The organism is Rhodococcus sp. 05-2256-B1 (assembly GCF_002258465.1).
GTDB lineage: Bacteria > Actinomycetota > Actinomycetes > Mycobacteriales > Mycobacteriaceae > Rhodococcoides > Rhodococcoides fascians.
Map to the genome: position 1 here is coordinate 1 of NZ_NOZA01000031.1, position 115343 is coordinate 115343.

112 protein-coding genes (1 of these 112 running past the window's edge) are annotated in these 115343 nt (G+C 64.7%); 42 read left to right on the forward strand and 70 right to left on the reverse strand.

The features are described from left to right. Window positions 1-879, reverse strand: an 879-nt coding sequence (locus CH285_RS19975; protein ID WP_094643070.1) for an S-(hydroxymethyl)mycothiol dehydrogenase, incomplete at its 3' end; no start/stop codon positions are given. Window positions 880-1043: 164 nt separating this feature from the next. Between CH285_RS19975 and sthA the strand changes: the two genes are divergently transcribed. The 7 genes from sthA (at window position 1044) to CH285_RS20010 (ending at window position 9786) form a co-directional block, all read left to right on the forward strand. Continuing rightward, window positions 1044-2459 (forward strand): Si-specific NAD(P)(+) transhydrogenase, encoded by a 1416-nt coding sequence (gene sthA / locus CH285_RS19980; RefSeq protein WP_032366488.1) that lies wholly within the window; start codon window positions 1044-1046, stop codon window positions 2457-2459. A gap of 181 nt (window positions 2460-2640) precedes the next feature. Continuing rightward, on the forward strand, window positions 2641-3585 hold the full coding sequence (locus CH285_RS19985) for a proteasome assembly chaperone family protein (protein WP_027496868.1): 945 nt from the start codon (window positions 2641-2643) through the stop codon (window positions 3583-3585). A 225-nt stretch (window positions 3586-3810) separates the two neighbouring features. Then, on the forward strand, window positions 3811-4851 hold the full coding sequence (locus tag CH285_RS19990) for an alpha/beta fold hydrolase (protein ID WP_094642978.1): 1041 nt from the start codon (window positions 3811-3813) through the stop codon (window positions 4849-4851). Between the two features lie 64 nt (window positions 4852-4915). Next, complete coding sequence (locus CH285_RS19995; protein ID WP_027496866.1) at window positions 4916-7432, forward strand: DEAD/DEAH box helicase; 2517 nt, start codon at window positions 4916-4918, stop codon at window positions 7430-7432. 454 nt (window positions 7433-7886) lie between these two features. Continuing rightward, window positions 7887-8474 (forward strand): peroxiredoxin, encoded by a 588-nt coding sequence (locus tag CH285_RS20000; RefSeq protein WP_032366622.1) that lies wholly within the window; start codon window positions 7887-7889, stop codon window positions 8472-8474. A 1-nt stretch (window position 8475) separates the two neighbouring features. Beyond that, entirely contained in the window at window positions 8476-9015 is a 540-nt protein-coding gene (locus CH285_RS20005) for a carboxymuconolactone decarboxylase family protein (RefSeq protein WP_032372559.1), read from the forward strand. 96 nt (window positions 9016-9111) lie between these two features. Next, on the forward strand, window positions 9112-9786 hold the full coding sequence (locus tag CH285_RS20010; RefSeq protein ID WP_094642979.1) for a PhzF family phenazine biosynthesis protein: 675 nt from the start codon (window positions 9112-9114) through the stop codon (window positions 9784-9786). Here the strand turns inward: CH285_RS20010 and CH285_RS20015 are convergent. Continuing rightward, on the reverse strand, window positions 9776-10450 hold the full coding sequence (locus tag CH285_RS20015; RefSeq protein ID WP_027496861.1) for a hypothetical protein: 675 nt from the start codon (window positions 10448-10450) through the stop codon (window positions 9776-9778). The two genes, CH285_RS20010 and CH285_RS20015, sit on opposite strands and share 11 nt — an antisense overlap. Before the next feature lie 37 nt (window positions 10451-10487). Here CH285_RS20015 and CH285_RS20020 point away from each other — a divergent pair, with 37 nt between their 5' ends. Then, complete coding sequence (locus CH285_RS20020; RefSeq protein ID WP_027496860.1) at window positions 10488-10718, forward strand: hypothetical protein; 231 nt, start codon at window positions 10488-10490, stop codon at window positions 10716-10718. On the opposite strand, the gene CH285_RS20025 is transcribed toward CH285_RS20020, so the two are convergent. Continuing rightward, window positions 10702-11961 carry an aminotransferase family protein gene (locus tag CH285_RS20025; protein ID WP_032391489.1) on the reverse strand — a complete coding sequence of 420 codons (1260 nt, stop codon included), beginning with the start codon at window positions 11959-11961 and terminating at the stop codon, window positions 10702-10704. The genes CH285_RS20020 and CH285_RS20025 overlap by 17 nt on opposite strands. Window positions 11962-12058: 97 nt before the next feature. Here CH285_RS20025 and hrpA point away from each other — a divergent pair, with 97 nt between their 5' ends. After that, window positions 12059-15955 (forward strand): ATP-dependent RNA helicase HrpA, encoded by a 3897-nt coding sequence (hrpA, locus tag CH285_RS20030; protein WP_094642980.1) that lies wholly within the window; start codon window positions 12059-12061, stop codon window positions 15953-15955. A gap of 12 nt (window positions 15956-15967) precedes the next feature. Here hrpA and nrdR read toward each other — a convergent pair whose 3' ends face one another. Both nrdR and CH285_RS20040 read right to left on the reverse strand, forming a co-directional pair. Next, window positions 15968-16432 (reverse strand): transcriptional regulator NrdR, encoded by a 465-nt coding sequence (gene nrdR / locus CH285_RS20035; RefSeq protein WP_027496857.1) that lies wholly within the window; start codon window positions 16430-16432, stop codon window positions 15968-15970. Between the two features lie 99 nt (window positions 16433-16531). Beyond that, the gene (locus CH285_RS20040; RefSeq protein WP_045841797.1) at window positions 16532-16921 is read right to left on the reverse strand and encodes a hypothetical protein; all 390 of its coding nucleotides are present in this window, start codon (window positions 16919-16921) and stop codon (window positions 16532-16534) included. 399 nt (window positions 16922-17320) lie between these two features. Between CH285_RS20040 and lexA the strand changes: the two genes are divergently transcribed. Further along, window positions 17321-18004 carry a transcriptional repressor LexA gene (gene lexA, locus CH285_RS20045; protein WP_027496855.1) on the forward strand — a complete coding sequence of 228 codons (684 nt, stop codon included), beginning with the start codon at window positions 17321-17323 and terminating at the stop codon, window positions 18002-18004. Window positions 18005-18083: 79 nt separating this feature from the next. Here the strand turns inward: lexA and CH285_RS20050 are convergent, their stop codons facing one another. The 3 genes from CH285_RS20050 to ptsP form a co-directional block, all read right to left on the reverse strand. Next, a complete protein-coding gene (locus tag CH285_RS20050; protein WP_027496854.1) occupies window positions 18084-19226 on the reverse strand; it encodes an acyl-CoA dehydrogenase family protein in 1143 nt (380 codons plus the stop codon). 153 nt (window positions 19227-19379) lie between these two features. After that, on the reverse strand, window positions 19380-20651 hold the full coding sequence (locus CH285_RS20055) for a uracil-xanthine permease family protein (protein ID WP_032400221.1): 1272 nt from the start codon (window positions 20649-20651) through the stop codon (window positions 19380-19382). 20 nt (window positions 20652-20671) lie between these two features. Further along, window positions 20672-22339 (reverse strand): phosphoenolpyruvate--protein phosphotransferase, encoded by a 1668-nt coding sequence (gene ptsP, locus CH285_RS20060; protein WP_094643071.1) that lies wholly within the window; start codon window positions 22337-22339, stop codon window positions 20672-20674. 242 nt (window positions 22340-22581) lie between these two features. Here ptsP and CH285_RS20065 point away from each other — a divergent pair, with 242 nt between their 5' ends. Genes CH285_RS20065 through CH285_RS20080 form a run of 4 tightly spaced genes read left to right on the forward strand, consistent with a single transcriptional unit; the run spans window position 22582 to window position 26720 of the window. Next, a complete protein-coding gene (locus CH285_RS20065) occupies window positions 22582-23349 on the forward strand; it encodes a DeoR/GlpR family DNA-binding transcription regulator (RefSeq protein ID WP_027496851.1) in 768 nt (255 codons plus the stop codon). Beyond that, on the forward strand, window positions 23346-24356 hold the full coding sequence (locus CH285_RS20070; protein ID WP_032391491.1) for a 1-phosphofructokinase family hexose kinase: 1011 nt from the start codon (window positions 23346-23348) through the stop codon (window positions 24354-24356). Before CH285_RS20065 ends, CH285_RS20070 begins: the two co-directional genes overlap by 4 nt. An 8-nt stretch (window positions 24357-24364) precedes the next feature. Then, a complete protein-coding gene (locus CH285_RS20075; protein ID WP_094642981.1) occupies window positions 24365-26419 on the forward strand; it encodes a PTS fructose transporter subunit IIABC in 2055 nt (684 codons plus the stop codon). Between the two features lie 43 nt (window positions 26420-26462). Beyond that, window positions 26463-26720 (forward strand): HPr family phosphocarrier protein, encoded by a 258-nt coding sequence (locus tag CH285_RS20080; protein WP_027496848.1) that lies wholly within the window; start codon window positions 26463-26465, stop codon window positions 26718-26720. On the opposite strand, the gene CH285_RS20085 is transcribed toward CH285_RS20080, so the two are convergent. The 5 genes from CH285_RS20085 to CH285_RS20105 form a co-directional block, all read right to left on the reverse strand. Beyond that, a complete protein-coding gene (locus CH285_RS20085; protein WP_094642982.1) occupies window positions 26717-27811 on the reverse strand; it encodes a hypothetical protein in 1095 nt (364 codons plus the stop codon). The two genes, CH285_RS20080 and CH285_RS20085, sit on opposite strands and share 4 nt — an antisense overlap. Window positions 27812-27816: 5 nt before the next feature. Continuing rightward, window positions 27817-29238: a GTPase HflX gene (gene hflX / locus CH285_RS20090; protein ID WP_255032475.1), complete on the reverse strand. Its 1422-nt coding sequence runs from the start codon at window positions 29236-29238 to the stop codon at window positions 27817-27819. Window positions 29239-29422: 184 nt separating this feature from the next. Further along, window positions 29423-30292 (reverse strand): diaminopimelate epimerase, encoded by an 870-nt coding sequence (gene dapF / locus CH285_RS20095; RefSeq protein ID WP_032372566.1) that lies wholly within the window; start codon window positions 30290-30292, stop codon window positions 29423-29425. A 24-nt stretch (window positions 30293-30316) separates the two neighbouring features. Then, a complete protein-coding gene (gene miaA / locus CH285_RS20100) occupies window positions 30317-31258 on the reverse strand; it encodes a tRNA (adenosine(37)-N6)-dimethylallyltransferase MiaA (protein WP_094622481.1) in 942 nt (313 codons plus the stop codon). After that, window positions 31251-31973, reverse strand: coding sequence for a class III extradiol dioxygenase subunit B-like domain-containing protein (locus CH285_RS20105; protein WP_032372567.1), 723 nt, complete (start codon window positions 31971-31973; stop codon window positions 31251-31253). The genes miaA and CH285_RS20105 overlap by 8 nt, the downstream gene beginning before the upstream one ends. A 152-nt stretch (window positions 31974-32125) precedes the next feature. On the opposite strand from CH285_RS20105, the gene CH285_RS20110 reads away from it, so the two are divergent. Further along, a complete protein-coding gene (locus CH285_RS20110; protein WP_230595122.1) occupies window positions 32126-33601 on the forward strand; it encodes a DUF349 domain-containing protein in 1476 nt (491 codons plus the stop codon). Between the two features lie 26 nt (window positions 33602-33627). Here CH285_RS20110 and CH285_RS20115 read toward each other — a convergent pair whose 3' ends face one another. Together CH285_RS20115 and miaB are read right to left on the reverse strand one after the other, a co-directional pair. Continuing rightward, the gene (locus CH285_RS20115) at window positions 33628-34215 is read right to left on the reverse strand and encodes an Rv2732c family membrane protein (protein ID WP_032366619.1); all 588 of its coding nucleotides are present in this window, start codon (window positions 34213-34215) and stop codon (window positions 33628-33630) included. Next, on the reverse strand, window positions 34212-35762 hold the full coding sequence (gene miaB / locus CH285_RS20120; RefSeq protein WP_094643072.1) for a tRNA (N6-isopentenyl adenosine(37)-C2)-methylthiotransferase MiaB: 1551 nt from the start codon (window positions 35760-35762) through the stop codon (window positions 34212-34214). The genes CH285_RS20115 and miaB overlap by 4 nt, the downstream gene beginning before the upstream one ends. Window positions 35763-36011: 249 nt before the next feature. On the opposite strand from miaB, the gene CH285_RS20125 reads away from it, so the two are divergent. From CH285_RS20125 to CH285_RS20140, 4 genes are all read left to right on the forward strand, one after another. After that, window positions 36012-36740, forward strand: coding sequence for an amino acid ABC transporter ATP-binding protein (locus CH285_RS20125; protein WP_174557262.1), 729 nt, complete (start codon window positions 36012-36014; stop codon window positions 36738-36740). A gap of 52 nt (window positions 36741-36792) precedes the next feature. Further along, window positions 36793-37623 carry a glutamate ABC transporter substrate-binding protein gene (locus tag CH285_RS20130; RefSeq protein WP_027496838.1) on the forward strand — a complete coding sequence of 277 codons (831 nt, stop codon included), beginning with the start codon at window positions 36793-36795 and terminating at the stop codon, window positions 37621-37623. 96 nt (window positions 37624-37719) lie between these two features. Further along, on the forward strand, window positions 37720-38397 hold the full coding sequence (locus CH285_RS20135) for an amino acid ABC transporter permease (protein ID WP_027496837.1): 678 nt from the start codon (window positions 37720-37722) through the stop codon (window positions 38395-38397). After that, window positions 38397-39269 carry an amino acid ABC transporter permease gene (locus CH285_RS20140; protein ID WP_027496836.1) on the forward strand — a complete coding sequence of 291 codons (873 nt, stop codon included), beginning with the start codon at window positions 38397-38399 and terminating at the stop codon, window positions 39267-39269. Before CH285_RS20135 ends, CH285_RS20140 begins: the two co-directional genes overlap by 1 nt. A 96-nt stretch (window positions 39270-39365) precedes the next feature. Here the strand turns inward: CH285_RS20140 and CH285_RS20145 are convergent, their stop codons facing one another. The 5 genes from CH285_RS20145 to CH285_RS20165 form a co-directional block, all read right to left on the reverse strand. Continuing rightward, entirely contained in the window at window positions 39366-39917 is a 552-nt protein-coding gene (locus CH285_RS20145) for a regulatory protein RecX (protein WP_032370124.1), read from the reverse strand. Between the two features lie 12 nt (window positions 39918-39929). After that, window positions 39930-40967 (reverse strand): recombinase RecA, encoded by a 1038-nt coding sequence (gene recA / locus CH285_RS20150; protein WP_027496834.1) that lies wholly within the window; start codon window positions 40965-40967, stop codon window positions 39930-39932. Window positions 40968-41160: 193 nt separating this feature from the next. Beyond that, complete coding sequence (locus CH285_RS20155; protein WP_027496833.1) at window positions 41161-41352, reverse strand: DUF3046 domain-containing protein; 192 nt, start codon at window positions 41350-41352, stop codon at window positions 41161-41163. A gap of 10 nt (window positions 41353-41362) precedes the next feature. Beyond that, entirely contained in the window at window positions 41363-42535 is a 1173-nt protein-coding gene (locus CH285_RS20160; RefSeq protein ID WP_094643073.1) for a glycosyltransferase, read from the reverse strand. A gap of 65 nt (window positions 42536-42600) precedes the next feature. Next, window positions 42601-43212, reverse strand: a complete 612-nt coding sequence (locus tag CH285_RS20165) for a TetR/AcrR family transcriptional regulator (RefSeq protein ID WP_032366616.1) — start codon at window positions 43210-43212, stop codon at window positions 42601-42603. Window positions 43213-43450: 238 nt separating this feature from the next. Here CH285_RS20165 and CH285_RS20170 point away from each other — a divergent pair, with 238 nt between their 5' ends. Continuing rightward, window positions 43451-44347, forward strand: a complete 897-nt coding sequence (locus CH285_RS20170; RefSeq protein WP_027496830.1) for a diacylglycerol kinase — start codon at window positions 43451-43453, stop codon at window positions 44345-44347. Between the two features lie 12 nt (window positions 44348-44359). Here the strand turns inward: CH285_RS20170 and CH285_RS28035 are convergent, their stop codons facing one another. The 5 genes from CH285_RS28035 to pgsA all read right to left on the reverse strand — a co-directional run bounded on the left by CH285_RS28035 (window position 44360) and on the right by pgsA (window position 47748). Continuing rightward, complete coding sequence (locus tag CH285_RS28035) at window positions 44360-44533, reverse strand: hypothetical protein (RefSeq protein WP_027496829.1); 174 nt, start codon at window positions 44531-44533, stop codon at window positions 44360-44362. Between the two features lie 98 nt (window positions 44534-44631). Next, window positions 44632-45501 (reverse strand): phage shock envelope stress response protein PspM, encoded by an 870-nt coding sequence (pspM, locus tag CH285_RS20175; RefSeq protein ID WP_230591973.1) that lies wholly within the window; start codon window positions 45499-45501, stop codon window positions 44632-44634. A 45-nt stretch (window positions 45502-45546) separates the two neighbouring features. After that, window positions 45547-46356, reverse strand: a complete 810-nt coding sequence (locus CH285_RS20180) for a PspA/IM30 family protein (RefSeq protein WP_027496827.1) — start codon at window positions 46354-46356, stop codon at window positions 45547-45549. A gap of 144 nt (window positions 46357-46500) precedes the next feature. Next, the gene (locus tag CH285_RS20185; protein ID WP_027496826.1) at window positions 46501-46842 is read right to left on the reverse strand and encodes a helix-turn-helix domain-containing protein; all 342 of its coding nucleotides are present in this window, start codon (window positions 46840-46842) and stop codon (window positions 46501-46503) included. A 219-nt stretch (window positions 46843-47061) separates the two neighbouring features. Beyond that, a complete protein-coding gene (gene pgsA, locus CH285_RS20190) occupies window positions 47062-47748 on the reverse strand; it encodes a CDP-diacylglycerol--glycerol-3-phosphate 3-phosphatidyltransferase (RefSeq protein WP_371828142.1) in 687 nt (228 codons plus the stop codon). Between the two features lie 110 nt (window positions 47749-47858). Between pgsA and CH285_RS20195 the strand changes: the two genes are divergently transcribed. Next, the gene (locus CH285_RS20195) at window positions 47859-48446 is read left to right on the forward strand and encodes an amino-acid N-acetyltransferase (RefSeq protein WP_228139205.1); all 588 of its coding nucleotides are present in this window, start codon (window positions 47859-47861) and stop codon (window positions 48444-48446) included. 41 nt (window positions 48447-48487) lie between these two features. Further along, window positions 48488-48772, forward strand: coding sequence for a YciI family protein (locus CH285_RS20200; protein ID WP_094642985.1), 285 nt, complete (start codon window positions 48488-48490; stop codon window positions 48770-48772). A gap of 86 nt (window positions 48773-48858) precedes the next feature. Here the strand turns inward: CH285_RS20200 and CH285_RS20205 are convergent, their stop codons facing one another. Both CH285_RS20205 and CH285_RS20215 read right to left on the reverse strand, forming a co-directional pair. Further along, on the reverse strand, window positions 48859-51549 hold the full coding sequence (locus CH285_RS20205) for an FtsK/SpoIIIE family DNA translocase (protein WP_176458528.1): 2691 nt from the start codon (window positions 51547-51549) through the stop codon (window positions 48859-48861). 68 nt (window positions 51550-51617) lie between these two features. After that, window positions 51618-52241: a TIGR03085 family metal-binding protein gene (locus tag CH285_RS20215; RefSeq protein ID WP_094642987.1), complete on the reverse strand. Its 624-nt coding sequence runs from the start codon at window positions 52239-52241 to the stop codon at window positions 51618-51620. Between the two features lie 79 nt (window positions 52242-52320). Between CH285_RS20215 and CH285_RS20220 the strand changes: the two genes are divergently transcribed. Then, window positions 52321-53100: a sulfite exporter TauE/SafE family protein gene (locus CH285_RS20220; protein ID WP_032366467.1), complete on the forward strand. Its 780-nt coding sequence runs from the start codon at window positions 52321-52323 to the stop codon at window positions 53098-53100. A gap of 3 nt (window positions 53101-53103) precedes the next feature. On the opposite strand, the gene CH285_RS20225 is transcribed toward CH285_RS20220, so the two are convergent. The 3 genes from CH285_RS20225 to thyX form a co-directional block, all read right to left on the reverse strand. Then, window positions 53104-54855, reverse strand: a complete 1752-nt coding sequence (locus CH285_RS20225; protein WP_032366466.1) for a ribonuclease J — start codon at window positions 54853-54855, stop codon at window positions 53104-53106. A gap of 107 nt (window positions 54856-54962) precedes the next feature. Then, the gene (gene dapA, locus CH285_RS20230; RefSeq protein WP_027496818.1) at window positions 54963-55871 is read right to left on the reverse strand and encodes a 4-hydroxy-tetrahydrodipicolinate synthase; all 909 of its coding nucleotides are present in this window, start codon (window positions 55869-55871) and stop codon (window positions 54963-54965) included. A 99-nt stretch (window positions 55872-55970) separates the two neighbouring features. Further along, window positions 55971-56750 (reverse strand): FAD-dependent thymidylate synthase, encoded by a 780-nt coding sequence (gene thyX, locus CH285_RS20235; RefSeq protein ID WP_228139203.1) that lies wholly within the window; start codon window positions 56748-56750, stop codon window positions 55971-55973. A 126-nt stretch (window positions 56751-56876) separates the two neighbouring features. On the opposite strand from thyX, the gene CH285_RS20240 reads away from it, so the two are divergent. Then, window positions 56877-57353, forward strand: a complete 477-nt coding sequence (locus CH285_RS20240) for a hypothetical protein (protein ID WP_094622469.1) — start codon at window positions 56877-56879, stop codon at window positions 57351-57353. Window positions 57354-57383: 30 nt separating this feature from the next. Here CH285_RS20240 and zwf read toward each other — a convergent pair whose 3' ends face one another. From zwf to CH285_RS20255, 4 genes are read right to left on the reverse strand one after another with little or no spacing between them, the layout of a single operon-like run. After that, window positions 57384-58838: a glucose-6-phosphate dehydrogenase gene (gene zwf / locus CH285_RS20245; RefSeq protein ID WP_094642988.1), complete on the reverse strand. Its 1455-nt coding sequence runs from the start codon at window positions 58836-58838 to the stop codon at window positions 57384-57386. A gap of 48 nt (window positions 58839-58886) precedes the next feature. Continuing rightward, window positions 58887-60095: a winged helix-turn-helix domain-containing protein gene (locus CH285_RS20250; RefSeq protein WP_094642989.1), complete on the reverse strand. Its 1209-nt coding sequence runs from the start codon at window positions 60093-60095 to the stop codon at window positions 58887-58889. Window positions 60096-60130: 35 nt separating this feature from the next. Next, window positions 60131-60247 (reverse strand): MFS transporter small subunit, encoded by a 117-nt coding sequence (locus CH285_RS28815; protein ID WP_420030340.1) that lies wholly within the window; start codon window positions 60245-60247, stop codon window positions 60131-60133. Beyond that, window positions 60244-61614 carry an OFA family MFS transporter gene (locus tag CH285_RS20255; protein ID WP_027496813.1) on the reverse strand — a complete coding sequence of 457 codons (1371 nt, stop codon included), beginning with the start codon at window positions 61612-61614 and terminating at the stop codon, window positions 60244-60246. The genes CH285_RS28815 and CH285_RS20255 overlap by 4 nt, the downstream gene beginning before the upstream one ends. A gap of 137 nt (window positions 61615-61751) precedes the next feature. Between CH285_RS20255 and CH285_RS20260 the strand changes: the two genes are divergently transcribed. Next, window positions 61752-62204 (forward strand): hypothetical protein, encoded by a 453-nt coding sequence (locus CH285_RS20260; RefSeq protein ID WP_057474063.1) that lies wholly within the window; start codon window positions 61752-61754, stop codon window positions 62202-62204. Between the two features lie 56 nt (window positions 62205-62260). On the opposite strand, the gene CH285_RS20265 is transcribed toward CH285_RS20260, so the two are convergent. The 3 genes from CH285_RS20265 to dapB are packed head-to-tail and all read right to left on the reverse strand — an operon-like array spanning window position 62261 to window position 63947. Beyond that, window positions 62261-62668: a flavodoxin family protein gene (locus CH285_RS20265; RefSeq protein WP_094643074.1), complete on the reverse strand. Its 408-nt coding sequence runs from the start codon at window positions 62666-62668 to the stop codon at window positions 62261-62263. Window positions 62669-62718: 50 nt separating this feature from the next. Further along, complete coding sequence (locus tag CH285_RS20270; protein WP_063216903.1) at window positions 62719-63138, reverse strand: hypothetical protein; 420 nt, start codon at window positions 63136-63138, stop codon at window positions 62719-62721. A gap of 50 nt (window positions 63139-63188) precedes the next feature. After that, window positions 63189-63947: a 4-hydroxy-tetrahydrodipicolinate reductase gene (dapB, locus tag CH285_RS20275; RefSeq protein WP_027496797.1), complete on the reverse strand. Its 759-nt coding sequence runs from the start codon at window positions 63945-63947 to the stop codon at window positions 63189-63191. A 93-nt stretch (window positions 63948-64040) separates the two neighbouring features. Between dapB and CH285_RS20280 the strand changes: the two genes are divergently transcribed. Beyond that, a complete protein-coding gene (locus CH285_RS20280; protein WP_094642990.1) occupies window positions 64041-64829 on the forward strand; it encodes an ABC transporter ATP-binding protein in 789 nt (262 codons plus the stop codon). A gap of 3 nt (window positions 64830-64832) precedes the next feature. Here the strand turns inward: CH285_RS20280 and CH285_RS20285 are convergent, their stop codons facing one another. The 6 genes from CH285_RS20285 to CH285_RS20310 all read right to left on the reverse strand — a co-directional run bounded on the left by CH285_RS20285 (window position 64833) and on the right by CH285_RS20310 (window position 75287). Next, window positions 64833-65939, reverse strand: a complete 1107-nt coding sequence (locus CH285_RS20285; protein ID WP_032391503.1) for an alcohol dehydrogenase catalytic domain-containing protein — start codon at window positions 65937-65939, stop codon at window positions 64833-64835. 83 nt (window positions 65940-66022) lie between these two features. Then, window positions 66023-68701 carry an MGH1-like glycoside hydrolase domain-containing protein gene (locus CH285_RS20290; RefSeq protein ID WP_255032470.1) on the reverse strand — a complete coding sequence of 893 codons (2679 nt, stop codon included), beginning with the start codon at window positions 68699-68701 and terminating at the stop codon, window positions 66023-66025. Window positions 68702-68725: 24 nt separating this feature from the next. Beyond that, a complete protein-coding gene (locus tag CH285_RS20295; RefSeq protein WP_094642991.1) occupies window positions 68726-70675 on the reverse strand; it encodes a putative nucleotidyltransferase substrate binding domain-containing protein in 1950 nt (649 codons plus the stop codon). After that, window positions 70665-72212, reverse strand: a complete 1548-nt coding sequence (locus CH285_RS20300) for a GMC family oxidoreductase (protein WP_094642992.1) — start codon at window positions 72210-72212, stop codon at window positions 70665-70667. Before CH285_RS20300 ends, CH285_RS20295 begins: the two co-directional genes overlap by 11 nt. A 12-nt stretch (window positions 72213-72224) precedes the next feature. Further along, the gene (locus CH285_RS20305; protein ID WP_032366458.1) at window positions 72225-73736 is read right to left on the reverse strand and encodes an APC family permease; all 1512 of its coding nucleotides are present in this window, start codon (window positions 73734-73736) and stop codon (window positions 72225-72227) included. A gap of 24 nt (window positions 73737-73760) precedes the next feature. Next, window positions 73761-75287: an aldehyde dehydrogenase family protein gene (locus tag CH285_RS20310; RefSeq protein ID WP_176458529.1), complete on the reverse strand. Its 1527-nt coding sequence runs from the start codon at window positions 75285-75287 to the stop codon at window positions 73761-73763. A gap of 212 nt (window positions 75288-75499) precedes the next feature. Between CH285_RS20310 and CH285_RS20315 the strand changes: the two genes are divergently transcribed. Both CH285_RS20315 and CH285_RS20320 read left to right on the forward strand, forming a co-directional pair. Further along, window positions 75500-75754 (forward strand): hypothetical protein, encoded by a 255-nt coding sequence (locus CH285_RS20315; protein ID WP_027496789.1) that lies wholly within the window; start codon window positions 75500-75502, stop codon window positions 75752-75754. 127 nt (window positions 75755-75881) lie between these two features. Next, a complete protein-coding gene (locus tag CH285_RS20320; protein WP_052053320.1) occupies window positions 75882-76805 on the forward strand; it encodes a YdcF family protein in 924 nt (307 codons plus the stop codon). On the opposite strand, the gene CH285_RS20325 is transcribed toward CH285_RS20320, so the two are convergent. Beyond that, entirely contained in the window at window positions 76799-77392 is a 594-nt protein-coding gene (locus tag CH285_RS20325) for a TetR/AcrR family transcriptional regulator (protein WP_027496788.1), read from the reverse strand. The genes CH285_RS20320 and CH285_RS20325 overlap by 7 nt on opposite strands. 81 nt (window positions 77393-77473) lie before the next feature. Here CH285_RS20325 and CH285_RS20330 point away from each other — a divergent pair, with 81 nt between their 5' ends. After that, a complete protein-coding gene (locus CH285_RS20330; RefSeq protein ID WP_032370831.1) occupies window positions 77474-77953 on the forward strand; it encodes a DUF4188 domain-containing protein in 480 nt (159 codons plus the stop codon). Window positions 77954-77964: 11 nt separating this feature from the next. Here the strand turns inward: CH285_RS20330 and nuoN are convergent, their stop codons facing one another. The 14 genes from nuoN to CH285_RS20400 all read right to left on the reverse strand — a co-directional run bounded on the left by nuoN (window position 77965) and on the right by CH285_RS20400 (window position 93602). Next, window positions 77965-79527, reverse strand: a complete 1563-nt coding sequence (nuoN, locus tag CH285_RS20335; RefSeq protein WP_094642993.1) for an NADH-quinone oxidoreductase subunit NuoN — start codon at window positions 79525-79527, stop codon at window positions 77965-77967. Then, on the reverse strand, window positions 79524-81062 hold the full coding sequence (locus CH285_RS20340; RefSeq protein WP_094642994.1) for an NADH-quinone oxidoreductase subunit M: 1539 nt from the start codon (window positions 81060-81062) through the stop codon (window positions 79524-79526). The genes nuoN and CH285_RS20340 overlap by 4 nt, the downstream gene beginning before the upstream one ends. After that, window positions 81059-82930, reverse strand: coding sequence for an NADH-quinone oxidoreductase subunit L (nuoL, locus tag CH285_RS20345; protein ID WP_094642995.1), 1872 nt, complete (start codon window positions 82928-82930; stop codon window positions 81059-81061). Before nuoL ends, CH285_RS20340 begins: the two co-directional genes overlap by 4 nt. A 16-nt stretch (window positions 82931-82946) precedes the next feature. After that, window positions 82947-83246 carry an NADH-quinone oxidoreductase subunit NuoK gene (nuoK, locus tag CH285_RS20350; RefSeq protein WP_032383367.1) on the reverse strand — a complete coding sequence of 100 codons (300 nt, stop codon included), beginning with the start codon at window positions 83244-83246 and terminating at the stop codon, window positions 82947-82949. Then, on the reverse strand, window positions 83243-84010 hold the full coding sequence (locus CH285_RS20355) for an NADH-quinone oxidoreductase subunit J (RefSeq protein ID WP_032366452.1): 768 nt from the start codon (window positions 84008-84010) through the stop codon (window positions 83243-83245). Before CH285_RS20355 ends, nuoK begins: the two co-directional genes overlap by 4 nt. Continuing rightward, window positions 84007-84552, reverse strand: coding sequence for an NADH-quinone oxidoreductase subunit NuoI (gene nuoI / locus CH285_RS20360; protein WP_027496782.1), 546 nt, complete (start codon window positions 84550-84552; stop codon window positions 84007-84009). The genes CH285_RS20355 and nuoI overlap by 4 nt, the downstream gene beginning before the upstream one ends. Next, window positions 84545-85825 carry an NADH-quinone oxidoreductase subunit NuoH gene (nuoH, locus tag CH285_RS20365; protein WP_032391636.1) on the reverse strand — a complete coding sequence of 427 codons (1281 nt, stop codon included), beginning with the start codon at window positions 85823-85825 and terminating at the stop codon, window positions 84545-84547. The genes nuoI and nuoH overlap by 8 nt, the downstream gene beginning before the upstream one ends. 26 nt (window positions 85826-85851) lie before the next feature. Then, window positions 85852-88425: an NADH-quinone oxidoreductase subunit G gene (locus CH285_RS20370; RefSeq protein WP_094622454.1), complete on the reverse strand. Its 2574-nt coding sequence runs from the start codon at window positions 88423-88425 to the stop codon at window positions 85852-85854. Next, window positions 88422-89723: an NADH-quinone oxidoreductase subunit NuoF gene (nuoF, locus tag CH285_RS20375; protein WP_094642996.1), complete on the reverse strand. Its 1302-nt coding sequence runs from the start codon at window positions 89721-89723 to the stop codon at window positions 88422-88424. The genes CH285_RS20370 and nuoF overlap by 4 nt, the downstream gene beginning before the upstream one ends. A gap of 1 nt (window position 89724) precedes the next feature. Beyond that, window positions 89725-90621: an NADH-quinone oxidoreductase subunit NuoE gene (gene nuoE, locus CH285_RS20380; RefSeq protein ID WP_094642997.1), complete on the reverse strand. Its 897-nt coding sequence runs from the start codon at window positions 90619-90621 to the stop codon at window positions 89725-89727. Further along, window positions 90618-91916, reverse strand: coding sequence for an NADH dehydrogenase (quinone) subunit D (gene nuoD, locus CH285_RS20385; RefSeq protein ID WP_094642998.1), 1299 nt, complete (start codon window positions 91914-91916; stop codon window positions 90618-90620). The genes nuoE and nuoD overlap by 4 nt, the downstream gene beginning before the upstream one ends. After that, on the reverse strand, window positions 91916-92620 hold the full coding sequence (locus CH285_RS20390) for an NADH-quinone oxidoreductase subunit C (protein WP_174557255.1): 705 nt from the start codon (window positions 92618-92620) through the stop codon (window positions 91916-91918). The genes nuoD and CH285_RS20390 overlap by 1 nt, the downstream gene beginning before the upstream one ends. Then, on the reverse strand, window positions 92617-93171 hold the full coding sequence (locus tag CH285_RS20395) for a NuoB/complex I 20 kDa subunit family protein (protein WP_027496776.1): 555 nt from the start codon (window positions 93169-93171) through the stop codon (window positions 92617-92619). The genes CH285_RS20390 and CH285_RS20395 overlap by 4 nt, the downstream gene beginning before the upstream one ends. A 71-nt stretch (window positions 93172-93242) precedes the next feature. Beyond that, entirely contained in the window at window positions 93243-93602 is a 360-nt protein-coding gene (locus CH285_RS20400; RefSeq protein ID WP_027496775.1) for an NADH-quinone oxidoreductase subunit A, read from the reverse strand. A 290-nt stretch (window positions 93603-93892) separates the two neighbouring features. Between CH285_RS20400 and CH285_RS20405 the strand changes: the two genes are divergently transcribed. Beyond that, the gene (locus CH285_RS20405; protein ID WP_032370827.1) at window positions 93893-94606 is read left to right on the forward strand and encodes an aquaporin; all 714 of its coding nucleotides are present in this window, start codon (window positions 93893-93895) and stop codon (window positions 94604-94606) included. A gap of 1 nt (window position 94607) precedes the next feature. Here the strand turns inward: CH285_RS20405 and CH285_RS20410 are convergent, their stop codons facing one another. Then, window positions 94608-95057: a chemotaxis protein CheY gene (locus tag CH285_RS20410; protein ID WP_051365375.1), complete on the reverse strand. Its 450-nt coding sequence runs from the start codon at window positions 95055-95057 to the stop codon at window positions 94608-94610. 89 nt (window positions 95058-95146) lie between these two features. After that, window positions 95147-95782, reverse strand: coding sequence for an AMIN-like domain-containing (lipo)protein (locus CH285_RS20415; protein WP_141214967.1), 636 nt, complete (start codon window positions 95780-95782; stop codon window positions 95147-95149). 100 nt (window positions 95783-95882) lie between these two features. Between CH285_RS20415 and CH285_RS20420 the strand changes: the two genes are divergently transcribed. Then, complete coding sequence (locus CH285_RS20420) at window positions 95883-96158, forward strand: hypothetical protein (RefSeq protein WP_094642999.1); 276 nt, start codon at window positions 95883-95885, stop codon at window positions 96156-96158. Window positions 96159-96160: 2 nt separating this feature from the next. Here CH285_RS20420 and CH285_RS20425 read toward each other — a convergent pair whose 3' ends face one another. Together CH285_RS20425 and CH285_RS20430 are read right to left on the reverse strand one after the other, a co-directional pair. Further along, window positions 96161-97618 (reverse strand): APC family permease, encoded by a 1458-nt coding sequence (locus CH285_RS20425; RefSeq protein WP_094643000.1) that lies wholly within the window; start codon window positions 97616-97618, stop codon window positions 96161-96163. A gap of 125 nt (window positions 97619-97743) precedes the next feature. After that, window positions 97744-98178, reverse strand: coding sequence for a hypothetical protein (locus tag CH285_RS20430; RefSeq protein WP_032366446.1), 435 nt, complete (start codon window positions 98176-98178; stop codon window positions 97744-97746). A gap of 70 nt (window positions 98179-98248) precedes the next feature. Here CH285_RS20430 and CH285_RS20435 point away from each other — a divergent pair, with 70 nt between their 5' ends. Both CH285_RS20435 and CH285_RS20440 read left to right on the forward strand, forming a co-directional pair. After that, window positions 98249-99016, forward strand: a complete 768-nt coding sequence (locus CH285_RS20435) for a 2-phosphosulfolactate phosphatase (protein ID WP_094643001.1) — start codon at window positions 98249-98251, stop codon at window positions 99014-99016. Between the two features lie 86 nt (window positions 99017-99102). Then, window positions 99103-99846 (forward strand): polyprenol monophosphomannose synthase, encoded by a 744-nt coding sequence (locus CH285_RS20440; RefSeq protein WP_027496769.1) that lies wholly within the window; start codon window positions 99103-99105, stop codon window positions 99844-99846. Window positions 99847-99878: 32 nt separating this feature from the next. On the opposite strand, the gene CH285_RS20445 is transcribed toward CH285_RS20440, so the two are convergent. Further along, entirely contained in the window at window positions 99879-100553 is a 675-nt protein-coding gene (locus CH285_RS20445) for a lysophospholipid acyltransferase family protein (protein WP_094643002.1), read from the reverse strand. A 53-nt stretch (window positions 100554-100606) separates the two neighbouring features. Here CH285_RS20445 and CH285_RS20450 point away from each other — a divergent pair, with 53 nt between their 5' ends. After that, complete coding sequence (locus tag CH285_RS20450) at window positions 100607-101179, forward strand: TetR/AcrR family transcriptional regulator (protein ID WP_255032471.1); 573 nt, start codon at window positions 100607-100609, stop codon at window positions 101177-101179. On the opposite strand, the gene CH285_RS20455 is transcribed toward CH285_RS20450, so the two are convergent. The 4 genes from CH285_RS20455 to CH285_RS20470 form a co-directional block, all read right to left on the reverse strand. Then, complete coding sequence (locus CH285_RS20455) at window positions 101160-102419, reverse strand: M16 family metallopeptidase (protein ID WP_032390124.1); 1260 nt, start codon at window positions 102417-102419, stop codon at window positions 101160-101162. The genes CH285_RS20450 and CH285_RS20455 overlap by 20 nt on opposite strands. Window positions 102420-102513: 94 nt before the next feature. After that, a complete protein-coding gene (locus tag CH285_RS20460) occupies window positions 102514-104775 on the reverse strand; it encodes a polyribonucleotide nucleotidyltransferase (protein ID WP_027496765.1) in 2262 nt (753 codons plus the stop codon). Window positions 104776-105168: 393 nt separating this feature from the next. After that, a complete protein-coding gene (rpsO, locus tag CH285_RS20465) occupies window positions 105169-105438 on the reverse strand; it encodes a 30S ribosomal protein S15 (RefSeq protein ID WP_027496764.1) in 270 nt (89 codons plus the stop codon). Window positions 105439-105574: 136 nt separating this feature from the next. Further along, the gene (locus CH285_RS20470; RefSeq protein WP_027496763.1) at window positions 105575-106543 is read right to left on the reverse strand and encodes a bifunctional riboflavin kinase/FAD synthetase; all 969 of its coding nucleotides are present in this window, start codon (window positions 106541-106543) and stop codon (window positions 105575-105577) included. A gap of 103 nt (window positions 106544-106646) precedes the next feature. On the opposite strand from CH285_RS20470, the gene CH285_RS20475 reads away from it, so the two are divergent. From CH285_RS20475 to CH285_RS20490, 4 genes are read left to right on the forward strand one after another with little or no spacing between them, the layout of a single operon-like run. Further along, on the forward strand, window positions 106647-107609 hold the full coding sequence (locus CH285_RS20475) for a metal ABC transporter substrate-binding protein (RefSeq protein ID WP_032390123.1): 963 nt from the start codon (window positions 106647-106649) through the stop codon (window positions 107607-107609). Next, window positions 107606-108403 carry a metal ABC transporter ATP-binding protein gene (locus tag CH285_RS20480; protein ID WP_045841827.1) on the forward strand — a complete coding sequence of 266 codons (798 nt, stop codon included), beginning with the start codon at window positions 107606-107608 and terminating at the stop codon, window positions 108401-108403. Before CH285_RS20475 ends, CH285_RS20480 begins: the two co-directional genes overlap by 4 nt. Window positions 108404-108451: 48 nt before the next feature. Next, the gene (locus tag CH285_RS20485) at window positions 108452-109279 is read left to right on the forward strand and encodes a metal ABC transporter permease (RefSeq protein ID WP_205912357.1); all 828 of its coding nucleotides are present in this window, start codon (window positions 108452-108454) and stop codon (window positions 109277-109279) included. 1 nt (window position 109280) lies between these two features. Next, the gene (locus CH285_RS20490; protein WP_370878688.1) at window positions 109281-110033 is read left to right on the forward strand and encodes a metal-dependent transcriptional regulator; all 753 of its coding nucleotides are present in this window, start codon (window positions 109281-109283) and stop codon (window positions 110031-110033) included. Window positions 110034-110076: 43 nt separating this feature from the next. Here CH285_RS20490 and truB read toward each other — a convergent pair whose 3' ends face one another. Genes truB through CH285_RS20505 form a run of 3 tightly spaced genes read right to left on the reverse strand, consistent with a single transcriptional unit; the run spans window position 110077 to window position 112630 of the window. Then, window positions 110077-111009, reverse strand: coding sequence for a tRNA pseudouridine(55) synthase TruB (truB, locus tag CH285_RS20495; RefSeq protein WP_027496758.1), 933 nt, complete (start codon window positions 111007-111009; stop codon window positions 110077-110079). A 35-nt stretch (window positions 111010-111044) separates the two neighbouring features. Beyond that, complete coding sequence (npt, locus tag CH285_RS20500) at window positions 111045-111710, reverse strand: 4'-phosphopantetheinyl transferase Npt (protein WP_032366441.1); 666 nt, start codon at window positions 111708-111710, stop codon at window positions 111045-111047. Further along, on the reverse strand, window positions 111707-112630 hold the full coding sequence (locus CH285_RS20505) for a metallophosphoesterase family protein (protein ID WP_032390122.1): 924 nt from the start codon (window positions 112628-112630) through the stop codon (window positions 111707-111709). The genes npt and CH285_RS20505 overlap by 4 nt, the downstream gene beginning before the upstream one ends. Before the next feature lie 233 nt (window positions 112631-112863). Between CH285_RS20505 and CH285_RS20510 the strand changes: the two genes are divergently transcribed. The 4 genes in view from CH285_RS20510 to CH285_RS20525 are tightly spaced (at most 12 nt apart) and all read left to right on the forward strand, a layout consistent with a single transcriptional unit that may run on beyond the window. Further along, window positions 112864-113262, forward strand: a complete 399-nt coding sequence (locus tag CH285_RS20510) for a TOBE domain-containing protein (RefSeq protein ID WP_027496755.1) — start codon at window positions 112864-112866, stop codon at window positions 113260-113262. Window positions 113263-113274: 12 nt separating this feature from the next. Beyond that, complete coding sequence (gene modA, locus CH285_RS20515) at window positions 113275-114060, forward strand: molybdate ABC transporter substrate-binding protein (protein WP_032390121.1); 786 nt, start codon at window positions 113275-113277, stop codon at window positions 114058-114060. Further along, entirely contained in the window at window positions 114057-114866 is an 810-nt protein-coding gene (locus CH285_RS20520) for an ABC transporter permease (RefSeq protein WP_032390120.1), read from the forward strand. Before modA ends, CH285_RS20520 begins: the two co-directional genes overlap by 4 nt. Beyond that, on the forward strand, window positions 114863-115343 hold the start of the coding sequence (locus CH285_RS20525; protein WP_032390119.1) for a sulfate/molybdate ABC transporter ATP-binding protein. 614 nt of this gene lie beyond the right edge of the window; 481 of the gene's 1095 nt are visible here — the first part of the coding sequence; the start codon lies at window positions 114863-114865; its stop codon lies beyond the right edge, outside the window. The genes CH285_RS20520 and CH285_RS20525 overlap by 4 nt, the downstream gene beginning before the upstream one ends.

The window sequence follows — 115343 nt, forward strand, 5'->3', positions numbered from 1 at the left end:
ATCGATGAGTGGCATCTCCAATGTCATCTCCGGGGTCGGCACCCCGACGAGGACGACGGTCCCGGCGAGATCGCGGGCGTAGAACGCCTGCTTCCACGTCTCCGGGCGGCCGACGGCATCGATGACCACATCTGCCCCGCATCCACCGGTGAGCTCTTGGATGGCCTCGACGGCATCGACCTGCGAGGCGTCGACCGTGTGCGTGGCCCCGAGTTCGAGAGCCCAGTCGAGTTTTTTCTTGTCGCGGTCGACGGCGATGATCGTCGACGCCCCCGCCAGGCGGGCCCCGGCGATCGCAGCATCCCCGACACCGCCGCACCCGATCACGGCGACGGAATCACCGCGGGAGACGTTCCCGGTGTTCATCGCCGCACCGAGTCCGGCCATCACCCCGCAGCCGAGCAACCCGACGACCGCCGGATCGGAGTCGGGGTCGACTTTGGTGCACTGGCCTTCGTGGACGAGGGTCTTGTCGGCGAACGCCCCGATCCCCAACGCAGGGGAGAGTTCGGTGCCGTCGGCGAGGGTCATCTTCTGCGATGCATTGTGGGTGTCGAAGCAATACCAGGGGGTGCCTTTCTTGCAGGCTCGGCATTCCCCGCACACCGCACGCCAGTTCAACACCACGAAATCGCCGACCTCGACATGAGTGACAGCATCGCCGATGGTTTCGACGGTGCCTGCGGCTTCGTGGCCGAGCAGGAACGGGAACTCGTCGTTGATACCGCCCTCGCGGTAATGCAGATCGGTATGACACACCCCGCACGCGGCGATGGTGACCACGACATCGTTCGGGCCGGGATCGGGAATGGTGATCGTCTCGATCGAGACGGGCTCGCCTTTGCTCTTGGCGACGACGGCGCGGACCTGCTGCGGCATGTATTCCTCCACTTAAAATCGTGTGTTGCGTGCTCGGTTCAGCCTCGCACAACGCATCGTCACGTGGCGACATCTGCATTCGTTCGGTGGGACGAGCCGCGGAATTCACACGCTCGTGACCGAGCGGGCACACAGTCTTCTCGTGCGAGCGGTACCTATGAACGATGTCTGCACCCATGGAATACGACCTGGTGGTCATCGGCTCGGGCCCCGGCGGCCAGAAGGCCGCGATCGCGGCCGCGAAGCTCGGCAAGCGAGTGGCGATCGTGGAGAAGGGCCACATGCTCGGCGGCGTGTGCGTCAACACCGGAACCATTCCGTCCAAGACACTCCGAGAAGCCGTTCTCTATCTGACGGGGATGAATCAGCGAGAGCTGTACGGCGCGAGCTACCGCGTCAAGGCAGACATCACTCCCGCCGACCTGCTGGCCCGAACCCAGCATGTGATCGGTAAGGAAATCGAGGTGGTGCGCTCGCAACTGCTCCGTAACCGCATCGAGCTGATCACCGGGGTCGGCAAGTTTCTGGATGCACACACCATCGTCGTCGAGGACGAGGCCCGGGGCGAGCGCATCACGGTCTCGGCCGCCAACGTGGTGATCGCCACCGGCACCGCCCCCGCGCGACCCGCCGACGTCGCATTCGACGACTACCGGGTGTTGGACTCCGACGGCATTCTGAACTTGGAGTTCATCCCGGCGTCGATGGTCGTCGTGGGTGCCGGCGTGATCGGGATCGAGTACGCCTCGATGTTCGCCGCCCTGGGCACCAAGGTGACCGTCGTCGAGAAACGCGATTCGATGCTCGACTTCTGCGATCGCGAGATCATCGAATCCCTGCAGTTCCACCTCCGCGATCTCGCGGTGACGTTCCGCTTCGGTGAAGCAGTCACCGCGGTGGACGTCGGGCCGAACGGCACGGTGACGACCCTTGCCAGCGGCAAACGCATCCCGGCGGAGACGGTGATGTACTCGGCGGGTCGCCAGGGGTTGACCACGGCCCTCGAACTCGAGAACGCGGGCCTCGAGGCCGACGCCCGTGGGCGCATCTTCGTCGACGAGCATTTCCAGACCAAGGTGGACCACATCTATGCCGTCGGCGACGTCATCGGGTTTCCGGCGTTGGCGGCGACGTCGATGGATCAGGGCAGGTTGGCGGCGTATCACGCGTTCGGGGAACCGAGCGCGCAGCTCACCGACGTCCAACCGATCGGCATCTACTCCATCCCCGAGGTCTCGTACGTCGGCGCGACAGAGGTCGATCTGACGAAGGGATCCATTCCTTACGAGGTCGGTGTGTCGCGATACCGCGAACTCGCCCGTGGCCAGATCGCCGGGGACTCGTACGGGATGCTCAAGTTGCTCGTCTCCACCGAGGACCGTTCGATTCTCGGCGTGCACATCTTCGGTTCGGGAGCCACGGATCTGGTGCACATCGGTCAGGCCGTCATGGGGTGCGGCGGCACCGTCGACTACCTGGTCGATGCGGTCTTCAACTATCCGACGTTGTCCGAGGCGTACAAGGTCGCCGCACTGGACGTCACCAACAAGATCCGAGCCCTGGCAAATTTCGACCGCTGATGCGTCGACGCGGGGACCGAATCGCCGACCGGGAATGAACGACGGTTCCGCGGTTGTTCTGTCGGGTAGTGATTCACCACGATCGACGTCGGCGTGTATGCGGCTCGAGCAGACGGTCCGCGTATTCTGACCCGATGCTCGCGTCGAGGCATCGACGAGTCGATCCGAAAGGGGCCCGGCCATGACCGAACAGTCGAAGATGTACGAGCTGGAATTTCCGGCACCTCAAATTTTCTCCAACGACGGAGTCGGGCCCGTGCTGGTGCACGGGCTGGAAGGTTTCTCCGACGCCGGCCATGCCGTGAAGCTTGCGACGACCCATCTGCGGGAGAGTCTCGAAACCGAGCTGGTGGCCTCCTTCGATGTCGACGAGTTGATCGATTACCGGTCCCGTCGGCCGACCATGACGTTCAAGTCCGATCACTTCTCGGATTACGACGCTCCCGAGCTCAACTTGTATGCCGTCAAGGACAACGTGGGGACCCCCTTCCTTCTTCTGGCAGGCATGGAGCCCGATCTGCGATGGGAGAAGTTCACGACGGCAGTGCGACTGCTTGCCGAGCAGCTCGGAGTGCGGCGCACGATCGGTCTCGGCTCCATTCCAATGGCCATTCCGCACACCCGCCCGCTGGGCGTCACCGCGCACGCGAGCGACAGGGCGTTGGTCAAGGAAGGCAACAGCTGGGCGGGCGAGCTGCAGGTGCCCGGTAGTGCATCGTCCTTGCTCGAACTACGGATGGCACAGCACGGCCACGAGTCGATGGGCTTCTCGGTACACGTCCCGCATTATCTCGCGCAGACGGACTACCCGGGGGCTGCGGAAACGCTGCTCGAGAACGTCGGTGAAGCTGCCGAGCTCGATCTACCGTTGGCAGCGTTGGGCGAGGCCGCGGCTCGCGTCCGGGAGCAGGTCAACGAGCACATCACCGGAAACGAGGAAGTGCAGTCGGTCGTACAGGCGCTCGAGCGCCAGTACGACACGTATGTCGCCGCGCAGGAACAACAGTCCACGCTGTTGGCCAGTGACGAGCCGCTCCCCAGCGGCGACGAGCTGGGTGCCGAGTTCGAGCGGTTCCTGGCCGAGCAGGCCGGCCTCGACGACGGAGACGGGCAAGCACCCCGGTAGTTGTGGAGCTGGTCACAGCGAAAGCAGTGGGATCCAGTCATATGCGACAGCCCCGGCGGATCGCAACATACCTGTAACCCGCAATACGCCCGATGCTCTGCCCCGAGCGCGATCTCGTGCGAGAGTCGTAGCAACACACAACCGTCGTCTGTGTTGCTGCGCTCTCGTGAGCAGCGACGCCGTACTGCGCCGTACGTCGGCGCACCAGGGAATCAGGAGGCGCGAATGTCCACTACTCCGCGCAGTCGTAAGCTCCGGCCGGTTCCCGACGAGGAACCGCGGCTGATCTTTCGGACCATTCACGGCTATCGGCGGGCCTTTCGCATGGCCGGTGAGGGCCCTGTGCTGCTGCTGATCCACGGGATCGGTGACAATTCCGAGACGTGGAACGAGGTCATCCCGCACCTCGCCAAGAGCTACACGGTGATCGCACCCGATCTCCTCGGCCACGGCCGCTCCGACAAACCTCGGGCCGACTATTCCGTTGCCGCGTACGCCAACGGTATGCGCGATCTGTTGTCCGTCCTGGGCATCGAGCACGTCACCGTGGTGGGCCATTCGCTCGGCGGCGGGGTGGCGATGCAGTTCGCCTATCAGTTCCCGCACATGGTCGATCGCCTCGCGTTGGTGTCCTCGGGCGGAGTGACCAAGGACGTGCACCCCCTTCTGCGACTGGCGACGATGCCGTTCCTGTCCGAGGCGGTGAAGCTGCTGCGCTTGCCGGGCGCGATACCGGCGGTCAAGCTGGCCGGCGGCCTGTTGAGCAAACTGCACAGCTCCCCACTGCGACCGGGGTCGATGCTGCACGACACCCCCGATCTGATCCGAGTGCTGAGCGAACTGCCTGCACCGACGACATACGAGGCCTACCTACGGACGTTGCGTGCCGTGGTGGACTGGCGTGGCCAGGTGGTCACGATGCTGGACCGCTGCTATCTCACCGAGAACCTGCCGGTGCTGCTGGTGTGGGGTGAGCAGGACTCGGTGATCCCGGTGGCGCACGCCCGGCTGGCTCATTCCGCCATGCCCGGTTCGAAGCTGGAAGTGTTCGACAATTCCGGACACTTCCCGTTTCGCGACGATCCGATGCGCTTCCTTCAGGTCCTCGAGGACTTCATCGACTCGACTCCCTCGCTCAGTTTCGACGACGTGCGCTGGCGCAACCTGCTCATCACCGGCGTCGGCGAGGACATGATCAGCGGCAGCTCGAGCACCAGGATGGCCGTGCTCGGGGCCATGGGGTCCGACGAGCGAAGCGCGACCTGACGCTCCGGTCGCAGGCGTTCGGTGTCGATTCGGAACCGCCGTCACCGACACATAGCCTGTAGAGGTGCTCCTCACCGAACTGATACCCGACGTTTCCGCCGCCACCTCCGACGGCGTGGACCCGGACGTCCTGTTCGACACGTTCACCACCTGGGCTTCGGACCGGGGCCTGACGCTGTATCCCGCGCAGGAAGAGGCGCTGATCGAGCTGGTGTCGGGATCCAACGTCATCCTGGCCACGCCGACCGGTTCCGGAAAGTCCATGGTCGCCATCGGTGCCCACTTCGCGGCCATGGCCGCAGGCATTCGCAGTTTCTACACCGCGCCGATCAAGGCGCTCGTCAGCGAGAAGTTCTTCGCCCTGTGCGAGATCTTCGGAGCGCAGAACGTCGGCATGATGACCGGCGACGCGTCGGTCAATTCCGGTGCGCCGATCATCTGCGCCACTGCCGAGATCGTCGCGAACCTGGCACTGCGGCAGGGTGCCGACTCCGACATCGGCCAAGTGATCATGGACGAGTTCCACTACTACTCCGAGCCGGACCGGGGGTGGGCCTGGCAGGTACCTCTGATCGAACTGCCGAACGCCCAGTTCCTGCTCATGTCGGCGACGTTGGGCGACGTCTCGTTCTTCCGCGACGATCTGACCCGACGTACCGGCCGCACGACCACCGTCGTCTCCGGTACCGAGCGGCCTGTCCCGTTGATGTTCTCGTATGTCACCACCCCGATCGGCGAAACGATCGAAGAGCTGGTGCAGACGCACCTGGCTCCGGTGTACGTCGTGCACTTCACCCAGGCAGCGGCACTCGAACGCGCTCAGGCCCTGACGAGCATCAATGTCGCGTCCAAGCAAGAGAAGGCCGCGATAGCCGAGGCCATCGGCAATTTCCGCTTCACCACCGGCTTCGGGTCGACGCTGTCCAGACTGGTCCGTCACGGTATCGGGGTTCATCACGCCGGCATGCTTCCCAAGTACCGCAGGCTGGTGGAGAAACTGGCGCAGGACGGTCTGTTGAAGGTGATCTGCGGTACCGACACGTTGGGCGTGGGCATCAACGTTCCCATCCGGACCGTGCTGTTCACCGGACTCACCAAATACGACGGCATCAGAACACGCAAGCTTCGAGCGCGCGAGTTCCATCAGATCGCGGGACGCGCGGGCCGCGCGGGGTACGACACCCTCGGCACCGTCGTGGTCGAGGCACCCGAGCACGACATCGAGAATGCGCGGCTCGTGGCCAAAGCCGGTGACGACCCGAAGAAGCTCAAGCGGGTACAGCGCAAGAAGGCACCCGACGGCTTTGTATCCTGGGGCGAGCCGACGTTCGAGCGCATCATCGCGGCGAGCCCGGAGCCGTTGACGTCCCGGTTCTCGGTCAGCAATGCGATGTTGCTCAATGTCATTGCGCGGCCGGGTAATTGCTTCCACGCGATGCGTCATCTGCTCGAGGACAACCACGAGACCCGGCCGGCTCAGCGCAAGCACATCCTGCGTGCGCTGTCGCTGTACCGCGGCCTGGTGGAGGCCGGAATCGTCGAACAGTTGGCCGAGCCGGACGCGGACGGGCGCCATGCCAGGCTGACGGTGGACCTGCAGCCGGACTTCGCGCTCAATCAGCCGTTGTCGACGTTCGCGGTGGCCTCGTTCGAGTTGCTCGACGTCGACTCCCCCACCCACGCGCTCGACGTGGTGTCGATCATCGAGTCGACGCTCGACGATCCCCGCCAGGTGTTGATGGCGCAGCAACATGCCGCACGCGGCGAAGCGGTGGCCCAGATGAAGGCCGACGGCATCGAGTACGACGAGCGGATGGAACTCCTCGAAGAGGTCACCTGGCCGAAACCCCTTGCCGAGCTGCTCGTTCCGGCCTTCGAGATCTACCGCGGGTCTCACCCGTGGCTCTCCGAGGTGGGCCTGTCGCCCAAGTCCGTCGTCCGTGACATGGTCGAGCGCGCGATGACCTTCGCGGAGCTGATCAGTCACTACGGCCTCATGCGCTCGGAGGGCTTGGTACTGCGCTACCTCGCCGACGCGTACCGCACTCTGCGCCAGACGGTTCCGCCGGAATCGCGCACCGAGGAGGTCCAAGACATCACCGAGTGGCTGGGCGAGCTGGTTCGGCAAGTCGATTCCAGCCTGCTCGACGAGTGGGAGAACCTGACCGATCCCGGTGCCGAACCGGAAGCCCTGGTCGAGGCGTACGGGTCCGATGCGCCGCGTCCAATCTCGGCGAATCCACGGGCTTTCCGAATCCTGGCCCGTAACGCGATCTTTCGAAGGGTCGATCTGGCGGCGCGTCGTCAATGGAACGCGCTCGACGACCTGGACGACGGGCCGGATTGGGAGGAGGAATTGGAGCCGTTCTTCGCCGAGTACGGGTTCATCGGCACCGGCCCCTCGGCTCGCGGGCCGGCGCTGTTCACCCTGAACGTCGGTGCGGAATCCACCACGGTCCGCCAAGTACTCGAAGATCCGGACGGCGACCACGGCTGGTCCCTCGATGCTGTCATCGACCTCGCCGAATCCGACGCGGCCGGAGAAATCGTGTTCGACGAGATCGTCGTCACGCCCGGCTGATGCATGCGCCTCGTGCGCGAGAAGGCCTGCGAGCGTGGCGAAGTCGGCTATGGCCGACCCGTTCCGTACTCTCGACCCGAATTGCGTTGCGCGGCAAAGGTCGGGGGGCGTCCGCCGAGTACACGACCGGGCAGTACGACGGAGACGAAATGCTCCGTACATTCGGCAGGTTGGACAGGTACCGAGTATTCGACGACTCGAAACGGGGTCGACTTCAATTGCGTTGTCGCCGTTACGAAGTGGCGGTAATGAACGGAGCGCGCACAAGACTGCGTCGGTCGACAGCGTCGATCGGGCACGCCTGTCGGTCCAGTGCCACTCATCACGTTTACCTTTCGGCCCATTTTTGGCACACTCGTCCAGGTCGGTCGAGCTCGTGCGGCTGCACAATCGCCACCGAGCCGAACCGCTTCCCGACGGAACCGACGCGATCATTTCGACACGAGGAGACCACATGGCACTGTTGACAATCGGCGACCAGTTCCCCGCATACAATCTCACCGCCGTCATCGGCGGCGACCTGTCCAAGGTGAACGCGCAGCAGCCCGACGACTACTTCACCACCGTCACCAGCGACGACCACGCCGGAAAGTGGCGCATCGTCTTCTTCTGGCCCAAGGACTTCACGTTCGTGTGCCCCACCGAGATCGCAGCATTCGGCAAGCTCAACGACGAGTTCGAAGATCGCGACGCGCAGGTCCTCGGCGCCTCCGTCGACAACGAATTCGTGCACTTCCAGTGGCGCGCGCAGCACGACGAGCTCAAGACGCTCCCCTTCCCGATGCTCTCGGATCTCAAGCGCGAATTGGCCGCTGCCACCGGTGTTCTCAATGCCGACGGCGTCGCCGACCGGGCCACTTTCATCGTGGACCCGAACAACGAGATCCAGTTCGTCTCGGTCACCGCCGGATCGGTCGGTCGAAATGTGGACGAGGTTCTTCGAGTACTGGACGCACTGCAGTCGGATGAGCTGTGCGCCTGCAACTGGAAGAAGGGCGATCCCACCATCGACGCCGGCGAACTACTGACGGCGAGCGTCTGACATGTCGATCGACAATTTGAAGAACGCCGTCCCCGAATACGCGAAGGACCTCAAGCTCAACCTCGGTTCGATCGTGCGGTCCACCGTGCTCAGCGAGCAACAGCTCTGGGGCACATTGCTTTCGGTGGCCGCCGCGTCGAAGTCCTCGACCACGTTGAAGGAGATCGCCGAGGACGCCGCCGACTCGTTGTCGGCCGAGGCGTACAACGCCGCTCTGGGTGCCGCGTCGATCATGGGTATGAACAACGTCTTCTACCGCACCAAGGGCTACCTGGACGGAAAGTACGACGATCTACGCGCCGGCTTGCGTATGAACATCATCGGCAACCCTGGCGTCGAGAAGGCCGATTTCGAGCTGTGGTCGCTCGCGGTCTCGGCCGTCAACGGATGCAACCACTGCCTCGAGGCGCACGAGAAGACTCTGCGCGCCGAGGGCGTCGACCGCGAGAAGATCTTCGAGGCAATTCGCGCCGCATCGATCGTCGCGGGTGTCGCGCAGGCCGTCGAGGCCGGCCGCGTACTCGACGGTGCCTCCGTCTGAGGTTCCGCTGAACAGGTCGAAACGGGGATCCGCTGCGGCGGGTCCCCGTTCGTCGTCGATCGAGACGCCTCGACGACGTATTGGTAACGTCCCCGCATGGCTATCGAAGTGTCCGTCGTCCGAGTGTTCACCGATGCCGACGGCAGGTTCGGTAATCCACTGGGCATCGTCGACGCACAGGCTGTAGGCGAGAGCGACAGGCAGGATGTTGCTAGGCAGTTGGGTTTCAGCGAGACGGTGTTCGTCGATCGCTCGTCACCTGGTACCGCGTCGGCAACGATCTACACCCCGGCGACGCAGCTCCCGTTCGCCGGACATCCGACGGTCGGATTGTCCTGGTGGCTTCGCAACAACGGACACTCGGTGCAGACGCTCACCGTCCCCGCTGCCACGCTCGACATCCGCTACGACGGCGAGCTCACCTGGGTGCGTGCACGCGCCGAGTGGACTCCGCAGTTCACGTTTCATCAGGTCCACGACGCAGCCGAGGTGGCAGCGGCAGATCCGAACACCTACGACAGTGGCCACCACTACATCTGGGCCTGGACCGACGAGCAGCGCGCCGAACTGCGCTCGCGCATGTTCGCGCCGATGATGGGAATCGCCGAGGACGAGGCAACAGGTGCTGCCGCCGTCCGGCTCACTGCCGAGCTCGGTCGGGGCCTGAACATCGTCCAGAGTGCGGGGTCTGCGCTGTGGACCACCGTCGACGAGGATGGGTGGGTGGAGCTCGGGGGCCGAAGCGTCGACGACGACTCGATCACGGTGTGACGGGCACGTCCACTTCGATTTCCTCACCCAGACGCACCCCTTCCGCCAGTGGCAGACGGTCTCCGCTCCAGAACTTTCCTGGATCGAACCAGTTGGCTTTCTTGTTTCCCGTCAACAGACCCATCGAGTCGTAGGTCATCGCAACAACTTCGGCGCAGTACGCGGTTTCGAGCGCAGCGCTCTCCTGCGCGTTCTTCCGGAGCGCCGGCACGCGTCCACGGAACCACCGACCGGCGAGCGCCGCGGTGGTCGGAAAAGCCGTTCCGTCCATCCGCGCGATGGTGCGAAGCAGCGCGTCTTCCTGCTCCTTCGTCACGGCCGGAGTGGAGCCTGGGGAACGACCGGCGTATCCGTCCAATTGCCGCAGCCAACAACGCTGTTGATACCGCTGGGCCCAGTGCGTGACGGCAGCGCGTAGGTCGTGCAGCTGCACTCCACGCTGGAAGTTTCCGGTCCACATGTCCTGCAACGACTTTCCGAGCTCTGCATGCCACATCAGCGGCGGGAGGTCGTCCAGGACGACGGCCATACCGACGTGGTTGACCGGGCTGTTCGTCAAAGCCTGGATTGCGCGGTCCGCCGACGAGTGGCCGCGGAAGATCCAGATGTCGCCGGTTCTGGTGGCATCCACAGCGGTATCGAGGCTGATTCGCGACGGATTCATGGACCAACCCTAGATCTCGTGGCGGTACGGTTGCCGCATGAACGTCTGGAAAGCTCTCGGTCTCGCCGGGATGGCCGGGGTTGCGGCCACCGGGGCGTTGGTGGTGCGGTCCGAGCGCAAGCGGCGCGCGTATGCGCCCGACGAAGTGCGCGATCAGCTGCACCGGCGGTTCGCCGCAATCTCCGCTGAGCCGGAACCCGAACCTGCTCCCCCGCTCTCGCGGGGGAAGCAGCTGTTGAGCAGACTCCGGTTCAGCCGAGCGCACTGAGGATGCGCGAGGCCATATCCTCGATCTCGGCGTCGGTCATGACGAACGCCGGCGAGATCTGCATTGCACCCTGTCCGGCCGCGCGGCCCGAAACACCATGAGCTCTCAACGTTTTCACGAACGGTAATGCCTCCGCCGGGTCGGCGAGCTGAACGGCAGCGACAGCGCCGATGCCGCTGCGGACTTCCGCGACCCGATCGTGGTCGGCCAGGGGCGCGAGGTGGGTGTGCAGTGCGGCTTCGATGCGCTTGGAGTGACTCAGCAGGTCCTCGCGCTCGATGATGTCGAGATTGGCCATCGCTGCGGCGGCTGCACCTGCGTGGCCACCATAGGTGTAGCCGTGACGCCACCAGACTCCGCCTGCGAAGAACGGTTCGGCGATCTTCGGAGCGATGAACACGGCGCCCATCGGGACGTAGCCCGACGTCAACCCCTTGGCGGTCGTCATCAGGTCGGGTTCGAGCTCGAAGCGGGTGGAGGCGAACCAACTACCGCCGATCCGGCCGAATCCGGTCACCACTTCGTCGGCGACGAACAGCACGTCGTTGTCGCGGCAGATCTGCCGTACCTCACGTAGGTAGCCCTCGGGAGGCAAGTAGATTCCACCCGCTCCGATCACCGGTTCGCAGAAGAAGGCGGCGACGTTCTCGGCTCCGACCTCTTCGATCAGCGCGAGAAGCGATTTCGCGTCGTCCCACGCCACTGTTCTGGCGTCCGGCATCAGCTCGCCGTAGTTCTCCTTGTTGACCGGAATGCCGGCGAGCGCGGTGCCGGCGACGTGCATGCCGTGGTAGGCCTTCTGCCGCCCGACGATGATCTTCTTGGACGGCCGTCCCATTTCGACCCAGTAGCGGCGCGCAAGCTTCGCCGCGGTGTCGATGGAGTCCGATCCGCCCGAGGTGAAGAAGATCTTGCTGCCCGGCACCGGTGCGATGGCGGCGAGACGATCGGCCAGTGCCAACGTGGTCTCGGGCACGAAGTCGCCGAAGTTGGAGTAGTGCGCGATCGAGCTCAGCTGCGCGGCAACGGCGTCGGCGATCTCGCGGCGACCGTGACCGACGTTGGTGAACCACAGACCGGCGGTGGCGTCGAGGTATCGGTTGCCCTCGTTGTCGAAGATGTACGCACCCTCGCCTCGCGAGACGACGAACGGCCCATTGGCGGTGACGTTGCCCATGTCGGCGAAGCCGTGCCACAGCGCGGAGGTGTGTGTGGAGGCGGCTGGATCCAGGTCGGAAGACATGCGCTACACAGTAGTCACGTCGAATTCGGCGAGTGCATCGGTTCGTTCCCGGACGGAGTTCGGGTGAGTACCGCGTAACGGATATCCTGGTACGAGTATGTCTACCTCGAATTCGTCCGGTGATCGACGAGCACTCGCCGCACGTGTTGCACAGCTCACCATCCGCGACGAGAACCGGCTCCGACGACGTCTCGACAAGGCCCGCACCGAGGACGCCGTCGCCGCGCTCGAACGCGACGTAGCTCGCGCGGAAGCCGTCATCTCCACACGCCAGGCGGCAGTGCCCACCCTCGAATATCCGCAGGCGTTGCCCGTCAGCGCGCGCAAGGACGACATCGCCGCAGCGATCGCTGCCCACCAGGTCGTCATCGTCGCCGGTGAAACCGGGTCCGGCAAAACCACCCAGATTCCCAAGATCTGCCTCGAACTGGGGCGCGGAATCCGCGGCTCGATCGGTCACACGCAGCCCCGAAGGTTGGCGGCGCGCACCGTTGCCGAGCGCATCGCCGAGGAGGTGGGTCAACCACTGGGCGAATCGATCGGCTACAAGGTTCGATTCACCGACCAGTCCTCGGATTCGACCCTCGTCAAGCTGATGACAGACGGCATTCTGCTGGCCGAGATCCAACGCGACCGACTGCTCCGCCAGTACGACACCCTCATCATCGACGAGGCGCACGAGCGCAGCCTGAACATCGACTTCATCCTGGGATACCTCGCGCAACTGCTCCCCCGGCGACCCGATCTCAAGATCGTCATCACGTCGGCGACCATCGATCCGGAGCGATTCGCGCAACACTTCGCACGCGACGGGGTCGCAGCACCGATCATCGAGGTATCCGGCCGTACGTTCCCGGTCGAGATGCGGTATCGACCTCTGACGGTCGACGCGGGAGACACGACGATCGACCTCGATCCCGTCGATGCCACCTGCCAGGCCGTCGACGAGCTGATGTCCGAGGGTGACGGCGACATCTTGGTGTTCCTGTCCGGTGAACGCGAAATTCGCGATACCGCGGACGCGCTGGCCGATCGCAATCTCCGCAACACCGAGATCGTGCCGCTGTACGCCAGACTCTCTGCCGCCGAACAGCATCGGGTGTTCTCACCGCACTCGGGACGCCGGGTCGTGCTGTCGACGAACGTGGCCGAAACGTCGCTGACGGTCCCCGGCATCCGCTACGTCGTGGACCCGGGCACCGCGCGCATCTCGCGATACTCGTTGCGCACCAAGGTGCAGCGGCTGCCCATCGAACCGATTTCACAGGCGTCTGCGCGCCAGCGGGCGGGTCGCTGCGGACGCGTCGCCGACGGGATCTGTATCCGGTTGTACTCGGAGGAAGACTTCGAGTCTCGTCCGCAGTTCACCGAGCCGGAAATTCTGCGCACCAATCTGGCCTCGGTCATTCTGCAGATGACCGCGCTCGGATTGGGCAAGATCGACGCGTTTCCCTTCGTCGAGCCGCCGGATCCACGCAGCATCCGCGACGGTATCGGCTTGCTGGAAGAACTCGGAGCACTGAAGCCGGCCACCAAGGACGGCACTGCCGAGCTCACCCCGATCGGCCGCGAACTGTCCGCCCTTCCTGTCGATCCTCGAATGGCCCGAATGTTGGTCGAGGCCAACGGCAACGGATCGCTTCGTGATGCGCTGGTGGTGGTGGCGGCGTTGTCGATTCAGGACGTGCGGGAGCGTCCCGCCGAGCACCAACAGGCTGCAGACGAGAAGCATGCCCGTTTCGCCGTCGAGAATTCGGACTTCCTGGCGTACGTGCAGCTGTGGAAGTACCTGCGGCAGCAGCGAGACGAGCTGTCTTCCAACCAGTTCCGACGCATGTGCCGCACCGAGTTCCTGCACTACCTGCGGATCCGCGAATGGCAGGACCTGCACGGACAACTCCGCCAGATCACCCGCGGCCTCGGATGGACGGTGCCCGACGCAGAGTCGAGCGAGAACGCACTGCATCAGTCCCTGCTGTCCGGCCTGCTCTCGCACGTCGGCCTCAGAGAGGGCGACAAGCGTGAATTTCTGGGTGCCCGCGGAGCACATTTCGCGATCTTCCCCGGGTCAGGTCTGTTCAAGAAGCCACCGCGCTGGGTCATGGCTGCAGAACTGGTCGAGACCGGACGACTGTGGGGCCGGATGGCCGCCCGCATCGAACCGGAATGGGCCGAACGGTTGGCACCGCACCTGGTGAAGCGCACGTATTCCGAACCACACTGGTCGATCAAACGGGAATCGGCGCTGGCCTACGAACGGGTGACGTTGTACGGCATCCCGTTGGTGACGCAGCGCCCGGTCAACTATCACCGCATCGATCCCGAGGCGTCTCGCGAGCTCTTCATCAGGCATGCCCTGGTTCAGGGCGAATGGAAGACCCAGCACGGGTTCTTTCACAAGAACAGGGCTCTGCTCGACGACGTCGGCGAGCTCGAACATCGCGCTCGGCGACGGGACATCGTCGTCGACGACGACGCACTGTTCGATTTCTACGACGCTCGCATCGCCCCGGAAGCCGTGTCTGCGCGACACTTCGACACCTGGTGGAAGAAGGCCCGCCGGCAAGATCCGTCCCTGCTCGACTTCACTACGGACACCGTCGTCAACTCGGACGCCGCGTCGGTACTGACGGGTGCGTATCCGGACGCGTGGCGACAGGGTGACATCCAATTCCCACTGACGTATCAATTCGAGCCCGGCACGGCCGCTGATGGCGTCACAGCGCGGATTCCCATCGCACTGCTCGCTCAGGTACAGCCGGTCGGCTTCGACTGGCTGGTGCCCGGGATGCGCGCCGAGCTCGTCACCGCCTTGATCAAGACTCTACCGAAGGCATTGCGACGCAACGTGGTTCCGGCTCCGGACTTCGCTGCGGCAGCGTTGGCAGTGATGAAACCGCGGGCCGAAACACTCGTGACGGCTCTGGCCCGAGAACTCTCACGGGCCGCACAGTGCCACATCACCGCGAAGGACTTCGACACTGCGGCGCTACCCGATCACCTGCGAATGACGTTCGCCGCGGTCGACCCGTCCGGGACCGTGCTCGGCAGCAACAAGGATCTGACTGCGCTGCGCGCCGGTCTGGCCGGTGAGGTCGGCCGACAGGTTGCACGTGCGGTCGGCGACGCGGAGCGCGCCCCGACGCTGGCGTGGACCTCGGGCACGTTGGGCCGCTTGGAACCCACGGTCACCCGAGACGTGGGCGGGCAGAAGGTCACCGGGTACCCGGCGTTGGTACCCGAGGGTTCGGGCGTGGCGGTGCGAGTGCTCAGTACCCCCGCCCAGCAACGAGCAGCCATGCGCGCGGGCACCCGCACTCTGCTGCTCGCTACGGCACCGAAGGGAACGAAGGCGCTGTTGGCCGGGCTGCCGACCGCCGAACGTCTTGCGCTCGGCCAGAACCCGTACGGCGGCGTCGATGCGCTGCTCGAGGAATGCCGTGCGCTCGCTGTGGAAGAAGCGATGGACGCGCACGGCGGACCGGTTCGCGATCCGGCCGAGTTCGACAAGCTCAGGGCACTGGTGGACGCGGAGGTTCCGCGGCGTACTGCTGCTGTTCTCGCACTGGTTCGACCGGTCCTGACGGCCGCGTTGGCTCTGTCGGCCCAGTTGCAGACCGCATCGGGTGAGCCGGCCGACGATGTCCGAGAACAGCTCGACGGCTTGATCTTTCGCGGTTTCGTCACCGAATTCGGTTCTCGACGGTTGGCAGATCTGCCACGCTATCTCGCTGCGGCGACGAAGCGGCTGTCCACTCTGCCGAGCAGCGCGGGCCGCGACGCTGCGGCGATGGACGTTCTCGACCGGGTGTACGGCTCGTACGGGCGGCTGTTGGATTCGCTTCCGGAGAGCAGGAAGAACAGCCCGGGTGTGCAGGAGCTGTTCTGGATGATCGAGGAGCTGCGGGTGGGGCTGTTCGCGCAGGGAATTCGTACCGCGTATCCGGTATCGGAGAAGCGCATCGAGAAGGCGATCGCCGATCAGTCTCGCTGATCGGCCCGCGGTTCACTCGACGTCGGCGGACTCTCGATGTTTGCGGAGTTCGTGAATTTCCTTCTCGAAGTCCTCTGCCGAACTGAACGAGCGGTAGACCGATGCGAAACGGAGGTAGGCCACTTCGTCGAGATCGCGTAGCGGTCCGAGAATGGCCAGGCCCACTTCGTTGCTGGGAATCTCGGCCGAACCGGCCGCGCGAATATTGTCTTCGACTTGCTGAGCCAGCAGGTTCAGCGCGTCGTTGTCGACGTCTCTGCCCTGGCAGGCGCGACGAACTCCTTTGACGACCTTCTCCCGACTGAACGGCTCGGTCACACCACTGCGTTTCACGACGGCGAGCACGGCGGCCTCCACGGTGGTGAAGCGTCGACCGCACTCGGGGCAGGACCGGCGTCGCCGTATTGCCTGACCCTCGTCCATTTCACGCGAATCCACCACGCGTGAGTCGGGGTGCCTGCAGAACGGGCAATGCATGAGGGAGCCTCCGTCGTAGCCGATACACCGACGACGAACGTGCGCGTCGGGGCAGTCTTCGAGGATACTCAGCCACGCTGGGCACCATGGTGCCGGTGGTCATCTGCTGGGTGCGTACTCGACGAGCGCTCCGTCGTGAACCATGACCGCGCCGGCGGGCTGAGTGGCCGCGTCGGGTGTGGTCGCGCTCAGATTCGCAATGCCGATCAGACCGCCGGCCACGACGATCACAGCCAACATCCACAGAACGAGAGAGCGTGGGCGCACGGTCTGGCTCGCGAAATGGGCCGAGGTGTCGTCGAAGTCTCGATCCGCCATCTCGCGATCGGTGACGTCGGCCCAGGACTCGTCCACGACAGGCAAGCACGGGCCGTTCTGCGTCCGACGCGCGTGGTTCTGCAACACGGGCCGCGAGCGCCGACGACGCTCGACGACACCGGATCGCGAACGCATACCGGCAGTGGTGGGACGATCGGTGGTGATGGTCATCGGAACCTCGTCTTCGCTCGTTGGATCGATTGTTCGATCAGGCGTTCGATGGACGCTTGTTCGAAGTTCTATCACGCGCCTCCGACAAAGTCTGTAGAAAACGCGACACGAGTCGAACAGATGTTTGATTCAACAGCTGATACACGCTAGATTCGTGTCAGAAACCACACGCCACACGAGTCGACATCATCAACTCCAGTCCGCGTGGATCGATACCGCGTAGACCGAATCCAGCCGCATCAGCAGGAGGCCGACAGCATGAAGGACGAGACCTCGACGAGGTCCATCACCGGTTCCAGTACGACGGGTTCCACGAAAGCTGGTTCCACGCGAGCCGGATCCTCGACGGTCGGCAAGGCTGCAGCCGGAAAGCCGGCTGCCGAGCCGACCCCGAAGGCCATGGAGGTGGGCACCGACATCAGTGCAGGGCTCACCGAGCGCCAACGGAAGGTGTTGGAGGTCATCCGGGCCTCGGTCACCGAGCGCGGATACCCACCCAGCATTCGAGAGATCGGCGATGCCGTGGGCCTGACGTCGACGTCGTCCGTCGCACATCAGCTTCGCACCCTCGAACGCAAGGGGTTCCTGCGGCGCGACGCCAACCGCCCTCGCGCTGTGGACGTCCGCGGACTGGACGAGGTGCAGGCCGACCAGGCCGCGGCGGCGGTGGACGGTTCGGCAGCGTCCGACGAGCAGGATCGGTTGCCGACGCCGACGTTCGTGCCGGTTCTCGGACGGATCGCCGCGGGTGGTCCGATTCTGGCGGAGGAAGCCGTCGAGGACGTGTTCCCGCTCCCCCGCGAGTTGGTCGGTCAGGGATCGTTGTTCTTGCTCAAGGTCGTCGGCGAGTCCATGATCGACGCGGCGATCTGCGACGGCGACTGGGTGGTGGTGCGTCAACAGTCCGTGGCCGACAACGGCGACATCGTCGCGGCGATGATCGAGGGTGAGGCCACGGTCAAGACGTTCAAGCGTTCCAAGGGTGAGGTATGGCTCATGCCGCACAACCCACTGTTCGAGCCGATCCCGGGCAACAATGCCGCCATTCTCGGCAAGGTCGTCACCGTGATGCGCAAGCTCTGAACTCTGTTCGGACACAACGAAGAAGGGCCGCAGCACAGATGCTGCGGCCCTTCTCTTCGGTCCTGAACGATGGAAAGAATCAGAGATTCAGTCCGCGACCGATGATCTCCTTCATGATCTCCGTGGTGCCGCCGTAGATGGTCTGTACCCGAGAATCCATGTACGCCTTGGCAATCGGGTACTCCTTCATGTAGCCGTACCCACCGTGCAGCTGAAGGCACCGGTCGATGAGCTTGACCTGGTTCTCGGTGGTCCACCACTTGGCCATGGCAGCTTCCTGCACGGTCAACTTGCCGTCGTTGAGCAGTTCGATGAATTTGTCGACCATGATGCGGGTGGCGGTGGTTTCGGTAGCGAGTTCCGCCAACACGAATCGCGTGTTCTGGAACTTTCCGATCGACTTACCGAATGCCTTGCGGTCACGGCAGTACTGAATGGTCATTTCCAGTGCCGATTCCATGGCCGCAGCGGCGACGACGGCAATCGAGAGCCGCTCCTGAGGCAAGTTCTGCATCAGGTAGATGAAGCCCATACCTTCTTCGCCGAGCAGGTTGGCGGCAGGAACCCGAACGTCGGTGAAGCTGAGTTCCGCAGTGTCCTGGGCCTTCATGCCGATCTTGTCGAGGTTGCGACCACGCTCGAATCCGGGCATGTCGCGCTCCACGACCAACAGGCTGAAGCCCTGGGCACCTTTCTCGGGGTCGGTGCACGCTACGACGATGATCAGATCGGCATTGATGCCGTTGGTGATGAACGTCTTCGAGCCGTTCAGTACCCAGTCGTCGCCGTCCCGAACGGCCTTGGTCTTGATGCCCTGCAGGTCGCTACCGGTACCCGGCTCGGTCATGGCGATCGCGGTGATCAGCTCACCGGAGCAGAATCCGGGCAGCCACCGCTGCTTCTGCTCGTCGTTGGCCAACTCGATGAAGTACGGCGCGACGACGTCGTTGTGCAGGGTGAAGCCGATGCCGCTGTAGCCGCCGCGGGTGGTTTCCTCGGTGACGATGGCGTTGTAGCGGAAGTCCTTGACGCCGCCGCCGCCGAACTCCTCCGGTGCGGCAGTCCCGAGGAAGCCCTGCTTGCCGGCCTCTACCCAGACGCCGCGGTCGACGATGTTCTGCTCTTCCCACTTCGCGTGATTGGGGGCTACGTGCTGTTCGAGAAACTTCCGGTACGACTCCCGGAACAGCTCGTGCTCGGGCTCGAAAAGTGTGCGTTCCACGCGGGTCTCCTTGTTCGGTGCGCACCGTCGTCGACCGCGAGAAAGGGGTGTCACAGCGCGGTCGTCGGTGCGACTGACGTCACGGTTCAACAGTACGTTCGCGGTGCACCGAGGGTCGATGACCAAAACGCGCGCGATCCGTGACCGCCCCTGCTAGCGTCGTCGAGTCGTTCTCCCTCGGGCCAACGCCGAGACGATCGGGTATCCCACGAGGATGCCCAGCGATCCCCACGCGATACCACCGAGTTCGACCGATCCGACGGAGAGCGTCAGGTCGCCGATTCCGGCGACGAGTGCGGCGGCGACGACGGTGAGGTTCACGGGATCGGTGAAATCCACCTTGGCATCGGTCCAGATTCGAACGCCGAGCAGTCCGATGAGTCCGTAGAGCACGAGTGTCGCTCCACCGATGACACCGTCCGGGACGGTGAAGATCAGCGCACCGAACTTGGGCGAGAACGCCAACACGATCGCGGTGATCGCGGCAACCCAGTACGCGGCGGTCGAGTACACGCGGGTAGCGGCCATGACGCCGATGTTCTCCGCGTACGTGGTGGTTCCCGATCCACCGGCGGCCCCGGCGAGGGTGGTCGCCAACCCATCGGCGATCAGAGCGTCACCGGCAACGTCGTCGAGGTTCTTTCCGGTCATCGCCGCGACGGCTTTGACGTGTCCGACGTTCTCGGCGACGAGGACGATCACCACCGGCAGCGCCACCAGAATCACCGACAGCTGGAAGGACGGGCCACGGAACTCGGGTAACCCGATCCAGCTCGCGGCGCTCAGAGCATCGAGTCGTGGTTGCGCGATACCGCCGGTGACGGCAGCGAATACCCAGCCCACGACGACGCCGAGCAGGATTCCGAGCCGACCCACCAGACCGGGACCGACGGCCGTCGCGAGGAGAATCGCCACCAGGGTGACGGCCGCGACGAGCGGTTGCGCCTCGAACGAGGTCGTCGCGGCAGGGGCCAGATTGAGCCCGATCAATACGACCACCGCACCGGTGACGACGGGCGGCATCGCTGCGTCGAGTACCCGCGCTCCGGCGAACTTCACGACGAAGCCGATCGCAGCCAGCACGACGCCGACACACAGAACGGCACCGAGCTGCGCGGCGGGTCCGTCGGCTGCGGTCGCACCGAGCGGGGCCAGGAAGGCGAACGACGACCCGAGGTAGCTCGGCACCCGCCCGCGCGTGATGATCAGGAACAGCGCAGTACCGATGCCCGAGAACAGCAGCGTCGTCGAGACCGGGAACCCGGTGATGGTCGGAACCAACAGTGTGGCCCCGAACATCGCGACGACGTGCTGCATCCCGATGCCGACAGTGCGTGGCCACGACAACCGTTCGTCCGGTGCGACCACCGCCCCCGCGTCGACGGTTCGTCCGTTTCCGTGCAGCGTCCAACCCATAGTTCTCATGATGGGAAGAGACTATTGCGTCACCCGAGGATCGCGCTCACTGCCTCACGGGCTGCGGCCGTGCTGTCGGTCTTCAGTGCAGCGGCAGCAGCGGCCTTGCACTGATCGAGGGTCACGGTCGCCAACTTGGACCCGACGTGGGCGACGGCGGCGGAGGCCGCGGACAACGACGTGATGCCCATTCCTACCAGCACACAGGCCAGCAGGGGGTCGGCGGCAGCTTCGCCGCAGACACCGACGGGCTTGCCCACCTTCGCGCCGGCCGCGGCCGTGTGCGCCACCAGTGCGAGCACGGCCGGTTGCCACGGATCGGTCAGACCGGCCAGCTGCGCCGACATCCTGTCGGCGGCCATCGTGTACTGAGCCAGATCGTTGGTGCCGATGGACAGGAAGTCCACGTGCTCGAGGATGTGCTCGGCGAGCAGAGCGGCAGCGGGAATCTCGATCATGACGCCCGGGGTCAGTCCGCGTTCGCGCACATCCGCGGCGAAGTCCTGTGCTTCCTGCGCGGTGGCGATCATCGGTGCCATCACCCACGGCGAGGACTCGGTCGCCTTGGCTGCCGCGGCGATGCCGTCGAGCTGGCGGTACAGGATGCCGCGGTCGGCTTCGGCGATACGGATACCGCGGATGCCGAGCGCCGGATTGGCCTCGTCGGGGTGGTTGGCGAATCGAAGGGGCTTGTCCGAGCCGGCGTCGAGGGTGCGGACGACGACTTTCTTGCCTGCGAACGCGTCGAGGACCTGGCCGTAGATCTCCGCTTGCTCGTCGACGGTCGGTTCGGAATCGCGGTCCAGAAAGCACAGTTCGGTGCGGAACAATCCCACCCCGTCGGCTGCGCTGGAGCGCGCTGCGCGGGCACCGGCGCCGTCCTGAACGTTGGCGAGGATATCGACGGGATGGCCGTCGGCGGTGGTACCGGGACCGACCCACTGGGACACTCGGTCCAATTCGTCCCTGGCCGAGACGACTGCTGCGCGGGCCGAGTCGGCGTCGGGTTCGAGTTCGATGCGGCCGCTGGTTCCGTCGACGGATGCGTTCGTACCTGCAGCGATGTCGTCGAGGCCGGCCACGGCGACGATGCACGGAATGCCCAGCTGGCGGGCGATGATCGCGGTGTGGCTGGTCGGACCGCCCAGTGAGGTGGCGAGGCCGACGATGAGGGTGGGGTCGAGGCCTGCGGTGTCGGCGGGTGCCAGATCGTCGGCGAACAGCACCGACGGTTCGGCCGGCACAGGAACTCCGGGCTCGGGAACACCGAGAATTTCGGCGATGACGCGATCGCGAATGTCGCGCAGATCGGTCACTCGTTCGGCCATCAATCCGCCGAGCTGGGTGAACATGGCGGCGAACTTTTCGGTCGCGGCAGCAGTGGCGGTGACGGCGGTGTTGCCCTTGGCGATCGAGGCGCGAGCGGCACCGAGCCATCCGCGGTCGGTTGCCATCGCGGCGTTGGCCGACAGCACCTCCGAAGCGGCTCCTGTCGCCAGCTCTGCGCGTCCGCGCAATCGAGTGGCGACGGCGTTCGCCGCTGCATCGAACACAGCCTTCTCGGACTCCCGATCGGCTTCGGCCACCTCACCGGTGTCGGCCGGGATGGCCGGACGTGCCCCGGGACGGATGACGGGTCCGTAGCCGACTCCGGGCACGACGGGTGTGCCGCGCAGTGTCGTGGACTCCGCTCCGATCGACGACGTCCCATCTGCAGCAGGTGTTGCATCGGTGTGTCCGGTCGATGCGGTGCTGACCGATCCCGTCATGTGGTCCTCCTCGGATCCTGCGTGTACGTCTGTCGTCCCGGATGTCAGATGAGTGTGCCGCACCTGGCTTCCCGATGATGTTGTGACCGAGATTACTCCAAACCCTTGACATGTCAACACACACGGGCGTAAAACAACATAAAGCAACATCAACCGGGAAGGAGACGCAGGTGTACGCAGAAGAAAGACAGCACGCCATCGCTGAGCTGATCAGCACGCAAGGACGCGTCTCCGTCAACGACCTGGCCGCCAACTACGGCGTCACCACAGAGACCGTGCGACGCGATCTGGCCACCCTCGATCGACTCGGAGTGGTACGCCGCGTGCACGGTGGAGCAGTACCCGCCTCGGCGCTGACCACACTCGAGCCGGGCGTTTCGGAGCGGGAATTCACCCGCGCAGACCAGAAGGACGCGATCGCAGCGGCTGCATTGTCGTTCCTCCCACCCGTCGGCGGCAGCGCCGTCTTCGATGCGGGCACCACCACCGGCCGCCTGGCGGGACTGCTACCGCACGATCGCGAACTCACCATGGTCACCAACTCCGTACCGATCGCAGCCCGGGCCGCAACCATGCCGAGCATCAGTCTTCGATTGCTCGGCGGGCGTGTTCGAGGAACGACACAGGCCGCTGTGGGCGACGAGGCACTGCGCGCCCTCGAATGGCTACGGGTGGACGTTGCGTTCATCGGAACCAACGCCATCAGCGTCGGACACGGACTGTCCACCCCCGACAGCGACGAAGCCGCGGTCAAGCGCGCCATGGTCGACGCCGCGAACCATGTTGTCGTGCTGGCAGATTCGTCGAAGATCGGCCGCGAGCACCTGGTGAGTTTCGCCCGAGTAGACACCATCGACGTCATCGTCACCGACAGCGACATCTCGAACGAAGACCGTAAACAACTCAGCAACAAAGGAATCGAGGTGGTGATCGCATGATGGTCACGCTCACGGCCAATCCGAGCATGGACCGCACGGTCACGCTCGAGACGCCGCTGACCCGCGGCGGCGTGCACCGGGCGTCGTCCTCGGCCGTCGACCCGGGCGGCAAGGGCGTCAACGTCGCTCGCGTCATCGGCGGATCGGGAGTAGAGGCGCTGGCCGTACTCCCGGCCAACGTCGGCGATCCAATACTCGACGCAATGTCCGCCAAAGGCGTTCGATACTCGGCAGTTCCGACGTCCGGACCGGCGCGCACCAACATCACCGTCAGCGAAATCGGTGGCACGACCACCAAGATCAACGAGCCGGGTGCAACGGTGTCGGAGCAGACACGCGCCGAGCTGCGAGACCGGATTCTCACGCTCGCTGTCGATGCCGAGTGGGTGGTGCTGTCGGGTTCGCTTCCTCCCGGCCTGCCCGTCGAGTGGTACGCGGAACTGGTTGTCGCCCTTCGCGCTACCACGGCCAAAGTTGCGGTGGACACCTCCGACGAGCCGCTGCTCGCTCTCGCAGATCGGTTTCCGGAATCGGCACCCGACCTGATCAAGCCCAATTCGGAGGAACTCGCCCAGCTCACCGGGTACGATTCCGTGGAGCTGGAAAGCGCTGCGGCACAGGGTGATCCATCGGCCGCTGTCGCCGCCGCAACGATTCTTCTCGGCCGAGGAGTAGGTGCCGTACTGGCGACGCTCGGCAGCGCCGGAGCAGTCCTGGTCACCCAGGGCGGTGCCTGGTACGCCAGCCCACCTCCGATCACCGCCGTCAGCACCGTCGGCGCAGGAGACTCCTCGCTGGCCGGCTACATTCTGGCCGACGTCGAGAACTGTTCCGACGCAGACAAACTTCGCCGCGCCGTCGCCTACGGAACGGCAGCCACCGCACTTCCAGGCACCACGCTTCCCCTGCCCGAGCAGACCCATCCGACTTCGGTGACGGTTCGCGCGCTCGACATCTCCACGTCCGTCACCCCGTCCACGCTCTCCCCTTCTTCGAACCGTCTCTAGGAGCCCCCATGTCCAGCCCCACCGAAGATCAGCCGATCATCGCCGAGGATCTGATCCTCCTCGACGCCGATCTGGGCGAATCCAAAGCTGCCGTCATCGAACGCCTCGCAGGCGTGCTGGCCCACGCGGGTCGCGCAACCGACACCGACGCCCTGCGCGACGCAGCCCTTGCTCGCGAGGCCCAGTCGGCCACCGGCCTGCCCGGCGGCATCGCAATTCCGCACTGCCGTTCCGAGGCGGTCACGAGCGCCTCGCTCGGCTTCGCCCGCCTGAACCCCAAGGTCGACTTCGGTGCCCCCGACGGCCCCGCCGACCTCGTCTTCCTCATCGCTGCACCGGCCGGAGCCGGTTCGGCGCACATGAAGCTGCTCTCGAGCCTGGCTCGGGCACTGGTCAAGCCCGAATTCGTCACCTCACTGCGCAACGCGTCCTCACCCGCCGAGATCGTCTCGCTGGTCGACGGAGTCATCAACCCGGCCGCCAAGCCGGTTGCCGCAACCGCTGCAGCTGCGCCGGTCGACACTGCGAAGCACAGTGCGCCTACAGCCACCCCCGAGACGGCAACAACCGCCTCGCCCAAGCACATCGTGGCAATCACCGCCTGCCCCACCGGGATTGCGCACACCTACATGGCTGCCGATTCACTCGTCGCCGCAGGCGAGCGCGCGGGTGTCACGGTGCATGTCGAAACTCAGGGCTCGAGCGGCAGCACGCCCCTCGACCCCGCACTCATCGCCGGTGCCGAGGCCGTCATCTTCGCCACCGACGTGGGCGTCAAGGGCCGTGAGCGATTCGCCGGTAAGCCCGTCATCTCTTCCGGCGTCAAGCGCGCCATCAACGAGCCCGACGTCATGGTCACCGAAGCGCTCCGCGCAGCTCTCAACCCGGATGCTGCTCGCGTCGGCGGCACCGCCGTCGCGGCCGGCTCCACCGACTCTGCCGGTGAACTCAGCTGGGGCACTCGACTGCGTCAGATCCTGCTGACCGGCGTCAGCTACATGATTCCGTTCGTCGCCGCCGGTGGGCTCCTGATCGCCCTCGGATTCCTGCTCGGTGGGTACGAAATCAAGGATGTCGCCGAGGACATCGTCGTCAACAACTCCATCACCTCGCTGCCCGAAGGCGGAATCGCCGCCTACCTCGGTGCCGTGCTGTTCCAGATCGGCGCGCTGTCCTTCAGCTTCCTGGTGCCCGCGCTGGCCGGTTACATTTCCTATGCCATAGCCGACAGACCAGGTCTGGCACCAGGTTTCACCGCCGGCGCAGTGGCTGTGCTAGTGGGCGCAGGCTTCATCGGCGGTCTCGTCGGTGGCCTCATCGCCGGCTTCGTCGCACTGTGGATCAGCAAGTGGAAGATCCCCGCAGTTCTGCGCGGCCTGATGCCGGTTGTCATCATTCCGCTGTTCGCAACACTCATCGTCGGTGCCATCATGTTCCTGCTGCTCGGCAAGCCGCTCGCCGCCATCACCAGCGGACTGACCGACTGGCTCAACGGACTCAGCGGTTCCTCGGTGATCATCCTCGGCATCATTCTCGGCCTGATGATGTGCTTCGACCTCGGTGGACCGGTCAACAAGGCGGCCTACGCATTCGCCACTGCAGGCCTGTCGGTCACCGACACCGCCTCACTGCGCATCATGGCAGCGGTCATGGCGGCAGGAATGGTGCCGCCCCTGGCCATGGCACTGGCCTCGACCGTTCGTTCGCGTCTGTTCACCGATTCCGAGCGCGAGAACGGTAAAGCTGCCTGGTTCCTCGGAGCAGCATTCATCTCCGAGGGGGCAATTCCGTTCGCCGCGGCCGATCCGTTCCGCGTCATCCCGTCGATGATGGCCGGTGGCGCAGTCACCGGGGCCATGATCATGGCCTTCAACGTCACCCTCAGTGCGCCCCACGGCGGGATCTTCGTGTTCTTCGCCATCGGAAACATCTTGTGGTTCATCGTCTCGCTGGCCGTGGGCACCATCGTCTCCGCATTCCTGGTGGTCTCCGCCAAGCAGTTCATCAAGGGCAAGAACGCACCGACCGACGCCGAACTCGACCCGGCACTCGCCACCGTCTGACGCTCGATACGATCCAACGAACCCACTACGCAAGGAGCAGCACATGCCCAGCACCACAGTCGCAGTCGGATCCTCGATCGGCCTGCACGCCCGCCCCGCAGCACTGATCGCCGATGCCGTAGCCGAAGCCGGAGTCGACGTCACACTGGCAACAGCGGACTCCGAGCCGGTGGACGCCGGTTCGGCCCTGATGATCATGACGCTCGGCGCCACCAAGGGCACCGAAGTCACCGTCACCAGCGACGACCAAGCAGCACTCGACAAAGTTGCAGCACTCGTCGAAGCAGACCTGGACGCCTAACCAGAGCGCATCGATCGCCGGACGGTGAATCCCACCGCTCCGGCGATCAGCACCACCCCGGCAGCGACGGCAGCTCGGAATTCCCATTCCGAGTCCGTCGCTGTCGTCGTCTGTGCGGGTGCCGCAGGAGCAGCAGGATCGCGGGTCGGCGACGCCGGCGTAGCCGAAGGTGTCGACAGCTCCACCGACGTCAGGTTCGGAATCTTCAGAATGGGCGGCAGCGTTCCGTCGGTCGGTGCGAACCCGGCTTCCGACGCGAGCAGAAGGGAACCGTCGTCCAGGAACGTCGCCGCCTCGCCCTGTGGCTGAGCCGGTAGCGCGACGACGGCTCGGGGTGAGGTGGGGTCGACCAGCGCCGACGCGACGTCCCCGTCGGGCGGACGGAACACATACGCATCGGTGTACGTGCGCACCACGGCGGTCGATCCGTCTGCACTCACCGCTCCCCCGGTAGCCAGGATCGAGCCGACCACGAACGGCGGCCCACCGGCCGTACCGGTGGCCGTGAAAGCCATCTCACCGACCTTGCGCAGCGGCGTCGGGCCCGGACTGCTCAGATCGGTGACGGATTCGTCTCCGGTCGGTACGTATACCCCGCTGACACCCGAGAGTTCCTTGGTGACGATCACCGGCCGACCGCCGGGTTCGATGAGCAGTGTCTCGGCGTCGTGTGCGCCGTCGGGGTAGGCCAGTCGATACAGCTCGCCCGCGCCTGTTTCCGGGTCCATTCGCGTCAGTGCCACAGTGTCGCGGCGCAACTGATTGTCGCCGATGTCGGCCAACCACAGTGAGCCGTCGTACGACGCCATGTCCTCCACGTCGTACGGGTCGACGGGAACGTCGATCCAGCGCTGCACCGCACAATTCGCGTCGAGCACCGCCACCCGATCGTCGGCACCGCTGTCGCCGATCCCGTATACGGTGCCGTCGAGCACCGTCGCACCGGACAGCTCGTCGAGTCCGGGATCGGTTGGTAGACAGTAGGTTGCAACGTCGACCGGCGCGGCCAGGGCGGTCGATGCACAGGTCAGCACGATCGCCGTGCCGACCACGGCCGCGGCACCACCACGCACCACTGCGCGCGGATTCACCGAACTCAGGCGCTGGGTACGGTCGCGGTGAACTCGACGAGGGCGGCCGCAAGTGATTGCGGCACACGAGCTTCGACGCGCGTGCCGTCCGCCTCGTGCGTCGATTGCACTATTCGGCCGTCGGTGTGGATCCGGGCGACCAGGTCGCCGCGGGTGTACGGGACGAGGACGTCGACCAACACATCGGGCTCGGACAGAATGTCGCCGAGGTGATCCCGCAGTGCATCGATGCCTTCACCGGTCTTGGCCGAGACGAATCGTGCGCCGTCGAGCAGGCCACGCAACTGCGTCAGCTGGACCGGATCTGCGGCGTCGATCTTGTTGACCACCAACAACTCCGGTGGCATCTTCGCGTCCTGCTCGCGGACCACCTCGGTGATCAATTCGCGTACTGCTTTGATTTGATCGATCGGTAGCGGATCGGAACCGTCGACCACGTGCAGCAACAGGTCGGCGTCGGTCACTTCCTCCAGCGTGGAGCGGAAGGCCTCGACCAGCTGGGTCGGCAAGTGCCGGACGAATCCGACGGTATCGGTCAGCACGATGGCGCGGCCGTCTTCGAGCGTCGACTTCCGGGTCGTCGGATCGAGGGTTGCGAACAGCGCATTCTGAACCAGCACACCGGAACCGGTCAGCGCGTTCAACAGACTCGACTTGCCCGCATTGGTGTATCCGACGATCGCGATCGACGGCACCGTGCCACTGAGCCGCTGCTCGCGTTTGGTGTCGCGAGCCTGCTTCATGCCTTTGATCTCACGGCGGAGCTTGGCCATGCGCTCACGGATGCGTCGGCGATCGGTCTCGATCTTCGTCTCACCCGGTCCACGAAGACCCACGCCGCCGTTGCTACCGGCGCGTCCACCCGCCTGACGCGACATGGATTCACCCCAGCCGCGGAGCCTGGGCAACATGTATTCCATCTGGGCGAAGGCGACCTGTGCCTTGCCTTCTCGTGACGTCGCGTGCTGCGCGAAGATGTCGAGGATCAGTGCGGTTCGATCGATGACCTTGACCTTGACGACCTTTTCCAGCGCATTGAGCTGGGCGGGCGTCAGTTCGCCGTCGCAGATCACGGTATCGGCCCCGGTCGCGAGCACGATGTCGCGCAGTTCCTTGGCTTTGCCCGAGCCGATGTAGGTTGCAGCGTCGGGTTTGTCCCGGCGCTGCATCAGCGCCTCGAGTACTTCGGAGCCTGCAGTCTCGGCGAGCGCGGCCAGTTCGGTCATGCTGGATTCGGCCTGTGCCGCAGTACCGGTGGTCCATACTCCGACCAGTACGACGCGTTCGAGGCGCAACTGCCGGTACTCGACCTCGGTGACGTCGGCGAGCTCGGTCGACAGTCCGGCGACTCGTCGCAGCGCAGTCCGCTCCTCGAGTTGCATATCGCCCGAGGACGGGGAGTCATCGTCGAGGGGTGAGCGCGCCATCCGCCTCGACCATGCGTCGGACTCCTCGCGGGTCCATGCAGATGCGGTATCGGGTGAACCGTCGGCATCATGGTCGACCGGTTCGCCCGCAGGTGATGTTTCATGTGAGTTCGTCATACAACTCCCATGATCCACGAAAAGCCCAGCGTGTGCACGCGGGTTTCGCTCGGAGCCGGCGCGACGGTCAGGACTGACCGGCGAACCAACGGTCGTCGACCTCTCCCCGGGCGAGCAGTACCGACGGTCCGCGCAGGGTTGCACCGACGTGGTCGATGGCCACTCGGACCCGACCGCCGAGCACACCGACACTCACGTCTCCGGTCTCGAGCCCCTCGTAACTGAGCGCGGCAGCGGCGGCAGCGACGGTTCCGGTGCCACACGAGCGTGTCTCTCCGACGCCGCGTTCGAAGACGCGCATCTCGACTGCACCGTCGTCGAGCCGGGTCAGAATCTCGACGTTCGCACCGTGGGGAAAGAACTCGGAATCGAGAGTCGGCGGAGCGGTGAAGTCCAGCGCCCGCAACGCGGTGCGGTTCAGCGTGGGATCGACGCAGGCCAGATGCGGGTTGCCGACATCGACGCCGATCCCCTCGTACGCTGCACCGGCCAGGGTCGTCGCGCTCGAACCCAGCAGGGTGACGTCGCCCATGGCCACGGTCACGTCGGCATCGGTCTCGTCGTACGAGTGCACCGTCACCGCACGTGCGCCTGCGCGAGAGCCGACCACGAATTGATCGCGCTGCTCGAGATCGTGGACTCGCAGGTAGTGCGCGAAGACTCGGACCCCGTTTCCGCACATCTCGGCGATGGTGCCGTCACCGTTGCGGTAGTCCATGAACCAGTCGTCGGCCTCGACACCGGCCGGGATTCGATCGAGTACACCCGCGTCCCGCAGCACCCCGGCGCGCGCGACACGCAGTACCCCGTCGGCGCCGATCCCCTGCCGTCGATCACACAGCACCGTGACCGCCGACCTGGTGAGTTGGAGCTCGGCACCGGGATCCGGCAGCACGACGAAATCGTTCTGCGTTCCGTGGCCCTTGGCGAATTCCATGTCGGCGAGTCTACGGGGACCGACCTAGCCGAGTTCGATCGCGGACAGCGCATCCGACCGCAGGGTGGGCGATGCGCCGTCGAGCCACCGCACTCGTTCGTCGCGGCGGAACCACGACCGCTGGCGGCGCACATAGCGCCTGGTGCCGATGAACGTCCGCTCACGTGCATGGTCGACGTCGTATTCCCCGGCCAGCACATCGAGCGCCTGGGCGTAGCCGATCGCCCGTGACGCCGTCACCCCGTCGCGCAGGCCGAGCTCCAGCAACCCTTCGACCTCGTCGAGCAACCCGGAATCGAACATGCGCCGAGTACGCAGATCGATCCTCTCGTCCAACTCTGCGGTGTCGCGGTCGACGCCGAGCACCACCGTGCCCCAGCGCGGTTCACCGATGACGGGGGCCGAGGCCGCGAAAGGCCGACCGGTCAATTCGACCACTTCCAAGGCCCGCACCATCCGCCGTCCGTCCGTGGGCAGGATCGACGCGGCAGCGTCCGGGTCGACCTCCGTCAGAGCGCGGTGGATCGCGTCGACTCCGTCGCGTTCGAGCACCGCCTCCCACTTGGCCCGGACGACCGGGTCCGTGGCGGGAAAGGCCCATTCGTCGAGCAGTGATTGGACGTACATCATCGAACCGCCCACGATGATCGGCCGACGGCCACGGGATCGAATGTTCTCGACGTCGGCGACGGCAGCAGATTGGTAACGCGCCACCGTCGCGATATCGGTGACCTCGAGCACATCGAGCTGATGGTGCACGATGCCGCGGCGCTCCGGCACGGTCACTTTCGCGGTACCGATGTCCATCCCCCGGTATTGCTGCATCGCGTCGATGTTGACGATCTCCCCGCCCAGCTCCTCGGCCAGGTCCAGCGCCAGGTCCGATTTGCCCGCTGCGGTCGGTCCGATCACTGCCACCGGTGTCGTGGCCGAATCCTCGGCGGTCGCCCCGGTTTCGTCAGCCACGGGACCAGACTCCGACGAAGTATCCGACACCGAACGGTGCGCCCCGATACAGCTCGGTCGTCGAGACGGGGTCGGTTCCCACGAGTGCGGCGAGCATCTGCACGGCCGGTCGGCCCCGCACGCCGATCGCTGCGCAGAGGCCCTCGTCGAGCTCCGCGAGGGCGTCGACGTCGGCGGTGGCAAGAGCATCGTCGATGCGACGCTGCACGTCCGCGGCGCGCGAATCGAACGACCCCGGTGCCTTCGGGGTGAGGGTGTTCGCGCCGTCTGCCAGCACCAACACTCCCCACCTGTCGTCGGACGCGTCGAGTTCGCGGCGCAGTTGCATCCCAGCGTGCGAGCACCATCGTGCGCTCGCGTCCGCGGGTACCGTGCGGACCTCGATTGCCCTGTCGGCCGCCGCCGCACCGCGCAGCCAGCCGGCGAGGAGAACCGCCAGCGGCAACTCGGGGTCCGGCCCGGACCGTGCCGGCGAACCGGACAGCCGCACCTCCACATCGACGCCGTACCCACGCATGGTGCCGACCGTCGTCTCGTCGTAACGCCCCTCGCCGTCGTCGACGCCGACCGCGAGCCACCGGTCGGCCACCGCGGACAGCTGCTCGACAGCAGACACAGCAGCGGCCCGAAGCTCGGTTGCCTCGGCTGCTGCCCGGCCCATCAGTTCGGGGACCAGTAACGGCGGAGAGGGCACCAGGGCCGCGGCACAGAACACACGTATCACGCTAGTCGGTGACGCGACTTGGCCGGACGAGTCCACCTCGAACCGTCTGAGCTGTTTCAATGGTCCGATCGGTCGTCACCGAGTTCAATGGTGTCCAGATCGCGATCGTAGGCAGCCGTGACGCGCGGCAGAGATGAGGAACAATGACCGACCCGAACGCCGGTACCCCCACCACCCCCGACGCCCCGTCGTCGGTTGCACCCGCCGATCATTCCGGTGGTGACGCGACCATTACACCTTCGACCGGAGGACCCAAGCCAGGTGGCGGCCCCAAGCCCGGCGGCGGACCGAAGCCCGGCGGACCGAGTTCTGCTTCTCCTCGTCCCGGCGCACCCCGCCCCGGTGGCTCCTCGGCAGCCAAGCCACACCCGACGGCCGCGCATGTGCCCACCGTGGTCGCGCCGGCGAGCGATCCGAGCAAGTACGGCCGGGTCGACGACGACGGCACCGCGTGGGTGAGCACCTCGGACGGCGAGCGTCAGGTCGGCTCCTGGCAAGCGGGCGACGCAGCGGAAGGCCTCGCGCATTTCGGGCGGCGCTACGACGATCTGGCCACCGAGGTCGGACTGCTCGAAGCCCGATTGACGTCGGGTACCGGTGATGCCAAGAAAACCAAGGCTGCGGCCTCGGCGCTGCTGGAGAGCCTTCCGACGGCTGCGGTGATCGGCGACCTCGATCTGCTGGCTCGCCGACTCCACGCCGTCGTCGAGCACTCCGACGCAGCAGCGGCGGTCGCCAAGCAGGAGAAAGAGCTCGAACGCGCCGAGCACACTGCCCGTAAGGAAGCCCTCGCCGCCGAGGCCGAGCAGATCGGCAGTGAATCGACGCAGTGGAAGCATGCCGGGGATCGGCTGCGCGAAATTCTGGACGAATGGAAGACGATCCGCGGGGTGGATCGAAAGATCGACGATGCGCTGTGGAAGCGGTACTCGAAGGCCAGGGAGAACTTCAACCGGCGTCGTGGTGCGCATTTCGCCGATCTCGATCGGGAGCGAGGAGCAGCCAAGACCCGCAAGGAAGAGCTGGTCGAGCGCGCAAAAGCGTTGTCCTCGTCCACCGATTGGGGTCCCACTGCAGCCGCATTCCGAGACCTGTTGGTGGAGTGGAAAGCGTCGGGCCGAGCTCCGCGGGACGCCGACGACGCATTGTGGAAGAACTTCAAGGCCGCCCAGGACGTGTTCTTCGCGGCACGCAACGCCGCGGCGTCGGAGCGCGACGCGGAATTCGAGGCCAACGCCGAGGCCAAGGAAGCATTGTTGGCGAAGACACATATCGATCCGAGCAAGGACCTCGACGCTGCTCGTGCGGCGCTGCGTGATCTGCAGGACAAGTGGGACGCCATCGGCAAGGTTCCGCGCGAGAAGATGCAGGAACTCGAAGGCAAGCTCCGCGCGATCGAGAAGACCGTCCACGACGCCGTGGAGTCTCAGTGGCGTCGGTCCGACCCCGAGGCGGTTGCCCGCGCGGCTCAGTTCCGTGAGCGAGTGGCCCAGTTCGAGGATCAAGCGGCCAAGGCGACGGCGGCAGGCAAGACCAAGGACGCCGAACGGGCGCGTGCGCAGGCCCAGCAGTGGCGTGAATGGGCCGATGCCGCGGAAAGTGCCGTCGACGAGTTGTGACCTGCAGTGCGGGCGGCCACATGAACTCAGGGGTTCGAGTGGCCGTCCCACAGGCGTAGCTTCTGCTCGCCCGACGCCGCCGCGATACGGCGCTGTTCCTGAGCGGCGAGCTGAGAGTTGGTCTTGTTCCATACGGCTTTGAGCCAATGGAACGTCAGCACCATCACCGCGATCCACGCAATGACGAGACCGATGCCCGGTCCGCCGCCCTGCAGGTTGTCCGGCACGGTCTGCCGCGTCCAGATCGAGAGCATCCCGTACACCGACGACACCGCACACCCGGCGAGGGCGGCCCAGGCCAGCGCCCAGACGCGGGTGACCAGCGCGAGCACCGACATCACCACACCGAACGTCAGCACCAGCACGACGAAAACGCGCGACGGCAGGGCAATCGATTCCGCGACCGCTGCGTCGCTGCCCGTCAGCACGTCGAATCCGGTGGCCGATCCGGTGTGCGGCAACGCGAACGTGACCAACAGAACCAGCACAAGACCGGCCACCACCATGGCTCGCGCTCCCGGATCCAGCTCGGTCATCACCGCTCGCTCGGTTCGTCCGAGTTCCTCGGCGGTTCGCGAGGGTACGACGCGATCGGGTCCATCTGTGTCTGTCATACGGTGCATCCTGTCTGAACCGGAAGCGGTGCCGGGGCACCGATCGAGGGAAGTCCGAGACCGACCCCGATCGGGGCCGTCTTCGGCATGATGCCGCGTTCGTGGGCGTCGCCTGCCGCGGTCCGTCGGTGCGTCAGCACTCCGGCGTCGGCGATCAGGTGGTACGGGGCCGCGGCGGTCAGGGTCGTCGTGACGACGTCGCCCGGGCGAATGTCGCCCGCCCGCTCGGCGTCGACGGCGAAGTGCACCAGTCGGCCGTCCCTGGCTCGTCCGCTCATCCGATGAGTTGCGTTGTTCTTGCGCCCCTCACCGGTGGCGACGAGCAATTCGACCTCGGTGCCGATCAGGGCCTGATTCGCGGCCAGGACGATCTCCTCCTGCAACGCGATCAACCGCAGATACCGTTCCTGTACAACCTCTTTCGGTACCTGATCGGGCATGTCGGCCGCCGGGGTGCCCGGCCGCTTGGAGTACTGGAAGGTGTACGCGTTGGCGAACTTCGCACGCCGCACCACCTCGAGCGTCTGCTCGAAGTCTTCTTCGGTCTCACCGGGGAAACCGACGATGATGTCGGTGGTGATGGCCGCGTGCGGCATGGCCGCGCGAACCTTGTCGATGATGCCGATGAACTTCGTCTGTCGATAGGACCTGCGCATCGCCTTGAGGATTCGGTCCGAGCCGGACTGCAGCGGCATGTGCAGAGTGGGACAGATGTTCGGGGTCGATGCCATCGCCTCGATGACGTCGTCGGTGAACTCGGCCGGATGCGGAGACGTGAACCGCACTCGCTCGAGTCCTTCGATGGATCCGCACGCGGTCAGCAGCGCGGCGAACGCCCCGCGGTCGCGAGGCAGATCGGGGTCGGCGAACGAGGCACCGTAGGCGTTGACGTTCTGCCCCAGCAGCGTCACCTCGAGCACGCCCTGGTCCACCAAAGCCTGTACCTCGGCAAGGATGTCGCCCGGCCTGCGGTCGATCTCCTTGCCGCGCAGCGCCGGAACGATGCAGAACGTGCAGGTGTTGTTGCAGCCCACCGAAATCGATACCCAGCCGGCGTACGCGGACTCCCGCTTGGCCGGCAGGGTGGACGGGAAGGCGTCGAGAGACTCGAGTATCTCGACCTGAGCCTGCTCGTTGTGCCGGGCGCGCTCGAGCAGTACCGGCAGCGACCCGATGTTGTGCGTACCGAAGACCACGTCCACCCACGGAGCCCTGTCCACGACGGTGTTGCGGTCCTTCTGTGCCAGGCAACCGCCGACGGCGATCTGCATGTTGGGGTTCCGCGTCTTCGCGGGCCGGAGCATGCCGAGATTTCCGTACAGCTTGTTGTCCGCGTTCTCGCGTACAGCGCACGTGTTGAACACGACGAGATCTGCGTCGGTACCGGCGTCGGCGGGCACGTAACCGGCCTCTTCGAGCAGCCCGGACAGGCGTTCGGAATCATGAACGTTCATCTGGCAGCCGTGTGTGCGCACCTCGTAGCTGCGGGCACCTGCCGCCGATGGGGCACTGGCCGTCTCGGGGTCGACGCTCCCGCGATCGGTCACGTCCACGGTCGAAAAAACACTCGTTTGCACCCCTTCAGGGTACGTCCATCGCACGGGCGGACACGCCGGGGTCACGGGGCCCTCCGCGGACTGTGCAGGCGCTAAGCGTGCCGACAGTAAAGTTTCCATTACATAATCGAAGACTGCGGGCGAAAACGCCGGTCGGCGAGGAAACTACGCATAGGGTTTCCACCTATGACGCACGCCACCGACGCCCCGGCAGCGACACCACCGCCGGGCGCCCCTTCGATGATCTCGCTCAAATCCGTCGACAAGCACTTCGGTGATCTGCACGTACTCAAGGACATCAATCTCGAAGTGCCGGCCGGCCAGGTCGTCATCGTCGTGGGTCCGTCCGGATCCGGCAAGTCGACGCTGTGCCGGACGATCAACCGGTTGGAGCCGATCGATTCCGGTGCCATCGAGGTCGACGGGGATCTACTCCCCGCCGAGGGCAAGGCCCTCGCTGCACTGCGTGCGGATGTCGGCATGGTGTTCCAGTCGTTCAACCTCTTCGCACACAAGACCATTCTGCAGAACGTCATGCTGGCACCGATGAAGGTGAGAAAGCTCAAGAAGGACGAGGCCGAGAAGAGCGCACTGGCTCTGCTCGAACGCGTCGGCATCGCCAACCAGGCAGACAAGTACCCGGCTCAGCTGTCGGGTGGTCAGCAACAGCGCGTGGCCATCGCCCGCTCACTCGCCATGAACCCCAAAGTGATGCTCTTCGACGAGCCCACCTCGGCCCTGGATCCGGAGATGGTCAACGAGGTACTCGACGTCATGACCTCGCTGGCCAAGGAGGGCATGACAATGCTCGTCGTCACCCACGAGATGGGCTTCGCCCGCAAGGCAGGCGACCGAGTCATCTTCATGGCCGACGGTGCCGTCGTCGAGGACACCGATCCCGAAACCTTCTTCAAGTCCCCGAAGTCCGAACGCGCCAAGGACTTCCTCGGCAAGATCCTCGGTCACTGATCAGATTCACCGCTCGTCCCCGTACGTACGACCTATCCGAAGGACATTCACTGTGAGAATCACCCGACCGCTTCGCCTCGGTGTCGCCATCGCCGCTCTGTCCATCGTCGCCACCGCCTGCGGCGGCGGCGAAGAAGCGCGCACCATCTCGAGCAGCGCCGAGAACGGCAGCCTCATCGTCGGCATCAAGTTCGATCAGCCGGGCCTCGGCCTCCGCAATCCGGACGGCTCGTTCAGCGGCTTCGACGTCGAGGTGGCCAAGTACGTCGCAGGCAAGCTCGGTGTCGACGAGGCGAACATCGAATTCAAGGAATCCCCGTCCGCGCAGCGCGAGACGCTGATCCAGAACGGTGAGGTCGACTACATCGTCGCCACCTACTCCATCACCGACACCCGCAAGGAGAAGGTCGGCTTCGCCGGACCGTACTTCGTGGCAGGTCAGTCGCTCCTGGTGAAGCAGGACAACACCGACATCACCGGTCCCGATTCACTCGAGGGCAAGAAGCTGTGCTCGGTCACCGGTTCCACTCCGGCACAGAACATCGCCGACGAGTACCCGGGAGTCCAGCTTCAGCCGTTCGACACCTACTCCGCCTGCGTCGAAGCACTGCGCAACGGCACCGTGGACGCCGTCACCACCGACGACATCATCCTTGCCGGTTACGCCGCTCAGTCCCCCGGTCAGTTCAAGGTGGTCGGTGAGCCCTTCACCACGGAGAACTACGGCATCGGCCTGAACAAGGACGACACCGACGGACGCAACAAGATCAACGACGCCATCGAAGAGATGGTGACCAGCGGTGCCTGGGAGCAGGCGTTCAACGACACCGTCGGCGCGTCGGGCTACCCGCTGCCGAGCCCGCCCACCGTCGACCGCTACTGATCGACTGCTACTGATCGACCACGCCGTCGTGTCCCGCTCGTCGCGGGCGGGACACGACGGCTCGATCTCGCCGAGCCGTGAGGATCAACAAGCACCGTGAACCTATTGAGCAAGTACGGCGATCAACTGATCGACGCGTTCCTCTCGACCATCTACCTGACGTTGGCATCCCTCGTCGGTGCATTGGTCATCGGAACGATCATCGCCGCGATGCGCGTATCACCCATTCCGATTGCGCGCGGAATTGCGGCGACGTACGTCACCATCTTTCGTAACACCCCCTTGACCCTGATCATTCTGTTCACCTCGTTCGGGCTGTATCAGACAATGGGCGTTTCTCTGGCGTCGGAGTCCTCACCGACGTCACTCGACGACAACAACTTTCGATTGGCAATCCTCGGGCTGAGCATCTACACCGCGTCGTTCGTGGCCGAGTCACTGCGATCGGGCATCAACACCGTCCCGGTGGGGCAGGCCGAAGCGGGCCGCTCGCTGGGAATGACGTTCACCCAGAACATCTCGATCGTCGTTCTTCCTCAGGCGTTCCGCGCGGTGGTCGGCCCGCTGGGAAGCGTCGTGATCGCGTTGACGAAGAACACGACCATCGCATCGGTCATCGGCGTCGCCGAGGCGTCGTTCCTGATGAAGAACATGATCGAGAACGAGGCCGCGATCTTCGTCGTCGGCGGAATCTTCGCGCTCGGCTTCATGATCTTGACGCTCCCGACCGGGTTGCTGTTCGGCTACATCAGCAAGCGATTGGCGGTGTCATGATGAGTGATGCAGTAGCAGTTCTGTACGACGTTCCCGGACCCAAAGCGGTACTGCGATACCGCATTCTGACTGTCGTCGTCGCGGTGATCTCGCTCGGAATCGCATTTCTGATCTACCGCGCCCTCGACTCGAAGGGGCAGCTCACTGCCGAGAAGTGGGACCCGTTCCTCGAATCGACAACGTGGACCACGTACCTGTTGCCCGGTATTCAGGGAACTCTGGTCGCGGCGGCATTGTCGATCGTGTTCGCCCTGATTCTCGGTGCCGTCCTTGGCATCGGCCGCCTCTCGGATCACCGCGCTGTACGGATCGTCAGCGGTGCGATCGTCGAATTGTTCCGTGCAGTTCCCGTGCTGATCCTGATGATCTTCCTGTACGCGGTGTACGCCGATTACGAGGTCTTCAAGGTCAAGTACCTGGCGTTGGCCGCGGTGGTCACCGGCCTCACTCTGTACAACGGATCGGTCATCGCCGAGATCGTACGTGCCGGAGTCAATTCACTGCCGAAGGGTCAGCGCGAAGCCGCCTCGGCGCTGGGCATGCGCAAGAGCCAGGTCATGACCCTGGTACTGCTCCCCCAGGCCGTGACCGCGATGCTGCCCGCCATCATCTCGCAGATGGTGGTGGCACTGAAGGACTCGGCGCTGGGATACATCATCGGGTACGTCGAAGTCGTCCGTTCCGGTCAGCAGGTCGGCGCGTTCTACAGCAACTACCTCCCGTCGCTGATCATCGTCGCCGTCATCATGATCATCATCAACTCGGCGTTGACGAAACTGGCGACCGTTGTCGAGCGTCGTCTGCGATCGCGAAAGCGTAAGGGCGGCACCGCCGCTGTCGTGCCTGCACTCGACGGCGGTCAAGCGGCCTGAGCTCCGCACCGTTCGGCTACATAGCAGTATGGCCCGCAACACCGATGGTGTTGCGGGCCATACTGTTTCTCGACTACCTGGACTCGATGTGGACGATCACATCGAATCTGGGCCGTCGAAGTCTTCGGTGTCGGCTCCCACGCGATCGAGTTGTTCCTTGACCACGGCGAATGCCATTCCCTGCGAGTAGCCGCGGCGGGCCAGCATCCCGACCAACTTGCGCACCACTTTGTCGCGTTCGGCTCGTGCGTCGGGCCCGTTCGGATCCGGCAGATGCAGCGTTCGGAATCGTTTGCGCACCAACTCCGCAGCACGCTGCCGCTCGTCTTCGGCATCGATCAGATCCAGGGCGTTCACGGCCAACTCGTTGCTGACACCTTTGTTCCGCAGCTCCATGCTCAGGGCGCGTTTGCCCTTGCCGGAGTACTTGTGCCGAGATTGAACCCACTGCTCCGCGAACGACTCGTCGTCGACGAGTTTCGCCTTCTCGAGTCGGTCGAGCACTGCGGTGGAGACCTCGTGGGTGAAACCCTTCTTGGACAAGCTGGCTTCGAGTTCGTGTCTGCTGCGTGCCCGGTCGGTCAGCAGCCGAAGGCAGACGTCTTTCGCCTGCGCTTCGGTGCCGCCGCCGTTGTCTCGCTGCTGCACAGCGAACCCAGGTTAGAAGTCGACCGGAGCAGCTGCGGGCTCCTCTGCGGTGACGTCCGCACCGATCTGCAGCTTCTCCATGATCTTCTTCTCGATTTCGTCACGCACATCGGGATTCTCGAGCATGAACTTACGGGCGTTCTCCTTGCCCTGTCCGAGCTGATCGCCTTCGTAGGTGAACCACGAGCCCGACTTGCGGATGAACCCGTGCTCGACACCCATGTCGATCAACGAGCCTTCACGGCTGATGCCCTTGCCGTAGATGATGTCGAATTCGGCCTGCTTGAAAGGCGGGGCGACCTTGTTCTTGACGACCTTGACACGGGTGCGGTTACCGATGGCCTCGGTTCCGTCCTTCAGCGTCTCGATCCGACGGATGTCCAGACGTACCGAGGCATAGAACTTCAATGCCTTACCACCGGTGGTGGTTTCGGGGGAACCGAACATGACGCCGATCTTTTCGCGCAACTGGTTGATGAAGATCACGGTGGTGCCGGAGTTGCTCATGGCACCGGTGATCTTGCGCAGCGCCTGGCTCATCAGACGAGCCTGCAGACCCACGTGACTGTCACCCATCTCGCCTTCGATCTCGGCGCGCGGTACCAGTGCGGCCACCGAGTCGACGACGAGGATGTCGAGGGCACCGGAGCGAATCAACATGTCGGCGATTTCCAGGGCCTGCTCACCGGTGTCGGGCTGCGAGACCAACAGTGCGTCGGTGTCGACACCGAGCTTCTTCGCGTAGTCGGGGTCGAGCGCGTGCTCGGCATCGATGAACGCGGCGATTCCGCCGGCACGCTGAGCGCTGGCCACCGCGTGCAATGCGACGGTGGTCTTACCCGAGGACTCAGGACCGTAGACCTCGATGACTCGGCCGCGGGGCAGACCTCCGATGCCGAGTGCCACGTCGAGCGCGATCGATCCCGTGGGGATGACGGCGATGGGCTGACGGACCTCGTCGCCGAGGCGCATCACCGAGCCCTTACCGAAATTCTTGTCGATCTGCGCGAGTGCGAGATCGAGCGCTTTGTCGCGGTCGTATGCAGCCATCGTGAGCTCCCTGTGTCGTTTCGTTCAGCTGTGTCTGTCGATCAGCTTGTTGGCGGTAACGCTAGAACGGGGTACCGACAAGAAGTTCTTCGAGACCGGCCAGCAACCGTTGACATCAGCATAGGCGAACACGTGTTCGAGTCAACTACCACGGCTTTCGACACGCCGAGCGACTCGAGCCGATGCGGTGGAGCTACCAACGTTCCTTGGGCACATCGAACTCGTAACAGATCGACCGCCATACTTCCCGCGGGTCGACACCGTCTTCGATGGCCTGCGCGCCCGTCCGTCCGATACCGGACAGCACATGATCGGCGAGCAGGGAATTGCCTCGAACGGAGCCGAACTCCTCGGTGAGCAGTTCACGAAATTCGGTCAGACGCACATCGATCAGCCTAACGCCCGCCCTCGGCGTCGCTACCGGCGAGCACCTCGCGGCAGACCGAGACAGGATCCTCGACGTGATGCGCGCCTGCAGCCGCCGAGGTCGCTGCCGCCGCATGACGAGGGTCGGACAGCACGGCGGACACGGCGTCGGCAATTGCACCCGCGGTGGCGGGGCGCACCAGTACGGCACTCCCCTGCCGAACGGCCCGGTTCGCCAGCTCCCACTGATCGCCGCCGCCCGGCACGGTGACCACTGGAACTCCGTGGATGAGCGCCTTGGCCAACATGCCGTGACCACCTCCGCACACCACGACATCGGCGCGGCGCAGCAATTCGTCCTGGCGACCGAGTCCGGCATTCGCCCATTCCGGCACGTCGTCGGGGCCCCCGTCGAGCACCGAGGCCACTACCCGGACGCCTGTGCCGTCCAATCCCTTCAGAGCCATCTCCAACATTCCCTCGGCCCCGGTGAACGCCGTCGACGGGGCCACCATCACCAGCGGCGTATCGCCGGCGGGGACGTCGAGCAATTCGTCGGTGGGCTCCCACAGCAGTGGCCCCACCACATGGGCATCCCTCGGCCAGTCGGGCCGCGGCACTTCGAGTGCGGGAATGGTGGCGATGAGCCGAGCAGCCGGCCCGGGATCGCGTGCGGGGAGTCCGATGCTCACTCGGGCGTCGGCGCGCTGTTGCTGCCCGCGGGCGATAGAGCGCGCCGTCAACGCGCGCATCACCGTATCGCGAAGACGACCCCGAACACCGCGTCCGGGCGCGAGCCCACTTCCGATGGGCGGCAACCCCTTCGATGGCGAATACAGCGGGTGGGGCGAGAGCTCGACCCAGGGAATTCCCAATCGCTCGGCAGCCATTCCGCCTCCGGCCGTGAGAATATCGGAGACCACCAGATCGACGTTCTCGCGCTCGAGGTCCGGCAACAGTTCTGTCGCGACATAGGCTGCGCGCGAATGAATTCGCTGCCCGGCATCGAGATCGTCGTCCTCCGGTCGCGGCAGCAGGCCACCCAGTGGGAGCGTGCGAAGACCGGCCGCTCTGGCGTCGCCGACCCACCGGCTTCCGGTGAACAGGACCGGATCGTCACCCGCCCGCTCGAACAACAGCGACAAGGCGATAGCGGGAAACGCATGTCCTGGGTCCGGGCCGGCCACCACTGCTACTCGCACGCGCTCAGCGTGCCACATCGCCGCGCTGGACGATCACCGATCGTGCCGGGCAGCGGCACCGACGGTCAGGCTTTGTCGGGACGAAGGTAGGCGTCGACGGCGTCCGCCATCTGGCGTACCACCTCTCCACCCGGAACCCGTTCGGACACCATCTCGGCGGACTGGACGGCGGACTGGACCATGAGCAGGACGAGCGTCGCCAGGGTATTCGGATCCCCGTCGCGGATCGACGAATCACGTTGTCCCGCTTCGACAAGACGCGCCACCGCATCGATGATCAACGATTGGCTGGTACCGAGGCGGTGCAGAATGTAGGTCGCGAGCACGTCCGAGTCCGACCGCAGAATCTTGACGAACAGCGGATGCTGCCTTATTCGATCTCCCGCCTGAACCACAGCAACGACGATCTGCTCGCGTCCGGACGTGGTGGCGTCGAAGTCGGGAATCAGGGCAGCGATCTCACGGGTGAGCAGGCTCGACACCACTGCTCGGGTATCGGCCCACCGCCGGTACACCGTGGGCCTGCTGACTTTGGCGCGTCGTGCGATCTCGGCGAGGGTCGTACGCTTGACTCCTCGTTCGAGGATGCACGATCGTGCGGCGTCGAGAACGGTGTCCTCCACCGACTTCTCGGGTGCTGCCTCCGGGGAGGACTCGACCGAGGCGGGAGTCGACACCTGCTGCTCGATCACAGATCACCCTTCGCACAACGGTCGGAAGTAAAGTACTTCACTCGGAAACATTTCGTGTCGTTACTATACCTCACAGTAACAGCGACACCATGTCGCACAGTGACCGTCGGCCCGTCCGTCCGTATTCTTCGGTGCCATTGTCGGGTGCCGATCACGCCGCCGACCTCCGCAGGAAACCTCGACCCTGGCAAGCTGATCGAGTGACCGACGAATTCGAGCTTGCATGACGCGATCGGTGACCGTTCTGACCAATCCCACGGCCGGCGGTGGTCGAGCAGTCCACGCAGCACGGCGCGCCGTGACGCGTCTGCGCGAGCGTGAACTCGACGTCTCGACCGTCGAGGGCCGAACGGCGGGTGATGCGCTGGAGTTGTTGAAGCGAGCCGTCGGGTGCGGGACGGATGCCGTCGTTGCCGTGGGCGGCGACGGGGTCGTCAATCTCGCGTTACAGGTGATCGCGGGAACCGACACTCCGCTCGGACTGATTCCTGCGGGCACAGGCAACGATTTGGCCCGGACGCTCGGGGTCCCCCTCGACGATCCCACCCGCGCAGCGGATCTCGTGGTCGACGGAGTCGTGACGTCGATAGATCTCGGTAGGGTCGGGACGCGCTGGTTCGGTACGGTCCTGTCGAGCGGCTTCGATTCACTGGTCACCGAGCGCGCCGGCCGCCTGCAGTGGCTTGCCGGCCCGCTGCGGTACAACGCGGCCATGATATTGCAGTTGGCTGCTCTCCGAACACTTTCGTACACAATAGAATTGGATGACGCCGAGCTGCACCTGGATGCCGTTCTCGTCGCCGTCGGAAATGGCAGCAGCTACGGCGGCGGCATGGCCATCTGCCCGACCGCACGAGTGGACGACGGGCTGTTCGCCATCACTGTCGTCCGGGATGTGAGTCGAACGCGATTGCTTGCGCTGTCGCCGACGTTGTATCGGGGTGCCCACGTCGACCTTCCGGAGGTCGAGGTCTACAGCGCCCGGAACGTGACCGTGCACTGCGACGACATGGTGGCGTACGCAGACGGCGAACGCATCGCAGAATTACCCGTCACGATCGAATGCGTGCCGCGTGCGTTGCGAGTGTTCGTCGGAGCGGATTCCCCACTGCGCACGTAACGCGGTCGGCAGTCAGTATTTCAGCGACGAACGGTCGTGACCGGAGGAGATGGCCTTGTACAGCCACACCAGCCCGAAGACGATGGCCCCGGCCACGACCAACCAGAACAAGCCCTTGATGATGCTGCCCAGCAAGGCAAGTGCGATCCAGACGAGAACGATGAATCCGAGAATCTTCCAGAACATGAACGGCTCCTACCGTGTGACGCGCACCGGGTCGTATCGCGCTATGTCGATACTGGCAGCCGATCACGGCGAACACATCGGGGTGAACCCTGATCTTCTCACCGGTGTCGTGACCGGATTTCGTCGAGTTCGGTGAGCGCGTCGGCCCACCCTTGCAGTCGATCGGTGGCAGACAACAATTCTCGGCGATGAGATTCCACCACGTTCTTCGACGTGGACCCGGCCGGTCCGGTCATCCGTGCTGCAGCGGCGACGAGATCCTCGTACTGATCCACTCCGGCAGCGAGATCGCTTGCCGCAGCCTCGATTCCGGGCCGCAGATGCGTGCGTGTCGACGAGCTTGCCGCTCCCGCACGTTCGAGGGCCGCAATATCGACGGCAACACCTTCCAAGCCCCTCACCGCATCCGAGGCAACGCCGATCATCTCTTCGACGTCCTCGGCGGCGATGGTGCCCGATCGCGCCAGAATTCCGAGCAGCTCGAACAGACTCTGCTCTGCGCCTGCCAAACGTGACATCGGCTCGAAGGCGGCAGATCCACGCTGCGGTAACGAACGCCTGCCGGGCAGTCCCACCGGAACCGGTTGACCTCGCAGTCGCCGCAAACGACCGAAGGCGAACACAGCAGGAACGGCCAACAGCGCGGCAGAACCACCACCGACGAACAGAGTCCATTCCGGAGCCGACAAGGCTGCGATCCCCGCAGTACTCACCGCAGTGGTCGTCGACGCGGCCCCGAACCTGATACTTCGCCGGCGAGCCCGTCGAATCTTCTTCAGGTGCTTGGCACGTGGATCCTTACGACGGCCGGCGGCATCGAGCAGTGAGGTTCCTGCGGCCCGCGCTGTCTCGGCCAGAGACCGGACCACCGCTCCGGATTCGGCAACGGCGGCTGTCACCGTCTCCCTGTCCAGCGAAACGGCCGGCCGCTTACGCGACCGGCCGGGTTCGTGATTCTTGTTGCTCATGCGTCGGAACTACTGTCTACTCGAACGAACTTCGCGTTCGGTCGATCACGCCTGTGCCGGCGGCTCGGGCGTTGCGTCCGGGGCCTTGGCGATCGACGGCTTGGCGGCGGAATTACCCGTGGGCAGGGAGTCACCGGCCATGGAGGCACGGATCTGCTCGAGCCGACTGTGACCGGCCATCTGCACAGATGCCTGCTGAACCTCGAGCATGCGTCCAGACACGGAGTTCTGAGCGAGCTCGGCGGAACCGAGCGCGTCTGCGTAGCGACGCTCGATCTTGTCGCGTACCGCATCGAGACTCGGGGTGTTTCCCGGTGCCGACAACGTGCTGTCCATCGAGCGCAGCGATTCGCTGACCTTCTCCTGCATCTTCGCCTGCTCGAGCTGGCTGAGCAGTTTGGTGCGCTCGGCGACCTTCGACTGCAGGGCCATCGCGTTCTGCTCGACGGCTTTCTTGGCCTGTGTGGCAGCCTGCAGAGACTGGTCGTGCAGAACCTTGAGGTCCTCGACGCTCTGCTCGGCAGTCACGAGCTGAGCCGCGAACGCCTCGGCCGCGTTGGTGTACTGCGTGGCCTTCTCGACGTCACCTGCAGTGGCGGCCTGATCGGCCAGCGTCACGGCCTGACGAGCGTTGGCGTTGAGCTTCTCGACCTCGTCCAGCTGCCTGCTGAGCTTCATTTCGAGCTGACGCTGATTGCCGATGACGGACGCCGCCTGCTGCGACAGCGCCTGGTGCTGCCGCTGCGCGTCTTCGATCGCCTGCTGAATCTGAACCTTGGGGTCGGCCTTCTCGTCGATCTTGGAATTGAAGAGCGCCATCATGTATTTCCAGGCCTTGACGAAAGGATTAGCCATGGGGTGGTCCTGCCTCCATCTGTTGCGCCGCGGTGGCCGCGTACGGGTCGGCTGCTGTCGCAGTGACCGAAATGAACCTGTCAGTGCAGTGATGTTCGGGTGATTCGGTGGGGCCGGCAGCCGACTTCGGCTACTCGTTCGATCTTAGGCGGCGGCGAGAGCTCTGGCAGCAGGTGCCGGAATCACGACTCGTGTATCTCCGTCGATGCGGGTGGCCACAGCCGATTCCTCGGCACGGACAGCAGCGGTGGATGCATCCGACAGCGTGATACTCACGTCGCTCATCACGTCGGAGAGAGGAACGGCGAGAGCATCGCAGATCGCTGCGAGCAGTTCGCTCGACGCTTCCTTGCGACCACGCTCCACCTCGGAGAGGTAGCCGAGGCTCACACGCGCGGTGTTCGAGACTTCACGCAGGGTGCGGCTCTGTGCGACGCGAGTACGCCGCAAACTGTCGCCGAGTGCTTCACGCAATAGCAGCGCCATCTCGCTCCTCCTCGTTGGTGCTGTTGCCGACGACTGTGCCGTCGAGACGACCACGTTCGTATCGTTCGTTCGGAGCCGTCGTAGGGTCAACGTCCCAGCCGGCCCGATTGGTTCCCGACCCTATATGCCCGTCGCCTCCGACACGCGCCGAAGGGGCTCCGACACGGCTGTCAGAACTGTAACTTCCCGCATCGCCTCGTGGACGCCCGTCGAATGCACTCACACCGAGGACACACCCCGGCGCAACCGAATCGCCTGAACCACGTAGTCCAGGCCGGTGTACACGGTCAGCAGAACCGCCAGAGCCATCAGCGCCACCGCCACTGGATCGACTGCGCTGGGCAGCGGACACAGATACACGCCGATCGCGAATGTCTGGACCAGTGTCTTGACCTTGCCGCCACGACCGGCCGGAATGACTCCGTGACGAATGACGGCGAAACGGACCGCAGTGATGCCTATTTCGCGTACCCCGATGATCGCCGTCACCCACCAGGACAGATCGCCCAACATCGACAGTCCGACGAGGGCAGCGCCGATCAGCGCCTTGTCGGCGATGGGGTCGGCCATCTTCCCGAAATCGGTGACGAGTCCGTACTTGCGGGCGAGTTGGCCGTCGATCCGGTCGGTGATGGCCGCTGCGGCGAAGATCGCCGTCGCCGCCAACCGCCACGAGGTGTCGTGACCGTCTCCGACGAACAGTGCCGCAAGAAAGACCGGAACCAGAGCGATGCGCAGCACGGTCAGCACGTTGGCGATGTTGAGCAGCGGGACGGCGTCCGATCCGCCCGGAGCAGCGTTGCCGTGCGGCAGCCCCGCACTGGGCGAGGCACCGCCGGATGGAACACCGTGGCCCGGCGCTGTCGGGCCGGTCACGAAGCCGCTTCTCGGCCGCGGACCGGACATTCGATGGTGTGTGGGCGTTCGGGCAGCACCGACCCGTCGAGACGGGGACACTGCTCGCTGAACGACACACGGAAAGTTTATCGGTTGCATCGGTGACTACTGTTCACCACATGACTTCTGGGCCGAATCGGGCGAGTCGCGACACTGCCGATCCCGAATCCGACGAGTATTCCGACACCGTGGACGGCACGTCCATCGGCGACGCCACCCTGGTCGTGCGTCGAGCCCGAACCTCCGACATTCCCGAGATCAAGCGGCTGATCGACATCTACGCGGGCCGAATCCTGCTCGAGAAGAACCTGGTGACGCTGTACGAGGCAGTGCAGGAGTTCTGGATTGCCGAGCGCGCAGGCGAAGTCATCGGATGCGGAGCTCTGCACGTGCTCTGGGCGGACCTGGGTGAGGTACGCACGGTGGCAGTCGACCCCGCAGCCAAGGGGCACGGAGCCGGCCACCTGATCGTCGCCAAACTCATCGAGGTGGCACGCGAGCTCGCGCTGCAGAAGGTGTTCGTGCTGACCTTCGAAGTGGATTTCTTCGCCCGGCACGGCTTCTCCGAAATCGAGGGAACGCCCGTCACTGCCGAGGTGTACGCGGAGATGTGCCGGTCCTACGACACCGGCGTCGCAGAGTTTCTCGACCTGAGCTACGTCAAGCCGAACACATTGGGCAACACGCGCATGCTGCTCTCGCTCTGACAGAATTCTCCGGACACCCCTCGAATCCGGAAGTGAGCTCCATGCCCCTGATCGCCGTCACCTACACGTACTCCCCCACGACCACCGAGGGCCGCGACACCCATCGCGCCGCACACCGGGCGTGGCTGGCCGACTTGTTGGAGAAGAAGACGCTCGTCTCCAGTGGCCCGTTCGCCGACGACAGCGGCGCTCTGCTGCTCGTGGACGGCCCGGACGCCGCATCCGTGAAATCACTGTTCGCCCAGGATCCCTTCGCGGTCGAGAACCTCATCGAGTCGGCAGACTTCCACGAATGGACACCGGTGATGGGCGCGTTCACGGCCTGAGTCTGCTCGCCCACCCGTTCTGCGTGAATGGACCATTGCACCGCCCAGACGGCTGCAATGGTCCATTCACGCAGGTGTAGAGCCCGTCAGAACTCCTCGGACGCCGGCTGCTCGTCCGGGTCCCCGCCCTTGATGGACCACAGCAATCCGTCGAGTTCGTCGGGCTTGACGAGTACTTCGCGGGCTTTCGAGCCCTCGCTCGGACCCACGACGCCGCGGTTCTCCATGAGGTCCATCAGTCGTCCTGCCTTGGCGAATCCGACCCGTAGCTTGCGCTGCAGCATCGACGTGGAACCGAACTGGCTGGTGACGACGAGTTCGACGGCTTGCAGCAGCACGTCGAGGTCGTCACCGATGTCGGGGTCGACGTCCTTCTTGTCCGAGACCTTCGCGGCGGTGACGGTGTCGTTGTACTCGGGCTCGGCCTGATTCTTGGCGAAGTCGACGACGGCCGAGATTTCCTCGTCCGTGATGAACGCACCCTGCAGACGCGTCGGCTTGCCCGCACCCATCGGCAGGAACAGCGCGTCGCCCATGCCGATCAATTTTTCGGCTCCGGGCTGATCGAGGATGACTCGCGAGTCGGTCAACGACGACGTGGCGAATGCCAGACGTGAGGGCACGTTCGTCTTGATCAGACCGGTGACGACGTCGACGGACGGACGCTGCGTGGCGAGCACCAGGTGGATACCTGCGGCGCGCGCCTTCTGGGTGATGCGCACGATCGCTTCCTCGACGTCGCGAGGAGCGGTCATCATCAGGTCGGCAAGCTCGTCGACGATGGCCAGGATGTAGGGGTACGGCCGGTAGACGCGTTCGCTGCCCAACGGTGCGGTGATCTCGCCGGACCGCACCTTCTTGTTGAAGTCGTCGATGTGCCGGACCTTGTTGATCTGCATGTCCTGGTAGCGCTGCTCCATCTCCTCGACCAGCCAGGCCAGGGCCGCGGCAGCCTTCTTCGGCTGCGTGATGATCGGCGTGATGAGGTGCGGGATGCCCTCGTACGGCGTCAACTCGACCATCTTCGGGTCGATCAGAATCATCCGGACCTCGTCGGGTGTCGCCCGTGCCAGCAGCGACACGAGCATCGAGTTCACGAAGCTCGATTTACCCGAACCGGTGGATCCCGCCACCAGCAGGTGCGGCATCTTCGCCAGGTTGGCACTGACGAAATCGCCTTCGATGTCCTTGCCGAGTCCGATCACCAGAGGGTGGTGATCCTTGCGGGTCGACGGGGCGGTCAGCACATCGGCCAGGCGGACCATCTCGCGATCCGAGTTCGGCACCTCGATACCGACGGCGGACTTGCCGGGGATCGGGGCGAGCAATCGCACGTTGTCGGTCGCGACCGCGTAGGCGATGTTGCGAGCCAGCGCAGTGATCTTCTCGACCTTGACGCCCGGTCCGAGCTCCACCTCGTAGCGGGTGACCGTCGGTCCGCGGGTGAATCCGGTGACCGCAGCGTCGATCTTGAACTGCTCGAGTACCTCGGAGATGGCCTCGATCATCGCGTCGTTCGCCTGGCTGCGCGTCTTGGGCGGATCGCCGTCGATGAGCAGCGACAACGACGGCAGCGTGTAGTCGCCGTCGACGACGCGATCGACGACGATCTTGTCGTCGTCGGCAGCCGGCTTGGGTTCGGCGGCCTTGACGATCGGCTTGGGCTTCGGCCGCGGGGGCGCGGCAGGCTCGGGCACCGGGACCGGTGCGGCCGCGGCAGGCGTCATGACCTCGGTGGGGGCCTCCGGTGCCGGTGCAGGGGTCTTGCGAGCGCGTGATGGCTTGACGACCGGGATGTGCTCCTCGGTCGGGTAGTTGTCGTACGGGTCGGTGGTGCCGTGCACCGGGTATCCGTCGGCGTCGAAGTTCGAGTCGTAGTCGCCGTAGCCCTCGTCGCCGAATTCCGAACCGAAATCGGCCGGGTCGTACTCGTCGTATTCGTCGCCTCGACTGTCGGTACCGAACAGTGCCCGCATCCGGTCCGGTACGTCTCGTACCGTGGTGCCGGTGAGCAGCAGCACGCCGAACAGGCCGGCGAGCAGCAGCAACGGTACGGCGAGCCACACCGTCAGGCCGTCGGCGATGGGTCCTCCCGCAACGTAGCCGACGAAGCCCGCTCCCTCGGACCGGCCGGTGGCGTCGGTCGGTGACCCCGCCGCCATGTGCCACAGCCCGAGAACGGGCAAGCCCAGCAGTATCGAGCCCAGAACCAGGCGTGGTCTGACGTCGGGGCGAGGCTCCGAACGCATCAGCACGACGGCGATCGCGACCCCCAGCACGGGTGCGACATAGCCGGCGTCGCCGATCACGGCACGGATCCCTACCTCGATCCACTCACCGACCGGGCCGCCGGCACTGAACCACACGCTTGCGGCGACGACTACGCTGACGGCGATGAGCCCGAGGGCGATTCCGTCACGTCGGTGACCGTGCTCGATGTCCGCGGCCTTGCTGACGGTGCGTGTGGTGGCACCGACACCTCGTGCCGCCATCGACCATGTGGACGCGATTCCGCGACCGATCGCGTCGAGCGCACCGCGGGACTTCTTCTTCGCGGGGGGCCGCCGCGACGCCGCACCTCTCGCAGGTGCCTTACCGCGAGACGATGCGCTTGCCCGCGTGGTCGCCGGGTTGCGCGGTGCGGTGGGCTTCTTCGGTGTCGTGACGGTTCGAGCCGTGCGGCCGGTACCGGACTTACGAGAGGTACCGGACGCGCGCGAGGAGCCGGATCCGCTGGATCCGGCCCTGGCGGTGGAGGTGCTGGTCTTTCCTGCCATGCCCCCAGGCTAGTCGCAACAGCCCCGTCGAAACCATCCGCAACACCAGTAACAACGACGGATGTGCGTCAGAAACTCAGGTCGAGCGCCTTCACGGCGGCGACATCGTTCGCAGAACCTTCGTACACGACCTCTACCTGGTCCCGACCGAATGCATAGAGAAGGAGCTCTGAGGGTTCCCCCACCACCGTCACACCCGGGCCCGAGCCACCCTTGAAGGTGGCCTGTCGGCCGTCCGGGGTGCGGACATGCACCGGAACCGGTGCCGAGCGGTGCCCTGCTCGTCCGATCAACCGCACCTGGGGCCACAGTCGGGACTCGACCGCGCTGGGCAGAACCCGTCGGGTCCAGTTCCCTTCCGCGCGGCGCAGATCCTCGTGATGCACGAACATCTCACCGAGGTTGATCAGCGGATCCAGCAGGGCGAACGGCGACCACATCGGCGGCCCGGTGCGAACGTCCTCGACCACCGACGCGAACGGTCGATTCGCGACGGAACGCTGAACCCGCTCCGTGTATCCGGACAACGGACCGAGAAAGATACCCGGCGACGCATCGAGCCGCCGTTCGCGAACGACGAGGTGCGCGGCCAGATCGGCAGCAGTCCACTCACCACACAGTGTCGGCGCATCGGGACCGACGTCGAGAAGGGTCCGAACTAGCTGGGAACGTTCATCCTGGGCACGGCTCACGTACTCCAGGCTACGGCTACACCGAAGGAGCGGCATCCTGCCGGGAGACCTACTCCTTCGTCTGGGTAACCTCCCAACAGTGCCGGTATCGGAAATTCTCGTCATCCTGCTCGCCGGCCTCGGGGCCGGTGCAATCAACGCCGTCGTCGGTTCGGGCACGTTGATCACGTTCCCCACCCTGGTCGCGTTCGGCTATCCCCCGGTGGTCGCCACGATGTCCAACGCCATCGGACTGGTGGCGGGAAGCGTCTCGGGTACCTGGGGGTATCGCCGGGAACTTCGCGGACAATGGCACCGACTGCGTTGGCAGCTTCCCGCCTCTTTCTTCGGCGCACTCGGTGGCGCGTGGCTGCTGTTGCATCTGCCCGAAAAAGTATTCGCCTCTGTCGTTCCGGTGTTGCTCATCGGTGCGTTGATTCTCGTTGTCGCACAACCGAAGATCCAGGCCTGGGCCAAACGTCGGTCCGAGGCGGCCGGCAAGGCGGCCGGCCACATCGGCCGCGGCCGCATGGCACTGGTCACCGTCGGCACTCTGCTGGTCGGAATCTACGGCGGCTATTTCACTGCAGCACAAGGAATCCTGCTCATCGGAGTGATGGGCGCGCTGCTCCCCGAATCCATGCAGCGCATGAACGCTGCCAAGAACTTGCTCTCGCTGGTGGTGAATGTCGTTGCAGCAGTTGCTTTCACGATTTTCCGATTCGACGACATCAGCTGGCAGGCCGCCGGTCTGATCGCGGTCGGCTCCCTCATCGGCGGAGCGGTGGGAGCACGCTACGGCCGCCGGCTGTCGCCGGCGGCCCTGCGCGGTGCCATCGTCGTCCTCGGCCTCATCGGCCTGTGGCGACTGCTCGTCTGAACTCTAGGACTGCGGTTGCGGCTTGACCGCGATGATCGTCGGAACGATCATCGGCTTACGCCGGTACTTGTCCGCTACCCACCGGCCCACGACGCGGCGGACGGCCTGAGCGATCCGGTGGGTGTCGGACACTCCGTCCGAGGCCAGCCGCTGCAGCTCGGCCTCCACGAGCTGGCCGGCCTCTTTCAGGGCCGCCGGGTCGTCGGAGAAGCCGCGACCGGACACCTCGGGCGCGGTCACTGCACGACCGGTGGCCGAATCGACGGCAACGCTGATCGCGATGAAGCCGCCCTCGCCGAGCACCAGACGATCCGACAGCGTCGAATCTCCGACATCGCCGACCGACAACCCGTCGACGTAGACGTGACCGACAGGGACCTGCCCGACGATCTCGGCGAGCCCGTCGACCATGTCGACAACGACGCCGTCCTCGGCGAGCACGATCCGGTCCTCGGATACACCGGTCGCCTTTGCCAGAGCGGCATTGGCCCGCAGGTGACGCCACTCGCCGTGTACCGGCATGGCGTTGGTCGGCCGCACTGCGTTGTAGAGGTACAGCAATTCGCCTGCCGATGCGTGACCCGAGACGTGCACCTTCGCGTTCTGCTGCGTCACGACGGTCGCGCCACGCTTGGCGAGGCCGTTGACCACTGCGAACACGGAGTTCTCGTTGCCCGGGATCAGCGACGACGCCAGCACCACGAGATCGTTGGCTTTGACGTTGATCTGACGGTGCTCGCCGCGCGCCATCCTGGACAGCGCCGACAACGGCTCGCCCTGCGAACCGGTGGAGATGAGTACCAACCGGTCGTCGGGAAGCGTTGCGGCGGTATCGACATTGACCTCGAGGCCGTCGGGCACCCGCAGGTAGCCGAGATCCTGGGCGATCTGCATGTTGCGCACCATGGAACGACCGACGAATGCCACTCGACGGTTGTACCGCTCGGCCACGTCGATGACCTGCTGGATGCGGTGCACGTGACTGGCGAACGACGCGACGATGACCCGCTGCTTCGCCTTGCCGATGACGGTGTCGAGCACTCCGCCGATCTCCCGTTCCGGCGTGACGAATCCGGGCACTTCGGCATTGGTGGAGTCGACCAGGAAGAGGTCCACGCCCTCGTCACCGAGCCGTGAGAAACCGGCCAGGTCGGTCAGACGACCGTCGAGCGGCAGCTGATCGAGCTTGATGTCTCCGGTGTGCAGCACCAGTCCCGCGTCGGTTCTGATGGCGATCGCGAGGGCGTCGGGAATGGAGTGGTTGACGGCGAAGTACTCGCAGTCGAACGGCCCGTGCTGTGTGTGTTGACCCTCGATCACCTCGACGAGATTCGGCCGAAGCCGGTGCTCACGGCACTTGGCCGCGACCAGCGCGAGGGTGAACTTCGATCCGACGACGGGCAGGTCGGGACGCAGTCGAAGCAAGAACGGGACTGCGCCGATGTGGTCCTCGTGACCGTGCGTCAGCACCACCGCCTCGACATCGGCCATGCGGTTCTCGATGTGCCTGAAGTCGGGCAGGATCAGGTCGACGCCCGGCTGCTGATCCTCGGGGAACAGGACGCCACAGTCGATGATCAGCATCTTGCCCTGATGCTCGAAGACGGTCATGTTGCGACCGATTTCGCCGATTCCGCCGAGCGCGACCACTCGTAGGCCCTTGAACGGCGCCTTCGGCGGTGTGCCGAGACGCTCGGTCGGGTCGAACTCACGACGCTTGTCGGGACGCTGCGTCCGAGCGGAATTCTGCACCATCGGCTTGCCCTGGCGGGCACCCGAAGGTTGGCCCTGCTTGGCAGCGGGACGCTCGGACGGCGGTCCGGCGTTTCGGGTTGCGCGTCCGCGCGATCTGTTAGGTCGTGTCATACAAGAACTCCTGCCGCCCGCAGCTCGGCTGCGAGCAATTCGATGTGATCGATGCTCGGTGGCACCTGGGGAAGTCGTGGTTCGCCGACATCGAGTCCGATGAGGCGCAGGCCTGCCTTCGATGCGCTGACGCCGCCGAGGCGTGCCACCGAACGGATGACCGGGATGAGGCTGACGTTGATCGCTTGGGCGCGGGCGATGTCGCCCATCATGAATGCGGTGTGGAGTTCGCGCAGACGGGCCGGGACGAGGTGCCCGATGACACTGACGAACCCGGTGGCACCCACGGAGAGCCAGGGCAGGTTCAGCGGGTCGTCTCCCGAGTAGAACTGCAGACCGGTCGACGCGATCAGCTCGGCACCGGCGTTGAGATCGCCCTTCGCATCCTTGACGGCAAGAATGCGGGGGTGCTCGGCGAGCCGACGCAGCGTTTCGGTCTCGATGGGGACGACCGATCGAGGCGGAATGTCGTAGAGCATCACTGGCAGATCGGTGGCGTTGGCGACCGCAGTGAAGTGGGCGTAGAGGCCCGCCTGCGGTGGCCTGGAGTAGTACGGGGTGACCACGAGCAGGCCGTGCGCACCGGCGCGAGCGGCATCACGGGCCAGTTCGACGCTGTGTGCGGTGTCGTTGCTTCCGGCCCCGGCGATGATTCGAGCCCGATGTCCGACGGCCGCGATCACGGCGCGCAACAGCTCGAGCTTCTCGTTCTCGGTGGTGGTGGGCGACTCACCCGTCGTCCCGGCCAGCACCAGCCCGTCGTTTCCCTGTTCGACGAGATGATGCGCGAGCCGAACGCCTGCGTCGATATCCAACTTCCCGTCGGCCGTGAACGGGGTCACCATTGCGGTGAGCACCGTACCGAACACAGGCGCAACGGAAGGAGCGGCGTCACCGTAGGTCATGGCAGCAGATTACCCGGTGCTTTACCCACTCCTACGCAGCGGGACTCCCCGCTGACACCGGTGGTCCGCGCCGGTCCGTTCGAGCCTCGAACGCGATTCCTAGACCTCGGTGACGAAGGGGCTGCGTGCGACTTCCGTTCCGTCCGGCTGGGTCGTGATCTCGAAGTCGCCGAACACGTCGGGTGCCACGTCCACGAGCTTACGCAGACATTCGACGGCGACGCGGCGGATTTCGACGTCCGCGTGCTCCGAGGCCCGCATCGACACGAAATGCCGCCAGGCGCGATAGTTACCACTCACCACCACGCGTGTCTCGGTCGCGTTCGGCAGAACCGATCTCGCGGCCTGCCGCGCCTGCTTGCCCCGCAAGGCAGCATTGGTGACCGACTCCAGTTTGCCGTCGAGGGCAGCGAGCAACTCGCTGTACGCGGCCCGACTCGCCTCCGTCGCCGATGCGAACAGGGCCTCGAGCTCGGGATCGCCCTCCACGGCCGGCGGAAGCACCACGTTGGCATCGTGTTCGGGCACGAAGCGCTGCGACAACTGCGAGTACGAGAAATGTCGATGCCGAATCAACTCGTGTGTGCACGACCGGGAGATACCGGTGATGTAGAAGCTCACGCTCGCGTGCTCGAGCACCGACAGGTGTCCGACGTCGAGCAGATGACGCAGATACGACGCATTGGTCGCAGTGCGAGGGTTCGGTTTCGACCAACTCTGGTAACACGCTCTGCCTGCGAATTCCACCAACGCCTGCCCACCGTCCGCGTCGGTCTCCCACGGGATGTCGGCGGGTGGGACGAACTCGGTTCGGGCCACCAACTGCACGTTCAGCGCGACTGTTCGAGGCGCAGCTCGACCTCTTATTTCTGACGACACCGCCCAACCCTAAACGGCGTCGACCGCACCCTGCCGCGCACGACGCCACCGCTGATGCCTTCGTGACGTCGAACTGACATCACCCGACGCCTTGACTGACGCCTTCCATGACGTCACACTGGCGTCATGGAACTGAGCCAGTACACCGACACTCTGCGCACCGATTTGATGGCCGCGGCGGCGTTGGGCGATGAACACACCCGGCAGACAGCCGATGCCCTCGGCAAGACCGCGGAAGCGTCGGCGCGGTTGATGCTGCTGACCGCCCTGTCGGACTTCGCGGCCGAGGTGTCGAACGCACTGGACGATCGAACCGTGGTCGTCCGCCTGGACGGTGGGCAGGCACACGCAGACGTTCGACGCAACGATTCGACATCGGACCACGCCAGCGAGCCGAAAGAGCCTGTTGCCGAGGAGTATCCGACCATGGACGACGTCTCGGGCGAGGTACGACGCGTCACGCTCCGACTCGTCGAGCAGATCAAGGAACGAGCCGAGGACGCAGCGAACAACAGCGGGGTGTCCCTGAACTCGTGGCTCTCCCAAGCGGTTCAGGGCGCGCTACGAGATCAGATGCGCAAGGACCGCGGTTGGAACAACTGAGGGCTGTCTCCTCTGTTTCTTGACGCGCCTCTACTTCTTCTCTCTCCACTGTCGCTCGAACGGCAGCCGCCAGGCATGCGGCGCGATGAGTTGATGAATTGCGTTGGGGCCCCACGACCCCGGTGAGTACAGGCGCACCGGCGGTGGATCGGCAAGCAACGGCTCCGATACCTGCCACAATCGTTCGATACCCTCCGCCGTCGTGAACAACGTGTGGTCGCCGTACATGGCGTCGAGAATCAACCGCTCGTAGGCCTCGAGCACGTCGCCTGCGCGTTCGGTTTCGTGAGTGGCGAACTGCATGCTCAGTTTGTCCAGCCGCATCCCGGGCCCGGGCCGCTTGCCGTAGAACGACAGCGACACCTTGGATGCGTCCGCCAGGTCGAAGGTGAGGTGGTCGGGACCTTGCGCTCCGACGCCCGAACCGGCAGGGAACATGCTCTTCGGTGGCTCTCGGAACGCTATCGAAATGATGCGTTGGCCTTCGGCGAGACGTTTCCCGCTACGGAGGTAGAACGGCACACCGGCCCAGCGCCAGTTGTCTATTTCGCATTTCAGTGCGACGAACGTGTCGGTGTCGGAATCGGGGGCGACACCTTCCTCCCAGCGGTAGCCCGTATATTGTCCGCGCACAACATTTTTCGGGTCCAGCGGGACCATCGATCGAAACACCTTGTTCTTCTCTTCACCGATCGCACGCGGTTCGAGTGCCGTCGGCGGTTCCATCGCCATGAACGCGAGCACCTGGAACAGGTGAGTGACGACCATGTCCTTGTACGCACCGGTGGACTCGTAGAACCCGGCCCGACCGTCGAGGGCGAGCTCCTCCGGGATGTCGATCTGAACGTGATCGATGAAGTTGCGGTTCCAGATCGGCTCGAACAGCCCGTTGGCGAAACGGAACGCCAGGATGTTCTGCGCCGGTTCCTTGCCGAGGAAGTGATCGATTCGATAGATCTGTTCTTCGTCGAAGGTCTCGTGCAGGCGAGCGTTCAGGTCGATTGCGCTCTGAAGATCGGTTCCGAACGGCTTCTCCATGATGATGCGCGATCGCTTGACCAGGTCTGCGGAGGCGAGCGTATCCACAACGGCCAGTGCAGCTCTCGGCGGAACCGACAGGTAGTGCAACCGCCTGTCGTTGCCTCCGAGTTCGATCTCGGCCTCGGCTACCGCGGCACCCAGCGCCGCCGGCCCGGCTTTCTGCGAGACATACGTCAGCCGCGACGCGAACTGCCGCCACTGTTCGTCGCCGACTTTACGGCTGGAGTACGCATTGATCGATTCGCGAGCGAGGGCGCGAAATTCGTCGGTGGACATCTCCTCGAGCGAGGTACCCACCACGCGAATGTTCGGTGCCAGCTCGGACAGCGCCAAGTGCATCATCCCGGAGAGCAATTTCCGTTTGGCCAGATCTCCGGTCGCCCCGAACAGGACGACGACCTGGGGTGGGAGTTCGGTGTCGATGCCTGTCGGAAAAGTGGTCATGCTCGAAAATACTGGCACCGATCCGTACCGAGCGCACGCCGGATCATGTCATCGCAGCGCAGCGACGAGATCACCTCGGGTACCCACCACCACACGTTCGAGTTCGAGCCACTCCGCCATCTCGTGCAGGACGTCGCGCAACCGGGGTGCGATGTCGCGTGGATCGCGGTCGCCTTCGACGTACGCCGCTATGACGTGTAGTTCCGAGTTCGCCCGTACGGCCTTGAGATCGACGCGTGCCACGAGATGGCCGTCCAGCAGGAAGGGAAATACGTAGTACCCGTGAATTCGCTTGTGCTGCGGGGTGTATATCTCGATGCGATAGTGGAAATCGAAGATTCTCTCCACACGCGGCCGATAGAAGATCATCGGATCGAACGGGCACAACAGGGTTGCGACGGTGGCAGTCCTCGGTGTTCTGGCGTCGCGGTGCACATAGGCCGGCGCGTTCCACCCTCGGACGGACACCTGCTCCAGGACGCCGCCTTCCACGAGGTCGGCGATTGCGGCCTTGGACTGCTTCTGGGAGAGCCGATAGTAGTCCCGCAGATCCGGCTCGGTGCCGATTCCCAGTGCACGAGAGGACTTTTCGATCAGGGCCCGCACCGCATCCGCTTCGTCGACCTGCCTGCGGAGAACAGCGTCGGGAAGCACCCGTTCGCTGAGCTCGTACTGCCGAACGAACCCGGACCGTGCCGGCACGCTGACCACTCCGGCAGCGAAGAGTTGCTCGCACACGACCTTGACGTCGCTTCGATCCCACCAGGGACCCTTGCGCCCGGGCTTCTCGACGTCGAGATGCTTCTCGATCTCACCCGCACTGGCCGCGCCGTGCTCTGCGATCACGGCGAGAACATCGTCCACCAGTGTGGGTTCACGATCGAGAATGCGGGCGGCTCCACCCCATCGACCGTGTCGGTACAACTCCATGCGCCACCGCATCAGCGGCCAGTCCTCCACCGGGAGCAACGCTGCCTCGTGCGCCCAGTATTCGACCAACCGCCTCGGGCGTCGGGTGGTGTCGGTCCAGGCGGCGTCGTCGAGGATTTTTCTGTCGTAGGCACCGACGCGACTGAATACCGGCGCGTAGTGCGCGCGCACCACCACCGACACCGAATCGATCTGCAACAACCCGGTGGTGTCGATGGCTCCGTGCACCGCGCTCTTGCTCGCCGGCCGCGTGCGCGATCGGGCCGACGCCAGTCCTTGGGCGGCCAAGGCGGTGCGGCGCGCCATGGCAGCGCTCATGTCTCGCATCGGGCCACCCTGTCACGATCCACCGACACGGTGGTTCAGGTGCTGAAGAGATTCTTGGCCTTGAGGATCAGCTCGTACAGTCCGTAGGCGAACGGCACGGACACCCAGAGCCATGCGATCACCATCGTTCCCTGCATTCGCGCGGTGGTCATGCCTTGGCTCCTGTCGAGGTCGTCGAATCGGCGGCGTCGGCCGAATCGGATTCATGGAATTTCGACGCCACCGGCTTGATGGCTTCGTTGGCCAGGAACCCGACGACCAACAATCCGATCATCACGTAGAAGGCCGGGAGGTACCGGCCGGTGGTTCCCGCCTCGCCGGCGTCGGCGATGGCGTTGACGATCAGTGGTCCCAGAACACCTGCCACCGACCATGCGGTGAGCAGTCGCCCGTGGATTGCGCCCACCTGGTACGTACCGAAGAGGTCCTTGAGATAGGCCGGAACGGTTGCGAATCCCGCGCCGTAGAACGACAGGATCAACAGCGCCGACACCATGAAGAGGATCTTGTTCGTGTTCGTGAACAGGGCGATGTACAGGTACAGGAGCGCGCCGACACCGAGGTACAGACGATAGATGTTCTTGCGACCCACCACGTCCGAGACCGAGGACCAGACGAAGCGACCGATCATGTTGGTCAGAGACAGGAACGCCACGAAACCAGCGGCCGCCGCGGCCAACGATTCCGGGGAGGTGGCGTCCGGAAAGAAGTCTTGGTAGATCCCGGAGCCGCGTTCGAGGATGCCGATGCCGGCAGTGACGTTGAAGCACAACACCACCCACAAGAGCCAGAACTGCGGAGTCTTGACGGCGTTGGCCGCGGAGACGTTGTGCGTCGAGATCATCGCCGACGCCGCGGGAGGCGTCCAGCCTTTCGGTGTCCACCCCTCGGCCGGGACTCTGATCAGCACGACTCCCAGCGCCATGAACACCGCGTACCCGACGCCGAGGGTGAGGAACGTCTTGGCGATCGAACCATCGGTGAAGCCGCCGAAGTTCACCATCAGTTGGCTGGTGAGAGGTGACGCGATCAGGGCACCGCCGCCGAAGCCCATGATCGCGATACCGGTCGCCATTCCCGGCCGGTCCGGGAACCACTTCATCAGCGTCGACACGGGCGAGATATATCCGATTCCGAGGCCGATACCGCCGATGAAGCCGTATCCGAAGATCACCAGCCAGAACTGGCCGAGTGCCATGCCGAGTGCGGAAATGAGCAGTCCCGATACGAAGAAGACAAGAGAAACGGCCATCGCCCAACGCGGGCCGTTCTTCTCCACTCTGGTGCCGAAGATCGCGGCCGACAGGCCCAGCATGACGATGGCGAGCTGAAACGGTATGGCGGTGACCGTTCCGCTGAGCCCCAGGGCGTCGGGCTGTGAGATGGCGTTCTTGAAGACGCTCCAGGCGTACGCAGATCCGATCGCCAGGTGTATAGACAGGGCTGCCGGGGGTATCAGCCAGCGACTCCACTCGGGCGTGGCAACGATTCTGGAGCGGTCGAGAATGGGGAGGGTCATCGAAATCCCTTGGTATGGAGAGCGGTACAAATGTCGACTATCCCCTGCAGTCAAACACGAGCACGACCCTGCCTGCTCACAATCGGACATAGTTTCTTCACCGAACTCACTACATCGAGCCGCGTATCCTCGAGTGAGTGGATGTCGAGCGGTGGCGTAGCAGATTGCCGGTGAAACGAGCCTCGGACGGCGAGGTGATCGGATGGACCGTCGCACACAGCGCGGGTGAATCGGCCCCGTACGACGAACACGACGAGGGATACCTGGTCGATGCCGTCAATCCGGTGGGTATCACTGTAGCGCTGGGTGTGTCGCTGGAGGACGCGATTGCCGCCCTGGAGGAACGCGGACTGGCTTCCCTGTCGTTGCCGCACTGGACGAAAGCCCCACTGCCGTTGCAGCCCGAGACCGATCTGCTGACACCGCAAGACGATTGGCAGTGGCGCCGGGTGTTGATGACTCAGCTCGACGACAACCGTGTATGGATCAGACCCGCGTACCCGAGTTGGCCGGAACGACTTCTGGAAATTCCGTTGTCGATCCCAGCCGACGACGTGCTGCGATCCCACTCCCCTGTCGAGTCGGACTGAGTCGGTACTCGCGCGACCGCAGCGTGCCGAGACGTACACGCCGACTCGGGCCGCAGTCAGTCGGACAGACCGGCCGCGATCGTCCCGCCGAGTTCGTAGCAGCGCTCCCGCGACTCCTTGCCGCTGTCCACCAGGTGAGCGGTCTCGGCAACCTGGTCCAATCCCCAACCCGCTGCAATACTTTCGATTGCCCGCCCGGCACCAGCGGTGTCAGTGTTTCCGTACACCCACGCACCGTAGGGCTTTCCGGATACCGCATCGAGACTCGGGTAGTAGACGGTGTCGAAGAAGTGTTTCAGGGCACCACTCATGTAACCGAAGTTCGCCGGGGTACCGAAGAGAAAGCCATCGGCGGCAAGCACATCCGGGACTGTCGCGCCGAGCGCAGGCACACTACGCACGTCCACACCGCTGATCTCCGGGTCACGGGCTCCGGCGAGGACCGATTCGAGCAGTTCCCGCATCGGCGGGCTCGGTGTGTGGTGAACGATCAGCAGAGTGCGCGCCACGTCCGTCAGCTCTCGGCACGTTCCAGTGCCACAGCACGTTTCATCGTCTCGCGGGCTCGCCCGCGATCACCCGCGTAATCGTAGGCCCGCGCCAGTCGATACGAATTTCGCCAGTTGTCGGGATCTTTTTCCCATTCGGCCTTGACCTGTTGGAAGAGTTCGTCGGCTGCGTCTCGTTCGATGCGCCCCGATGGCCTCCTCGGCAGATCGTCGACGTCGAGTTCGAGGCCTTCCTCTCGGATGCGCGACGCCAGCCGCTGATGGTCCAATCCTGCTTTGAGCGTCGCCCACACGATCCACAACCCGACGATCGGCAGCAGGATGACCCCGATCCCCAGGGCAGTACTGGCCACCCCGCCGTTCTGGATCAACGTCACTCCGCGCTGTCCGAGCAGGAAGAAGTAGAAGCCGAGGATCAACACCATCACTGCAATGATGGCGACGACTTTGGTCGCTTTGTTCACTGTCGATCAGCTCACAGATCCAGAAGCGGGTCGAGGCCGACGGTCAGCCCCGGACGGGCAGCGATCTCTCGGACTCCGAGCAGTACACCGGGAGCAAAGGACGTCCGGTCCAGCGAGTCGTGTCGGATGCTCAGCGTCTCGCCCTGTGTCCCCAGCAGAACCTCTTGGTGCGCAACGAGGCCCGCCAGTCTGATGGAGTGCACGCGCACTCCGTCCACGTCGGCTCCGCGAGCACCGTCGAGCTCCGTCGTCGTCGCATCGGGACTCTTCGGGGTGCCCGCTGCCGCCCGCGCTTCGGCGATCAGCGCGGCGGTACGGTACGCGGTCCCCGAGGGCGCATCGGCCTTGTTCGGGTGGTGCAGCTCGATCACCTCGACGGAATCGAAGAATCGGGCTGCCTGCTGAGCGAAGCGCATCGACAGCACCGCTCCGATGGCGAAGTTCGGTGCAATCAACACACCCGTCTGTGGGGATCCGGCCAACCACTCACGAACCTGCTCGAGCCGCTGCTCGTCGAAACCCGTCGTGCCGACGACAGCATGGATGCCGTGCTCGACCAAGAACTGCAGGTTGTCCATGACCACATCGGGATGGGTGAAATCCACGACCACCTGCGCACCGCTGTCGACGAAGTTCGCCAGCGGATCGCCCTGGTCGACAGTTGCCACGAGCTCCAGATCGCCGGCTGCGTCGACCGCGGCGCAGATCGCCTGACCGACCTTGCCGCGTGACCCCAGTACCCCTACTCGAACAGGTGCCGTTGCACTCACGTCGTTCCCACACTCGTTTCGTCGTCGTCTTGTCGTCCTACCGAAGACCGAGCCTACTTCCAGGCCCCCGACACCGGCAGCTACGGTCGGTCGGTGAAGTCCAGCGTTCTGTTCGCCGACCGCGTCGATCTCGTCCGTGGCGGCCGCTATCTCCTCAGCGATGCGACCGTGCGGGTCGACGAGGGCGAGCACTGGGTGCTGCTCGGTGCCAACGGTGCCGGCAAGAGCACCCTGCTCAGCTTGCTGGGAGCCGTCGTCCATCCCACGCGGGGCGCGGTGCACGTACTGGGCCACCGCCTGGGCCGCGTGGACATGCGCGAATTACGCACGCACATCGGACACGTCGACCCTCGTCTGAAGATCGAGGCCCCGCTGACTCTGCTCCAGGTCGTCCTGACGGGACTGACCAACACGCCCGATCTGATCCCGAGATGGTCGGCCACCGAGGACGAGGTCGCTCGCGCCCACCGGCTCGTCGAGTCGCTGGGAGTCGCCCACCGCGTGGACGCGTCGTGGCACACCCTCTCCCAGGGCGAGCGGGGCCGGGCACTGATCGCTCGCGCACTGCTGCCCGATCCGGCGCTGCTGCTACTCGACGAACCCGCCACCGGCCTCGATCTCGCTGCCCGCGAACAACTCCTGACGGCGCTGGACTCGCTGCGTGCCGAACATCCCGGGCTCGCCAGCATCCTGGTCACCCACCATCTCGAGGAAATCCCCACCTCGACCACCCACGCTTTGCTGATCCGCGACGGGCGCGTGCACGCTCAGGGGCCTGTCGACACGGTGCTGACGACGGACAACATCAGCACGTGCTTCGACCATCCGATCGAGATCTCTCGCCGTCGCGGGCGGTGGGTGGCCACCGCGGCCCACCGCTGACGGTCAGTCGAAAACGATGACCTGACGGATGGCGTTGCCGTCGGCCAATTCGTCCATGCCGCGGTTGATCTCGTCCAACGTGATGCGCGAGGAGATCAGCTTCTCGACGGGCAGTCGACCCTCGCGCCACATCTGGGCGTACGTCGGAATGTCGCGTGCCGGGACGGCCGAGCCGAGGTAACTACCGATGATCGTGCGCGCCTCGGCTACCAGACCGAGAGGAGAGATCGACGAACGGGCGTCGGGAGCAGGCAGGCCCACGGTGATCGTCTTTCCGCCGGGAGCCGTTGCCGCGACTGCAGTTTCGAATGCACGGGCGTTGCCCGCTGCCTCGATGACGATGTCCGCCTTGATCCCCTTCTCTGCGAGATCCGCAGGTGAATAGACCTGCGTTGCACCCAGATCGGTTGCGGCGACGAGCTTTTCGGGGACGCCGTCGACACCGATGACCTCACCCGCACCGATCGAGACCGCGGTCAGTACGGCCGCCATGCCCACTCCGCCGAGGCCGACCACCATCACCGACTGCCCCGGCTTCGGAGTTCCGGCGTTGAGGACAGCGCCGCCGCCGGTGAGCACTGCACAACCGAGGACCGCTGCGATGTCGGCTGGGATGTCGTCGTCGACCGGTACCACCGACTTTCTACTGACCACTGCGTGTGTGGCGAAGCCGGAGACTCCGAGGTGATGCTTGATCTCGGCACCGTCGCGGTGCAATTTGATGTCTCCGCCGAGCAACGTGCCCGCATTGTTCGACGCGCTTCCCACGACGCAGGGCATCTGGCCGTCCGTGGCGCACCCCGCGCAGTCACCGCAGCGCGGCAGGAACGTCATGACCACACGGGTTCCGACTGCTATGTCGTCGACGCCCGCGCCGACTTCCTCGACGCGGCCCGCGGCCTCGTGGCCGAGCAGCATCGGTACCGGACGAACGCGATTACCGTCGACCACCGACAGATCCGAGTGGCACAGTCCGGCCGCTTCGATCCGGACGAGCAGTTCCCCGTCACCCGGTGAGCCCAGTTCGAGATCGGAGACGGTGATGGGATGCGAGTCCGCGAAGGGACGAGATCGGCCGATTTCTTCGAGTACAGCGCCGCGAATCTTCATCCCGCCAGACTATGCGGCTGCGCCGCATGTGCGTGGAACTTCGTAGCCCACTACGAAGTTCCACTCACATGGGCCGCAGGCCATCACAGCGGCAGACGTGGCCTGAGCAGGTGCGCAACCAACGCCGTCCAGCCGGTTTGGTGTGTTGCTCCGAGTCCCTCGCCGGTGTCTCCGTCGAAGTACTCGTTGAAGGTCGGGTGCTCACTCCACAGTGGATCGGAACTCGATTCGATCCGCCGACCGTCGGCAGGCCGCTTGCCGTCGACCGGACGGAACAGTCCTGCCAAGCCGTTGTCGATCAAGTCTGCGGCATCGGTGAGAGTGCGATGGTTTCCCGAGCCGGTGGGAATTTCGATGGTGAACGAGTCGCCGTAGTAGCGCCCGTAGGCGCGCAGCTTGTCCGCCAACAGCACGTTCACCGGGAACCACACCGGCCCTCGCCAATTGGAGTTGCCCCCGAACATTCCGGTCCGTGACTCCCCCGGCTCGTACTCGATGGACAGGCTTCGACCGTCGACGTCGAACGTGACCGGCTCGCGGTACGACGCCGACAAGGAACGAATGCCGAACTCCGACAGGAACTCTTCCGAGTCGAACATGCGAGAGAGGATCCGCTTGAGACGTTCGGGCTGCACGAGGGTGAGCAGAAGGCGCACCTCGTTGCCTTCCCGACGCGCCAGCAGCGGTGAGACCATTTCCGGCCGACGGTGCTGAACCCACCGCAGCCGCGCCGCGAGGTCCGGGCACTCCGCCTCGACCCAGGGCGGAATTTCCGTGGCCCCGAGAATGGGAAGCAGACCGACCATGGATCGCACTCGCATCGGTACCGCGTCGCCCTCGGGTTGCACGAGAACGTCGTAGAAGAATCCGTCTTCCTCGTGCCACAGCGAAATGTGCTGCGAACCGAACGAGTTGACCGCCTTCGCGATCGAGAGGAAATGCGAGAAGAACTTGGTCGCGACGTCGTCCCAGGCGCTGTCGTGGCGCGCGAGCTCGAGTGCGATCTTGAACATCTGCTGGCAGTAGAACGCCATCCAACTCGTGGCGTCGGACTGTTCCAGACGGAAACCGGGCGGCAGCGGAGCGGAGCGATTGAACAATCCGATGTTGTCCATACCGAGGAACCCGCCCTCGAAGATGTTCGACCCCTCCGAATCCTTGCGATTGACCCACCACGCGAAGTTGAGCAGCAACTTCGTGAACACCCGGACCAGGAACTCGCGATCCCGGTACCCGTCGATCCGATAGACGTGCCAGGCCGCCCAGGCGTGGACCGGAGGGTTGACGTCGCCGAACTCCCATTCGTAGGCCGGCAGTTGGCCGTTGGGATGCATGGCCCATTCCCGGCACATCAGGACCAACTGCTCCTTCGCGAAGTCCGGGTCCACATGTGCGAGAGGAATAGCGTGAAAGGCCAAGTCCCAGGCGGCGAACCATGGATATTCCCACTCGTCGGGCATCGAAATCACATCGGCCAGTGCGAGGTGACGCCAATGGGCGTTACGGCCCTTGGGGTCCTGACGCGAGTGCGGAGCCGGGGCTCCCACTTTGTCGCCCTCGATCCACTGCTCGACGTCGTAGCGGTAGAGCTGCTTGGTCCACAACAGCCCCGCATATGCCCGCCGCGCCACGTGTCGATCGGCATCGGTGAGGTCGGCACCGATCACTGCGCCGTAGAACTCGTCCGCCTCCGCACGACGGTCACCGGTGACCGCGTCGAATCCCGCACCGAACGTCTGCTCGTCCGGCCGATGGGGCGACAAGCGCAGTCGCACCGATTCGGTTGCGCCCAATGCGATGTCGTCGAATTTATACCAGAATGCAGCCTTCGTTCCGGTCTGCTCGGGGTTCACCGCACCATGTTCGCCGTCGACGACATGTCGGCCGATACCGTCCTTGGGGTACTTCGACAGGTTGTCCTGCCCCCACAAGGACTCTGCATTGGTTTCGTTGTCGCAGAACAACACTGACGGCGATCCCTCGGCACTGAGGTAGTACCGACCGAGAAAGCCGTGATCGGCGGCAACGGCCTCGAGGCCGCCGGCCAGAAGTTCCGGTCGGGTCAGCTGGGTGAGCGATCCGCCGCGATCGTCGCGCCCCCACGACCAGGTGTTGCGCAGCCACAGTTGCGGCAGCAGATCGACCGACGCCGCCTCCGGTCCGTGGTTGGTGATGGAGATGGTGATGCAGATGTCGTCGGGCGAGGCCTTCGCATACGTGACCTGGACGTCGAAGAACCGGTTCTCGTCCAGGATCCCGGTATCGGCCAATTCGTATTCGCGGTCGTCTCGGCCGCGTCGGGCACTCTCCTCGCGCAGGTGCGCGTACGGATACTCCGCGTGCGGGTAGCGGTAGAGCCACTGCATCCAACTGTGCGTCGGAGTGCCGTCGATCGCCCAGAAATACTCCTTGACGTCCTCGCCGTGATTTCCCTCCTCGTTGGCCAACCCGAAGAGTCGTTCCTTCAGAATCGGATCCTTGCGATTCCACAGGGCGAACGCGAAATTCAGGAAACCGAATCGATCGCAGATTCCACCGATTCCGTCCTCACCCCAGCGGTAGGCACGCTTGTGCGCCTGATCGAACGGAAACGACGCCCACGCGTTTCCGTCCTCGGAGTAGTCCTCGCGCACCGTGCCCCACTGCCGTCCCGCCAGATACGGGCCCCACTGACGCCATGGCCCGCTGACCCCTGGTGACTCCGCCAAACGGTTGTGTTCGACGGTGGACGGGGTGGGAACGCTCACGGGATTGGTGGTCACGGCACACAGTCTGGTGCTTCCCGGTCAGCGATGCACGCCGACATTGGCGGCGAGGTACCCGACTCGGCGTTGCACCGCGGCGATCTCTCGGATGCCGTCGGTGAGCAGACTGCGCTCGAGCGGTGAGAGATCGGCCATGATCAGCACATCACCGGGCCGATGGCCTGCCGTCATCTGATCGATCTGGTGTGACAGCCGCAGCCGTTGAAGCAACGCGAACACCTCGGTCAACGTGGTGACGTCCCGTTCGGAGAGCATCCCGTTGCCCGACGCGGCCGCCAGACGCGCCGGTGTCGAGGCCGAGGCCATTCCCACCGACAGTCCACCCCACCGAGCGAGATTGACGATGGGAGTCAGTGCATGGGCCTTGAGGTCGAACGTACCGCCGCGCCGCGCCAGCACGTCTCGCAGCGAACGCAGCCTGGCCCGTCCGGCGAGGGCATCTCTGAGTTGCAGTCGCAGAGCATCGGGGTTGTCCACCAGCAGTCGGCGATAGGCCTCGGGAACGGTGTTCAACTCCCGCGGGCCCCACACCACCCTGCCGTCGATCATCAGCGAGGACATGATGAGGCCGGAGTCCCCAGCCGGAGTGGAGCCTGCGGAACGACCAGAGGTTCCTGCTTTGCCACGATCGCCGAAGGGGTTGCTGAGCCAGTGGGCCGCGGCACTTTCCCACTGTCCTGCCGAGCGTGCGAATCTCGGCGAGCTCGCAACCGCACCGTTGGTGTCGGACGGCAACCCGGCACCGTCGAGGCTCGCGTGTACCCGAGCGGCCAGGCCCATCAGCACTTCGTCGCGAGTTCTCGGCACCGAGTTCGATCGTCCACGCACGTAGGGGTCGGCGGTGGTATCGGACCAAGTCAGAGCGCTGTCGACATCCGAGGAGGGCATCGCCTCCCGACGGGCGACGCTGCCCAGGGTGATCCAGGCGAAGTTGTGTCGCGGTACTTCGGGCCGCGCCGCCCATTCGATCTCCACGGCTCGGCGAACGAGGCTGTCGACCACGACGGACAGAATCGCGCTGACGGCCAGGGCGTCGGTCCCACCCCGGAACAGGTCCGCCACCAATCCCGGAACGAGCCTTCCCGCGTCGGCGAGTTCGGCCGATGTCGCTGCCGAGGTCACCGCGCGACGAACCACGAAGCTGCGACGCGTGGACGCGGCATGCAGATCGGAGTCCTCGACGACGCCGAGAACCTCGCCTCGGCTGGACACGACGGGCATGTGCCGCAGTCCCAGCTCGAGCATGTCCATCAGGACGGTGCCGGCCAACCGGTCCGCGGTGACCGTCTCTGTGGGCGACGTCATGACGTGCTCGACCGGGGTGTCGACGCCGATTCCCGCGGCGACCACCCGCACCCTGAGGTCACGGTCGGTGAATATTCCGTAGCGCGAACCTCGCAGCGGAACCAGGACGTACGAGCTGCCCTGTTCGGTCATGTGCCGAACTGCGTCTCGGACGGAGGTGCCGACGGAGACGAACACCGGTGGGGCCGAGAGCAGTTCGCCGACGGCGCGGCCGGCACTACCCTCGGCCGCCCCACCGCGATGCGTGCTGGCCGAGGTGACGGCGTCGGCCAGAAACGCCAGCCCGGTCGGCGTTGCGAACAGCGGTCGAATCAGCTCTCCGGGCAACCGAAGAACGGTGCTCGGCTCGGTTGCGCGCGCACAGAATTCGACCGTCCCGCCGACGAGCAACGCCGAGAAACCGAAGACCCCGCCCGGACCGATGGTGTCGATCGGTACGGCGGCGGGCGAGGTGTCGTCGGAGTGCACGATCACCACTCGACCGGTACGCACCACCCACACGGTGTCGGCCACATCGAGCTTCGACGTCGGGCCCACAACCCATGCGCTACTGGCATAGTCGAGTTCGACGGCTGCTCCGGCGATGTCGGTCAGTACCGCAGGTGACGCGCCTTGGAACGGTGGGTGCGCGCCGAGGAAGTCGGCAAGCTCCGATCTATCCGCCACGGATCAGGTCGGCGCACTTTTCCGCCATGGTCATGACCGTGATGTTGGGATTGACATACGGCAGCTTCGGCATCGCCGACGCGTCGACCACGCGCAGGTTCGAAATGCCCTTGACGCGCAACTCGGGATCGAGCACGGCCATGGTGTCGTCCACCGATCCCATCCGCGCCGTACCTGCCGGGTGATAGACCGTGTTGTGGGTCTTGTGCACATAGTCGAGCAGATCATCGTCGGTGACGGCGTCGGGCCCGGGGGCGAGTTCGCGTTCGATCCAACCCGCGAGTGGACCGTCTGCGGCGATAGCGCGCGCCAGCTTCAGCCCGGCAAGCATCACCGCGTCGTCATGGCCGTCGGGATCGGTGAAATAGCGCGGATCCACCTTGGCGCGATCGCGAAAGTCCCTGCTGCGCAACCGAACAGTTCCCCTAGAACGACCCTGAGTGACGTTGGGCGTCAAACAGAACCCGTTGTCGGTGGTCGGATAACCCCATCGGAGAGTGTTCATGTCGAACGGCACGCTGCCGTAGTGCATCATGATGTCCGGGTAGTTCAGCGACGAGTCGGTCTGCGCGAACACGCCGATCTCCCACCACTGCGAGGACGTGGTGACCATGGGCTTGCTCGCCTCCCAGAACACCAGCCCCTCGACGTGGTCGTCGAGGTTCTCTCCCACTCCCGGTGAATCGACCCGAACGGTGATTCCCATCTCCTGCAGGTGTGCCGCCGGTCCGATTCCGGAGAGCATCAACAACTTCGGAGTGTCGATGGCACCGGCGGTGACGATCACTTCGCGTCGCGCGGACACGGTGTCGTAACCGGTCAGGTCGGGGCGTTGGTACCGCACACCCGTCGCGGTCAGCGACTCGTCGATCAGAATCTCGCTGATCCAGCAGTCGGTGCGCACCTCCAGGTTCGGCCGCGAGCCGATGATCGGATGCAGGTACGCATGCGAGGTCGACATCCGCGAGCCGTCTTCTCCCGCGTTGATCTGAAACCAGCCCGCACCGTTGAGTACCGGCGTGCCGCGGTTGAATGCAACGGTGGGAAGCCCGACTCCGGCTGCCGATTCGAGCACTGCTGCACCGCATGGATCGTTCGGCGGCACGTCGCGGATTCGAACGGGGCCGTCATGTCCACGGCCGGTGTCGTTGTTCTCCACGCGCGCAACGAACGGCAGGATGTCCGACGCGCCCCAGCCCGTCGCACCGGCCGCGGCCCAATCGTCGAGAGTTTCCGCCGGCGGATGAAAAGCGATGCAGGAGTTGTGCGAAGAGCAACCGCCGAGCACTTTCGCACGCGCATGCCGCATGAAGCTGTTGCCACGTTCCTGCGGTTCGACGGGGTAGTCCCAGTCGTAGCCGGAGTCGAGCAGATGCATCCACTCGACGAGTTCGAGAATTGCCTTGTCACCGACATCGGTCGGCCCTGCTTCGACAAGGCAGACGCTGACGGAGGGATCCTCGCTCAGTCGCGCGGCGAGCACACATCCCGCCGTGCCACCTCCTGCGACGACGTAATCGAACTGGGTGTCTGTCACTGCACGCTCCTTCTAATTGCCTGTGGAGGCATGTGATTTCAGAGTGCCGATGTGCTTGCGCCCCTTGAGTGCGTACCACAGCAGGCCTACGCCCAGGATGCCGCCGATGTAGACGAACGCACCGAACGTGTTGTACCAGGGGGTTCCGTACACGGCCTCGCGCGGCCAGGCGAGGTTGAGCGCCATCCCGGCACCCCACACCACCGCCGCGATGTTGACCGGCAGGCCGAACTTACCCATCGTGAAGTATCCACCGGGTTTGAGATCCTCCGGCGGCCACTCGCCTTTGATGCGCTTGACCAACAGTGGTCCGGTGACCATCAGATACGCGAGATAGATCATGATGATCGCGATCGAGGTGAGGACCGTGAAGATCTGCGGCTGACCGATGTTGACGACGAGGATCACGATGGCCAGCACGCCGATGGTCACCGCGGGCACCACCGGGGTCTGGGTCTTCGGATTCACCTTGGCCAGACTCTCACCGAAGGGCAACGCGTTGTCTCGCGCCATGGCGAACGTGAGCCGGATCGCAGCGGTGTGCACCGCCAGTGAGCAGACGAACACCGCAATGACGATGCAGATGAGGAAGACGGTGCCCAGCGGGCCCCACATCACCGATTCGACGATGGACTGCAGGCTGCCGTCGGGGCTGCCGAGGGAAGGATCGTTCAGGTCCGGTGCGGCCATGACGGCGAACACCAGGATGGCTCCACCGATGACGAACGACGCGAGGATGGCGCGAAAGATCGCTTTGGGGGCGGTGCGCCGAGGTTCGACGGTTTCCTCCCCGAGCGAGCTCGCGGTGTCGAATCCGTACATGACGTAACCCGACGCCAGCGACGCCACCAGGAAGGCACCGAGGTAGCCGCCGCTCTCACCGGCACCGTAGCCGTTGGTGGAGAAGAACACCTCGGGTCCCCGAGTGATGTTGGCCGCGAGCAAGATCGCGATGAGCACGGCCGCGATGAGTTCGATGAACACACCCGCACTGTTGATCATCGCCATCAGTCGAACGCCCAGCGCGTTGATCGTGGTGGTGATGGCGATCAGAATCGCACCGAGCAGCACTGCATTGGCCGCGAAGTCGGTGGCACCCGAGCCGTCACCGATGATCTGAAATCCGCTCCAGATACGTGGCAGATTCAGCTGCAGAGCGAGGGCAACGGCGGCCAGTGTCACGATCGATGCCGTGAGCATCAACCAGCCCGCCGACCAACCGACGATCCTGCGGCCCAACAGCTTCGCCCAGTTGTACACCGATCCCGCCACCGGATACTTCGCGGCCAACTCCATGAAGCACAGTGCCACGCAGAGCTGACCGACGAAGACCGCAGGCCACGACCACAGGTATGCCGGTCCGGCGGTGCCGAAGCCGAAGTAGAACAGCTGAAAGGTGCCGGTGAGGATCGAGATGTAGCTGACGCCTGCGGCGAAGCTGGCGAATTTGCCGAGACTGCGGTCGAGCGATTCCTTGTAACCGAAATCGTCCATTCCGCTCGAATTGTCGTTCAGTATTGCCATGCCTGTGGCCTTTCCCATCGTGCTCTATCGGGTACCGAACCACCCCGCCGCTGTAGGTGAGGTGTTGTGCCAAATATGCTTCGCTTCTTGATATTCGGACATACCGGACGGTCCGAGTTCGCGGCCGTTCCCGGACTGCTTGAAGCCGCCCCATTCCGCGGCCGCCGTGTAGACACCGAAGTCGTTGAGCCACACCGTTCCATGACGAAGCCCACGCACCATTCTTTCGCCTCGCGCGGCGTCGGACGTCCGAACACCCGCGGCGAGACCGTAATTCGTATCGTTACCCAGCAGAAGCGCCTCGGCCTCGGTGTCGAATCGCTCCACAGTGAGTATGGGCCCGAACGTCTCGTCTTGCACGATATTCATCGACCGATCGCAGTGATCGAAGATGGTGGGCAGGAAATAGCTACCTTTGCTCAAGGACGGATCGTCCGGCTTGGTACCTCCTATGACCAAGGTGGCCCCCTCCTCGATACCCGTCGCCACGAAGCCTTCGATCTTCTCGCGCTGCGCCTGCGACACCAGCGGTCCGGTCTCACTGGCCGGGTCCATACCCGGTCCCATCACGATGGTCTTCGCGCGCTCTGCCACGGCGGCCACGAACCGGTCGGCCACCGATTCCTCGATGATCAGTCGGGTACCGGCCGAACACACCTGACCGGAATGCAGAAACACTCCGGTCAGTACGTTGTCGACCGAATCGGCGAACGACTGCTCGTCGGCCACCGCGTCGGCGAACACGATGTGTGGATTCTTTCCCCCGAGTTCCACCGCCACCTTCGTGACGTTCTCCGCGGCCGCGGCAAGAATGTGCCTGCCAGTGGCGAGTCCGCCGGTGAAGGAGATGAAGTCGACGTCGCGGTTCCTGGTGAGCGCATCTCCGAGCGTTGCGCCGCTGCCCTGCAGCAGGTTGACCACACCGGCAGGCACTCCCGCTTCTTCCACGAGCTTGGTGAACGCGATGGTGCTCAGTGGCGTCACCTCGCTGGGTTTGAGCACCATGGTGCACCCAGCAGCCAAGGCGGGGGCGATTTTCCACGAGATCTGCAACAGCGGGTAGTTCCAGGGTGCGATCATCACGCAGACACCGATGGGCTCGTGCACCACTCGGCTCAGAATTTCCGGACGGTCGACGTCGATCAGTCGATCTGCCTGCACCACAGCGAGATCGGCATAGAAGCGGAACACCGAGGTGACGTCGTCGATATCGATTTCACTCTCGCCGAACGTCTTTCCGGTATCGAGGGTCTCGATGTGCGCCAACTTCGCCTTGTCCCGTTGGAGCAAGTCTGCGATGCGATTGAGCAGATCACTGCGCTCACCCACCGTCACCGTGCGCCACGGCCCATCGTCGAACGCAGCCCGAGCCGCGGCAACCGCAGCCAGGGCATCGTCGGGTGTCGCCTCGTCGACGATGGCCACCACGCTGCCGTTGGACGGATCGACGATGTCGCGGGTCCCGCCGTCACCGGCTTCCTGCCATTGCCCGTCGATGAACAACGACGGCCGCAGTGAGCTCGGGTCGAATCCTGCATCGGAGTCGGTCACTCGACACCTTCTTCCGTGTGGGGGCCTGTTGGTGTGTCTACGGTATGCCTCAGCGGCCGGTGACTCCATCGATCTGTTCTAGAACAATGATTGTCGAACATGCGTCGACAACTCGCAGGGGCTCGAGTGGAGCCTGCACGACGACCAGTGCGAATCCGGGATCGGGGACCGAGCAACAACCCATTCGGACAATTCACACTACGGTGGGATTCATGACAATCGAAGATGTGGGCGGCAGGCGAACGGTGACGGCGGATGAGCTTCTTCTGTTGGTGGGTGATCATCTCCTCATCGAGGAGGGTGTCCCGACCGGGTTCATCGAGAGCGCTGGACAGGTTGCCGAGAACGTGGCGGTGACGGTCACCGATGGCGTCGACGGAACCACCACGACCGAGCGCGTTTTTCTTCCCGACGCCGAGGTGACCATTGAACCAGCCGACCGCGGACGCGCTCCGGTCACGATGTGACGATCGAGTTCAGCCGACACCGAAGTACATTCCTGTAACTCGAGCAACTCGGATCACACCAGCCACACTGGCACCGAACTGAGCTAGGGTGACGAAAACCCGTCATCGTTCAGGAGGGCAGCCGACAATGCGATCCGACCGCCAACAACCGTCGATTCGCGTTGCCGTGGTCTCCTGTGTCGCCGTGTTCGGGCTCGCCATGGGATCCAGTTCGGCGACGGCCGAGCCCGCTGCGCCGATCTCGACCCCAACGATTGCCGACGCAGTACGTTCGGCCGACGCGCAGCAGTACAACGATGCGCAGAATGCTCTGGTCAAGGGTCGCTACGAGGCCGGTTTCGCCGCACTGGACGCGGTTGCCACCGCCGCACCGAACGATGCCAATGTGGCAGCACTGCAGACGTTCTACGCCAACGCAACCGATGATGCCGACGCACGTGCGCAGCACTCGGCCCGCCTGCGCGCCCTGTCTCCCCCGCTTGCCGATGCGGTGGATCGGGCTATCGAAGTCATCGACGAGGCGGCGACGGAGACGATCGACTTCGCGCCTGCGACCGATGGCGTGAGGACGGCAATCGTGGTGCTCGGCCTGGGCCTGAACGACGACGGCAGTATGGCACCGGAATTGGTGCAGCGACTGAAATCCGCTGCCGCGGTCGCCGAGCGTTCCCCCGAATCACCCATCATCGTCACCGGTGGAAATCCGCAGCGCGGCGTCACCGAAGCCGAAGCGATGAAGAAGTGGCTGATCGACAACGAGATTGCGGCCGACCGCATTCACGCCGAGTCCACTGCGAATTCGACGGTGCAGAATGCGCAGCGCGCCACCTCACTGGCCGCTGAGATCGGTGCTGTGAATCTGGTGCTCGCAACAACTCCCAGCCATCTTCGGCGAGCGATCTCCGACTTCGAGATCGCTGGTGCCGACGTGATCGGTGCCGCCACATCCACCCCCGACGATCTTCCGGCCCTGCCCGCGCTCGCACCGACAGCACGGTTGGGCATGACCGTCGACGCCACCAAGATCATCGGGATACCGCGCACCTACTGACGCATCCACCCGCGCAGCACAGACGCCGCCCCGGCGTCGAACATCACCCGACGATCCTCGTCGTCGGCCATCCCGGGTATCGACAACTCGAGCGACACCAGACCGTGCACGATCGCCCAGAACGAGTGGCTGATCACGTCCACCGACGCGCCGCTCATCGTGCCTGCCTCGACGGCGCTCGCCACCGCCGCCCGAAGCGGATCCATCGCGGCGGCCGCGAGGTGTGCTTGATCGGATACGTCGACCGAACCGAGCACTCCGCCGAACATCACTGCGTAGAGGTGTGGGTTGGCCATGGCCCAGCGGCGGTACGCAAATGCCAGTTCGCGCAGGTCGACCTCGGATTCCCCGGTGACAGGAACGCTGCGTTGCGCGTCACCGAAACTCGAGAACGACGCGCCGAACAGAGCCACCAGCAGCTCCGCTCGACCGCCGAACAGCGAGTAGATGGCCGTGGTCGAGGTGCCCTGCGCGGCCGCGAGTTTACGCAACGACAACGAGTCGACGCCATGGCGCGCAACGGTTTCCGCTGCGGCTTCGAGTAGCCGGGTGCGCAGTTCGGCATCGTGAATTCTGGGTCTCGCCACTTGCGAAATCTATCACAACAGTGTTTTATAACAGCGTCACGCCATGCGCTCGGCCCCGAAACGAACAGACGGGAACACGTCATGCAATCCATCATCGACGGCCGCACCACGGTCGAATCCGACCGCGACACCGTCACGGTCTTCCTCATCGGAATGCGCATCAACAATCCCCTTGCCGTTCGCTCCTGGCTTCCCGCCGCGCGCGCGATGCCGCGGATGCTCAGCCACCTCGAGCAGGATCCCACCTCCGGACTGCTCGGCTACCACTCGTGGTTGGGCCGCACCACCATGCTCGTCAGTTACTGGCGCAACGCGGAAGACCTGACGCGATTCGCCTCCGATCCCGACGCACCACATGCCCCCGCATGGCGTGCCTTCAACCGATCGGTCGCTGCGACCGGCCATGTCGGCGTATGGCACGAAACCTATACCGCGACAGCCCAGGACAGTGAAGCGATCTACGTCAACATGCCGACATTCGGCCTCGCGGGAGCCATCGGTGGAATCCCCGTGGGCACCGGCTCGCACACGTGGAAGCAGCGAATGAAGTCCGCTAAGTAGGCCTGTACGAGCTAGAGGAAGTTCCCGGCCCGCGCGGCGATATCGAGAACGGGCTGAGGAAAGACTCCCAGTGCCACGGTGACGATCACCGACACCCCGATCGCACAGGCCACCGGCGCGGTAGGACGCACCACCGTGGCGGTCCGTTCGCTGGGTTCGGTGAAGAACATCAGCACGATCACGCGCACGTAGAAGAACGCTGCAATCGCACTGCACACCACTCCGACCACGACCAGTGCGGCTCCCCCCGCACCCGAGGCTGCGCTGAACACCGCGAACTTACCGATGAACCCACTGGTGAGCGGGATCCCGGCGAACGAAAGCAGGAACAAGCCGAACACAGCGGCGACGATCGGCGAGCGGCGACCGATACCCGCCCATCGCTCCAGGTCGCTCACCTCACCGCGTTCGTCTCGGGCCAGACCGATGACGGCGAATCCACCCAGCGTGCTGAAGGCATAGGCAAGCAGGTAGAACATCGTGGCCGACACCCCCGAATCACGTACATCACCCGAAATACCCAGCGCAGTCACTCCGGTGAGGATGAACCCGGTGTGCGCCACGGACGAGTAGGCCAGCATTCGTTTGACGTCGGTCTGCGTCACCGCGACAACCGAACCGAGCACCATCGTCGCGATGGCGATCACCCACAACATCGGACGCCAACTCAACTCGAGACCGGGCAGCGCCATTCCGAAGATTCGCAGAATCGCACCGAAGGCCGCCACCTTGGTCACGGTGGCCATCAGCGCCGTCACCGGAGTGGGGGCACCCTGGTAGACGTCGGGAATCCACGAATGGAAAGGCACGGCACCGACTTTGAACAGCAGACCCACCGCAAGCAAGGCGGTTCCGATCAGTGCCAGTGATCTGCCCTGACCGTCTGCCGTGATGGCGTCGGCGATTCCGTCCAATCGGACCGTCCCGGCGTAGCCGTAGAGGAACGCGACTCCGAACAGGAAGAACGCAGACGAGAACGCGCCCAGCAGAAAGTATTTGAGGGCTGCTTCCTGAGAGAGCAGTCGTCGTCGTCTCGCCAGTCCGCACAGCAGATACAGCGGCAACGACAGCACTTCCAGCGCCACGAACATCGTCAGCAGATCCGTGGACGCCGGAAACAGCAGCATGCCTCCGATCGCGAACATCGCCAGTGGAAAGACCTCGGTCTGGGCGACGCCTGCATCGATGGCCTGCTTCTCTGCCACGCTGCCCGGCGTGGTCGAGGCCTGCGGAGTGAACGAGTCGATGCGGCGCTCGGCCCCGGCCCCGGTGACGGCGACGGTGCGCTCCGCCAACAGTGCGATGGCCGGAATTGCCACGAGCACAATGGTTCCCTGCAGGAACAGAGTCGGTCCGTCGATCGCGACGGCCCCGTTCATCGCGGCTGCCTCGGTGCCGGCCAGGCCGAGCACTGCCGCGAGGGCGCCGACCAGCCCTGCCAGAGCGAGACCCACGTGGGTTGCGCGACGAGCACGTAGCGGTACGAACGCCTCGACGAGAACCCCGAGAACCGCGACACCGAAGACGATCAACATGGGCGACAGCAGACCGTACTGCACTTCGGGAGTGGTCATCGTTGACCTCCTGCACTGTCGACGATCGTGGATTGCACTGCCGGAGTGATGATGTCGAGTGCCGGTTTCGGGTACACCCCGAACACGATCAGCAGCGCGAGCAACGGGACCACCACCAACGCCTCACGGGGAACGAGATCGGAGATCTTGTCGGTGCCCTCTCGGACCGGCCCCGTCATCACCCGTTGATAGAGCCAGAGAATGTAGATCGCCGACAGCACGAGCGCACCGGTGGCCACGATTGCGGCGACGCCGTAGCGACCGAATGTGCCGATCAGCACCAAGAATTCGCTGATGAACGGGGCAAGACCGGGTAGCGAGAGCGTGGCCAGACCAGAGATCAGAAACGTTCCGGCGAGCACCGGCGCGACCTTCTGGACGCCGCCGTAGTCGGCGATCGCGCGTGAACCACGACGGGACACGAGAAAGCCTGCGATCAAGAACAATGCGGCGGTGGAGATTCCATGGTTGACCATGTACAGCGTGGCACCGGCCTGACTCTGACCGGTCATCGCGAAGATGCCGAGGATGATGAATCCGAAGTGCGAAATCGAGGTGTAGGCAATGAGTCTCATCATGTCGGTCTCACCGATCGCCAGTATCGCGCCGTACACGATTCCGATCACTGCGAGCGTGATGATCCACGGGGCGAAAGTATGCGACGAACCGGGAAAGAGCTCGAGGCAGAAGCGCAGCATGGCGAAGGTGCCGACCTTGTCCACCACCGACATCATCAGCACAGCAGTCGCCGGGGTGGACTGCACTGCAGCGTCGGGTAGCCACGTGTGGAACGGCCAGAGCGGTGCCTTGATCGCGAACGCGAACATGAAGCCGAGGAACAGCGCGTTCAGAACCATCGGATCCACACCGAGTCCCCCCGATGACGCCGCATCCGCGATCGCGCGTAGATCGAACGTCCCGCCGACGAACGGACCGTCGGGCCTGGCCGTGACGACGTACAACCCGATGACGGCAGCCAGCATCACCAGGCCACCGAACAGGTTGTACAGCAGGAACTTCACCGCGGCACGCGTGCGCTCGGTACCACCGAAACCACCGATGAGGAAGTACATCGGGATCAGCATCGCCTCGAAGAAGATGTAGAACAGCAGTACGTCCAAGGCGAGGAACGAGACGATCACCATGGACTCGACCACCAGGATCAACGCCATATAGGTGTGCGAGACCCGGCGCGATCCGTAGTGCGCCACGCGGCTGCCGTCGTGCCAGCCCGCGACGAGGAGCAATGGGGTCAGAACGGTGGTGAGCAACACCAGCACGAGGCCTATTCCGTCGAGGCCGAGCGTGTAGCGCGCACCGAATGCCGCTATCCAGGAATGATCTTCGAGGAACTGGTAGCGATCGCCACCGAAGTCGAATGCCACGGCGAGTACCACCGACACCGCGAGTGTGCCGGTAGCGAACCCCACGGCGACACCACGCGCGATTGTCGGACGATCGGCCGGCACCAGGGCGACGACAATCGCGCCGAGAATCGGCAGAACCCACAGGACGGTCAGCCAGGGGAACGTCACAGGACCACCACCATCAGCACGACGAGAACTGCCCCAGCGAACATCGCCAACGCATAGGACCGTACGAATCCGGTCTGCAGCCGCCTCGATCGAGTGGATACTCCGCCGATCGATCTCCCCACCCCGTCCACGACCGCGTCGATACCCGCCTTGTCGGCGAATACCATTGTGTTCGTGAGCTTTTGACCGGGCCGCATGAATGCTGCCTCGTTGAAGGCGTCGCCGTACAGGTCAGCGCGTGCGGCTCTGGTCAGCACCGATACGTCCTCGGGTGGAGTCGGGGGAACGTCACGAGCGATGTACTTCCGGTACGCGACGCCTGCACCCACGAGTACCACCGCCAAAACTGCGACCGTCACGACCCAGGCAGGTATCGCGTGTTCTTCGTGCGCCGATCCCACCACCGGTTCCAGCCACGTCTCGAGGCGTCCACCCACCGCAAGGAAGGCACCCGATGCCACCGAGCCGACGGCCAACAGAATCATCGGAGCCGTCATGGTCGCCGACGCTTCGTGCGGATGTGCCTGCGCCGACCAGCGTTTCGGGCCGAAGAACGTCATCAGCATCACCCGAGTCATGTAGAAGGCCGTCAAGCCCGCACCGAGCAACGTGACGCAGCCCAGCACCACACCTGCCGCTCCCCCGGCCGCGAACGCAGTCTCGATGATCGGATCCTTGGCGAAGAAACCGGAAAACGGCGGAACTCCGATGATGGCGAGGTAGCCGAGACCGAACGTGACGAACGTGATCGGCATCGCGGCACGGAGCCCGCCGAACCGTCGCATGTCGGTCTCGTCGTTCATCGCGTGCATCACCGAGCCGGCCCCCAGGAACAGGCCTGCCTTGAAGAATCCGTGCGACAGCAGCAGCACGATGGCGAAGGCATAACCGGACGGGCCGAGTCCGGCCGCGAGCACCATGTACCCGATCTGACTCATCGTCGAGGCGGCGAGCGCCTTCTTGATGTCGTCTTTCGCACAACCGATGACGGCACCGAACAGCAACGTCACCGCGCCGACCGTGACGGTCGCCGCCCGCGCCACCGGCGAGGCCTCGAACACCGGTCCGGATCGGACGATGAGATACACCCCGGCGGTGACCATCGTCGCCGCGTGGATGAGTGCGGAGACCGGCGTCGGGCCCTCCATCGCGTCGCCGAGCCACGACTGCAGCGGCACCTGGGCCGACTTTCCGCAGGCCGCCAGCAGCAACATCAGTGCCATGGCGGTCGCCACCGATTCACCCGCGTTCCCGATTCCCGCGAACACCACGTCGTACTGCACAGACCCGAAGTTCACGAACATGATCATCAGGGCGATGGCCAAGCCGATATCGCCGACGCGGTTGACCACGAACGCTTTTCGAGCAGCCGTCGCTGCCGATGGCTTGTGTTGCCAGAATCCGATGAGCAAGTACGACGCCAGACCGACACCCTCCCACCCCAAATAGAGGCCGAGGAAATTGTCTGCCAGCACCAGCAGCAGCATGGCTGCGAGAAACAGATTAAGGTACGCGAAGAAGCGTCGCCGCTCCGGGTCATGGCTCATGTACCCGATCGAGTACACGTGAATGAGTGATCCGACCCCGGTGATCAACAGGACGAAACAGATCGAGAGTTGATCGGCACGCATGCCGAAATCGACCTGCAATTCGTCGACGGGCACCCAGCGGAACAGCGTGTGAGTGAGTGTTCTGTCCGACTCGTCCCGTCCGAGCATCGACGAGAACACCAGCGCCGCAACGACGAACGACGACACCGCGGCGGCCGTCGCGAGAAGGTGGCCCCACGAGTTGCAGCGCCGGCCACCGAGCAGAAGGACGGCCGCACCGAAGGCCGGCAGAGCCGGGAGAAGCCACAGGATCGACATCGTTTCTGCTCCCCCGTCAGTTCTTCATCAGATTGTTCTCGTCCATCGAGATCGAGCGACGAGAACGGAAGATGGCCATGATGATCGCCAGGCCCACCACCACCTCGGCTGCAGCGACCACCATGGTGAAGAACGCGAACAATTGGCCGTCGAGATTGCCGTGCATGCGAGAGAACGTGACGAACGCGAGATTGACTGCGTTGAGCATCAATTCGATGCACATGAACACGATGATGGCGTTGCGCCTGACGATGACGCCCGCTGCGCCGATCGTGAACAGCAGAACCGACAGGTAGAGGTAATTTTCTGGATTCATCGCGTGTCACCCCCGTCCACCTTGTACTCGATGCCTCGATCGGCGAACAGTGCGTTGACGGACGAGTCCGACTCGCTTCCGTCCGGGAGCAGAGCCCGTCGATCGACGCCGTTGTGACGAGCGAACACACCGGGGCTCGGCAGCGGCGTCACCCTGGAGCCGTCACGGAACCGGTCCTGCGACATCTCCCGCTGACCCTTCACCGGTCCCAGAGCCTCCCGGTGCGCCAGAATCATCGCCCCGATGGTGGCCGTGATCAACAGCGCGCCGGTCAGCTCGAACGCCCAGACGTACTCGACGAAGATCAGCTCGGCCAGGCCTTCTACGTTTCCGGTGGAGTTGGCCGCGTCGAGTCCGGCGAAATCGAGTCGCCCGGCGCGGGCCGAGTCGCGCAGCAGCACCCCGATGATCAACAGCCCGAAGCCGATTCCGATGACAACGGCCGCGATACGGTGCCCGCGCAGTGTCTCGGTCAACGACTCCGAGGTATCGACGCCGACGAGCATCAGGACGAACAGAAACAGCATCATGACCGCGCCGGTGTAGACGACGATCTGCACGACACCGAGAAACAGGGCCCCTTGGGCCATGTAGAAGGTAGCGAGAACCACCATGGTGGCCGCGAGGAACAGTGCCGAGTAGACGGCCTTCGTGCTCATCACCACACCCAGTGCACCGATGACCGCAACGACACCGAGGGTCCAGAACTGCACGGCCTCGCCGGTGGAGGTTGCCTCGAGCGCGAGCTGAACGGTGGCAGTCATCGAACCGGCCCTCGATCGGTGTCGGCCTCGCTCTCGGCACCGGTGACGGCACCGCGGTAGTAGTCCTCTGCCGAACGCCCCGGTGCCATCGCGTGCGGCGGCGGCACCATGTCCGGCTCCAGCGGTGCCAGCAGCGAATCCTTCTCGTAGATCAGGTCGGCTCTGTTGTCACCGGCCAGTTCGTATTCGTTGGTCATCGTCAGAGCCCGTGTGGGACAGGCCTCGACACACAGTCCGCAGCCGATGCACCGGAGATAGTTGATCTGGTAGACCCCGCCGTATCGCTCGCCCGGCGAAAACCGTTCGGTCTCGGTGTTGTCGGCACCTTCGACATAGATCGCGTCGGCCGGGCAGGCCCACGCACAGAGTTCGCAACCGATGCACTTCTCGAGCCCGTCGGCGTACCTGTTGAGCTGATGGCGGCCGTGATAGCGCATCTCGGTCGGCTTCTTCTCCTCCGGATACAGCTCGGTTTCGGGCTTTTTGAACATGGTGGCGAAGGTGACACCGAAACCTGCTATAGGACCGAGGAATTCAGGCATCGGCGTTCTCCTTCTGGGACGCGGCCACGGTGGACCGTGCGCCGGCGTGCCGGCTCGCGATGTTCGTGCCCTGCTTCGGAATGGGAGGTACGGGAAACCCGCCCGCCGCAGCGTCGAACGGTGCGACGGGTGCAGCAGGCGGCAGGTTTCGTGTGCGCGCGCGGCGGCGCAGTAAGAGCAGCAGCGAACCCAGGACGGCGACTGCAAAGATCGTCGACACCACGAATGTGACCAGAGGTACGTCGTATCGCCCGGCCCCCAGAACCCGCACCGTCGCGATCACCATCACCCAGATCAGAGCGACGGGAATGAGGATCTTCCAGCCGAAGTTCATGAACTGGTCGTAACGCAATCGCGGCAACGTCGACCGCAACCAGATGAAGACGAACAGGAACACCCACACCTTGGCGACGAACCACAGCACCGGCCACCACCCGGAATTGGCACCGCTCCACAGACTCAACGGAATCGGAGCCCGCCAGCCACCCAGGAACAACGTGGTCGCGAGCGCCGACACCGTGACCATGTTGATGTACTCGGCAAGCATGAACATCGCGAAACGCAAGGAGGAATATTCGGTGTGGAACCCGCCCACCAACTCCCCCTCGGCCTCGGGCAAGTCGAACGGCGCGCGGTTGGTTTCACCCACCATCGCCGTCACGTACACCAGAAACGACGGCAACAACAGGAACACGTACCAGGTGTTCTGTTGCGCACCAACGATTCCGGACGTCGACATGGTGCCCGCGTACAGGAACACCGCAGCGAACGAAAGCCCCATCGCAACCTCGTAGGAAATGACCTGAGCCGTCGAACGCAGTGCACCCAGCAACGGATACGTCGAACTCGACGCCCAACCGGCCAGGACGATCCCGTACACACCCACCGAGGTGACCGCGAGGATGTACAGAACCCCCACCGGCAGGTCGGTCATCTGAAGCGGAGTCGTAGTGCCGAACACCGACACCTCGGGACCGAACGGAATCACCGCGAAGGCCATGAAGGCAGGGACCACCGAAATGATCGGAGCCAGAATGTAAATCGGCTTGTCGACGCCGGTCGGAGTGATTCCCTCTTTCAGAGCGAGCTTGATCCCGTCCATCAGAGACTGCAACAGTCCCCACGGACCCACCCGATTGGGCCCGACGCGCATCTGCATCCACGCCATGATCTTGCGTTCGGCATAGATGGCCACGAGCGGTGTGAGCACCAGAAAAACGAAGACCGCCAGGGCCTTGCCGACCACCAGCCACCACGGATCGGTGCCGAACATCGACAGATCGGTCGGCGCTGCGGCAATCACGATGCACCACCCCCGGGTCGTTCCGCAGGCTCCACTCCCGCACCCATGGGTCGTTCCGCAGGCTCCACTCCTGCACCCTCAGGTCGCTCCGCGGGCTGATCCCTGCGAATCCTCACCACCGCACCCGACTCCGCGCCGAGTGAGCCGTACACCGAAGACCCCGGTGAGTTCATCGGCACCCACACCACGTTGTCGGGTAGATCGGTGACTTTCAGTGGCAACGTGATCGAGCCCCGGCCCGTCTCGACCCTGACCAGGTCGCCGGGCGACGCTTCGATGCTCGACGCCGTCGTCTCGGACAGCCTGATCACGGGTGCCCGGCCGGTCTGCGCGAGATTGTCCTCGCCGTCCTGCATCCGTCCCGAATCGATGAGCATTCGCCAGGTGGCCAGAATTGCCTGGCCGATGGAGAGCGTCGGCATATCTCGCCGTGGTGCCACTCGGGCCACAGGAATCCGTGATCCGCTCCAGGCTCCCAGCCGTGCCAACTCGCCGCGCGCCGCCGCCGCGTCGGGTAGCGACAGTTCGACTCCCATCTGCGCGGCAATGGCGTCGAGAACGCGTTGGTCGGGCAATACTGCGCCGGCACCGAGTGCCGTGTCGAACGTGCGAGGCCTGCCCTCCCAGTCGACGAAGGTTCCGGGCTTGTCGACCACCGGTGCCACCGGAAACACCACGTCGGCCCGCTCGGTGACGGCGCTGTGGCGTAGTTCGAGGCTGACCACGAATGCCGATCGGTCCACCGCGTCGAGCGCACCCTGCGGATCGGGCAGATCGTCCGGGTCGATCCCTGCGGTGATCAGGGCGCGGTCAGGCCCGGCATCCGCCAGTATCGCCGCGGTATCTCGGCCCGCGTCCGTAGGCAGTTCTGTCACTCCCCACACGGCTGCCACCTCGGCGCGGGCGGCGGCGTCGGCGACGGGCCGCCCGCCCGGCAGCAGGTTCGGCAACGTGCCTGCGTCGAGGGCACCGCGCTCTCCTGCCCGTCGCGGAATCCATGCCAGGTTCGCTCCGGTGTCGTCGGCCAACTTCGACGCTGCGGACAATGCACCGGGAACGGAACCGAGCCGCTCGCCCACGAGCACGATCGCTCCAGGGCTCCGGAGGAGCTGGGCGATCGATTCGGTACCGCGGTCACCCACGTGCAGTGCGTCGAGCCACTGTGGTTCCTCGCCGGGAATCGACTGCAGGAGCACCCCGTCGAGCTTGCGCAGACCGCGGCTGGCCCAGGATGCGATGGACGCCACGACCACGCCGCGGGTCCGGCGCGCCTTGCGCAACCTGAGGAACATCAGCGGTGACTCTTCTTCGGGCTCGAACCCCACCATCAACACCACAGGAGCGTTTTCGAGATCCGAGTAGGTCACGCCCAGCCCCGTCGCCGCGATACGACCGGCCAGGAACTCCGCTTCCTCGGCGCTGTGAGCACGGTTGCGGAAGTCGATGTCGTTGGTGTGCAGCACTGTTCGCGCGAACTTGGCGTATGCGTAGGAGTCTTCGACAGTCGATCTTCCGCCCACGAGTACCGCAGCGTTCCCGATCGACGCAGCCAGTCCCGTTGCCGCCGCCGCCAATGCGGCCGACCAGGACGTCTCGACCAGAGCCCCCGATTCGTCTCTGACCATCGGTGCGCCGATGCGGTCCGGCTCGCTGGCGTACTTGAATGCCCACCGGCCCTTGTCGCAGTTCCACTCTTCGTTGACCTGGGGATCGTCACCAGCCAACCGGCGGAGGACCTTGCCACGACGATGATCCGTGCGTTGCGCACAGCCTCCTGCGCAGTGTTCGCACACGCTCGGCGAGGACGTCAGATCGTACGGGCGCGCTCGGAACCGATACTCGGTGTTCGTCAGTGCACCCACGGGGCAGATCTGGACGGTGTTTCCCGAGAAGTAGGAGTCGAACGGCTCGGTGCCGAAGATGCCGACCTGTTGCACGGCACCGCGTTCGAGCAGCTCGATGGATGGATCACCGGCAACCTGCGCCGCGAAGCGAGTACATCGAGCGCACAGGACACAGCGTTCGCGATCGAGCAGAACCTCGGCCGACAACGGAATCGGTTTGGGATACGTGCGTTTGGTCTCGGTGAACCTGGACTCGGTGCGACCCGCGGCCATCGCCTGATTCTGCAGTGGACACTCACCGCCCTTGTCGCACACCGGGCAATCGAGAGGATGATTGATCAGCAGCAATTCCATGACGCCACGTTGCGCTTTGCCCGCGACCTCCGACGTCACCTGAGTGCGCACCACCATGCCCTCGGCCACGGTCGTCGTACAGGACGCCAACGGCTTGCGTTGCCCCTCGACATCGACCAGACATTGGCGGCAGGCGCCCACCGGATCGAGCAGCGGATGATCGCAGAATCGCGGAATCTGTACGCCCATCAACTCGGCCGCGCGAATCACCAACGTGCCCTTGGGAACACTGATCTCGTGGTCGTCGATGGTCAGTGTCACCATCTCTACTGGGGCGACCGACTGCTCAGGGCTGGCAGGAGTGGAGCCCGCGGAACGACCCGAAGATGCAGGAGTGGAGCCCGCGGAACGACCATGTGCTGCTGCAGTCATGACGTCAGCTCCTCTGCCATCAGGGTCGATCGGTGTGGATCGAATGGGCATCCCTGCTCGGTGACGTGACGGATGTATTCGTCACGGAAGTACTTCAGCGAAGACACGATCGGGCTGGCAGCACCGTCTCCCAACGCGCAGAAGGACTTTCCGGCGATGCCGTCGGCGATGTCGAGCAAGGTCGTCAGGTCGGCCTCGGTACCGGTTCCACCGTCGAGGCGACGCAGAATTTGCACCAGCCAATACGTGCCCTCCCGGCACGGTGTGCATTTGCCGCAGGATTCGTGTGCGTAGAACTCGGTCCAGCGCAGCACCGCTCGCACCACGCAGGTCGTCTCGTCGAATATTTGCAAGGCCTTGGTGCCCAGCATCGATCCGGCGGCACCGACGCCCTCGTAGTCGAGTGGAACATCGAGATGCTCGCCGGTGAACATCGGCGTCGAGGATCCTCCCGGCGTCCAGAACTTCAGTTCGTGTCCCGGTCTGATCCCGCCCGCGTAGCCGAGCAACTCCCGCAGCGTGATCCCCAACGGTGCCTCGTACTGGCCTGGACGGCAGACGTGGCCCGAGATGGAGTACAGCGTGAAGCCGGGTGACTTCTCGCTACCCATCGATCGGAACCAGTCGATTCCTTTGCGCAGGATCACTGGAACGCTGGCAATCGATTCGACGTTGTTCACCACAGTCGGGCGTGCGTAGAGGCCCGCCACTGCGGGGAACGGTGGCCGCAGCCGAGGTTGTCCGCGCCGACCTTCCAACGAGTCGAGGAGGGCTGTTTCCTCGCCGCAGATGTACGCGCCGGCTCCGGCGTGGATCACCAACTCCAAGTCGAATTTCGTTCCGAGAACACCCTTTCCCAGATAGCCCGCCGCGTAGGCCTCGGCGACCGCAGCCTGCAGCCTGCGTAGCACCGGCACTACCTCGCCGCGGACGTACACGAATGCATGGGATGCGCGAATTGCGTACGCGGCGATCACTATTCCTTCGACCAGCGTGTGCGGGCTCGCCATCAGCAGTGGCATGTCCTTGCAGGTACCCGGCTCGGACTCGTCGGCATTGACCACCAGACAATGCTCTTTACCGTCGTTCTGCGGGATGAAGCTCCACTTCGTTCCGGTCGGAAATCCTGCGCCGCCGCGACCGCGTAATCCGGAGTCCTTGACGAAGGCGATGAGGTCGTCGGGGTCCATCGCGAGGGCCTTCTCGAGCCCGCGGTATCCGTCGTGGCTGCGGTAGACGTCGAGCGTCCAGGAATTCTTTTCGTCCCAGAACTCGCTCAACACCGGCGTCAGGGCCATGTCACGCTCCCTTCGTCGGTGGATCGGTCTCGGTGGTGTTCGGTTGTGGTGGCACGGTCGCCGAGGGTGCCGGTGCGGGCTTGTCTCGCACCGTCTCCGGTGCGGCCGCGGCTCCGACGTCCGGGTGATCGTCGTTCGGTCGTGCCCCGGCCTCGGGTGCCGACATCGCGTGTTCGCGCGCGTATCGCAGTCCGGCCAGGGTGGCATCGCCTGCACTACCGGTCGCTTCGAGTGCCTCGGGCCGATAGTCGGAAAATCCGGCGAGAATCCGCTCGGTCTCGCGGAACGTGCACAACGGTGCTCCACGCGTCGGAGTGACCTGGGTGCCGGATCGAAGTGCATCGACCAGATCCCGCGCAGACGACGGGGTGCTGTTGTCGAAGAACTCCCAATTGACCATCATCACCGGGGCGTAATCGCATGCGGCATTGCACTCGATATGTTCCAGGGTGATCGTGCCGTCGGCGGTGGTACCTCCGTGCTCGACGTCCAGGTGATCACGCAGCGCGTCCATGATGGCGTCGCCGCCCATGACAGCACACAGCGTGTTGGTGCACACGCCGACGCGGTACGTCCCGGTGGGTTCGCGTCGATACATCGAGTAGAAGGTCGCGACTGCAGTCACCTCCGCCCCGGTGAGTTCGAGTACCTCCGAGCAGAATTCGATTCCAGCGGGCGTGAGACAGCCGTCCTCGGCTTGCACGAGATGGAGCAGCGGCAGCAGGGCCGATCTGGCCTGCGGATAGCGCGCAACGACGACCTCGGCGTCGGCGTGCAGCCGGGCGAGCACCTCGGCGGGATACGACGTTCGTGCACCCGGCGTGGCCAGTTGCACCGGTTCGTCCGGCCGGGCTCCGAGTTGGATCAGAACCGGTTCCGACTGGGGCTGCGCGGTCATCGATCCACCCCACCCATCACCGGGTCGATACTGGCGACCGCGGCGATGACGTCGGAGATCATTCCGCCCTCGCACATTGCCGCCACCGCTTGCAGGTTGGTGAAGGATGGATCTCTGAAATGCACTCGGTACGGCCTGGTTCCACCGTCGCTGACGATGTGTACCCCGAGCTCCCCTCGCGGCGACTCCACCGAGGACAACACCTGGCCGGCCGGGACCCGCATTCCCTCGGTCACCAGTTTGAAGTGGTGAATCAGCGATTCCATCGAGGTGTCCATGATGGTCCGCACATGCTCCTGAGAGTTGCCAAGGCCATCGGGTCCCGAGACCAGCTCGGCTGGCCACGCGATCTTCTTGTCGTCGATGACGACCGGCCCGGGACGCAGGCGGTCGAGGGTCTGTTCGACGATCTTGAGCGATTCCTTCATTTCTTCGACGCGAATCAGATATCGCCCGTAACAGTCGCATCCGGTGTCGGTCACCACGTCGAACTCGTAGTTCTCGTACCCGCAGTACGGATCGGACCGTCGCAGGTCGTAGGGCAGTCCGGTCGAACGCAGCACCGGACCGGTGACGCCCAGCGCCATACATCCGGTGAGATCCAGATAACCTACGTTCTCGGTTCTGGCTTTCCAGATCGGGTTGTCGTTGAGCATGAGTTCGAGGTCACGCAGGCGTCCCGGCAGCACGCGAAGGAGCTCACGTACTCTGCCGACCGAGTCCTCGGGTAGGTCCTGCGACAGTCCGCCCGGCCGGATGTAGGCGTGGTTCATGCGCAGGCCGGTGATGGCCTCGAAGACGTCGAGTATCAGCTCGCGCTCACGGAACCCGAACAGCATCGCGGTGACCGCTCCCAATTCCATTCCGCCCGTGGCCAATGCGACGAGATGCGACGAGATGCGATTCAGCTCCATCAGCATCACCCGGATCACCGTGGCGCGCTCGGGAATGTCGTCGGTTATACCCAGTAGCTTCTCCACGCCGAGGCAGTATGCGGTTTCGTTGAAGAACGGCGACAGGTAGTCCATGCGGGTGACGAACGTGACGCCCTGGGTCCAGTTTCGGTACTCGAGATTCTTCTCGATTCCCGTGTGCAGATACCCGATCCCGCAACGAGCCTCGGTGACGGTCTCGCCCTCGATTTCGAGAATCAACCGCAGCACGCCGTGTGTTGACGGGTGCTGCGGGCCCATGTTGACCACGATCCGCTCGGTACTCGATCCGCGGGCCAACTCGACGACGTCGTCCCAGTCCTGTCCGGAGACCGCGTAGATGGTTTCGTCCGTTGCACTCATCAGTTGTACGACCTGCGCTCGTTGGGAGGCGCGACGCGAGCGCCCTTGTACTCGATGGGAATTCCGCCCAGCGGATAGTCCTTGCGTTGTGGATGACCGACCCAGTCGTCGGGCATCTCGATCCGCGTCAATGCAGGATGACCGTCGAAGACGATGCCGAAGAAGTCGTAGACCTCGCGCTCGTGCCAGTCGTTGGTGGGATACACCCCGCACAGCGACGGACTGTGTGGATCGTCGTCGGGGACGGCAACTTCGAGTCGGAGCCGACGGCCGTGCGTGATGGAGACCAGATGGTACACAACGTGCAACTCCCGGCCGATCAGGTCCGGATAGTGCACACCCGATGCGCCGGTACACAATTCGAATCGCAATTCTTCGTCGTCCCGTAGCGCCTGGGCGACGGCAGGCACGTACTCCCGCACCAGATGCAGCGTCAATTCGCCGCGATGAATCACCACCCGTTCGACGGCGGCGTCGAACGTAGCGACGGGGTTCACAGCAAGAAGGACGGTGGCCAACCGATCGACGAGGGCATCGAAGTAGCCGCCGTAGGGCCGCGTCGCGGTGTCCTCCGCTGCCGCCGGCGGCACCAATCGGCCGTAGCCCGACGTGTCGCCACTACCGCGAACCCCGAACATCCCGCGTGGCCGCTGAGACATTTTTCCTGGCGGCTGAGACATCCCACCCGGCGGCTGCGCCGTCATCGGAGCAAACCCTTCAGATCGATCGTCGGGGTGGACGAGAGTGCAGCCGCCTCGGCGGCCGCTCGCACCTGTTCCCGGTTCACACCCAACGGCATCTGCTGAATCTTTTTGTGCAACTCCAGGATTGCGTTGAGCAGCATCTCGGGCCGAGGCGGGCACCCGGGCAGATAGATGTCGACGGGCACGATGTGGTCCACTCCCTGGACCACCGCGTAGTTGTTGAACATTCCGCCCGAGGATGCACAGACACCCATGGCGAGAACCCATTTCGGTTCTGCCATCTGGTCGTAGACCTGCCTCAACACCGGAGCCATCTTCTGGCTGACGCGGCCGGCCACGATCATCAGATCCGCCTGCCGGGGGGACGCGCGAAACGCTTCCATTCCGAATCGCGCGAGATCGAAACGGCCGGACGTGGTGGCCATCATTTCGATGGCACAACATGCGAGCCCGAAGGTGGCGGGCCACAGCGAGCCCTTACGTGCGTACCCGGCCAACCCCTCGACGGTGGTCAGCAGGAATCCGCTGGGTAGCTTCTCTTCGAGTCCCATCGATCACGCTCTTTCGCTTCCGCAGAATGAGAACAGTGCATCGTTCCGTCGTCGTATCCGAGATCGTGTGGTCAGTCCCAACCGAGCCCGCCTCGCCGCCACTCGTACACGTAGGCCACCGACACGTTCACGACGAACAACGCCATCGCGACGAGCCCGAACGCACCGAGAACGTCGAGGTGGACGGCCCAGGGATAGAGGAAGACGATCTCGATGTCGAAGATGATGAACAGCATCGCGGTGAGATAGAACTTCACCGGAAATCGTTGTCCCGTAGGCGCATGCATCGTGGGTTCGATTCCACATTCGTACGCGTCGAACTTCGCTCGGTTGTATCGGGCGGGTCCCACCATCGTGCCGACCATCACCGAGAAGACTGCGAACGCGACTGCGACGGCACCCAGGACGAGAATCGGAACGTAGGCGTTCATTCGGGCATCCGCTCCCTCGATCGACGACCGCGCCGCCGCGAAATTAAATGCGACGGCCGTACCAATGTGACCTGAACCACACAGTATGGGTTCGGTGCAGATCTCGCGGGATTTCGAGCAGTCCAGTTTCGTAAACCGTTGACGCGCATGGGCCACCCACCCTCGGACCCAATCATTGATGTGATCCACATCACTCGTGCCTCACATGCGGTCCACACCGCGAGGGACGACCAATCACCGAACATTTCCGGCCACCCGACCCGGGCTGCCGCCACCACTGAGGAGAGACGATGAAGTCGATTTCCGTCTCGGCGCTCGCCGCCGAGGGACTGGGAACTGCCCTGCTCGTGATATTCGGCGTCGGCACCGCCGTCATCGCGGGCGACACCGTCGGAACCCCGGGCATCGCCCTGGCGTTCGGACTCACACTGCTTGCCCTCGTCTACGCGATCGGCCCGATCTCGGGCTGCCACATCAACCCGGCCGTGACGATCGGAGCCCTGATAGCTCGCGCCATCACCCCGATCAAGGCTGCGTTCTACATCGCCGCCCAGGCCGCAGGTGCAGTGATCGGCGCGCTGGTCGTACTGTTGGTCGCATCGGGCCGTCCCGGGTACGACATGTCGTCGGACGGTCTGGGCACCAACGGATTCGGCAGCTCCTCGCCCGGAGCGTACGGCTTGGCGTCGGTCGCGGTGTTCGAGACGATCGCGACCGGCCTGCTCGTACTCGTCGTACTCGCCACCACGGCCCCCACCGTTCACCCCGTCGTGGCGGCCGGCATCCCGATCGGCCTCACCCTGACCGTGGTTCACCTGCTGGGCATCGGAATCGACTCGACCTCGGTCAACCCTGCTCGGTCCCTCGGCCCCGCCCTCGTCGCCGGCGGCCCTGCCCTGTCACAACTGTGGGTGTTCGTGGTGTTCCCCGTGCTCGGAGCTGTTGTCGCCGGCTCGATCCACCGGTTCGTGCTGACGGTGCCCGCATCGGAGAAAACGGTCTGATCTACCGCGATCGAGAGACCCTGGCACCGACGCGACCCGAGTGCTGCCTCAGCAGATCGACCACCGCGCGCCCGAGTCGAATCGGATCCACTGGATGGGGAACTGCGGCCTCGGCGCGCGACCAGTCGGCCAACCACCGGTCGTCGGGGCGTCCGATGAGTACCAGCACCGGCGGGCAGTCGTCGATCTCGTCCTTGAGTTGCTTGGCCAAACCCAGTCCGCCGACGGGCGAGGACTCACCGTCGAGGATCGCCACATCGATTCCACCCGCGTCCAGGTGCTCGATGACCACGGCCGCGGTGGCAACCTCGACGAAGTCGACGACGCCGAGCGCCGGATCGGGCCGGGTGCCCACCGCAGACATCACCTGAGCGCGCGTGGCCGCGTTACTGCTGTACACGAGCACATGCACCTGACCTGCCGAACTTGCTCTCGCTGTGGCGTCGGACACACCGCGATGGTAGCGCGGCCCCCGGTGGACCGGGCCCGAACGCACGTCGCAGAGGTACTTTCGCGTCGTCGACGTCGGGTGGCGGCAGCTCAGGAGATGGTGACGATCACGGCGGCCGGTTCCTCGGTGCTGTGCACCGCGAAGTCCGGACGGTCTGACGCCACGGCGACGAAGGACTGTGAGATTCCATCGGCATCGGCCAGGAAGTCGACCGCCACCACGGCGGAGTCCGGCTCGTTGCGAATCCGATCCGGCCCGGCATACGGAACGACGGTGACATCCGGCTCGGTCGAGGTACCGGCGATGTCGACCTGGAGTACGGCTCGCCCGGGAAGCGCGACCGGCTCACTGGTTCCGTATCGGACGGCCTCGTCGACGTAGCGCACCGTATAGGACACCGGCCCGTTGCCGCGCAGTCGATACTCGACGGAGGAGGCTCGCAACACCACGTCCGTCACCGCCACGGGTGAGCCCGACGGGTGACGAATTCCCTCCAGCGACAGTCCCGGCACGACCGGCGGCACCGTTTCGGTGGGGGCGGTCGGCGCGGTGAACGGGTCACCGACCACGAGCGAGCCGGTGGCGGTCTCGAAGTTCGGTGACGACGACGCATCGGGCGTCGGGCGAGGTGCCTCACCGGCGGAGCAACCGACGAGCAGCACAGCAGCGAGCAGTGGCGCTAAGACCGACCCGGCCGCCACAGGCCTGCGATACCCCTCGCTCATCGACTCACCGTACAGATGAAACCGATCGGTTCGATAGTGTCGATCGGCCGCAGTTCGGTCACGGTCCCACCTGCCGCAAATCCTGCTAGCGTCGTCGAGCATGGAGCCCACGAGCTATTCGTCCGGTGAACGCGTGTTCGGACCTCCCAACGGGACGTTCGACGCGGACTGGGCGGCCACCGCGCTGCGGTCAAACCGACCGGAATTGGACCACCCGACCTCGGTGCAACTGGTCGAGCGGGCCTGGGAGTTGCTTCGATCGTCGAATCTTCGCGGCGAGCCACTCGCGACGGCTCTGGATCTCGAGCCCGGCCTCGCCTCGGCGGTCGCGGCCGTGGCAACGGAGACGGCGGAGCTCTACCTCGACCGACGGTAGGTCTATCGGTCGACCACCTCGGTCGCCAACCTCGCGTTGCGGCGCCCGTAGGCGAAGTAGATCAACAGACCGAGGGCCAACCAGACCAGGAACCGAATCCACGTCTCCACCACCAGGTTAGCCATCAGGTAGACGCACGAGAGCCCGGACAGAATCGGCACGACGGGAGAGAGCGGAACCCGAAAGGGCCGCTCGAGATCCGGCTTGGTCCGACGCAGGATCGGCACTGCCGCCGAGACCAGCAGAAACGCGAAGAGGGCTCCGATGCTGACCATCTCGGCCAGCTCCTTCAGCGGTACCAGGGCCCCCAGCAGCGCAACGAACACCACGACGCCGACGGTCAAGCGGGTCGGAGTCCCGAAACGGGGAGACACCTTCGCAACCGACTTGGGTAGCAAACCGTCCCGGCCCATCGCGAAGCCGATTCGGCAGATGGTCACCAACTCGACCAGAATGACCGACGTCAGACCCGCCACGGCCGCTATCGAGACCAGAACGCCAGCCCAGCCTGCACCCACAGAATCGAACGCCTTGGCAATGGGAGCACTGTCGTCGAGGTCGGTGTATTTCACCATGCCGGTGACGACGAACGCGACCATCATGTACAGCAAGGTGCATGCCACGAGCGTGCCGATCAGTGCGCGAGGCAGATCGTGGGCGGGCCGCTCGGCTTCTTCACTGAGATTGGCAACGGCCTCAAATCCTGTGTAGGCGAAGAACACGACCGCTGCAGCGGTGACGACGCCGGCAAATCCGAACGCCGAGGGTGCGATTCCGGCCACGGCCTGCATCAGGAGCTGATCGAGCGTCGAGCCACCGGCCTCGGCGGGCACGGACTCGGGCACGAACGGAACCAGGTTCGACTTCTGGACGAAGAACAGGCCGGCGATCACGATGAACACCGAGATGGCGACCTTGATCAGGACCAGCACGTTGGTCACTCGCGCCGACTCCTTGACTCCCACAGCGGCAACGACGCCCAGCACCGCGACGATGGCAACAGCCCCCACGTTCACCGGCGCTTCCTCGGTGAACAAGCTGGGTGGCAGAGAAAAGAGATCCGCGAGGTAGCCGGACCAGCTTCGAGCGACAACGGCAGCACCCAAAGCGAATTCGAGGATCAAATCCCATCCGATGATCCACGCGAACAGCTCCCCCAGGGTGGCGTACGCGTACGTGTACGCACTGCCCGCCGTCGGCACGGCCGATGCAAGTTCCGCATAACACAGTGCGGCAAGCAAACTCACGACACCGGCGATGACGAAGGAGATCACGACCGCCGGGCCGGCATTTTCTTTGGCCTGTACACCGGTGAGCGTGAATATGCCGGTTCCGATGACGATGCCGACCCCGAAACCGACCAAGTCGCGTAACCCGAGCTGCTTGCGCAGACTGCCGGACCCCTCGTCGTCGACGTCGCTCTCGATCTCGTCGACGGACTTCGTGCGAAACATTCCCATTTCCCGACGCTAAGCCATCCACTGTTTCCGCGCCGGAGGAAAGGTGGTGTTTGCTTTCGCGATTGTCGGTTATCCGGACAAATCGGAAATCCTTGCGTCACAACCGTCCTCGGGACCGAGCGACACTAGGACCGTCCCAAGAATTGTTCGGCGAAAAATCCGGCCAGCAGTACCGCGGTCCCGCCGATCTCGCCGACGATCAGAGCGAGCATGAACAGGTGCGTCCCCGGAACGGGATGGACGAACTGATTCTCGGTGTCTCGCCGGATCCCGTGCACGGTGTAGCCGGCGATCGCGGCGACGAAGAACACCAGCACCACCACCGCTGCGGTCAGGTCGACCACCGTCGGCCAGGCGCTGTAGTGCGCGAGAGCCGCCAGCACGAGCGCAGCGAAGGAGTACATCAACGCTGCCCGATGCGCGATGTCGACGTATCGGTGCGCGGTTCCGTCGCTCGACGTGGACATCTGGTGGTACTTGAGCACTCCGAGCGCCAACGCCCACATCAGCAACACACCCGACGCGAACACGATCACTTTCGTGTCGATCTCCAGCTGCATCCGCGCCTCCCCTGGTTCCGCTGTCCGGGCCGAACGTAGCACCGGACACAATGTTGGTTACGGTTCCGCAATGCCGGTCGACTCCGCCCACACTCAGAACGACTGCGCATTGCGCTTCGAGTGGGGCCTGTCCGCGATCGACGCTGTGGTCGCCGGTGCCGACATCGCCGTCGTCGTGGACGTCCTGTCGTTCACGACCACTCTGACGGTGGCGGTGGACGCCGGAATCGACGTCGTACCCAGCCGATGGCGCGACGACCGTGCCACCCACCTGGCCGAGCAACACGACGCCGTTCTCGCAGTCGGCCGTTCGGTTGCCACGCCGGGAGACGTCAGCTTGTGTCCTGCCACCGTGCGCGCCGCCGCACCGCCACCGAGTCGACTCGTGTTGCCGTCGCCGAACGGTTCCACGATCGCCCACGCACTCGCCGCCCGGGTCGACGCGTGCGTGGGCGCATCGCTCCGCAACGCCGCCGCGATCGCGCAGTGGGTCGTCGACGAGCACCCCCACAGCGTGATTGCCGTCATAGCCGCCGGCGAGAGATGGCCCGATTCGTCGTTGCGGCCCGCAGTGGAGGACTTGTGGGGTGCCGGAGCCGTGCTGGCACCGCTCGTGGAGTCCGGCCTGTTCGATCCATCCCCCGAGGCGGTGGTCGCTGCGACCGCGTGGCACGCTGCCGCAGCGGATATAGCTACCGAGCTGCGGCGATGCGGCTCGGGGCGGGAGCTCATAGCGATGGGCCACCCCGAGGACGTCGACATCGCCGCCGAGGTCGACTCGAGTTCCTGCGTGCCGATACTGCGCGGCGATACCTTCGTCGAGCACCGACACCGATAGCCCCATCGGGCCTCCGAAACCCGCACCGACGCGGCCGATCGTGTCCGAAATTTTGATCGGAACACGGAATCACGGATCATACGGTGGTGAGTACGGAACGAGTCGCCCCGAAGACCACCGTCGTTGTACCGACGTACAACGAACGCGAGAACCTCCCCAAGCTGGTCGAACTGCTGGCCGGGCTGAAGGTCGAGGGGCTCGGTGTTCTCGTGGTCGACGACAATTCCCCCGACGGAACCGGTGACATCGCCGACAAACTCGCCATCGACGGTCCCCTCGAGGTCTCCGTTCTGCACCGCACCGAGAAGAACGGTCTGGGCCGCGCATACGTGGCCGGCATGACACGGGCCCTCGACGAGGGAGCCGACATCGTGATCCAGATGGACGCCGATCTGTCGCACCCCACCGAGGTGATTCCGGCGATGATCGACAAGCTGCAGAGCACCGACGCCGCGGTCGTGCTCGGTTCGCGCTACGTCCCCGGCGGTTCGGTCGCCGCGGACTGGCCGTGGCACCGCAAGGCGCTGTCGGCGTGGGCCAACTTCTACGTGAACACGATTCTTCGTCTCGGAGTCAAGGACGCCACCGCCGGCTTCAAGGCATGGCATGCCCGCACGCTCCGCACGATCGACGTTGCGTCGGTGGAGAGCAACGGGTACGCGTTCCAGGTCGAGATGAACTACCGCACCGTCAAACACGGGCTCACTCTCGCCGAGGTACCGATCACGTTCGAGGAGCGCAGCGAAGGCGAGTCGAAGATGAGCCTGTCGGTCCAGCTCGAATCAGCCTTGGTGCCCTGGAAGTTGTTGCGGAACAAGAAGAAGCTCTGAGCACACCTCATCTCGACATCGGCCCACGGTGCTCATGACGCCGCCTTGACATCGGCGGCGTACAGATCGACGTACTCCTGACCCGACAGGTCCGCCAACGATGCCATGACCTGATCCGTGACAGCACGGATGATGACCCGATTGGATTGTCCCCCGGCATATCTGGAGAAGTCCATCGGTTCGCCGACGACCAGTCGCACCTTTGCCGGTCTCCACATCCGCGAACCCACCGGATTGAACCCGAGCGTTCCGTGGACGACCACCGGCACGACGGGAGCACCGGTCTCGATCGCGACCCGCGCCATACCGGTTTTACCCTTGTACAGTCTGCCGTCGGGTGACCGAGTGCCTTCCGGATAGACAGCCCAGATGTCCCCCTGTCGCAGAACACTTTTCGCGGCTTCGAGCGCCGGCTCCGAGGCGGCGGAGCCGCGTCGATCGACCGGGACTTGGCCCGTCGCGGAATAGAACCACCGGAGCGCGGCCCCCTTGACACCTCTACCGGTGAAGTACTCACTCTTGGCGATGAACGTGACTCGGCGACGAACCAGGAGGACGAGAAAGAACGAGTCGACGACGGTGAGGTGGTTGCCGGCGATGATCACCGGTCCCGTCTTCGGGATATTGCCTGCGCCGACCACCGACGGACGGCCGAGAACTCGGAGGATCGGGCCGATCAGCACATATTTGAAAAGCAGATACCACATTGATCGATCCTCTCGGCTGGACATCGTCACGGCTGAGAGTAGACAATGTCTACGTGGCTGACAACCTTCGGACTCGACTGGTGGACGCAGGCGTCCGCCTGCTCGAAAACGAGGGACAGGGCGGGCTCACCATCAGAGCGGTCACGCGTGAAGCCGGCGTATCGCACGGCGCACCGAGACGGTATTTTCCGACACTGAGCGCTTTGGCCGCGGCCGTGGCCCGAGTCGGTCTGGTCGATCTCGAGACCGCACTGAATTCTGCTGCACAGCAGTCGGATTCGCCCCGAGATGCACTGGATGCGATGGCGCACGCGTACGTGCAGTTCGCGGCGCAGCGCCCCGCGATGTTCGCGCTCATCTTTCGACACGACCTGCTCGAGGGCTCCGGCGAGAATCTGCGCGGACAGTCGCAACCCCTGTTCGAGGCTCTCACCTCGACACTCGATGCCGTCGTGCCGGAGAATCCACAGTTCACAGCACTGAGACTGTGGACCTCCGTGCACGGAATTGCGGCGCTCCACGCCACTCGAGCGTTCGAGCCGATCACCGACACCTCGGCAGTGCCGGACCTGATCCGATGCGCAGTGCGCGACGTGATCGCCGACGCTACCGGACCAGGGACTTGACCGACGCCGGCAGCTGGCGGACGTTCTTGTAGGGGCCTACCACTGCGGCACCGAAAGGCCGGTCGAGCAACACGGCCGCTACCTCGCGTACCTCGTCGTTGCCGACACTGTCGATCCGCGCCAACGTGTCGGTGATGTCGCGGTGATTGCCGTAGTTCAGTTCGCTGCGACCGATACGGTTCATCCGAGAACCCGAATCCTCCAGTCCCAGCACCAATCCACCGCGCAACGAACCCTTGGCGCGAGCGCACTCGGCATCGGTGATGCCCTCGGCCGCAACCTTGGCGAGCACCTCGCGAATCACCGTGGTGACCTCGCCCAGGTTCTCCGGCTGACATCCCGCGTACACCGAGAACGCCCCGCTGTCGGCAAACGTATCCACCGAGGAGTACACCGAGTAAGCCAGTCCGCGCTCTTCCCTGATCTCCTGGAACAGGCGAGAACTGAGCCCACCGCCGACAGCAGAATTCAGTACCGACAATGCCCAGCGGTGTCCCTCGTGACGTCCGAACGCCCGCACGCCCAGGCACAGATGCGCCTGTTCGCTGTCCCGGGTGGTCAGGCTCAGCGTCGGATTCTGCCGCAATCGCGCTGAACCGCTACGCCTTTCGGCCGGCCGCAGGCCCTTTTCCAGATGACCCGCGAAGGCGCGACGTACCAACGACACGATCTGCTTGTGATCGACGTTGCCTGCGACGGCGACGACCATCCGTTGCGGCGTATAGCGGCGAACATGGAACGAATGCAGTTGGGAACGGGTCATCGATTCGATGGATTCGACAGATCCGATGATCGGACGCCCGATCGGGTGATCACCGAACATCGCTTCCAGGAAAGCATCTCCCAGGAGATCCTCGGGATCGTCGTCGCGCATGGAGATCTCTTCGAGGACCACCTGACGCTCGACGTCCACATCTGCCGATCTACACCGACCACGAAGCACCACATCGCTGACGAGATCGATCGCGAGCGCGACGTCCTCGTCGAGCACGTGCGCGTAGAAGCACGTGCTCTCCTTGGAAGTGAATGCGTTCAGCTCTCCCCCGACACCGTCCATCACCTGGGCGATCTCGAGCGCACTACGCGTCGGCGTCGACTTGAACAGCAGATGTTCGAGGAAGTGCGCGGCACCGGCGACGCTGGGTTGCTCGTCGCGCGAGCCGACGCCGACCCACACACCGACCGATGCCGAGCGAACGCCGGGAACGAACTCGGTGACGACCCGAAGGCCGCCGGGCAGAGTCGTGCGTCGAACGCCCGTGTCGGTGCCGCTGGTCTCTGGAACGGCCGAACGGTACGTCCCGAGGGGACGTACCGTTCGGCTCGCTTGCTTCTTACTCAGCGCTGACCTCGGCGGGTGCCTCGGGAGCGTCGGCGGGAGCAGCTGCGTTGTCGTCTTCGACGGGAACGAGGCTGATCTTGCCGCGGTTGTCGATATCGGCGATCTCGACGCGCAACTTCGACCCGACGCTCACGACGTCCTCGACCTTGTTGATGCGCTTGCCGTTACCGAGCTTCGAGATGTGCACCAGTCCGTCGCGGCCCGGGAGCAGCGAGACGAATGCACCGAAAGCCGTTGTCTTGACGACGGTTCCGAGGAATCGCTCGCCGACCTTCGGCAGCTGCGGGTTGGCGATGGCGTTGATCATGTCGATCGCGGCCTGTGCGGACGGGCCGTCCGCTGCACCGACGTAGACAGTGCCGTCATCTTCGATCGAGATGTTGGCACCGGTCTGCTCGGTGATGGAGTTGATCATCTTGCCCTTGGGCCCGATGACCTCGCCGATCTTGTCGACCGGCACCTTGATCGCGGTGACGCGAGGTGCGTACGGGCTCATCTCGTCCGGGGTGTCGATGGCCTCGGCCATGACCTCGAGGATCGTCGTGCGAGCATCCTTCGCCTGTGACAGCGCGCCGGCGAGCACCTTGGAGGGAATGCCGTCGAGCTTGGTGTCGAGCTGCAGGGCGGTGACGAAGTCCTTGGTTCCGGCGACCTTGAAGTCCATGTCGCCGAACGCGTCCTCGGCACCGAGGATGTCCGTGAGGGCGACGTAGCGAGTCTCGCCGTCGACCTCGTCGGACACGAGGCCCATCGCGATACCGGCAACCGGGGCACGCAGCGGCACACCGGCATTGAGCAGCGACAGAGTCGATGCGCAGACCGAGCCCATCGAGGTCGAGCCGTTGGAGCTCAATGCCTCGGAGACCTGGCGGATGGCGTACGGGAACTCTGCCTGGCTGGGCAGAACCGGCAGCAGAGCGCGCTCGGCGAGTGCGCCGTGACCGATCTCGCGACGCTTCGGCGAACCGACGCGGCCGGTCTCACCGGTGGAGTACGGCGGGAAGTTGTAATGGTGCATGTAGCGCTTGGACGTCTCGGGCCCGAGCGAGTCGACCTGCTGCGCCATCTTGACCATGTCGAGGGTGGTGACGCCCAGGATCTGGGTCTCGCCGCGCTCGAACAGAGCCGATCCGTGGGTACGCGGGATGATCGCGACCTCGGCGGACAACGACCGGATGTCGGTGATGCCGCGGCCGTCGATGCGGAAGTGATCGGTGAGGATGCGCTGGCGAACCGACTTCTTGGTCAGTGCGCGGAACGCGGCACCGATCTCCTTCTCGCGGCCGGCGAAGCTGTCTCCGACCGAGGTGAGGACCTGAGCCTTGACCTCGTCGAGCTTGTTCTCGCGCTCGGCCTTGCCGGCAATGGTCAGTGCCTCGTTGAGCGGGATCTTCGCGGCGTTCTCGACGGCTTCGAAGACGTCGCTCTGGTACGCCGGGAAGACCGGGTAGTCGCCGGTCGGCTTGGCGGCCTTGGACGCGAGCTCCTGCTGTGCGGTGCACAGGGCTGCGATGAAGGGCTTCGAGGCCTCGAGGCCCTCGGCGACAACTGCCTCGTTGGGTGCGGTAGCGCCGCCCTCGATGAGCTCGATGACGTTCTCGGTGGCCTCGGCCTCGACCATCATGATCGCGACGTCGGCGTCGGCACCGGAGCCGGAGACGATGCGGCCGGCGACGACCATGTTGAACACGGCCTTCTCGAGCTGCTCGTTGGTCGGGAACGCAACCCACTGCTTGTCGATCAGCGCGACGCGAACGCCGCCGATCGGACCGGAGAACGGCAGGCCGGCGATCTGGGTCGATGCCGACGCGGCGTTGATCGCGACGACGTCGTACAGATCGGCTGGGTTGAGGCTCATGACCGTGATGACGACCTGGATCTCGTTGCGCAGTCCGTCGACGAACGTCGGACGCAGCGGCCGGTCGATCAGGCGGCAGGTGAGGATGGCGTCGGTGGACGGACGGCCCTCGCGGCGGAAGAACGATCCGGGGATACGGCCCGCGGCGTACATGCGCTCTTCGACGTCGACCGTCAGCGGGAAGAAATCGAATCCCTCACGGGGGTGCTTGCCCGCCGTCGTTGCCGACAGCAGCATGGTGTCCTCGTCGAGGTACGCGGCGACTGCGCCTGCGGCCTGCTGTGCGAGGCGACCCGTCTCGAAGCGGATGCTCCGCTTACCGAAAGAGCCGTTGTCGATGATCGCTGTTGCTTCGTAGACGCCTTCTTCGGCGTCCAATGTTGTGGTGTCCGACATGTGTTCTGTTCTCGTCCTCTCGTCTTTGCCGTGCCCGCGCGGACACACCACCAGCCCTCCTGGCTGTGGCGGCATACCTGTGCCGTCCATCTCCGAGAGTTCGTCTCGGGACGCGGCTGCGCGGAGGCGGCCATCGATCGAAGCCCTCCGGATCTCGTATCCGAAAAGCCACTACCGAAGACCGACACCACGGCGTGACAGGCATACACGGCGGTGTGCGGATACCGTGTATCCGCTGGTCGTGCTGACTATCCTGATGTTGCGGTACAAACACAGAAAGCCAACGAGGAACAGTCTAAGCACTGCCTCGTTGGCTACTGCACTATTGCTGCGAGTCGGGTGTACACCGGCGCGTCGAACCATGCATCGGCAACATCCTCGCGTCGATCGAAATTATCGACGCAGACCCAGACGCTCGATGAGCGAACGGTAGCGAGTGACGTCTACCTTCGCGATGTACTTGAGCAGACGACGACGACGTCCGACCAGCAGCAACAGGCCGCGGCGGGAGTGGTGATCGTGCTTGTGCATCTTGAGGTGCTCGGTCAAGTCGACGATGCGCTTGGTGAGCATTGCAACCTGCGCCTCGGGCGAACCCGTGTCGGTGGGGTGCAAGCCGTACTCGCCGAGAACGGCCTTCTTCTGTTCGGTGGTCAATGCCACTGGTACTACTCCTGATCAATGACGTCCGCGTGAAAGGAAGCAACGGGCCCCGCCGTGGACGATGCATGATCATCCGGGCGGTATCGAAGCCGGTGCAGCCGCCGCGGACCGCAGCGAACACCGAGGAGTCAGCCTATCAGGCTGCGCTGGCGGCCAGGATCGAGCGGGCCCGGTCGGCGTCCCGGCCCATCTCCTCCACGAGAGCCTCCATGGAATCGAACTTCTCCATTCCGCGCAGTCGCTCGACGAAGTCGACGGCCACGTGCTGCCCGTAGAGGTCTCCCTCGCCGTCGAGCACGAACGCCTCGACGGTCCTGGTGCGTCCCGAGAACGTGGGATTCGTGCCCACCGACACAGCCGCCGGGTGCCGCTCCCCCGGAGTGACCGTCCCCATGATCGGACCCGGACCGAGCACGGTGAACCAGGCGGCGTAGACCCCGTCCGCCGGTATGGCCGAGTACATCGGCGGAGCGACATTGGCTGTGGGATAGCCCATTTGACGGCCGCGTCCGTCGCCGTGCACGACGACACCCTCGACGCGATGCGGGCGGCCGAGCGCTGCAGCTGCTGCCGCGACGTCCCCGGCGTCCACGCACGACCTGATGTAGGTGGACGAGAACGTGACGGCATGCTCGGCCAACAGGTTGACTCCGTCGACCGCGAAGCCGGACCGTTCGCCGATCTTGCGCAGCATGGGGACCGTCCCGAGCGCCTTCTTGCCGTAGGTGAAGTTCTCGCCGACGACCACTTCTGCAACGTGCAGGCGTTCGATGAGGATCTCGTGCACGTATCGCTCGGGGGTGAGTTTCATCAGTTCGGGCGTGAACGGCATGACACAGAACACGTCGATGCCCAGTTCCTCGGCCAGTTCGGCACGCCGGGTCAACGTCGTCAACTGCGCGGGGTGACTACCAGGACGGACCACTTCCATCGGGTGGGGATCGAAGGTCATGAGCACGCTGGGTACGCCGCGTTCCCGAGCTGCGGCCACTGCTCTACCGATCAACTGCGCATGTCCGCGGTGAACGCCGTCGAACACACCGATCGTGAGCACACATCGGCCCCAGTCGGCAGGTACATCGTCGAGACCTCGCCATCTCTGCACACCGCGAAGCCTACGGCCCGGCGGCCGCTCGGTCATCCTCGGACAGGCGTGTCGCGTGCGGCAGGTATGGACAAAAGGGTGTCCCCACGGTAAATATTTCGGGGTGCCTAACTTATTTCTTCGATCCTGCGGATCTCGCGTGGGTCGAATCGTTGCGAGCTGGGCCGTTGCGGGACTGCTGGTAGCGACGTCGAGCGGATGCGCTCGCGCGGTCGGCGACGACGAGCCGACGTCGATGGACGACGGCAGACCGTTGGTCCTGACGACGTTCACGGTGCTGGCCGACATGGCCGCGAACGTTGCGGGCGACCATCTCCGTGTGGAGTCGATCACCAAGGCCGGAGCCGAGATTCACGGGTACGAGCCCACACCCGGCGACCTACGCACTGCCGAAAGCGCCGATCTGATCCTGGACAACGGTCTGGGACTCGAGGCGTGGTTCGAGAAGTTCGTCGAGCGGGTGCCCGCACCGCACGCGGTCGTCAGCGCACACGTGGAACCCGTCTACATCCGCGACGACGCATATGCGGGCAAGGCCAATCCACACGCCTGGATGTCGCCGGTCGTGGCGGAGACCTACATCACCAACATCGCCGACGCGTTCGTGGCGCTCGACGCTGTCCATGCCGAGGAATACCGCGCCAACGCCGCCGCGTACATCACCGAGCTGCGGTCGGTCGGCGACGAACTGGAATCCGATCTGGCCCAACTTCCGGCGCAGCAACGTGCTCTGGTGACGTGTGAGGGCGCGTTCGGCTATCTGGCCCGCGACTTCGACCTGCAGGAGGCGTATCTGTGGCCGGTCAATGCCGAACAGGAAGGGACACCCAAACAAGTGGTCCGCACCATCGATTTCGTACGTGACAACGACGTGCCTGCCGTCTTCTGCGAGTCGACCGTCTCGGACAAGGCTCAGCTCCAGGTCGCCGAGGACACCGGTGCCCGCTTCGGCGGAAAGCTGTACGTCGACTCCCTCAGCGCCGCCGACGGACCCGTGCCCACCTACCTCGATCTGCTGCGTTACGACGCGCGGCTGATCGCCGACGCGTTGGTGGGCACGCGATGACCCGGCACATCTCGGGTGCGAACCGGGACGGTGCCGCGCTGACCGTCGACGCCGTCGACGTTCGGTACCGAGACGTCGTGGCGCTGGTCGGCGCGAGCCTGACCCTCGCACCCGGACGCGTCTGCGGCCTGGTCGGAATGAACGGATCGGGTAAGTCGACGCTGTTCAAGGCGATCATGGGCGTCGTCAAGACCGATGCCGGTTCGATCACGGTCTTCGGCGGCGACCCCGCCCGGGCCCGCAAAGCCGGGACGGTCAGCTACGTGCCCCAGGCCGAATCGGTCGATTGGACCTTCCCCATCAGCGTCCGGGACGTGGTGATGATGGGTCGTTACGGCAAACAGAACTTTCTCCGAACCCCTCGTGCGGCAGACAGAGCTGCGGTGGACGCGGCCCTGAGACGAGTCGATCTCACCGAGCTCGCCGATCGACAGATCGGGCAACTCTCCGGCGGACAGCGCAAACGGGCATTCGTGGCCCGCGCCATCGCTCAGGAAGCGTCCTTGCTGCTCCTCGACGAGCCGTTCGCAGGAGTGGACAAGAAGACCGAGGCGACGATCACGCGACTCCTCCGAGAACTGGCCGCTCAGGGTGCGTCCGTCCTGGTGTCCACCCACGATCTGCACGCCCTTCCGGAACTGTGCGACGAGGCAATCCTGCTGCAGCAGCGGGTCCTGATGCACGGCAGTCCAGCCGAGGTGTTGCGCCCGGAGAACCTGGCACTGGCCTTCGGCATGGACCCGTCGAAGATCGACGAACTGGGCGCGAGCTCTCCTACTTCGGAAGCGAGCTGAACCGTGTACCTGATCGACTTCGTCGTCAATCCTCTCGAATACACCTTCATGCAGCGTGCGCTGTTGGTGACCGTCACCGCCTCGATCGTCTGCGCAGTGTTGAGCTGCTGGCTCGTACTCATCGGCTGGTCACTGATGGGGGACGCCGTATCGCACGCGGTACTCCCCGGCGTCGCCCTGTCCTATCTGCTGGGTGCGCCGTTCGCCATCGGCGCGCTGCTGTTCGCACTCATCGCGGTCGGTGCCATCGGGGTGGTTCGCAACACCACCATCGTCAAGGAGGACGCCGCGATCGGCGTCGTGTTCACCACGTTGTTCGCCCTCGGCGTCGTCCTGATCTCCAAGTTTCCGAGCCAGATCGACCTCAACCACATCTTGTTCGGAAACCTGCTCGGGGTGTCGCAGTCGGACATGATCCAGGTGTTCGTGCTCGGCGGGCTGGCGTTGGCCGTGATGGTGATCAAGCGTCGCGATTTCACTCTGTTCGCCTTCGACCGCACGCAGGCTCGCGCGGTCGGTATCAATCCGAGCGTGATCTCGGCCGCGATGTTGACGCTGCTCGCGCTGACGACCGTCGTGGCGCTACAGGCCGTCGGCGTCATCCTGGTCGTCGCCATGCTGATCACACCCGGCGCAACCGCATACCTACTCACCCACAGCTTCGGCCGCATGCTGATGATTGCCCCCGCCATCTCGGTGGGCTGCGCCCTGGTCGGTATCTACGCCAGTTTCTATCTCGACGTCTCCTCGGGTGGCAGTGTGGTGCTGGCCCAAGGCCTGGTGTTCGTGCTGGCCTACCTGTTCAGCCCGGCGCAGGGCATCGTCACGCGCGCTCTGCGCCGCCGAGGACAGGTGACGGTGGCTCCGGCCGGGTGAGATGTCTTTTTCCATTGGATTGCCTAAGCTCGGCGACGTGGCGCAACGAAAAGACGATCCAGCTCCGGCCGACGAGGGCGTACAGCTGTCCGCAGTTGCGCAGGACTACCTCAAGGTCATCTGGACGGCCAGCGAATGGAGTGAAGACTCCGTCAGCACCAAGATGCTCTCCGAACGAATCGGCGTATCCGCATCCACGGTGTCCGAGGCGATTCGCAAACTCGCCGATCAGGGCATGGTGGACCACGCCCGGTACGGTGCCATCTCACTCACCGAGAAGGGCCGACTGGCGGCCATCGGCATGGTCCGTCGACATCGCCTCATCGAGACCTACCTCGTTCGCGAACTCGGGTACGGCTGGGACGAGGTCCACGACGAGGCAGAAATCCTCGAACATGCGGTATCCGATCTGATGATGGATCGGATAGACGCCAAACTCGGCCACCCCGAACGAGATCCACACGGGGACCCGATTCCGTCGGCCAACGGGTCGATCGACACGCCGTCCGCAACCAGACTGAGCGAGTACCTCGACGGTCAGTCGGGACGAGTGGCTCGTATCTCCGATTCGGACCCCGCAATGCTCCGGTACTTCGATTCGGTCGGCATCGAGCTCGATCTACCGATCACCGTGGTCGAACGACGCGACTACGCCGGCACGGTGGCGATCGAACTCGCCCGACGCGGCAGCACGGAGTCCATCGATCTCGGTCACCGCGCCGCCGAAGCGATCTGGATGGTTCCGGCCACCTGAGCGGTGCAGTCCCCTCGGTCGCAGGGCCGATCCGAACGGGAAATCAGTACCCGCGCAGTGTTGCCGGCCGCACCACCATCACCGAGCTCGCCCGTTTGCCCTTTTCCTGCAGCAACGCGATGGTGTGCCCGGTGGGATCGACAGCCGCGTAGACCCCCTCGATTCCGACGGGATCGAGCCAGCGTCCCTGGCTGAGCGACTCCGCTTCGGCGGCATCGATCTGTCGGTGCGGAAATGCGGTGCGCGCGGCCTCGTCTATATCGAGACCCACAGCGGGATTCTCGGCCAATTCCTCGAGCGTCACGGCGTGGTCGAGCGTGAACGGCCCGACCCTGGTTCTGCGCAGAACCGTCAGGTGGCCGCCGACGCCCAGTGCTGCGCCGAGATCCCGTGCGAGCGCGCGCACGTACGTCCCCGACGTGCAGTCCACCTCGACATCGAGGTCGACGAACCGGCCATCGGAATCGACGACATCGCGGCGAGCCGTCACGTCGAAGCGAGTGACAGTGACCTTGCGAGCGGCGAGGGTGAACTCCTCACCGGCGCGCGAGAGCTTGTGTGCCCGCTGACCGTCGACCTTGATGGCACTGACACTGGCCGGAACCTGCTCGATGTCACCGGTGAGTGCGGCGACCCCGGCCGCAATATCCGAATCCGAGACATTCGTGGCCGGGACGTCGGCGAGCACCTCACCCTCGGCGTCATCGGTCGTCGTACTGCGCCCCAGTCGCACGGTGGCGGTGTACGACTTGGTCGTCAGCGTCAGCAGTCCGAGCATCTTGGTCGCCCGCTCGACGCCCAGAACCAGCACCCCGGTCGCCATGGGGTCCAACGTCCCCGCATGACCGACCTTTCTGGTCTGCAACAACTTTCGGCACGACGCGACGACATCGTGACTGGTGACGCCCGGCCCCTTGTCGACCACCAACACACCGGCACCGACGAGACCGGACGAGATCTTTCCGCGAGCACTCACGAGAGTGCATTGTGCCAGGCGCGACGAGCCGGTCGTCACATCACCGAGATCGCCGTCATCACCAAACCGTCGGACACCATCCATCGACCGTCGAAAGCCGTCAGCGGAGGTCCGGACACGGTGTCGCCCGGGACCAGCAGTTCGGATCGAAACGTTCCCGAGATGTCGTCACCGGTGCCGGTGCGCTCGAACGTGATGTGCGCGTCCTCGAACCCCAGCCAGCGACCGGTCAGCGGCTCCCAGGCCTTGTACGTCGCCTCCTTGGCGCAGAACAACACTCGATCCCAGTGGACGTCTTCTCGGCCCGCTGTCGAGAGCCACTCGCGCTCGGCTTCGAGGCTGACCGCGTCGAGCACACCGTCGGGAAGAGGTCCGTGTGGCTCGGCATCGATTCCCACCGAGCGAACCTGCATGGCGTAGCCCAGAACGGCACCGCGGTAGCCGTCGCAATGCGTCAACGATCCCACCACTCCCTTCGGCCACTGCGGTGCGCCGGAGGTGCCGCGCATGATCGGCGCGGGCTCCACACCGAGCTTCTGCATCGCCACACGTGCGCAGTGTCGAGCCGAGGTGAACTCACGCTTGCGCTTGTCCACCGCCTTGGCGACCAACGGCGCTTCGAGTGGGTGCGGCATCAAACCCGGTGGATCGGTGAACAATTCGGCCGAGACAACACCATTGGGGAGAAGCGATTCGATCACTGGCCTGCCCTCATCTTCTCGACCTCTGCCTCCATCTCGGGCGTCACGGTGAAGTGCCCGCCCCATTTGTTCAACGTGCCCGGCGGATACTCGGGAACCGGAAGAATTCGGCGCAGAACGTTGTTCGGCAGTCCACGGCGCTGCCATTCGCGCGGGTAACCCACCGAGACCTCCTCGAAGCGGACGCCGTCGTAGTAGGTGGTCCGCGGGATGTGCAGGTGACCGTACACCGAGCAGATCGCGTTGTACCTGATGTGCCAGTCCGCCGTGAGCGTCGAACCGCACCACAGGGCGAACTCCGGGTAGAACAACACCTCGGTCGGCTGACGCACCATCGGAAAGTGGTTGATGAGCACGGTGGGAACCGTGGTGTCCAGCGCGTCGAGGCGCTCGCGGGTGGCGTCGATGCGGGCATGGCACCAGGCATCGCGCGTCGCATACGGCTGAGAGGACAGCAGGAACTCGTCGGTGGCGACGACGTTCTTCTCGCGCGCGATCGCCAGCCCGTGCTCCTTGTCCCGCGCACCCTGCGGGAGAAACGTGTAGTCGTAGAGCAGGAACATCGGCACTATCGTCGCGGGTCCACCTTCGCCTTCCCAGAGCAGGTAGGGATCCTCGGGAGTGACGACGTCGATCTCGCGGCAGAGATTGACCAGGTACTCGTACCGAGCCGCTCCGTGGATCTGAACGGGGTCCTTCACCGTCGTCCACAACTCGTGATTGCCAGGAACCCAGATCACTTTCGCGAAGCGGCTGCGCAGCAGCTCGAGCGCCCATTTGATGTCGTCGGTCTTCTCCGAGACGTCTCCGGCGACGATCAGCCAATCCTCGGGTGACTCGGGATGAATGTCCTCGGTGACAGGTCGATTGCCTCGATGTCCGACATGAATGTCGCTCACTGCCCATAACTTGGCTGCCACTGATGATCCCTTCCGATGCACTCGGCCGCCGACGTCGAATCGCCACAACCGCCCGAGAACGTACCAACCTCCAATACTCCCCGGAGATTCCGCAGCGGTGCACGCGGGGGTGAACCGCTGCGGTTCGTCCGACGGCTCCGAAAGGAGGGTCCACGCAGCAACGACCGCAGATTCGGGTATATGGTGCCTTTCATGACGCTTTTGCGGATAGCTGCAGGAAACGGCATCGTGCGATGACGGCACCGCCGATACGGGTACGCGACGCCGCCGCACTGCTCGGAGTCAGCGACGACACCGTCCGCCGGTGGATGGACAGCGGGACCCTGCCCTCCCGCGACGACGAGACGGGCCGCAAGGTCGTCGACGCGCGCGCTCTCGCGCAGTACGCCCGCGAGCACGCCGCTCCCCCGCCCGAGGTGGCATCGGGCGGTAGCTCGGCCCGGAACCGACTCGTGGGGCTGGTGACCGAGGTGGTCTCCGACGCGGTCATGAGCGAGGTCCGCATGCAGTGTGGGCCGTTCACCATCGTGTCCCTGATGAGTACCCGGTCGGTCCAGGAATTGGGGCTCGAACCGGGCTCCATCACCGTCGCGGTCGTCAAGGCCACGACCGTCATTGTCGAAACCCCCTAGGACCGAAGGACGATGTCAGTGAAGAACATTCGAGCGGTTCACGGTGCTCTGGTCGCGGTCGCCCTGATGCTTGCAGGGTGCGCGGCCGACCCCGCTGCCGAGGACGCTCCGCAGGACGGGGGTTCGAGCACGCTGACCGTGTTCGCGGCGGCATCACTGCGCTCGACGTTCACCGCGCTCGGCACCCGCTTCGAGCAGGAACATCCCGGTACCACCGTCGATTTCAGCTTTGCGGGCTCCTCCGATCTGGCCGCGCAACTGGTCAACGGTGCACCTGCCGACGTGTTCGCCTCTGCCGATACCAAGAACATGAGCACGATCGTCGATGCCGGCCTCGTCGCCGGCGACCCGGTCGATTTCGCCTCCAACACCCTCACCATCGTCACTGCCCCGGGTAACCCCAAGGCCGTCCGGTCGTTCGCCGATCTGGCGAAACCCGATGTGCTGACGGTGATCTGCGCGCCGCAGGTGCCGTGCGGCGCGGCCACGGCAGCCGTCGAGAACGCCACCGGAACCGACATCCCGGCCGTCAGCGAGGAGTCGTCCGTCACCGACGTTCTGGGCAAGGTCACCTCCGGTCAGGCCGACGCCGGACTGGTGTACGTCACCGATGCAACGGGGGCCGCAGACGCCGTCACCGCCGTGCCTTTCCCGGAATCGAGCGGGGCGGTCAACACCTATCCGATCGCAGCATTGAGCGGATCCGACAACGTGGACACGGCCCGCGCCTTCACCGACTTCGTCGCCGGACCGGTCGGCCGTGAAGTGCTGACGCAGGCCGGTTTCGCGGCACCGTGACCGGGCACGCCGCGGGCACAGGTCCGACCGTCGGTGTACCCGGATGGATATTCGTCCCTGCCGCTGCCGGAGCGCTTCTCGTCGTCGCGCCGTTGGCCGCGATGTTCACCCGAATCGACTGGACGAACTTCTTCGGGCTCATCACGTCCGAGTCCGCAGTAGCCGCACTGCTGTTGAGTCTGAAGACGGCCTCGGCGAGCACGGTGTTGTGTGTGCTCCTGGGTGTGCCGATGGCAACGGTCCTCGCCCGCAGTTCGTTTCGCGGTCTGTCGACGCTGCGTTCCCTCGTCGTCCTCCCCCTGGTGCTCCCCCCGGTGGTCGGCGGCATCGCCTTGCTCTACACGTTCGGTCGCCAAGGGCTACTGGGCGAACATCTCGATGCCTTCGGAATCCGGATCGCGTTCACCTCGACGGCCGTGGTGCTCGCCCAGGCCTTCGTGTCGTTGCCCTTCCTGGTGGTCAGCGTCGAGGGCGCGCTGCGCACTGCCGGGGACCGATACGACGTGGTGGCCGCAACCTTGGGCGCACCCCCTACGACGGTCCTGCGCCGCGTCACCCTCCCCTTGATCCTGCCCGGGTTGACGTCCGGAATCGTTCTCGCGTTCGCGCGCGCATTGGGCGAGTTCGGCGCGACGCTGACGTTCGCCGGTTCTCTCGAGGGAGTGACCAGAACCCTGCCCCTCGAAATCTATCTGCAACGCGAGTCCGACCCCGACGCAGCGATAGCCCTGTCGCTCGTCCTCGTCGTCGTCGCGGCAGTGGTGGTCCTGGCCGCTCGCGGTACTCGAACGACGGAAACACCATGAGTTCGCTACACCTGCGCGCCACCGTCGCGGCCCGGGGCGTCGATCTCGAGCTGGATGTCGCCGAGGGTGAAACAACGGCGATCCTGGGACCGAACGGCGCAGGTAAATCCACACTGCTGCAGCTCGTCGCGGGCCTGGTGCCACCCGACGACGGCATCGTCCGCCTGGGCGAGGACGTTCTGACCGACACGACCGCAAGGACGGCCGTTCCGGTGCACGCCCGCGGCATCGCGACTCTGGCACAGGAGACACTGCTGTTTCCTCACATGACCGCACGGACGAACGTCGCATTCGCACCACGTAGTTCCGGCGCCGACCGGAGGACGGCCAGAGCAGTGGCCGATCGATGGCTCGACGCAGTCGGAGCCTCTCACCTGGCCGAGCGCCGCCCGGCACAGCTGTCCGGGGGCCAGGCTCAGCGGGTTGCCATCGCCCGCGCACTCGCCGCCGATCCCCGACTCCTCCTGCTCGACGAAC

Excerpts from the sequence above, each read along its gene's own strand:
- sthA (WP_032366488.1), top strand. The coding sequence starts at position 1,044 with ATGTCTGCACCCATGGAATACGACCTGGTGGTCATCGGCTCGGGCCCC.
- CH285_RS19985 (WP_027496868.1), top strand. The coding sequence starts at position 2,641 with ATGACCGAACAGTCGAAGATGTACGAGCTGGAATTTCCGGCACCTCAA.
- CH285_RS19990 (WP_094642978.1), top strand. The coding sequence starts at position 3,811 with ATGTCCACTACTCCGCGCAGTCGTAAGCTCCGGCCGGTTCCCGACGAG.
- CH285_RS20000 (WP_032366622.1), top strand. The coding sequence starts at position 7,887 with ATGGCACTGTTGACAATCGGCGACCAGTTCCCCGCATACAATCTCACC.
- CH285_RS20005 (WP_032372559.1), top strand. The coding sequence starts at position 8,476 with ATGTCGATCGACAATTTGAAGAACGCCGTCCCCGAATACGCGAAGGAC.
- CH285_RS20010 (WP_094642979.1), top strand. The coding sequence starts at position 9,112 with ATGGCTATCGAAGTGTCCGTCGTCCGAGTGTTCACCGATGCCGACGGC.
- CH285_RS20015 (WP_027496861.1), bottom strand. The coding sequence starts at position 10,450 with ATGAATCCGTCGCGAATCAGCCTCGATACCGCTGTGGATGCCACCAGA.
- CH285_RS20020 (WP_027496860.1), top strand. The coding sequence starts at position 10,488 with ATGAACGTCTGGAAAGCTCTCGGTCTCGCCGGGATGGCCGGGGTTGCG.
- CH285_RS20025 (WP_032391489.1), bottom strand. The coding sequence starts at position 11,961 with ATGTCTTCCGACCTGGATCCAGCCGCCTCCACACACACCTCCGCGCTG.
- hrpA (WP_094642980.1), top strand. The coding sequence starts at position 12,059 with ATGTCTACCTCGAATTCGTCCGGTGATCGACGAGCACTCGCCGCACGT.
- nrdR (WP_027496857.1), bottom strand. The coding sequence starts at position 16,432 with ATGCATTGCCCGTTCTGCAGGCACCCCGACTCACGCGTGGTGGATTCG.
- CH285_RS20040 (WP_045841797.1), bottom strand. The coding sequence starts at position 16,921 with ATGACCATCACCACCGATCGTCCCACCACTGCCGGTATGCGTTCGCGA.
- lexA (WP_027496855.1), top strand. The coding sequence starts at position 17,321 with ATGGAGGTGGGCACCGACATCAGTGCAGGGCTCACCGAGCGCCAACGG.
- CH285_RS20055 (WP_032400221.1), bottom strand. The coding sequence starts at position 20,651 with ATGAGAACTATGGGTTGGACGCTGCACGGAAACGGACGAACCGTCGAC.
- CH285_RS20070 (WP_032391491.1), top strand. The coding sequence starts at position 23,346 with ATGATGGTCACGCTCACGGCCAATCCGAGCATGGACCGCACGGTCACG.
- CH285_RS20075 (WP_094642981.1), top strand. The coding sequence starts at position 24,365 with ATGTCCAGCCCCACCGAAGATCAGCCGATCATCGCCGAGGATCTGATC.
- CH285_RS20080 (WP_027496848.1), top strand. The coding sequence starts at position 26,463 with ATGCCCAGCACCACAGTCGCAGTCGGATCCTCGATCGGCCTGCACGCC.
- hflX (WP_255032475.1), bottom strand. The coding sequence starts at position 29,238 with ATGGCGCGCTCACCCCTCGACGATGACTCCCCGTCCTCGGGCGATATG.
- dapF (WP_032372566.1), bottom strand. The coding sequence starts at position 30,292 with ATGGAATTCGCCAAGGGCCACGGAACGCAGAACGATTTCGTCGTGCTG.
- CH285_RS20110 (WP_230595122.1), top strand. The coding sequence starts at position 32,126 with ATGACCGACCCGAACGCCGGTACCCCCACCACCCCCGACGCCCCGTCG.
- CH285_RS20115 (WP_032366619.1), bottom strand. The coding sequence starts at position 34,215 with ATGACAGACACAGATGGACCCGATCGCGTCGTACCCTCGCGAACCGCC.
- CH285_RS20125 (WP_174557262.1), top strand. The coding sequence starts at position 36,012 with ATGATCTCGCTCAAATCCGTCGACAAGCACTTCGGTGATCTGCACGTA.
- CH285_RS20140 (WP_027496836.1), top strand. The coding sequence starts at position 38,397 with ATGAGTGATGCAGTAGCAGTTCTGTACGACGTTCCCGGACCCAAAGCG.
- recA (WP_027496834.1), bottom strand. The coding sequence starts at position 40,967 with ATGGCTGCATACGACCGCGACAAAGCGCTCGATCTCGCACTCGCGCAG.
- CH285_RS20170 (WP_027496830.1), top strand. The coding sequence starts at position 43,451 with ATGACGCGATCGGTGACCGTTCTGACCAATCCCACGGCCGGCGGTGGT.
- CH285_RS28035 (WP_027496829.1), bottom strand. The coding sequence starts at position 44,533 with ATGTTCTGGAAGATTCTCGGATTCATCGTTCTCGTCTGGATCGCACTT.
- pspM (WP_230591973.1), bottom strand. The coding sequence starts at position 45,501 with ATGAGCAACAAGAATCACGAACCCGGCCGGTCGCGTAAGCGGCCGGCC.
- CH285_RS20180 (WP_027496827.1), bottom strand. The coding sequence starts at position 46,356 with ATGGCTAATCCTTTCGTCAAGGCCTGGAAATACATGATGGCGCTCTTC.
- CH285_RS20185 (WP_027496826.1), bottom strand. The coding sequence starts at position 46,842 with ATGGCGCTGCTATTGCGTGAAGCACTCGGCGACAGTTTGCGGCGTACT.
- pgsA (WP_371828142.1), bottom strand. The coding sequence starts at position 47,748 with ATGTCCGGTCCGCGGCCGAGAAGCGGCTTCGTGACCGGCCCGACAGCG.
- CH285_RS20195 (WP_228139205.1), top strand. The coding sequence starts at position 47,859 with ATGACTTCTGGGCCGAATCGGGCGAGTCGCGACACTGCCGATCCCGAA.
- CH285_RS20200 (WP_094642985.1), top strand. The coding sequence starts at position 48,488 with ATGCCCCTGATCGCCGTCACCTACACGTACTCCCCCACGACCACCGAG.
- CH285_RS20205 (WP_176458528.1), bottom strand. The coding sequence starts at position 51,549 with ATGGCAGGAAAGACCAGCACCTCCACCGCCAGGGCCGGATCCAGCGGA.
- CH285_RS20225 (WP_032366466.1), bottom strand. The coding sequence starts at position 54,855 with ATGGTGCAGAATTCCGCTCGGACGCAGCGTCCCGACAAGCGTCGTGAG.
- dapA (WP_027496818.1), bottom strand. The coding sequence starts at position 55,871 with ATGACCTACGGTGACGCCGCTCCTTCCGTTGCGCCTGTGTTCGGTACG.
- CH285_RS20240 (WP_094622469.1), top strand. The coding sequence starts at position 56,877 with ATGGAACTGAGCCAGTACACCGACACTCTGCGCACCGATTTGATGGCC.
- zwf (WP_094642988.1), bottom strand. The coding sequence starts at position 58,838 with ATGACCACTTTTCCGACAGGCATCGACACCGAACTCCCACCCCAGGTC.
- CH285_RS20250 (WP_094642989.1), bottom strand. The coding sequence starts at position 60,095 with ATGCGAGACATGAGCGCTGCCATGGCGCGCCGCACCGCCTTGGCCGCC.
- CH285_RS28815 (WP_420030340.1), bottom strand. The coding sequence starts at position 60,247 with ATGACCACCGCGCGAATGCAGGGAACGATGGTGATCGCATGGCTCTGG.
- CH285_RS20255 (WP_027496813.1), bottom strand. The coding sequence starts at position 61,614 with ATGACCCTCCCCATTCTCGACCGCTCCAGAATCGTTGCCACGCCCGAG.
- CH285_RS20265 (WP_094643074.1), bottom strand. The coding sequence starts at position 62,668 with ATGCGGGAACTGCTCGAATCGGTCCTCGCCGGAGCCCGTGACCCGGAG.
- CH285_RS20270 (WP_063216903.1), bottom strand. The coding sequence starts at position 63,138 with ATGGTGTTGATCCTCGGCTTCTACTTCTTCCTGCTCGGACAGCGCGGA.
- CH285_RS20285 (WP_032391503.1), bottom strand. The coding sequence starts at position 65,939 with ATGAAGATTCGCGGCGCTGTACTCGAAGAAATCGGCCGATCTCGTCCC.
- CH285_RS20305 (WP_032366458.1), bottom strand. The coding sequence starts at position 73,736 with ATGGCAATACTGAACGACAATTCGAGCGGAATGGACGATTTCGGTTAC.
- CH285_RS20315 (WP_027496789.1), top strand. The coding sequence starts at position 75,500 with ATGACAATCGAAGATGTGGGCGGCAGGCGAACGGTGACGGCGGATGAG.
- CH285_RS20320 (WP_052053320.1), top strand. The coding sequence starts at position 75,882 with ATGCGATCCGACCGCCAACAACCGTCGATTCGCGTTGCCGTGGTCTCC.
- CH285_RS20330 (WP_032370831.1), top strand. The coding sequence starts at position 77,474 with ATGCAATCCATCATCGACGGCCGCACCACGGTCGAATCCGACCGCGAC.
- nuoN (WP_094642993.1), bottom strand. The coding sequence starts at position 79,527 with ATGACCACTCCCGAAGTGCAGTACGGTCTGCTGTCGCCCATGTTGATC.
- nuoL (WP_094642995.1), bottom strand. The coding sequence starts at position 82,930 with ATGTCGATCCTGTGGCTTCTCCCGGCTCTGCCGGCCTTCGGTGCGGCC.
- nuoK (WP_032383367.1), bottom strand. The coding sequence starts at position 83,246 with ATGAATCCAGAAAATTACCTCTACCTGTCGGTTCTGCTGTTCACGATC.
- CH285_RS20355 (WP_032366452.1), bottom strand. The coding sequence starts at position 84,010 with ATGACTGCCACCGTTCAGCTCGCGCTCGAGGCAACCTCCACCGGCGAG.
- nuoI (WP_027496782.1), bottom strand. The coding sequence starts at position 84,552 with ATGCCTGAATTCCTCGGTCCTATAGCAGGTTTCGGTGTCACCTTCGCC.
- nuoH (WP_032391636.1), bottom strand. The coding sequence starts at position 85,825 with ATGTTCGGCACCGATCCGTGGTGGCTGGTGGTCGGCAAGGCCCTGGCG.
- CH285_RS20370 (WP_094622454.1), bottom strand. The coding sequence starts at position 88,425 with ATGACTGCAGCAGCACATGGTCGTTCCGCGGGCTCCACTCCTGCATCT.
- nuoF (WP_094642996.1), bottom strand. The coding sequence starts at position 89,723 with ATGGCCCTGACGCCGGTGTTGAGCGAGTTCTGGGACGAAAAGAATTCC.
- nuoE (WP_094642997.1), bottom strand. The coding sequence starts at position 90,621 with ATGACCGCGCAGCCCCAGTCGGAACCGGTTCTGATCCAACTCGGAGCC.
- nuoD (WP_094642998.1), bottom strand. The coding sequence starts at position 91,916 with ATGAGTGCAACGGACGAAACCATCTACGCGGTCTCCGGACAGGACTGG.
- CH285_RS20390 (WP_174557255.1), bottom strand. The coding sequence starts at position 92,620 with ATGACGGCGCAGCCGCCGGGTGGGATGTCTCAGCCGCCAGGAAAAATG.
- CH285_RS20395 (WP_027496776.1), bottom strand. The coding sequence starts at position 93,171 with ATGGGACTCGAAGAGAAGCTACCCAGCGGATTCCTGCTGACCACCGTC.
- CH285_RS20400 (WP_027496775.1), bottom strand. The coding sequence starts at position 93,602 with ATGAACGCCTACGTTCCGATTCTCGTCCTGGGTGCCGTCGCAGTCGCG.
- CH285_RS20405 (WP_032370827.1), top strand. The coding sequence starts at position 93,893 with ATGAAGTCGATTTCCGTCTCGGCGCTCGCCGCCGAGGGACTGGGAACT.
- CH285_RS20415 (WP_141214967.1), bottom strand. The coding sequence starts at position 95,782 with ATGAGCGAGGGGTATCGCAGGCCTGTGGCGGCCGGGTCGGTCTTAGCG.
- CH285_RS20420 (WP_094642999.1), top strand. The coding sequence starts at position 95,883 with ATGGAGCCCACGAGCTATTCGTCCGGTGAACGCGTGTTCGGACCTCCC.
- CH285_RS20425 (WP_094643000.1), bottom strand. The coding sequence starts at position 97,618 with ATGGGAATGTTTCGCACGAAGTCCGTCGACGAGATCGAGAGCGACGTC.
- CH285_RS20430 (WP_032366446.1), bottom strand. The coding sequence starts at position 98,178 with ATGCAGCTGGAGATCGACACGAAAGTGATCGTGTTCGCGTCGGGTGTG.
- CH285_RS20435 (WP_094643001.1), top strand. The coding sequence starts at position 98,249 with ATGCCGGTCGACTCCGCCCACACTCAGAACGACTGCGCATTGCGCTTC.
- CH285_RS20445 (WP_094643002.1), bottom strand. The coding sequence starts at position 100,553 with ATGTGGTATCTGCTTTTCAAATATGTGCTGATCGGCCCGATCCTCCGA.
- CH285_RS20460 (WP_027496765.1), bottom strand. The coding sequence starts at position 104,775 with ATGTCGGACACCACAACATTGGACGCCGAAGAAGGCGTCTACGAAGCA.
- CH285_RS20480 (WP_045841827.1), top strand. The coding sequence starts at position 107,606 with ATGACCCGGCACATCTCGGGTGCGAACCGGGACGGTGCCGCGCTGACC.
- CH285_RS20485 (WP_205912357.1), top strand. The coding sequence starts at position 108,452 with ATGCAGCGTGCGCTGTTGGTGACCGTCACCGCCTCGATCGTCTGCGCA.
- CH285_RS20490 (WP_370878688.1), top strand. The coding sequence starts at position 109,281 with ATGTCTTTTTCCATTGGATTGCCTAAGCTCGGCGACGTGGCGCAACGA.
- CH285_RS20510 (WP_027496755.1), top strand. The coding sequence starts at position 112,864 with ATGACGGCACCGCCGATACGGGTACGCGACGCCGCCGCACTGCTCGGA.
- modA (WP_032390121.1), top strand. The coding sequence starts at position 113,275 with ATGTCAGTGAAGAACATTCGAGCGGTTCACGGTGCTCTGGTCGCGGTC.